This window comes from Shewanella chilikensis, assembly GCF_002836945.1.
GTDB lineage: Bacteria > Pseudomonadota > Gammaproteobacteria > Enterobacterales > Shewanellaceae > Shewanella > Shewanella chilikensis.
On record NZ_NIJM01000009.1, the window covers coordinates 1 to 107796 of the forward strand.

The 107796-nt window shown below is 53.2% G+C and carries 101 protein-coding genes, 1 tRNA gene and 3 pseudogenes; 28 read left to right on the forward strand and 77 right to left on the reverse strand.

The annotated features are described in order from the left end of the window. The 4 genes from CX651_RS20330 to CX651_RS04740 all read right to left on the reverse strand — a co-directional run. A partial coding sequence (locus CX651_RS20330) for a transposase (RefSeq protein WP_198552042.1) occupies positions 1-363 on the reverse strand: 363 nt, incomplete at its 3' end. Next, positions 266-520: a helix-turn-helix domain-containing protein gene (locus tag CX651_RS20335; RefSeq protein ID WP_101054062.1), complete on the reverse strand. Its 255-nt coding sequence runs from the start codon at positions 518-520 to the stop codon at positions 266-268. The genes CX651_RS20330 and CX651_RS20335, both read right to left, overlap by 98 nt. Positions 521-541: 21 nt before the next feature. Next, entirely contained in the window at positions 542-721 is a 180-nt protein-coding gene (locus CX651_RS20340) for a helix-turn-helix domain-containing protein (RefSeq protein WP_101054067.1), read from the reverse strand. A 338-nt stretch (positions 722-1059) separates the two neighbouring features. After that, positions 1060-3210: a TonB-dependent receptor gene (locus CX651_RS04740; protein WP_101054070.1), complete on the reverse strand. Its 2151-nt coding sequence runs from the start codon at positions 3208-3210 to the stop codon at positions 1060-1062. Positions 3211-3509: 299 nt separating this feature from the next. On the opposite strand from CX651_RS04740, the gene CX651_RS04745 reads away from it, so the two are divergent. Together CX651_RS04745 and CX651_RS04750 are read left to right on the forward strand one after the other, a co-directional pair. Continuing rightward, positions 3510-5852 carry a Tex family protein gene (locus tag CX651_RS04745; RefSeq protein WP_101054073.1) on the forward strand — a complete coding sequence of 781 codons (2343 nt, stop codon included), beginning with the start codon at positions 3510-3512 and terminating at the stop codon, positions 5850-5852. A 337-nt stretch (positions 5853-6189) separates the two neighbouring features. Then, on the forward strand, positions 6190-8187 hold the full coding sequence (locus CX651_RS04750) for an LTA synthase family protein (protein WP_101054281.1): 1998 nt from the start codon (positions 6190-6192) through the stop codon (positions 8185-8187). Here the strand turns inward: CX651_RS04750 and CX651_RS04755 are convergent. Continuing rightward, positions 8139-8642 carry a hypothetical protein gene (locus tag CX651_RS04755; RefSeq protein ID WP_101054077.1) on the reverse strand — a complete coding sequence of 168 codons (504 nt, stop codon included), beginning with the start codon at positions 8640-8642 and terminating at the stop codon, positions 8139-8141. The two genes, CX651_RS04750 and CX651_RS04755, sit on opposite strands and share 49 nt — an antisense overlap. Before the next feature lie 37 nt (positions 8643-8679). Beyond that, positions 8680-9459, reverse strand: coding sequence for a pimeloyl-ACP methyl ester esterase BioH (bioH, locus tag CX651_RS04760; RefSeq protein WP_101054082.1), 780 nt, complete (start codon positions 9457-9459; stop codon positions 8680-8682). Positions 9460-9685: 226 nt separating this feature from the next. On the opposite strand from bioH, the gene CX651_RS04765 reads away from it, so the two are divergent. Beyond that, positions 9686-10222 carry a ComF family protein gene (locus CX651_RS04765; RefSeq protein ID WP_224867252.1) on the forward strand — a complete coding sequence of 179 codons (537 nt, stop codon included), beginning with the start codon at positions 9686-9688 and terminating at the stop codon, positions 10220-10222. A 195-nt stretch (positions 10223-10417) separates the two neighbouring features. Next, positions 10418-10996, forward strand: coding sequence for a Fe-S biogenesis protein NfuA (gene nfuA, locus CX651_RS04770; RefSeq protein WP_028780834.1), 579 nt, complete (start codon positions 10418-10420; stop codon positions 10994-10996). 57 nt (positions 10997-11053) lie between these two features. Here the strand turns inward: nfuA and CX651_RS04775 are convergent, their stop codons facing one another. Next, positions 11054-12394: an MATE family efflux transporter gene (locus tag CX651_RS04775; RefSeq protein WP_101054088.1), complete on the reverse strand. Its 1341-nt coding sequence runs from the start codon at positions 12392-12394 to the stop codon at positions 11054-11056. Between the two features lie 19 nt (positions 12395-12413). Here CX651_RS04775 and CX651_RS04780 point away from each other — a divergent pair, with 19 nt between their 5' ends. After that, positions 12414-13469 carry a polysaccharide deacetylase family protein gene (locus CX651_RS04780; protein ID WP_101054091.1) on the forward strand — a complete coding sequence of 352 codons (1056 nt, stop codon included), beginning with the start codon at positions 12414-12416 and terminating at the stop codon, positions 13467-13469. Here the strand turns inward: CX651_RS04780 and CX651_RS04785 are convergent. The 12 genes from CX651_RS04785 to CX651_RS04840 all read right to left on the reverse strand — a co-directional run bounded on the left by CX651_RS04785 (position 13459) and on the right by CX651_RS04840 (position 25309). Further along, entirely contained in the window at positions 13459-14478 is a 1020-nt protein-coding gene (locus CX651_RS04785) for a protein-glutamate methylesterase/protein-glutamine glutaminase (protein WP_101054095.1), read from the reverse strand. The genes CX651_RS04780 and CX651_RS04785 overlap by 11 nt on opposite strands. Positions 14479-14480: 2 nt before the next feature. Continuing rightward, positions 14481-15323: a CheR family methyltransferase gene (locus CX651_RS04790; RefSeq protein ID WP_101054098.1), complete on the reverse strand. Its 843-nt coding sequence runs from the start codon at positions 15321-15323 to the stop codon at positions 14481-14483. Between the two features lie 40 nt (positions 15324-15363). After that, positions 15364-17949: a methyl-accepting chemotaxis protein gene (locus CX651_RS04795; RefSeq protein WP_101054101.1), complete on the reverse strand. Its 2586-nt coding sequence runs from the start codon at positions 17947-17949 to the stop codon at positions 15364-15366. 18 nt (positions 17950-17967) lie between these two features. Continuing rightward, on the reverse strand, positions 17968-18519 hold the full coding sequence (locus tag CX651_RS04800) for a chemotaxis protein CheW (protein ID WP_101054104.1): 552 nt from the start codon (positions 18517-18519) through the stop codon (positions 17968-17970). A 12-nt stretch (positions 18520-18531) separates the two neighbouring features. Then, positions 18532-20622, reverse strand: coding sequence for a chemotaxis protein CheA (locus tag CX651_RS04805; protein WP_101054107.1), 2091 nt, complete (start codon positions 20620-20622; stop codon positions 18532-18534). 21 nt (positions 20623-20643) lie between these two features. Further along, positions 20644-21006, reverse strand: a complete 363-nt coding sequence (locus tag CX651_RS04810; protein WP_101054110.1) for a response regulator — start codon at positions 21004-21006, stop codon at positions 20644-20646. Next, positions 20984-21301 (reverse strand): STAS domain-containing protein, encoded by a 318-nt coding sequence (locus CX651_RS04815; protein ID WP_101054112.1) that lies wholly within the window; start codon positions 21299-21301, stop codon positions 20984-20986. The genes CX651_RS04810 and CX651_RS04815 overlap by 23 nt, the downstream gene beginning before the upstream one ends. Positions 21302-21406: 105 nt before the next feature. After that, entirely contained in the window at positions 21407-22054 is a 648-nt protein-coding gene (locus tag CX651_RS04820) for an SCO family protein (RefSeq protein WP_101054115.1), read from the reverse strand. 3 nt (positions 22055-22057) lie between these two features. Beyond that, entirely contained in the window at positions 22058-22963 is a 906-nt protein-coding gene (gene cyoE, locus CX651_RS04825) for a heme o synthase (RefSeq protein ID WP_028780842.1), read from the reverse strand. Between the two features lie 13 nt (positions 22964-22976). Beyond that, entirely contained in the window at positions 22977-23960 is a 984-nt protein-coding gene (locus tag CX651_RS04830; RefSeq protein WP_101054118.1) for a COX15/CtaA family protein, read from the reverse strand. Then, a complete protein-coding gene (locus CX651_RS04835) occupies positions 23960-24502 on the reverse strand; it encodes a hypothetical protein (protein WP_101054121.1) in 543 nt (180 codons plus the stop codon). Before CX651_RS04835 ends, CX651_RS04830 begins: the two co-directional genes overlap by 1 nt. 60 nt (positions 24503-24562) lie before the next feature. Continuing rightward, the gene (locus CX651_RS04840) at positions 24563-25309 is read right to left on the reverse strand and encodes an SURF1 family protein (RefSeq protein WP_101054285.1); all 747 of its coding nucleotides are present in this window, start codon (positions 25307-25309) and stop codon (positions 24563-24565) included. Here CX651_RS04840 and CX651_RS04845 point away from each other — a divergent pair. Beyond that, the gene (locus CX651_RS04845; protein ID WP_025010819.1) at positions 25281-25499 is read left to right on the forward strand and encodes a DUF2909 family protein; all 219 of its coding nucleotides are present in this window, start codon (positions 25281-25283) and stop codon (positions 25497-25499) included. The two genes, CX651_RS04840 and CX651_RS04845, sit on opposite strands and share 29 nt — an antisense overlap. Here the strand turns inward: CX651_RS04845 and CX651_RS04850 are convergent. The 6 genes and pseudogenes from CX651_RS04850 to lexA all read right to left on the reverse strand — a co-directional run bounded on the left by CX651_RS04850 (position 25496) and on the right by lexA (position 31263). Next, entirely contained in the window at positions 25496-26371 is an 876-nt protein-coding gene (locus CX651_RS04850) for a cytochrome c oxidase subunit 3 (protein ID WP_025888193.1), read from the reverse strand. The two genes, CX651_RS04845 and CX651_RS04850, sit on opposite strands and share 4 nt — an antisense overlap. Continuing rightward, on the reverse strand, positions 26368-26931 hold the full coding sequence (locus CX651_RS04855; RefSeq protein ID WP_028780846.1) for a cytochrome c oxidase assembly protein: 564 nt from the start codon (positions 26929-26931) through the stop codon (positions 26368-26370). The genes CX651_RS04850 and CX651_RS04855 overlap by 4 nt, the downstream gene beginning before the upstream one ends. Before the next feature lies 1 nt (position 26932). Further along, positions 26933-28543, reverse strand: a complete 1611-nt coding sequence (ctaD, locus tag CX651_RS04860; protein WP_101054124.1) for a cytochrome c oxidase subunit I — start codon at positions 28541-28543, stop codon at positions 26933-26935. A gap of 18 nt (positions 28544-28561) precedes the next feature. Then, positions 28562-29683 (reverse strand): annotated as a pseudogene (coxB, locus tag CX651_RS04865) (cytochrome c oxidase subunit II); the annotation flags it as partial. A gap of 471 nt (positions 29684-30154) precedes the next feature. Beyond that, positions 30155-30646 carry a cell division inhibitor SulA gene (locus tag CX651_RS04870; RefSeq protein ID WP_101054127.1) on the reverse strand — a complete coding sequence of 164 codons (492 nt, stop codon included), beginning with the start codon at positions 30644-30646 and terminating at the stop codon, positions 30155-30157. Then, complete coding sequence (gene lexA / locus CX651_RS04875; protein ID WP_101054130.1) at positions 30643-31263, reverse strand: transcriptional repressor LexA; 621 nt, start codon at positions 31261-31263, stop codon at positions 30643-30645. Before lexA ends, CX651_RS04870 begins: the two co-directional genes overlap by 4 nt. Before the next feature lie 264 nt (positions 31264-31527). On the opposite strand from lexA, the gene plsB reads away from it, so the two are divergent. From plsB to CX651_RS04895, 4 genes are all read left to right on the forward strand, one after another. Beyond that, complete coding sequence (gene plsB, locus CX651_RS04880) at positions 31528-33954, forward strand: glycerol-3-phosphate 1-O-acyltransferase PlsB (protein ID WP_101054290.1); 2427 nt, start codon at positions 31528-31530, stop codon at positions 33952-33954. Continuing rightward, on the forward strand, positions 33954-35201 hold the full coding sequence (gene mtr / locus CX651_RS04885; protein WP_101054132.1) for a tryptophan permease: 1248 nt from the start codon (positions 33954-33956) through the stop codon (positions 35199-35201). Before plsB ends, mtr begins: the two co-directional genes overlap by 1 nt. 98 nt (positions 35202-35299) lie before the next feature. Then, positions 35300-35373 (forward strand) — tRNA-Gly (locus CX651_RS04890). A 583-nt stretch (positions 35374-35956) separates the two neighbouring features. Continuing rightward, complete coding sequence (locus CX651_RS04895) at positions 35957-36754, forward strand: VOC family protein (RefSeq protein ID WP_101054135.1); 798 nt, start codon at positions 35957-35959, stop codon at positions 36752-36754. A 6-nt stretch (positions 36755-36760) separates the two neighbouring features. Here CX651_RS04895 and CX651_RS04900 read toward each other — a convergent pair whose 3' ends face one another. Next, positions 36761-37735: a ribonuclease T2 family protein gene (locus CX651_RS04900; RefSeq protein ID WP_157822665.1), complete on the reverse strand. Its 975-nt coding sequence runs from the start codon at positions 37733-37735 to the stop codon at positions 36761-36763. Positions 37736-38021: 286 nt separating this feature from the next. Here CX651_RS04900 and CX651_RS04905 point away from each other — a divergent pair, with 286 nt between their 5' ends. Continuing rightward, a complete protein-coding gene (locus CX651_RS04905) occupies positions 38022-38261 on the forward strand; it encodes a hypothetical protein (protein WP_101054141.1) in 240 nt (79 codons plus the stop codon). Positions 38262-38300: 39 nt separating this feature from the next. Here the strand turns inward: CX651_RS04905 and CX651_RS04910 are convergent, their stop codons facing one another. The 4 genes from CX651_RS04910 to CX651_RS04925 form a co-directional block, all read right to left on the reverse strand. Further along, positions 38301-38531 carry a TM2 domain-containing protein gene (locus tag CX651_RS04910; RefSeq protein ID WP_039035336.1) on the reverse strand — a complete coding sequence of 77 codons (231 nt, stop codon included), beginning with the start codon at positions 38529-38531 and terminating at the stop codon, positions 38301-38303. A 9-nt stretch (positions 38532-38540) separates the two neighbouring features. Continuing rightward, the gene (locus CX651_RS04915) at positions 38541-38846 is read right to left on the reverse strand and encodes an NINE protein (RefSeq protein ID WP_157822666.1); all 306 of its coding nucleotides are present in this window, start codon (positions 38844-38846) and stop codon (positions 38541-38543) included. Positions 38847-38975: 129 nt separating this feature from the next. After that, the gene (gene greB / locus CX651_RS04920) at positions 38976-39470 is read right to left on the reverse strand and encodes a transcription elongation factor GreB (RefSeq protein ID WP_039035338.1); all 495 of its coding nucleotides are present in this window, start codon (positions 39468-39470) and stop codon (positions 38976-38978) included. Between the two features lie 126 nt (positions 39471-39596). Further along, entirely contained in the window at positions 39597-40382 is a 786-nt protein-coding gene (locus CX651_RS04925) for a TOBE domain-containing protein (RefSeq protein ID WP_101054147.1), read from the reverse strand. Between the two features lie 160 nt (positions 40383-40542). On the opposite strand from CX651_RS04925, the gene modA reads away from it, so the two are divergent. From modA to CX651_RS04955, 6 genes are all read left to right on the forward strand, one after another. Then, positions 40543-41310, forward strand: a complete 768-nt coding sequence (gene modA / locus CX651_RS04930) for a molybdate ABC transporter substrate-binding protein (protein ID WP_101054150.1) — start codon at positions 40543-40545, stop codon at positions 41308-41310. Positions 41311-41326: 16 nt separating this feature from the next. Further along, complete coding sequence (gene modB, locus CX651_RS04935) at positions 41327-42019, forward strand: molybdate ABC transporter permease subunit (RefSeq protein WP_101054293.1); 693 nt, start codon at positions 41327-41329, stop codon at positions 42017-42019. Next, a complete protein-coding gene (modC, locus tag CX651_RS04940) occupies positions 42013-43101 on the forward strand; it encodes a molybdenum ABC transporter ATP-binding protein ModC (RefSeq protein WP_101054153.1) in 1089 nt (362 codons plus the stop codon). The genes modB and modC overlap by 7 nt, the downstream gene beginning before the upstream one ends. 135 nt (positions 43102-43236) lie before the next feature. After that, positions 43237-43962 (forward strand): osmolarity response regulator transcription factor OmpR, encoded by a 726-nt coding sequence (ompR, locus tag CX651_RS04945; protein WP_025010803.1) that lies wholly within the window; start codon positions 43237-43239, stop codon positions 43960-43962. Continuing rightward, entirely contained in the window at positions 43959-45275 is a 1317-nt protein-coding gene (envZ, locus tag CX651_RS04950; RefSeq protein WP_028780858.1) for a two-component system sensor histidine kinase EnvZ, read from the forward strand. The genes ompR and envZ overlap by 4 nt, the downstream gene beginning before the upstream one ends. A gap of 90 nt (positions 45276-45365) precedes the next feature. Next, positions 45366-47291: a methyl-accepting chemotaxis protein gene (locus CX651_RS04955; RefSeq protein WP_101054157.1), complete on the forward strand. Its 1926-nt coding sequence runs from the start codon at positions 45366-45368 to the stop codon at positions 47289-47291. Positions 47292-47298: 7 nt separating this feature from the next. Here the strand turns inward: CX651_RS04955 and CX651_RS04960 are convergent, their stop codons facing one another. After that, positions 47299-47772, reverse strand: a complete 474-nt coding sequence (locus CX651_RS04960; protein WP_101054160.1) for a peroxiredoxin — start codon at positions 47770-47772, stop codon at positions 47299-47301. Between the two features lie 81 nt (positions 47773-47853). Next, a complete protein-coding gene (locus tag CX651_RS04965) occupies positions 47854-48381 on the reverse strand; it encodes a DUF2937 family protein (protein WP_224867236.1) in 528 nt (175 codons plus the stop codon). A gap of 297 nt (positions 48382-48678) precedes the next feature. Between CX651_RS04965 and CX651_RS19950 the strand changes: the two genes are divergently transcribed. Further along, complete coding sequence (locus CX651_RS19950) at positions 48679-48846, forward strand: hypothetical protein (RefSeq protein ID WP_165565880.1); 168 nt, start codon at positions 48679-48681, stop codon at positions 48844-48846. Positions 48847-48941: 95 nt separating this feature from the next. Here CX651_RS19950 and CX651_RS04970 read toward each other — a convergent pair whose 3' ends face one another. From CX651_RS04970 to CX651_RS04995, 7 genes and pseudogenes are all read right to left on the reverse strand, one after another. Further along, complete coding sequence (locus CX651_RS04970; protein WP_101054163.1) at positions 48942-52085, reverse strand: efflux RND transporter permease subunit; 3144 nt, start codon at positions 52083-52085, stop codon at positions 48942-48944. An 8-nt stretch (positions 52086-52093) separates the two neighbouring features. After that, positions 52094-53212 (reverse strand): annotated as a pseudogene (locus tag CX651_RS04975) (efflux RND transporter periplasmic adaptor subunit); the annotation flags it as partial. A 164-nt stretch (positions 53213-53376) separates the two neighbouring features. After that, positions 53377-53575, reverse strand: a pseudogene (locus CX651_RS20415) (heavy metal-binding domain-containing protein); the annotation flags it as partial. 197 nt (positions 53576-53772) lie between these two features. After that, positions 53773-54093, reverse strand: a complete 321-nt coding sequence (locus CX651_RS04980; protein ID WP_101054170.1) for a heavy metal-binding domain-containing protein — start codon at positions 54091-54093, stop codon at positions 53773-53775. 115 nt (positions 54094-54208) lie between these two features. Beyond that, positions 54209-54676 (reverse strand): hypothetical protein, encoded by a 468-nt coding sequence (locus CX651_RS04985; RefSeq protein WP_229839743.1) that lies wholly within the window; start codon positions 54674-54676, stop codon positions 54209-54211. A 122-nt stretch (positions 54677-54798) separates the two neighbouring features. Further along, positions 54799-55254 (reverse strand): DUF2057 family protein, encoded by a 456-nt coding sequence (locus tag CX651_RS04990; protein WP_101054172.1) that lies wholly within the window; start codon positions 55252-55254, stop codon positions 54799-54801. 68 nt (positions 55255-55322) lie between these two features. Continuing rightward, positions 55323-55688 (reverse strand): hypothetical protein, encoded by a 366-nt coding sequence (locus tag CX651_RS04995; protein WP_101054175.1) that lies wholly within the window; start codon positions 55686-55688, stop codon positions 55323-55325. A gap of 388 nt (positions 55689-56076) precedes the next feature. Here CX651_RS04995 and CX651_RS05000 point away from each other — a divergent pair, with 388 nt between their 5' ends. Beyond that, complete coding sequence (locus CX651_RS05000) at positions 56077-56640, forward strand: NapC/NirT family cytochrome c (protein ID WP_039035180.1); 564 nt, start codon at positions 56077-56079, stop codon at positions 56638-56640. Between the two features lie 158 nt (positions 56641-56798). Here the strand turns inward: CX651_RS05000 and CX651_RS05005 are convergent, their stop codons facing one another. The 15 genes from CX651_RS05005 to gspC all read right to left on the reverse strand — a co-directional run bounded on the left by CX651_RS05005 (position 56799) and on the right by gspC (position 70373). Next, positions 56799-57233, reverse strand: a complete 435-nt coding sequence (locus CX651_RS05005; RefSeq protein WP_101054179.1) for a GNAT family N-acetyltransferase — start codon at positions 57231-57233, stop codon at positions 56799-56801. Positions 57234-57237: 4 nt separating this feature from the next. After that, on the reverse strand, positions 57238-58050 hold the full coding sequence (gene cysQ / locus CX651_RS05010) for a 3'(2'),5'-bisphosphate nucleotidase CysQ (RefSeq protein WP_025010653.1): 813 nt from the start codon (positions 58048-58050) through the stop codon (positions 57238-57240). A gap of 61 nt (positions 58051-58111) precedes the next feature. Further along, the gene (gene nudE, locus CX651_RS05015) at positions 58112-58675 is read right to left on the reverse strand and encodes an ADP compounds hydrolase NudE (protein WP_025010652.1); all 564 of its coding nucleotides are present in this window, start codon (positions 58673-58675) and stop codon (positions 58112-58114) included. 215 nt (positions 58676-58890) lie between these two features. Continuing rightward, on the reverse strand, positions 58891-59652 hold the full coding sequence (locus CX651_RS05020; protein ID WP_101054182.1) for a type II secretion system protein N: 762 nt from the start codon (positions 59650-59652) through the stop codon (positions 58891-58893). Positions 59653-59661: 9 nt separating this feature from the next. Next, the gene (locus CX651_RS05025) at positions 59662-60141 is read right to left on the reverse strand and encodes a type II secretion system protein M (protein ID WP_101054185.1); all 480 of its coding nucleotides are present in this window, start codon (positions 60139-60141) and stop codon (positions 59662-59664) included. Beyond that, entirely contained in the window at positions 60142-61332 is a 1191-nt protein-coding gene (gspL, locus tag CX651_RS05030) for a type II secretion system protein GspL (RefSeq protein WP_101054188.1), read from the reverse strand. It lies immediately after the preceding gene. Positions 61333-61380: 48 nt separating this feature from the next. Next, the gene (gspK, locus tag CX651_RS05035; protein WP_101054191.1) at positions 61381-62373 is read right to left on the reverse strand and encodes a type II secretion system minor pseudopilin GspK; all 993 of its coding nucleotides are present in this window, start codon (positions 62371-62373) and stop codon (positions 61381-61383) included. After that, positions 62373-63116, reverse strand: a complete 744-nt coding sequence (gene gspJ, locus CX651_RS05040; protein ID WP_101054193.1) for a type II secretion system minor pseudopilin GspJ — start codon at positions 63114-63116, stop codon at positions 62373-62375. The genes gspK and gspJ overlap by 1 nt, the downstream gene beginning before the upstream one ends. Continuing rightward, positions 63097-63480, reverse strand: a complete 384-nt coding sequence (gene gspI / locus CX651_RS05045) for a type II secretion system minor pseudopilin GspI (protein WP_101054196.1) — start codon at positions 63478-63480, stop codon at positions 63097-63099. The genes gspJ and gspI overlap by 20 nt, the downstream gene beginning before the upstream one ends. Then, on the reverse strand, positions 63467-64042 hold the full coding sequence (gene gspH, locus CX651_RS05050; protein WP_101054199.1) for a type II secretion system minor pseudopilin GspH: 576 nt from the start codon (positions 64040-64042) through the stop codon (positions 63467-63469). Before gspH ends, gspI begins: the two co-directional genes overlap by 14 nt. A 1-nt stretch (position 64043) precedes the next feature. Further along, entirely contained in the window at positions 64044-64478 is a 435-nt protein-coding gene (gene gspG / locus CX651_RS05055; protein ID WP_101054202.1) for a type II secretion system major pseudopilin GspG, read from the reverse strand. A gap of 49 nt (positions 64479-64527) precedes the next feature. Beyond that, complete coding sequence (gspF, locus tag CX651_RS05060) at positions 64528-65751, reverse strand: type II secretion system inner membrane protein GspF (protein WP_101054205.1); 1224 nt, start codon at positions 65749-65751, stop codon at positions 64528-64530. 3 nt (positions 65752-65754) lie between these two features. Continuing rightward, positions 65755-67320 carry a type II secretion system ATPase GspE gene (gene gspE / locus CX651_RS05065; RefSeq protein ID WP_101054208.1) on the reverse strand — a complete coding sequence of 522 codons (1566 nt, stop codon included), beginning with the start codon at positions 67318-67320 and terminating at the stop codon, positions 65755-65757. Beyond that, on the reverse strand, positions 67313-69436 hold the full coding sequence (gspD, locus tag CX651_RS05070) for a type II secretion system secretin GspD (protein ID WP_101054211.1): 2124 nt from the start codon (positions 69434-69436) through the stop codon (positions 67313-67315). The genes gspE and gspD overlap by 8 nt, the downstream gene beginning before the upstream one ends. Before the next feature lie 25 nt (positions 69437-69461). After that, entirely contained in the window at positions 69462-70373 is a 912-nt protein-coding gene (gspC, locus tag CX651_RS05075; protein ID WP_101054214.1) for a type II secretion system protein GspC, read from the reverse strand. A 258-nt stretch (positions 70374-70631) separates the two neighbouring features. On the opposite strand from gspC, the gene hslR reads away from it, so the two are divergent. The 4 genes from hslR to CX651_RS05095 all read left to right on the forward strand — a co-directional run bounded on the left by hslR (position 70632) and on the right by CX651_RS05095 (position 75546). Further along, a complete protein-coding gene (gene hslR, locus CX651_RS05080) occupies positions 70632-71030 on the forward strand; it encodes a ribosome-associated heat shock protein Hsp15 (protein ID WP_101054217.1) in 399 nt (132 codons plus the stop codon). A 19-nt stretch (positions 71031-71049) separates the two neighbouring features. Beyond that, positions 71050-71913, forward strand: coding sequence for an Hsp33 family molecular chaperone HslO (gene hslO, locus CX651_RS05085; protein ID WP_101054220.1), 864 nt, complete (start codon positions 71050-71052; stop codon positions 71911-71913). Positions 71914-72077: 164 nt separating this feature from the next. Continuing rightward, positions 72078-73619, forward strand: a complete 1542-nt coding sequence (locus CX651_RS05090; RefSeq protein ID WP_101054222.1) for a phosphoenolpyruvate carboxykinase — start codon at positions 72078-72080, stop codon at positions 73617-73619. 187 nt (positions 73620-73806) lie between these two features. Next, positions 73807-75546: a hypothetical protein gene (locus tag CX651_RS05095; protein WP_101054225.1), complete on the forward strand. Its 1740-nt coding sequence runs from the start codon at positions 73807-73809 to the stop codon at positions 75544-75546. 119 nt (positions 75547-75665) lie between these two features. Here CX651_RS05095 and urdA read toward each other — a convergent pair whose 3' ends face one another. The 6 genes from urdA to CX651_RS05125 all read right to left on the reverse strand — a co-directional run bounded on the left by urdA (position 75666) and on the right by CX651_RS05125 (position 83220). Further along, complete coding sequence (gene urdA / locus CX651_RS05100) at positions 75666-77420, reverse strand: urocanate reductase (protein WP_101054228.1); 1755 nt, start codon at positions 77418-77420, stop codon at positions 75666-75668. Positions 77421-77462: 42 nt separating this feature from the next. Further along, a complete protein-coding gene (locus tag CX651_RS05105; protein ID WP_039035159.1) occupies positions 77463-78227 on the reverse strand; it encodes an outer membrane protein OmpK in 765 nt (254 codons plus the stop codon). Positions 78228-78505: 278 nt separating this feature from the next. Beyond that, complete coding sequence (locus CX651_RS05110) at positions 78506-79717, reverse strand: sensor histidine kinase (protein ID WP_101054231.1); 1212 nt, start codon at positions 79715-79717, stop codon at positions 78506-78508. A 2-nt stretch (positions 79718-79719) separates the two neighbouring features. Beyond that, complete coding sequence (locus tag CX651_RS05115) at positions 79720-80382, reverse strand: response regulator transcription factor (RefSeq protein ID WP_025010621.1); 663 nt, start codon at positions 80380-80382, stop codon at positions 79720-79722. A gap of 1 nt (position 80383) precedes the next feature. Beyond that, positions 80384-81124, reverse strand: a complete 741-nt coding sequence (locus tag CX651_RS05120; protein WP_101054234.1) for a helix-turn-helix transcriptional regulator — start codon at positions 81122-81124, stop codon at positions 80384-80386. Positions 81125-81567: 443 nt separating this feature from the next. Further along, the gene (locus tag CX651_RS05125; protein ID WP_101054238.1) at positions 81568-83220 is read right to left on the reverse strand and encodes an HAL/PAL/TAL family ammonia-lyase; all 1653 of its coding nucleotides are present in this window, start codon (positions 83218-83220) and stop codon (positions 81568-81570) included. A 443-nt stretch (positions 83221-83663) separates the two neighbouring features. On the opposite strand from CX651_RS05125, the gene CX651_RS05130 reads away from it, so the two are divergent. Together CX651_RS05130 and CX651_RS05135 are read left to right on the forward strand one after the other, a co-directional pair. Continuing rightward, complete coding sequence (locus CX651_RS05130) at positions 83664-85484, forward strand: M14 family metallopeptidase (protein ID WP_101054241.1); 1821 nt, start codon at positions 83664-83666, stop codon at positions 85482-85484. Positions 85485-85516: 32 nt separating this feature from the next. After that, a complete protein-coding gene (locus tag CX651_RS05135) occupies positions 85517-85933 on the forward strand; it encodes a GFA family protein (protein WP_101054244.1) in 417 nt (138 codons plus the stop codon). 75 nt (positions 85934-86008) lie between these two features. On the opposite strand, the gene CX651_RS05140 is transcribed toward CX651_RS05135, so the two are convergent. The 14 genes from CX651_RS05140 to CX651_RS05205 form a co-directional block, all read right to left on the reverse strand. Beyond that, a complete protein-coding gene (locus CX651_RS05140; protein ID WP_101054246.1) occupies positions 86009-87346 on the reverse strand; it encodes a coproporphyrinogen III oxidase family protein in 1338 nt (445 codons plus the stop codon). Positions 87347-87603: 257 nt separating this feature from the next. Beyond that, on the reverse strand, positions 87604-89190 hold the full coding sequence (locus tag CX651_RS05145; RefSeq protein ID WP_101054249.1) for a methyl-accepting chemotaxis protein: 1587 nt from the start codon (positions 89188-89190) through the stop codon (positions 87604-87606). Positions 89191-89619: 429 nt separating this feature from the next. Then, on the reverse strand, positions 89620-90600 hold the full coding sequence (locus tag CX651_RS05150) for a formate dehydrogenase subunit gamma (RefSeq protein WP_101054252.1): 981 nt from the start codon (positions 90598-90600) through the stop codon (positions 89620-89622). 53 nt (positions 90601-90653) lie between these two features. Next, positions 90654-91223, reverse strand: coding sequence for a formate dehydrogenase FDH3 subunit beta (fdh3B, locus tag CX651_RS05155; RefSeq protein ID WP_025010615.1), 570 nt, complete (start codon positions 91221-91223; stop codon positions 90654-90656). 29 nt (positions 91224-91252) lie between these two features. Beyond that, the gene (locus tag CX651_RS05160; protein WP_101054255.1) at positions 91253-94105 is read right to left on the reverse strand and encodes a molybdopterin-dependent oxidoreductase; all 2853 of its coding nucleotides are present in this window, start codon (positions 94103-94105) and stop codon (positions 91253-91255) included. An 18-nt stretch (positions 94106-94123) separates the two neighbouring features. Next, a complete protein-coding gene (locus tag CX651_RS05165; RefSeq protein WP_101054258.1) occupies positions 94124-94321 on the reverse strand; it encodes a twin-arginine translocation signal domain-containing protein in 198 nt (65 codons plus the stop codon). A gap of 372 nt (positions 94322-94693) precedes the next feature. Further along, complete coding sequence (locus CX651_RS05170) at positions 94694-95692, reverse strand: formate dehydrogenase subunit gamma (RefSeq protein WP_039035147.1); 999 nt, start codon at positions 95690-95692, stop codon at positions 94694-94696. A 45-nt stretch (positions 95693-95737) separates the two neighbouring features. After that, positions 95738-96334: a formate dehydrogenase FDH3 subunit beta gene (gene fdh3B, locus CX651_RS05175; RefSeq protein WP_039035146.1), complete on the reverse strand. Its 597-nt coding sequence runs from the start codon at positions 96332-96334 to the stop codon at positions 95738-95740. Positions 96335-96361: 27 nt separating this feature from the next. Beyond that, positions 96362-99211, reverse strand: a complete 2850-nt coding sequence (locus CX651_RS05180) for a molybdopterin-dependent oxidoreductase (protein WP_101054261.1) — start codon at positions 99209-99211, stop codon at positions 96362-96364. An 18-nt stretch (positions 99212-99229) separates the two neighbouring features. Then, entirely contained in the window at positions 99230-99427 is a 198-nt protein-coding gene (locus CX651_RS05185; RefSeq protein ID WP_025010612.1) for a twin-arginine translocation signal domain-containing protein, read from the reverse strand. A gap of 75 nt (positions 99428-99502) precedes the next feature. Further along, positions 99503-100159 carry a TorD/DmsD family molecular chaperone gene (locus tag CX651_RS05190; protein ID WP_039035144.1) on the reverse strand — a complete coding sequence of 219 codons (657 nt, stop codon included), beginning with the start codon at positions 100157-100159 and terminating at the stop codon, positions 99503-99505. Positions 100160-100169: 10 nt separating this feature from the next. Continuing rightward, on the reverse strand, positions 100170-101834 hold the full coding sequence (locus CX651_RS05195; protein WP_101054299.1) for a 4Fe-4S binding protein: 1665 nt from the start codon (positions 101832-101834) through the stop codon (positions 100170-100172). A gap of 150 nt (positions 101835-101984) precedes the next feature. Then, positions 101985-102611, reverse strand: a complete 627-nt coding sequence (locus CX651_RS05200) for a DUF3306 domain-containing protein (protein ID WP_101054264.1) — start codon at positions 102609-102611, stop codon at positions 101985-101987. Further along, positions 102611-103069 (reverse strand): DUF3305 domain-containing protein, encoded by a 459-nt coding sequence (locus tag CX651_RS05205; protein ID WP_101054266.1) that lies wholly within the window; start codon positions 103067-103069, stop codon positions 102611-102613. Before CX651_RS05205 ends, CX651_RS05200 begins: the two co-directional genes overlap by 1 nt. A gap of 278 nt (positions 103070-103347) precedes the next feature. On the opposite strand from CX651_RS05205, the gene CX651_RS05210 reads away from it, so the two are divergent. Together CX651_RS05210 and CX651_RS05215 are read left to right on the forward strand one after the other, a co-directional pair. After that, entirely contained in the window at positions 103348-104178 is an 831-nt protein-coding gene (locus tag CX651_RS05210; RefSeq protein WP_101054269.1) for a formate dehydrogenase accessory sulfurtransferase FdhD, read from the forward strand. A 24-nt stretch (positions 104179-104202) separates the two neighbouring features. Beyond that, entirely contained in the window at positions 104203-105108 is a 906-nt protein-coding gene (locus CX651_RS05215) for a helix-turn-helix transcriptional regulator (protein ID WP_039035141.1), read from the forward strand. Between the two features lie 42 nt (positions 105109-105150). Here CX651_RS05215 and rlmF read toward each other — a convergent pair whose 3' ends face one another. Both rlmF and CX651_RS05225 read right to left on the reverse strand, forming a co-directional pair. Next, on the reverse strand, positions 105151-106218 hold the full coding sequence (gene rlmF / locus CX651_RS05220) for a 23S rRNA (adenine(1618)-N(6))-methyltransferase RlmF (protein WP_101054272.1): 1068 nt from the start codon (positions 106216-106218) through the stop codon (positions 105151-105153). Next, complete coding sequence (locus tag CX651_RS05225) at positions 106211-106618, reverse strand: flagellar basal body-associated protein FliL (RefSeq protein ID WP_100143257.1); 408 nt, start codon at positions 106616-106618, stop codon at positions 106211-106213. The genes rlmF and CX651_RS05225 overlap by 8 nt, the downstream gene beginning before the upstream one ends. A 105-nt stretch (positions 106619-106723) precedes the next feature. On the opposite strand from CX651_RS05225, the gene CX651_RS05230 reads away from it, so the two are divergent. Then, positions 106724-107302, forward strand: coding sequence for a chorismate--pyruvate lyase family protein (locus CX651_RS05230; RefSeq protein WP_101054275.1), 579 nt, complete (start codon positions 106724-106726; stop codon positions 107300-107302). A gap of 70 nt (positions 107303-107372) precedes the next feature. Here CX651_RS05230 and CX651_RS05235 read toward each other — a convergent pair whose 3' ends face one another. Next, positions 107373-107747 (reverse strand): PKD domain-containing protein, encoded by a 375-nt coding sequence (locus CX651_RS05235; protein ID WP_101054278.1) that lies wholly within the window; start codon positions 107745-107747, stop codon positions 107373-107375. Between the last annotated feature and the right edge of the window lie 49 nt (positions 107748-107796).

Genomic DNA, 107796 nt, shown 5'->3' on the forward strand with positions numbered 1-107796 from the left:
CCCTGCACCATCCATTACCACCACAGCATGTCGTCCTGGTTTAGTTCGGTTGGCGCTCAGTTCCAGGTGCTGGCGCATGATGTCCTTATTAACAAACGGCGTGATGATGGCTTCAGTTTCTCCTGTTGCGGGACTGACTGCGCCGAAGAGGTGCGCGTATTCAAACTGCTGCTGTTTTAGCGCTCTGGGTCTACTGCCTTTCGGTGCCCAGAGTCGTGTTGTTGTATTTTGCTGACCAAATCTGGCTTCGTCCTGAAACCAAATATCAATCTGGTGTGGTCGTATATGGATAGGTGTGTGAAGGAGCGTTTCCAGAGTAAACTTTTTTAAAAGCGTTCTGCACGCCTTGAGTCTGTTTGGGATGCCTGGAGCGGCTGGTTATCCAGCTGAACCCCATGCCCTTGAGTAGCTTGTAGATATGATTGAGGTGGTACTCGACACCAAACTCACTCGATATGTATTGCTGGATATCTGCCCCGGTTAGCCTGCCTCCCTCATTCGATTGTGCTTTGAACTCAATATATCTGGCGAGCCTCCGCTTTTAGTCATTGGACAATGATGGTCTTTTGCCGGGTCGCTGCTTATCTTCAAGCCCTACGAGCCCTTGTTCAAGATAGTTTGAGACCCATGAGTTGACGCTGGATCTTGCCACCTTTAACTGGTTCGCTATTTGAGTACGATTACGGGATTGCAAAAATATGGACACGGCGAGTAACCGCATACGCTTTGGGGATTTTTTCTTTTTTAGAGAGGCAAAGCAAGCTTTCGGCAGTTTCAGATTTCATGGGCCAACCATAAGTGTTGAGTTGCCTACCATTAGCTCAGACTTCAATGCGGATTGGTATAAAAAGCCAGCTTAGGTGGCTGGCTTATGGGTTAGCGGGGGAACTCTACAAGGATTTTATCTAGGATTGGTTGGCGTCCGGGAGTTTGTTCAGAGTTATCCTTTCTCTTGCTGCTATACCAGTTATCCAGAGTAGAACCAGATTATAAGTAAAAGCCAGTTCCTGAACTGGCTTTTTATGAGAACTACCGGCAGTTTCCCTGATGAAAGTGTCCTCAAAACGGCAAGCTGAAGCCTATGCTGACAGTACGACCCATGCCTTTGAAGTAACGGTTGTCGTTAGCCATAGTCTGTGAGTAGTAACTGTAGTAGTCCTTATTCAGCAGATTCTGTAGCCCCAATGTCAAAGTGCCTTGGTACAAAGGCATAGAGAAGGAGGCATCAACCGTGACATAGCCGTCAAACTCGGCGTACTCTTCACCATTGGCCTTTTTAAAGCTACGGTCCATATAGTAGTTGGCCTGAATCCGCCCACTCATCTCGGCATTGAACCTGTGTTCCCAGAACAGGTTAAGACGATTGGGTGCTATGTTGGCGCCGTCGAGATCTGTGTCTGTGCTGCCATCTTTATTGGAATCATACTCCCCTTGCTGCAGCGCCAGGTTCAGCCCCAGATCGTCGTCATTACCCAGGTAAGCCGTGACATTGGCTTCCAGTCCTTGGATCACGCTCTTTTCCCGTTTCACATTGTAGAAGCCGTCTTCATTCAGGGCCAAGCGGGCACCCAGTTTGGCCTCGGAGCGATACAGTGCCAGCTTGGCTGCCAACAACTCGCCTTGATAGTCCAAGCCCAGTTCATAGTTATCTGTGACCACGGGCTCCAGCGTCAAAGAGCCTTCCACGCTGGGGTTTTGGTCCGGGAAGCTGTTGCCGTCACGCAGAATTCGCCCTATGTCTGCCATACCAAAACCTTGGCTGTAACTGGTATAGAGGCGCAGCGCTGAGGTGAAGTTATAGCTGGCACCTATATTGAACAGGGTTTCATTGAAATCCGGTTCGCCACCGGCAACCTGTTTGTGGCCAGAGGCCCACAGGGTTTGGAAATCATCGACCTTGAGTTTGGCATATTCATAACGAATGCCGCCGGAAAGGGTCAGGGCATCTGCAGGTGAGAAGCTCAATTGGGCATAGGGGGCGATATTGTCGTAACGGGTCTCGGGTACCCAGGCGCGTCCGGTCTGCACCAGATCCTGCTCTGTGGTATCGCTGAAAAGGTCTACACCATAGGCCAGATCCACGCCGCTGTCGGCCAGATTATTGGCGATCATTGACGCCTTGAGGCCCCACTTGTTGGACTTGTTGCGTGACTGGTCATAGAAGTACTGCTCGCCATTGGCGCCGGTATCACAGGTTGTCAGATTCGCTGCACCTTCGAAGGCCGGATCATAGAAGCTGCCGAAACAGCCACCGCCATAGACACCCTTGAAGTTCTGGTTGAACAGTTGCAGTTCCAACTGCTGCCCGGCGATGTTGCGATGCTTATAGGTGAGGCTGCTGGTGGTGACCTTGTTGTTGGCTGCCTGCCAGGGTTGTTGCTGTTTTACCGCCGATGTAGGAGTATCTGTGGCGACATTGCCTTTGACCGGCATCCAATCACCATTGTTGTCCATATCGTAGTGGTTGACCATCAGCTCCAGTCGCGACTCGCTGAACTCATAGCCCAACTTGAGAAAGAAGTCCTTGCTCTGGCTGTCCATCGACTCGCCCTGGGTGGTGTCGACACCTATGACATCATCGTTGGCATCATAGTAAACACCATTGCTGTGGTATCCCACTGAACCCAGCATATCCAGGTTGCCGCTTTGGCCGGAGAAGGCATAGTTGGCACCAAAACTCAGGCTGTCGGATTCGAAGCTGGTGGGGGAGGACAGATCAAAACTTACCCGGCTTTCGTTGTCGCCGCTGGGTTTCTTGGTGATGTAGTTGATTATGCCGCCCTGAGCGCCAAGGCCGTGCATGGCATTGGCGCCATGGATGATTTCAATTCGTTCTATCATCATGGGATCTATGGTTTGACCCGAGCGACCACCACTGCGTAGAGGGTTTGACTGAGGCACGCCATCTATCATGATGAGGGGAGCTCGGCCGCGCAGGGTTTCACCGGTATTGGTCATTTTCTGGCGGCTGGGGGAGAAGCTGGGGGCCAGGTTGCCCAAAATGGTCGATAAGTCCCGGGTGGTGGCCAGCTGTTGCTTGAGCTGTTCCTGGTCTATGACTGTCACAGTATTGGGGATGGCACTGAGTGGTTTTTCCATCCGACTGGAAGTGATGACCATGGTTTCCATTTGGGACTCTTTGGCATAAGCCACCTGGGCTGCCAGTCCGGAAAGTACTGACAGAGCGACAAGGGAGCGAGTGAATTTCATCGTTATTCCTAATGTTTGCCATCTTGGAAGACGGCTTATTGGTTTGCGGTTTCCGGCGCTCCCTGCCGATTAGATAAATACAAATCATTGTTATTTGCATAACGGCCAAGAAGTATAAAATAGGCTGGTTTTCTCTGTCCATAGTTGTGATGAATTTTTGTAAAGAGTGTCAAGGTGCTAAACCTGGGATGTGATTAGCTGGCTAAAGGCTGGAATCTCGCTCTCCGGCTATGAAACTTTCAGGCTGGCTGTGGTATGGTTGGCGCATCTGAATTTTGTTAATCCAACAGATCCTTACTATGCATAATATTGCTCAGATTATTGCCCAGGAGCTGAACGTTCGTGAGCAGCAGGTTGCTGCTACCATCAGCTTGCTGGATGAAGGCGCTACAGTGCCTTTTGTGGCCCGTTACCGTAAAGAGGTGACGGGGGGGCTGGATGATACCCAGCTGCGTAACCTGCACACTCGTCTCGGTTATTTGCGGGAGCTCAATGATAGGCGTCAGGTGATCCTTTCCTCGATTGAAGCCCAAGGAAAACTGACCGCCGAACTGAAGTACGCCATCAATGAAGCCGACAGCAAGACCCGGCTTGAAGATCTGTACCTGCCCTATAAACCCAAGCGCCGTACCAAGGGCCAAATTGCCATTGAAGCCGGTATCGAGCCCTTGGCTGATGCCCTCTATGCCGCCGCCGGCAGCGCCTCCATGGATCCTGAACAGGCCGCCGAGGCCTATCTCAATCCGGAAGCCGGTTTTGCCGATACCAAGGCGGTGTTGGATGGTGCCCGTTATATCCTGATGGAGCGGATCGCCGAAGATGCCGAGTTGCTGGCCAAGGTGCGTAACCATCTGCAACAGTCGGCTGTCATTGAAAGCCGACTGGTCTCCGGCAAGGAGAAGGAAGGCGCCAAGTTTCGCGACTATTTTGAGCACACTGAAAAACTCAGCTCAGTGCCTTCTCACCGGGCGCTGGCTATGCTGCGCGGCCGTAATGAAGGCGTGTTGAGTCTATCGATGAATGCCGATCCTGAGGCAGAAGCCAAAGCCGGTAGCTATTGTGAGGTGCTCATTGCCGAACACTTGCGTCTTAAGCTGAGTGACAATGCTCTGGATAACTGGCTGAAGACGGTTGTCACAGCCACTTGGCGGATCAAAATCGCTCTGCAGATGGAAACCGAGTTTATCACCAGAATGCGTGAAGCGGCGGAAACCGAGGCGATTAAAGTCTTTGCCCGTAACCTGGGCGACTTGCTGATGGCACCTCCTGCCGGAGCCAAGGCCACCATGGGACTGGATCCCGGGTTGCGTACCGGGGTTAAGGTGGCTGTGGTCAACGACACAGGCAAGTTGGTGGGCCATACCACTATCTTCCCTCATGCGCCTCAAAATCAGTGGGATAAGTCGATACGCACTCTGGCTAATCTGGTCAATATGCACAAGGTGGAGCTGATCGCCATAGGTAACGGTACCGCTTCCCGTGAAACCGACAAGCTGGCAGGTGAAGTGATTGCCATGGTCAAAGACAGCAATCCCGGCATCACTAAGGTGATGGTCAGTGAAGCCGGAGCCTCTGTTTATTCTGCCTCTGAGCTGGCGGCCAATGAGTTTCCGGATCTCGATGTTTCACTGCGTGGCGCCGTATCCATCGCCAGAAGGCTGCAGGATCCGCTGGCGGAGTTGGTTAAGATTGAACCCAAGTCCATTGGTGTGGGCCAGTATCAACACGATGTCAGCCAGAGCCAGCTGTCGGCTTCATTGGAAGCTGTGGTTGAAGATTGTGTAAACGGTGTCGGCGTTGATGTAAACATGGCGTCCATGCCGCTGCTGAGTCAGGTGGCCGGTCTTAACCGCACCTTGGCCAAAAATCTGGTGGAATATCGCGACGAACACGGTCGCTTCAACGACCGTAAAGAACTGCTCAAGGTGCCACGCCTGGGGCCCAAGGCCTTCGAACAGGCCGCCGGCTTCCTGCGGATCCGTGAAGGCAGCAATCCGCTGGATGCATCGGCCGTTCACCCTGAGGCTTATTCGCTGGTAGAAAATATTGCCAAGCTCAAGGGTAAACCTGTTGCCGAACTGATAGGCAACAGTGAACTGCTGAGCAATATCAATCCGGCCGAATTCATCACTGATGCATTCGGTTTGCCGACAGTAACGGATATCCTCAAGGAGTTGGATAAGCCAGGTCGGGATCCCCGGGGCGAGTTCAAGACCGCCAAATTCAAAGATGGGGTTGAGGCACTAAAGGATCTTAAACCAGAGATGATCCTCGAAGGCGTGGTGACCAATGTCACTAACTTTGGTGCCTTTGTCGATATCGGCGTGCATCAGGATGGACTGGTGCACATATCTTCTCTGACCGACAAGTTTGTCAGCGATCCTCATACCGTGGTCAAGGCCGGTGATGTGGTCAAGGTAAAGGTCATGGAGGTAGATATTGAGCGTAAGCGTATAGGTCTGTCGATGCGCCTGGACGAAAAGATTGAACCAGGCAAGCCACAACAAAGAGCCGGTAAGCCGCAAGCCAAGGGCAATAAACCAGGTCAGGGCAAACAACGTCCTGCCACCAAGCCACAGCCAGTGAATGCCGCCATGGGCAATGCCTTTGCCGATGCCTTTGCCAAGCTGAAGAAAAGCTGATCGACAAGTTGTTGAATATCTATTAACGGTCCGACAATAGATGAATCCCTCGATAATTATCGGGGGATTTTTTTACCCGCGATTTTTTGTTGCTAATACTCGAGCCAATAGTGCTGTTTCTCGCTAACCATGAATTCTGCCACTTTTACTATCTTTTGCGAACGGCTTCACCCCCTGGCGCGATAGACAATAACAAACAAATGTTAATGAAACTTTATCTTAGTCTTTCTGTCATAATTGCGCGGCAAATCGGCTCTTTCTGGGGGTTGGCGTGCGGTAAATTGTCAATTTTTTAACAAACGCCAAGGCAAAAAAGTGGTGAGGAACCCTGGAAATGATGTTTTCTCGTTTTAAGTTTACCGGACCGTTTCGCGGTGTACTGATTTTCAGTTTATTGGCTTTGTTGTGCCTGATGTTGAGCCGAATTGGGCTGGGGCTTTGGCAATACGAAAGGGTAGTAGCCGTTGGTGGTTGGAGTCATCTGTTGTTGCAGGGGGTCAGGGTAGATGTGGCCATGCTTTGTTGGCTTTGGGGTGTTGTGGCGCTGGGTACCGCCTTGTTTGGCGGCGATCATTGGCTCGGGCGTTGCTGGTCTTGGATACAACGTCTGTGGCTGACTCTCGGGCTTTGGTATTTGTTGTTCTTGGAGTTGTCTACTCCCTCCTTTATTGAAGAGTACGGTGTCAGGCCAAATCGCCTCTATGTTGAGTATCTTATTTATCCCAAAGAAGTACTTTCCATGCTCTGGAGCGGCCGCAAGCTGGAGCTGATTATTTCAGTGGTTTTGTCTGGAGTCATCCTTTGGAGCGGCTGGAAACTCTCAGGTTATCTCTGTCGCAATTGTCGTTTCCCCAAGTGGTATTGGCGCCCTGTGCTCGGTGTGCTGATCATTGTCTTGTCTTTGGCTGGGGCCAGATCCACTCTTGGTCATAGACCGTTGAATCCGGCCATGGTGGCCTTCGCCGATGATCCACTCGTCAACTCGTTGGTGGTCAATTCAGGTTACTCGCTGGCTTTTGCTATCAGCCAAATGAATAACGAGGCCGACACATCGTGGATCTATGGCGATATGGACAGAAAGGAGATCTATCAGATAATCCGCCAGGAGACTGGCCGTGCGCCAGCTGACTTTATATCAGACCAGTATCCCAGTTTGAGTCAGAACCAGGCCAGCTATCGTGGTAAACCCAAGAATATAGTCATCATATTGCAGGAGAGCCTGGGTGCTCGTTTCGTTGGCAGTTTGGGGGGCTTACCGCTGACCCCAAATCTGGACGCTTTGGCCAATGAAGGCTGGTATTTCGAGAGCCTGTATGCCACGGGTACACGTTCAGTTCGAGGCATAGAGGCGGTGACCACTGGTTTCACCCCAACGCCGGCGCGTTCTGTGGTCAAACTCGGCAAGAGTCAAAGTGGTTTCTTCAGTCTTGCTGCATTGCTGCAGGCTCAAGGGTATTCCACCTCTTTTATCTACGGTGGTGAAAGCCATTTTGACAATATGCGCAGCTTCTTCCTCGGTAATGGCTTTAGCACCATAGTCGACCAGAAAGACTATCCTAAACCTGCCTTTGTCGGCTCCTGGGGGGCTTCAGATGAAGATCTAATGCGCAAGGCCGACTCAGAGTTCAAGCGCCTTCATGCCGAGGGAAAACCTTTCTTTAGCCTGGTGTTCAGTTCGAGCAATCATGATCCCTTTGAATTTCCTGATGGCCGTATCGAACTGTATGAACAGCCAAAACAGACCCGTAACAATGCTGCCAAGTATGCCGATTACGCCATAGGTGAGTTTTTTCGACTGGCGAAAGAGGCTGACTATTGGCGTGACACCCTGTTTCTGGTGGTGGCCGATCATGACAGCCGGGTTTCCGGGGCTTCCTTGGTGCCAGTGCCCAGATTCAGGATCCCCGGTTTATTATTGGGTGAAGGGATAACGGCTAAACGGGACCCGCGGGTAGTGAGTCAGATAGATCTGCCGCCAACTCTGTTGTCTTTGGCCGGCATAGATGCCACTTACCCTATGTTAGGGAGGGATTTGACAAAGATGCCCGACAACTGGACTGGCAGGGCCTTGATGCAATACAACAAAAATTTTGCCTATATGGAGGATAACAAGGTCACCATATTACAGCCGGAGAAAGCGCCTATGACCTTTGATTATGATCCTGTAAAGGAGCAACTGCACGCCGCGCCACTCTCTGATTCAATGGCTCGCACGGCGCTTGGGTTGGCACTCTGGGGTAGCATGGCATATCAGGATGGCTTATATAAGCTGCCGCCAAAGATGGATCAAGCCAGTGCAGAGATACCGGCTGCGGGCATAGGCTCGGTGCATTGATGGTAAAAGGTATCGATTCTCTGCCCCAGCTCACGATAAAACTGCGGTGTTTCATTCGGCATGGGATGAGGTCCGCTATTTAATGCAACTGCGGGTTTGGGATACGCCGAGGCTTCAAGCTGGCGGTTACGGATATCGCGGCGATCCAGAGCCGGCTTGCTGAACAGGTTCAGCCGCAGAGGCTTACTGCCTTGGCGTTGCTGTTGCTCTTGTTGCTGCTGTTGTTGACCAGACTGTTGTTGGCGCTCCTGGACTCTATCGGCTAGTTTGGCCTGTTGCTGCGCCGAGTCTGCTGTGCGTTCATGCTGCGGGTTGAATGCCCTTTCTTCATGGCCTTTACTGGGTTGCTGGGGCGGAATGACCGGCGGTCTTTGTTGACTCTCTACCCGAGCGGCATCGGTCGCAGGATTACTGGTCGCGATCGGTACCTGTGGGTAGTGGGAGACAAGCTGCATAGGGCATTCCTTATATTACTGTCCAAATAATAGTCAATCAGGGCAAGGAATTAAAGTCTTTCTCTGTTAGCCAGCTATTTAGCCCCTGAATAAACTCCTGAGGATGGGAAATAAAGGGGGCGTGTGATGCCTTGGCCAGCAGTAAATCTGTGGTTGATGCGTTACCCGGCAAGAGGTTAGCGATTCTTCTGGGCACCAGCCCATCCAGCCTGCCCCAAACCCTGAGCCAGGGAAGGGCGAGTCGTTCCAGTCCGGGGCGTAGATCCACCTTGGCCAGCGTCTCTAAGCCTTGCGCCAGAGCCTGTTCATTGGGTAGCGGACGTGCCAGAACCAGCTCGCGAATGGTGCGAATATCGTCACGGGCGCTATCGCTGCCCATAGCTTGGATCGCTAGAAATCTTTCTATGGTTCGCTGCAGATCCTGTTGCAGTTGCTCGGCAAACTGAGTCAGCACATTTGGTGCTATTCCTGGCCATTGGTTGTCGCTCCTGGCCATAAAGCAGGGAGATGAGGCGACAGTGATAAGTCCGGCAACTCGTTCTGGAAAGCGCTGAGCTACCCGGGTGGCGACCAGGCCTCCGAGCGACCAGCCCAACCATACTGCCTGCTCGGGCAGAGCGGCCACCAGGGCGTCCACCCAGTCGTCTATTTCCCCGTCAATGGTCTGGCTAAAACCAAATCCCGGCAGGTCGACACAGTGGACTCTATACTGAGATAAGCCAGGCAGCAGAGGATGAAAAACGGCACTGTTGACGCCCCAACCGTGGAGTAAGATCAGATCCCGTCCCTGTCCCTGGCTTTCGATATACAGACTCACTGAAACACCTCATGGAAGATTTGTTATGTGGAGCCCTCTATTGGCAGGATGCCGGGCCCTATTGGCCGCCAGTTTACCCAACCGTTGCCTACTGTGTCACCAGCAGATCCCGTCAGCTAGTCAGGGTTTGTGTCCCTGCTGTCTTGCTGCCAGCTGCTACCGACAACCTATCTGCCTCGGCTGTGGTCGGGAGTTGGCTGTCATTGCCCGCTATTGTGGTTCCTGCATGAAACACAGTCCTATCCCTGTAGTGGCACCGGCCAGCTATCACTCCGCATTGGGGCCACTAGTCGGCCGAGTCAAATACCAGCAGGATTTTGCTCCACTGCCGACATTGGTCCGGGCTTTATCTTCCAGAGTAAAGACGTTGGCGACTGCTGGACTTATCTGTTGGCCACAGGCCTTGGTGCCTATTCCTTTGCATCCGGCGAGGCTGCAACAGCGGGGCTTCAATCAGGCCTGGGTGATTGCATCCATGTTGAGTCAAGAGTTGGCGCTGCCGCTGGAGGATTCTTTGCTGCTGCGGGTTGCGGATACCGCACCCCAGGCCGGTCTCAGCGGCAAGGCTCGTAGGCGGAATCTGGCCAAGGCGTTTGCAGTGAGGGGGGAATTACAGTGGCAACGGTTGGTATTGGTGGATGATGTGGTGACGACAGGCACCACTATCCGGGAAGCGGCCAGGGCTTTAGCTCCCTGGTCACCGGATGTTCAGGTGTGGTGTCTGGCCAGAGCCGAAGCGCCCGGATTGAGCCATAGCTCCTGAGCGGTTAAAGGCGGTAAGTATGGTGACAACTAAAGATCAAGATTCGACTTGAAATTGTGGAAGATAAAATCGAGATCCCGACAACAAAAAACTCAGCTCTATCGCTTTCGGGACTACAAAGCGCATGGCAGTCGGAGTATGATAGCTCTAATTCTTACTAATTTACTCAGGTTTACCCTGACGGAGCAGGTTGTCATGATTACCATTTCCGAAGCAGCTCAGGCACACTTTGTTAAACTCCTGGATGGTCAGCCGGAAGGCACTCATATTCGGGTCTTTGTTATCAGCCCTGGGACTCCTCAGGCCGAATGTGGCGTTTCATATTGCCCACCGGATGCAGTTGAAGCCGACGATATCGAATTGGAATTCAATGGCTTTAAGGCCATGGTCGATGAAAAAAGCGCTCCCTTCCTGGAAGAAGCCAGCATTGACTTGGTGGCCGATCAGTTAGGTTCACAACTGACTTTGAAAGCGCCCAATGCCAAGATGCGTAAAGTGTCTGACGATGCTCCACTGACCGAGCGCTTGGAGTATATGATCCAAGCCGAGATTAACCCCCAGCTGGCCAGTCACGGCGGTCATATCATGCTGGTGGAGATCACTGATGACGGCGTGGCGGTACTGCAGTTCGGCGGTGGTTGTAACGGCTGCTCCATGGTCGATGTGACCCTGAAAGACGGCATTGAGACTCAGTTGCTGGAGCGTTTCCCCGGCGAATTGACCGGTGTTCGTGACGTAACAGATCACCAGCATGGCGACCATTCTTACCAGTAATACTGGTACTTGGCGCCAAAGAAAAGGACAGTATTGAACTGTCCTTTTTTATTGCCATCAGGCTGGGATAAAGTGGTGTTGGCGCCAGAGAAAGTGCAGCCCGAGACTCAGGCTACGCGCCAGCATAAAGGCACTCATCGCAACCCAGAGAGCATGGTTACCCAGAGGTTGCAGTATGAACCAGACCGGAAAAAATACTGCCAAGCTGGCGAAAATCATGCTGTTGCGCATCACTTTACCTTTGGTGGCACCAATATAGACACCGTCAAATAGATAGGAAGCAAATGCCAGCAGCGGCAGGACGATAAGCCATGGCAGGTAGAGCAGGGCTGTGTGGCGAACCTCGGGAATATTAGTCAGTATGCCGATGAGTTGCTCACCGAAAATCCAGAAACAGCCACTGAACCCCAAGGCTATGATGGCCGACCAGCTAAACGCCAGGGCGACCGCTTGCCTGAGTGCATCCAAGTGTTTTTGTCCCATAGCTCGGCCTACTTCGGCCTCGGCATAGTAGGCTATACCGTCCAAAGCGTAAGAGATTAGCAGCAACATATTCAATAACACGGCATTGGCCGCGACAGTTTCATCACCGAGCCCGGCGCCCTTGAAGGTCATAAAGGCGAAGGTTGCCTGCAAACACAAGCTGCGGATAAAGATATCCAGGTTCAGGCTCAAGAGGCGACTAAAGTCGCGGGGATGTAACTGCCCGAGTAGCTCAGCAATAGGCGGCAGATTGAACTGTTTTAACTGGCGCAACACCATAGTACAGGCTACGGCACAGGCGGTCATATCGGCGATGACGGATGCCAGGGCTGCGCCTTCTACGCCCCAACCCAAACCTATAACAAACAGCAGATCTAGGGCAATATTGGCACAGTTGGCGATGATCAACTGCCACATGGCGGCCTTGGGTTGCTGACGGCCCAGCAACCAGCCAAGTAGAGCCAGATTCAGCAATGCAAATGGGGCTGACCAGATACGAATGGAAAAGTAGCTGGCGGCGTAGTGGCTGACCTGCTCACTGGCATCGGATAAACTGGCAGCCAGGCTGAGTATCGGCCCTTGCAACAGCAGAGCCATCAAGCCGAGGAAAAGTGCCAGCGTGCCGGCCTGCATCAACAGCTGCAGTTGCCGAGGCTTGTCATCGGCGCCATAGGCTTGGGCAACCATGCCCGTGGTGGCCATACGCAGAAACCCCAGCAACCAGAACAGCAGTGTTATAATGGTCGAACCAACGGCGACGCCCCCGAGATAATAGGCGTCACTCAAGTGCCCTATGACAGCCGTATCCACCAGACCCAGTAGCGGCACCGTAATGTTGGACAGTATCATTGGAAGCGCCAGCGCAAACAGCTGGCGGTTTTTTTGCCTGTCGAACAGGCCAATGCTGGTGGTCATAATTTCTCAGAGGTTAATGATGTTGAAAAAGCTGTGCTTTTTGCTCTGCAGTTGCCTTGGACTAATGAGTTCATCTGCCCTGGCGGCAGTTATTCTACAGTATCACCATGTTTCTGACAGCTCGCCGGCCAGTACCAGTGTGACTCCGGCCCAGTTTCGGGAGCAGATGCAGTATCTGGCGGACCATGATTTCAATGTGGTGCCGCTGACCCAAGTGATAGAGACGATTCGTCAGTCCAAAACATTGGCACCGAGAACGGTTGCCATCACCTTCGACGACGGTTACCTCAACATTGCCGAGGCGGCGCATCCAATACTGAAAGAGTTTGGCTTTCCCTACACACTGTTTGTGGCGATAGAACCGATAGAAAAGGGTTACCGTGAGATGATGAGCTGGGAGCAGCTCAGAACACTGGCGGCAGAAGGCGCCGAGATTGCCAACCACAGTTGGGGGCATGAGCATCTGATCCGCCGCAATGCCACCGAAACCGAGGAGCAGTGGCTGGCGCGAATCGAAGCCAACCTGCTTGAGACCGAGGCCCGAATTGCCAAAGAAACCGGCGACAACCTGAAGATACTAGCCTATCCCTACGGCGAATATAACAGCCAGTTGGAGGCCTTGTTGCAGCGTCTGGGGTTTGTTGGCTTGGGGCAGCAGTCCGGTGCGGCAGGCCTTCACTCTGCTTTGACCTCTTTGCCGCGTTTCCCCGTGGCCGGTGCCTATGCCGATATGAATGCTCTCAAGGTGAAACTGCATAGCCTGAATATGCCGGTGCAGGCCATCTCCCCCAGTAACCCTGAGTTACCCATGGGCCAGTGGCGGCCTGAACTTGAGGTGACTCTGGACATGAGCGATATCAATCAGTCGCAGCTCATGTGTTATGTACAGGGGCAGGGCGCCAAGAAACCTCAATGGTTGTCGGCGAATCGTTTCCGTATTCAGGCTGAACTGGACTTGCCTCCGGGGCGATCCAGATACAACTGTACCGCCCCCAGCAAACGTCACGGCAGCTATTATTGGTTTTCCCAGGCATGGGTTAGGCCAAAGGATGACGGCAGCTGGGTCAAGGAGTAGTCAGTAATTGCAACAACCTGGCCGGGATATTCGCCAGTGGCAACTGCTCGTTGCAGGCATTGAGTGCCACTGCCGAGCCAGGCATACCCCAAACCACGGAGCTGGCCTCATCCTGGGCTATGGTGTGGGCTCCCGCTTGATGCATTTTCAGCAGGCCTGCCGCACCGTCTTTACCCATGCCCGTGAGAATCACCCCTATCACCGACTTAGCGGCAATCTCGGCAATGCTGTTGAACAGCACATCCACCGAGGGCTTATGGCGGTTGACGGTTTCCGTGTCCAGCAGCCTGGTGTAGATATGGGCCCCACGGCGCTCGAGTACCAAGTGGGCATGGCCCGGTGCCAGATAGGCAACGCCCTGAGTCAATCTTTCCCCGCCCTGTGCCTCTATCACTTCCATGCTGGCGTATTGGTTGAGACGACGGGCAAATGAAGCGCTGAAGGCTGCGGGAATATGCTGGGCTATGACTATGGGGGGGGTATTGGCCGGCAGCGGCGCCACTACTCGTTGAATGGCTTCAGTACCGCCGGTGGAAGCACCTATGGCTATGATACGGTGCTTGAGTTTGGTGTCACAGCAGAGCGGCACCGAGCTGCCATATTGCGGGGTGACATGGCTGGCGGCGGCCAAATGCACTTTATCGATCAGCTCTTGCTGATAGTCCAGAAGCCTATTGGTCAAGTCCTGTTTAGGTTTGGCGATAAAGTCGACCGCTCCGAGGGACAAGGCCTCTAAGGTCACTTCGGCGCCGCGCTCGGTTAAGGACGACACCATCACCACTGGCATGGGTCTTAGGCGCATCAAGTTACGTAGAAAGGCCAGGCCATCCATCTTGGGCATTTCCACATCCAGGGTCAATACATCCGGCTGCAGTACTTTAATCATCTCTCTGGCTTTATAGGGGTCTTCGGCACAGCCGACGACAATGATGTCTTCGGCCTGGCTGAGCATATGACTCAGCAACTGGCGCACTAGCGCTGAGTCGTCGATAACCAGTACTCTTACCATGATTAATATGACTCCTTCCTTCCTGATGCGTCGAACTGTCGCGGCAGAATTGAGTTCTGATGCCGCAGGCGATAGGTGGTTTGAGCGACGGTTTCAAACTCACGGGAGATATTGGTCAGGCTTTCCGAGTGACCGATAAACAACACGCCATCATCGGCCAGGAGTTTTCTGAAGCCGGCCACTATCTTCTGCTTGGTGTTCTGGTCGAAATAGATCAGCACATTACGGCAGAAGATGGCATCGAATGGGCCCTGCATCGGCCAGGGCTCCAGTAAGTTGAGCTGCTTGAAGAAGAGTAATTTTTTGATCTGGCAGCTAATGCTGAACTCTTCCGCTGCGCCTTGCAGATAGTGATGCAACCGCTTGGGGATGGCCTCCAGTCCAGCCTGGGGATAAACTCCTGCTTCGGCTCTGGCCAACACATTGGTATCGAGATCGGTTGCCAATATTTTCAGATCCCAGCCAGAGGCTGCGGGAAAGTGCTCTGCCAAGGTCATGGCTATGCTGTAGGGTTCTTCGCCGCTGGAGCAGGCTGCCGACCAAACTCTCAGCCTGCGCTGCTTGCGCTGCTGCCAATAGGGCGCCAGTTCGGTTTCCAGAAAGTTGAAGTGGTGCCGCTCACGGAAAAAGGAGGTCAGATTGGTGGTCAACGCGTTGATAAATGGCGCCAGTTCCAGAGGGTCGTTTTGCAGCTTGAGGCAGTATTCCTCGAAGTTGGCCAGCCGCAACAATCGCAGTCGGCGGCTGAGCCTGGAATACACCATATGGCGCTTGCGCTCGGGTAACACTATCCCTGTGTGTTGATAGGCCAGCTCGCGGATAATGCCAAAGTCCGCGGCTGTCATCGGGAATGCCTTCTCTTCATCGAAGCTCAATCAGTATCTCCTAGAACTCGCTCCACTCTTCTGAACTGACACGGATCTTGGGGGACTTATCCCCGGCGATCAGGGTCAGGGGCTTGCCGGCGCCCTTTTCCAGATTGGCGGTATTGAAGAAGCCCAATTGACGCTTCATGCTTCTGGCCTGTTCGGCCATGGCATCTCCTGCTGCCGAGACCTGTTCCACCAAGGCGGCGTTTTGCTGAGTCATTTCATCCATCTGCGATACCGCCTTATTGACCTCCTGGATCCCAACCGACTGCTGCTCTGCGGCTATGCTGATCTGGTTGATCATGCCGGCAACTTTAGAAACGGCCTGCACTATCTCCTGCAGGGTTTCACCGGATTGATTGACCAACTGGGTTCCATCTGTGACCTTGTTGACGCTGTCGCGGATCAGCTCCTTAATCTCTTTGGCGGCACCGGCGCTGCGCTGTGCCAGGTTACGTACCTCTCCGGCCACTACGGCAAAACCACGGCCTTGTTCTCCGGCTCTGGCAGCCTCGACCGCAGCATTCAGCGCCAGCAGGTTGGTCTGAAAGGCGATTTCATCTATCACGCTGATGATGTCGGCAATGCGTTTGCTCGAGGTGTTGATCTCCTCCATGGCGCTGACGGCCTGTTTGACTACCTTGCCGCCTTCGCCTGCCTTCTCGCTGGCCTGCTGGGCTAAGTTATTGGCCAGAGTGGCATTTTCGGCGCTTTGCTTCACAGTAGCTGTCATCTCCTCCATGCTGGAGGCGGTTTGCTCCAGGGAGGCGGCCTGCTCTTCGGTACGCTGGCTAAGGTCGGCGTTGCCTTGAGCTATCTCTTCGGCTCCCGAAGTGACAGTATTGGCTGAGTCATTGATGCCCCCAATCACTTCGGTCAACTTACTGATGGTGGCATTGGCATCTTGCTGCAGCTTGGCAAACTGACCCTGATATTCGCCATCTAGTTTTCGATCCAGTTGCCCCTTGGCCAGGCCATCGAAGATATCGGCGATTTTGGAGATGACATTATCGGCTATGCCGACCAAGCGGTTGAGGCCGCTGGAGAGATTAAGGAAGAAGCCTTCCTTGTTGTGAATATCCAGGCGGCGGCTCAGATCGCCGTCGTTGGCCGCCGTGATAATGGCGTCAATCTCCTGCTCTATGGCCACTTCATCGGTACGGTCGGCCCATTCAACCACAGTGCCAATTCGCCCCTGTTCCGGGTCCAGTATCGGGTTGGCAATGATTCTGAAGGTACGGCCGCCAACTTGCAGCTGGCTGTCGTAGGTCTCGGTCAATCCGGCGAGAATATTGCGCTGGTGGCTGGGGACCTTGTGGAATCCATCGATATTTTGTCCAAGCAGTTTGCCGGCATTGAACGTGGGCAGGTCGCGGAGAATATCTTTCTCGGCTGCCTGAAACATCTGCTGCACAGCCTGGTTGAGGTAGATGATATTGCCGTCGTTATCCGCCACCATGGTATTTGAACTGACATTATCCAATGCCTGACGAATGCGGGCATTTTCGGCCGCCAGCTGTTTTTCCTGCTGCTCTTTGGCCAGGCTGGCGGTGATATCCTGCCACTCCACCACGGTTCCGGTACGCTTGCCCTGTTCAAATACCGGGGTGGCAATCAGATTAAATGTTAGCCCGGCCACCTTGATGCGGGTGTTATAGCTGTCGGTGAGCTGGTCCAGCAATTGTCGCTGATGCTCAGGATGGCGATGGAAGATATCGATATTGCTGCCAATCAGCTCGCTCATGTTGAAGGCCTGCAACTCCTGTTGCAGCTTTTGCTCATTGCCGGCCAGCATTTCATTCAGTGAGTCGTTCAGGTAGATGATCTTGTAGTCGGTATCGGCGACCATCACATTGGCCTGGCAGACATTGAGTGCCTGCTTGATGCGAGTATTTTCTGTAGCGCTTTGCTGCTCCAATTGTTGTTTGCTAAGGGCTTCGGTGAGATCCTGCCATTCGACCACAGTGGCAATACGCTGCTTGTTTTCGTCGAATACCGGCGAAGCTATCAGGCTGAAGGTACGACGACCTACCTTGATCTGAGTCGAGTAAACTTGCTCCAAGCCGGCGATCAATTTCTTTTGATGCTCAGGGTTGCGGTGGAAAACATCCATATTGGCGCCCTGCAGCTTGTCGGCCTGGAATTGGGGCAATACCTCTTGAATGTCGGCCTCGGCGTCCTGCATGGTTTGTTGCAGCGAGTGGTTGAAGTAGAGAATATCACCGGCTGGATTGGCCACCATCACATTGGCCTGGCAGATATCCAGAGCCTTGAGAATGGCTTGCTGCTGTTGCTGGCCCTGACGCCAACGACTGAGCTCGTCCAGCAGTGGCTGCCAGCCCGGAAGATTAAGCTCGGCAAACTGCTGCGTGCCGTCTTTCAGCAACCGCTGCAGTTGGTTGATGGCGCTATCCAGGGTGCCTTTGTGCTTGAGTGAGTGCAATAGCCCAAGCAGTATGCAAACCAGGGTGACGCCCTGCAGAATAATAATGATATTGGGATCTTGGCCTAGCAGCATGAGCGCCATCACGGCGATGCCCGTGATTAAGCCAAGCAGATTCCAGGGATTGCTGTTGATTATGTTGGCATTGGCGGCATCCATTCTTCTTTCCTCGATGTCTTAAAGGTTGGCAGCCTGAGGCTGTTCCAAGTCCAGTTGCTGCAGCAAACTGGAAAGTTGTGATGCATCCGGCAGCACTTCATTACCGAGTAACATATTGATATTCAATAGTATGACCATCTTATCGGCCACACAGGTGAGCCCATGGATGAAACGCATGTCTGTGTCCTGGCCAAAATCGGGCGCACTGCGGATCTCGCTTTGGGTGATACTGAAAACATCGGAAACGGCATCCACCACTATGCCCATCACCTTGTACTGTTTATCCAGGTGCACCTTCAGCACTATTACTACTGTGGTTGGGCCATATGCCAGGGTCTTGATACCGAACCTTTGGCGCAGATCTATGATGGGAACTATGGTGCCGCGCAGATTGATCACCCCTTTGACATGGGGCGGTGCATTGGGAATCACCGTGGTTGCTTCCCAGCCACGGATCTCCTGCACCGAGAGAATATCGACGCCATATTCCTCATCGGCCATCATAAAGGTGAGGTATTGCTGTGATTGATCTTTTGCAGCTGCTGATGTTGCAGGGTTGGATTCTGTCATTGCGCTTCCCTTCTAGGCTGCATGTTCCTGAGTTTGATTGAGGCCAGACATGGTCACGAGTCCGGGAATATCCACTATCAGCGCTACCCGGCCGTCACCGAGAATGGTGGCACCGGACACCCCGGGCACTTTGGCGTAGTTGTCTTCCAGACTCTTGATCACCACTTGTTGCTGCGCCAGCAACTCATCGACCAGCAGGCCGACTTTTTGGTTGTTGTTGTCCACCACCATCACCAGCCCCTCTTTGACCTCTTTGGCCTGAGCCAGGTGATTGAACTCCTGATAAACGCGGATGACCGGCAGGTACTCGTCTCGCAGGCGGATCACTTCGTGCTCTTCAGACAGCTTGTTGACCTTGCTGCTTTCCACTTGCAACGACTCATAGATGGAGACCAGCGGCACCACATAAGTATGCTCGCCGACCCTCACCAACTGGCCGTCGAGAATAGCCAGGGTCAAAGGCAAGCGAATGGTAAAACGGCTACCCTTGCCGGGCGTCGAGGCCAGCTCCACACTGCCGCTGAGTGCTTGAATGTTGCGTCTGACCACATCCATACCCACGCCCCGGCCAGAGAGGTCGGAGACGCTGTCGGCGGTAGAAAAGCCGGGTTTAAAGATGAGCTGCTGAATCGCCTCTGTGCTGAGTTCCTCTTCAGCACCGACCAAGCCTTTATCTCTGGCCTTGGCGAGAATTCTGCCGGTATCCAATCCGGCGCCGTCGTCGGTTATTTCTATGACGATATTGCCGCCTTGATGGAAGGCGTTGAGGGTGATCCTGCCGGTTTCCGGTTTACCCTTGGCACTGCGCACGGCAGGGGATTCAATGCCGTGATCCAAGGAGTTACGTACCAGATGCACCATGGGGTCGACAATTTTCTCCATCACTGTCTTGTCGAGCTCTGTCTCCTCACCTTTGAGGATCAGCTCGACCTTCTTGCCCAGCTGCTGACCTATATCGCGTACCAAGCGGGGGAAACGGTTGAAGGCGAAGCTGATAGGCAGCATGCGGATCTGCATCACGCTTTCCTGCAGATCCCGGGTGTGATTGGCCAATTGCTCCAGCCCCTGCTGCAGTGACAGCAGGGCGTTATCGTCAATGTGTTCCTGTTGGCCTATCTGCCCCAGCATAGCCTGGGTGATCACCAGCTCACCCACCATATTGATCAGCATGTCTATCTTGTCGGTGCTGACCCGGATAGAACTGGTTTCCGCCGTTTTGGCAACAGCCTTGCCGGACTCCACTTTGGCTGTGGTGGCTGCGACCTGTGGCTCTTGGGAGACTGGGGCAGAAGTCGAGATAGGGGCTTGTTCCTGCGGAGAAACACCTTCGACAAGCTGTGCCTTGGCGGGTAACTGCTGATAATGGATTTCACAGTCGTCCTCGACCCACTCAAACACCTCTTTTATCCGCTCAAGTGGCGCCTCTGTGTCGAGTTGCAGCTGCCAATACAGACGGCAGGATTCGGGATCCAGGTCTTCAAACTCAGGCAGTTCCTGCGCAGGCAGGCTGACCTTTAGCTCACCCAGCTCGGCAAGCTCGTTGAACATCAAAATGGGGTCGTTGCCGCATCTGAGAATGTCTGCGCCGGCATGGAAATCTATCTGCCAGCTGAGCCCAATTTCTTTGGTTTCAGAATCTTTGGTTTCTGATACTTTGGCTGCTGACTTTTCATTGCTTTGGCTGGCGTTATCCGGTGCTTCTTCGACCCCGGCAACTTCGGACAGTTCCTGATTGAAGCGGTTTTCCAGCTCTTGTTGCTGGGGTGATTCAAAGCTTTGACCTGCCATCAAGGCCTGCAGCATGTTGCGCAGCAGATCCACCGACAAGAGCAACATATCCTGATGATTGGCGGTCATTTCCCGGCGGCCATCACGGATTTCATCCAACAGGGTTTCCAGTAAGTGGGTGAATCCGGCGACCTGGTTGAAACCAAAAGTGGCGCTGCCTCCCTTAATCGAATGGGCGGCACGAAAAATGGTATTTATGGTTTCCGGATCCGGTTGCGGCACGGTCAGTTTCAGCAGCTCAGATTCCATGACCTCCAGGCCTTCGAGGCTTTCTTCAAAGAACACTTGGGTGAATTGGCTCAGATCTATGTCCATATATCCGCTCCTTGCCGGAGGCTAACCCAATACTTTGCGAACCGTGGCCAACAGCTGATCCGGGTTGAAGGGTTTGACTATCCAACCTGTGGCTCCGGCGGCTCGTCCCTGTTGCTTCTTGTCTGAGGTCGACTCTGTGGTCAGCATCAACATGGGCACAAACTTGTAGTTGGGTAGCTCGCGCAAGTTACGTATCAGCTCGATACCATCCATAATTGGCATGTTGACGTCCGATATCACCAGGTCAAACTCTCTGCCTTGGGCTACTTTCAACGCTTCCTCGCCATTGTTGGCTTCGGTCACGTCGAAACCTGCTGTCTTGAGGGTAAAGCTCACCATTTGCCGCATGGAGGCTGAATCATCAACTGCGAGGATAGTCTTCATTGAGCGTTTCCTTTTCAAAATCTGAATCGAGTGTCGGGATCCTGATACCCAGGCGCATCAGTTGAGCGATAAAGGCGGGTTGAGCCTGTTGCCATGACAGTTTCAACCCTCGCTTGTCGCAACTCAGCGCAAACAGGTACAGCAACTGGGCGCCGGCAGTATCCACCTTGTGCAACTCACCGGCATCCAGGATCAATTCATCGACCCGATGCAGGAGTTCCAATAATTGTTGGTAGAGTGGCTGAATATTACGAATGTTTATTTCTGTTCCCAGTGCCAGTGTGTCGATGGACATAGTGCTTCCCTGTTTTCCCAACACACAAAAGATAGTCGGCAAATTTCACTTCTGCCTATTTTCAAAAGAAAAATGGTATATGAATCTACTAGGCTCTTTAGGGAGTTAGTGAGGCCCTTGATACTGAGTAACCAGAGTGCGAAAGTCGGCCAGCAGTTCATCGTTGCGGATTTGCGGCAGTTGTCCGGGTGTCTGTGAACTGGGCTTGATGGTGGCGTAGCGGCGGCCGTCTGGCGAGATCAGAATCAAAGAGGCGCTGTGATCCACTTGGTAGTCAGGGCCATCGCCGACCAGCGAATACACCAGGCCCAGATCGCGGCTGAAGGGCAGTAATGCCGGGTGCTCGGCCCGCAAACCTATGAATTCGGGATTAAAGAAGGCCAGGTAGTCTTTGAGTTTACTTTGGCTGTCACGCTCAGGGTCGACACTAAGCAGTATCACCTGTATCGGTGCCACTTGTGCCAGTTTCGGGTAGACGGCACTGAGTTTGCCAAGGGTGGTGGGACATACGTCCGGGCAGGAGGTGTAACCGGCGAAAATCAGACTCCATTTCTGTTTTAGCTTGTCATTATCGAATTGATGACCGTTTTGGTCCTGCAACTCAAAGGGCTGCAGTGGCCTTGGAGTTTCATATTGAAAGCTGGTTTTCAGTGCCTGCGGCGGCTGAGACGAAGGTCGGTGAAACAGCTGCACACTGGCCAAACAGCCAAGACCTATGAGTAAAATACCCGCCACCAAGATGCGTTTCTTCATGATTCAACTCCAGAGGTAATGATCCACAAGCAGGGCAATAAACAGCAGCATCAGCTGATAGATGGAGAAACGGAACACGGCCATCGCCAGCCCGGGGCGGTCGGCAAACTTGAGTTGCCAGGCCTTGTAGATAAACAGGCAACTGAGAATGGTGGAAGCCAGCAGATAGACGGGGCCACTCAAGCCAACCAAAACCGGCAATAAGCAGGCGATGGCCAGCAGAAGGGTGTAGAGCAGAATACAGGTCTTGGTAAATTCTACCCCGTGAGTCACAGGCAACATGGGGATATCCACCTTGGCGTACTCTTTTTGACGGTGAATGGCCAAGGCCCAGAAATGAGGTGGAGTCCAGGTGAAAATAATGATCACCAACAGCCAGGCGTGGCCGTGAAAGTCATTGGTTACCGCCGTCCAACCCAGCAGAGGCGGCATGGCACCGGCAAGGCCACCTATCACGATATTTTGGGGGGTTGCCCGCTTTAAATAGGCGGTATAGATAAGGGCGTAGCCAATCAGGCTGGCACAGGTTAACCATGCGGTGAGTGGATTCACCAGCCAATAGAGTAGGGTAAAGCCCGCCAATCCAAGCAAGACGGCAAAGCTCAAGGCTCGGCTCACGCTCACTCGTCCCTTGGGTAAGGGGCGGTTATAAGTGCGGGCCATCAGGCCATCAATGCGTCGATCGATAAGGTGATTCAAGGCGGCCGCCGAGCCCGCCATCATGGCGATTCCCATTAGCCCGGCAAGCAAGGGCTGTAGGGGGACGGCACCGGGCAACGCCAGGCACATGCCCACCAGGACGGTGAGCAGCATCAGCGCCACCACCTTGGGCTTGGTCATTTCCAGGTAATCGCGCCAGGAGATCTCTGTGCGGGTCGCATCCTGGGCTATGGAGAGTAGTTTGGCCATAAACAGTCCCTCTTCAGGCTTTACGCCAAAGCGCATAGTTGATGAATACCAAAGTCAGCAGCAGCAGGGCTGCGCCGCCGTTATGGGCAACCGCCACCGGCAGCGGCAGATGCAGCAAGACGTTGGCCAGGCCCAATGACAGCTGTAATCCCAGCACTAAGGTGAGTACCAGAGCCGAGCGCTTCAACATGCTCGAGTCGGCTCTGCGCCAGAGCATGAATGCCAGGGTGAGTACTAGTATCGCGGTCAGCAGGGCACCTATTCGGTGGGCAATATGTATGGTCATCCGGGTGTGATAATCCAATACGCCGAACTCAAAGCTGGGATGCTGCCCCTGAAAAGGAGAGAAGGCATCTGCCAGACGTAGGTTGCTGCTCCAGTCACCTTCGCAGATAGGCAACTCTGTGCAGGCCAGGGCGGCGTAGTTGGAGGAGGTCCAGCCGCCAAGCATAATTTGCAGTACCACAACAGCCAGCGCCACCATGGCCAAAGGCGCCAAGGTGCGGGCTTTGGGATCGCCATCCGGGATTTGCAGCGGTCGGAGCCTGAGATACAGCAGCAACAGCAGCGAAAACAGGGTGAATCCCCCGAGCAGGTGAGACATGACCACGACGGGCATCAGTTTCATGGTCACAGTCCACATTCCCAGCAGCGCTTGAAATACGATCAGGGCGGCGATCAGTCCCGGCAGCTTCTTCGGGGTTGCGCTGCCACGCCAACTCTGGATCAAAATAAGTAATACCAGAATCCCCAGCGAGCCGGCCACATATCTGTGGATCATCTCCAGCCAGGCTTTCTTGGGTTCTATTTCTTGTCCCGGAAAGTGGCGTTCGACATGAGCCAATTCATGGGCCTGAGAAGGCACCTTGAGATGGCCATAGCAACCGGGCCAGTCGGGGCAGCCAAGGCCGGCATCCGACAGCCGGGTGTAGGCGCCCAACAGGATGACCGTCAGAGTGCAGATGAGGGTCATCTTCAGTAGCAAGTTCAGTTTCATCAGCCCACCCTCGAGAGTTTCAACAGCTTACGCAGGTCGCTGACCAAGGCCTTGCCCTGCAGGAGTTGGCTCTGGTGATCCACTACCCCGGGATAGGCCAACACCCAAGCGCCCAGAGGGTCGACTATCACCAACATCTGCTGCTGTAATGGATTCTCGGCGGTCAGAGGTTTATCCAGAGTGACTCGATGAAAGTCGTTGTTTAGCGGAGCTTCCGTGTCGCTTTCCCGGTTGATGAAAATCAGGGTGTCGACCCTGTCCATCTCGGCACCCAGCGCCGTATGGCTCTGCTGCAATATGAAGAGTCGTTCCTGGCATAGTTCATCGCAGTTGGCCGGTATCAGGTATAGGACTTGCCAGCGGCCGGGAAGCGGGTTGTCGAGCCCAAGTTGCTGATAACCCAGATTAGCCGGCAGCAACTGGCCCTTATTGGTGGCCCCGCCTTGATATAGCTCGAAGCTCAGTACCAGTTTTGCCAGTATCACCGGCAGGGCAAAGGCCAGCAGTAGTATTAAGAGTGGTCTTTGGGTTCGGGAGTTCATCCTGGCTCCTCTTGCTGTAATTGGGCGTTCTGAATTCAGCTCGCCCTATGGTTAGTGTGGTTAGTGTCGATTCAGTTTCCAGCGCCACCAGACAAGCAGTAACAACAGGGCGGCAGCCATGGAAAACCACTGCAGGGCATAACCCAGGTGCTTTTCAGCCGACATGGGCAATGGCTGCCAGGGTCTTGGCAAGTCCACACCTTCCAGTTGCTCCGGCTGCAGCACGGCCGGGATCAGTTTGTGCCCAAGCAAGTGCTCGAGCTGCGGCCAGTTGAGATTTTGTATTCGCTTGGGCCAACCGGCTTCGGCCAAGAGCTCCTGGCTCAGTGGGTTACTGCCCTTTTGCCACAATCGGCCTTCGAGGGTGAGGCGTGGCGGTAATGGCAATATCTCTGGCAGTTCACTGCGTTTTTCTGCGGCTGGGATAAACCCCAGCTCCAGCAATAGCCAGGGTTGCTCCGGCTCAACTTGCAGAGGTTGCAGCAACAGGTAGCCCACGCGTCCCTGATACACCTGGTTGTCCAGCAGCAATTGCTTGCCGCTCAATACATTGGCACTCAGCTGCAGTTTCTGCCCTGTGAGCCGGCTGCCAGGGTCTTGCCTCAGCAGAGCTGAAAAACTGTTTGGCCCCGCATCCGCTTTGGCGGCAATCTCCTGAGCCAATAGTTGCTTTTCTTCAGCGCGCTGCAGTTGCCAGAATCCCAGCTTGACCATGAGTAGAAACAGCCCCAAAGTAAATAACAGTGCAAGGTAACGCCCCCAAGGGATGGGAGAGTGAATGTCAGTCAGTTTTTTCTTTAAAGTCATATTGGTACTGCTACTGCTGTTCATCATTTTCAACCTTGGTCGCGCCCTGTGGATCATGGTGCGCGGCGATTCATCTGTTCCCATGAGCCGTTTTCTTGGCCGCCGGGTGTTGTTTTCGGCGCTGGTGGTTCTTTTGTTGCTGCTGGCATTGGCGCTGGGGATTATTTCCCCCAATCCCCGGCCTTACTAAAGCACATACACAAAAACAAACAGGCATAGCCAAACCACATCGACAAAGTGCCAATACCAGCTGCCGGCCTGAAAGGCAAAGTGACGCTCAGCGCTGAAGTGCCCCTTTAAAACCCTGAAAAACAGCACCAACAGGAATAGCGTGCCCAGAGTCACATGCATACCGTGGAAACCTGTCAGCAGGAAGAAGGTGTTGCCATAGACACCGGACTGCAGCGTCAGCCCCAGCTCAGTGTAGGCATGGACATATTCCTCTCCCTGCAAGATTAGAAAGGCCAGTCCCAGCAAGATGGTGAGTCCAAGCCAGAGGGTTAAGGCGGTGCGTTTGCCTTTCTCTAACCCTAGGTGGGCAAAGTGCAGGGTAATAGAGGAGGTGAGCAGAATAATGGTGTTGAAAAGGGGTAAACCATTCCAACCCATGGCTTGGGTTTCAGTACCGTCCGGGGTTTTCAGTAAGGGCCAGCCTGCGCTGAATCCGGGCCAGAGCACTTCGTTGGTCATGGCATTGTTGGATGCGCCACCCAACCAAGGCACGGCCACCATACGGGCATAGAAGAGGGCGCCGAAAAAGGCCGCAAAGAACATCACCTCAGAGAAGATGAACCAACTCATTCCCTGACGAAATGACCTGTCCATCTGTGGCGAATAGAGACCACTCATGGATTCATGGATCACGTTTCTGAACCAGCCAATCAGCATGAACAGAATGACGGCAATTCCCGCCAGCAGTACGTAACTGCCGTGGCCCCCGTCAGACTTGAGCTGGGATACATAAGTACCGGCACCATAGGCGATAAGGAAAAGCCCCAATGCGCCGACAATCGGCCAGGCGCTTTGAGCCGGAACATAATAGTGTTCATGTTTACTGGTCATTTCGCTGCTCCTTGCTCCAGGGCATCGGATATCTGTCTATCCGTGATGTCATAGAGGGTGTAAGAGAGGGTCAGAGTGCTGATGGAGTCCGGCAGGTCCGGATCCACGTAAAACACCAGCGGCAGCTCGGCACTGGCATCGGCAGCCAGCGGCTGCTGATTGAAACAGAAGCACTCGGTTTTATTGAAGTAGGCGGCGCCTTGTCCCGGTGAAACGGAAGGGATCGCCTGACCTATCTTGTATTGGTGTGACAGGTTGCGGGCCAGAAAGCGGGTATGGGTCAACTGGCCGGGATGCACCTTGATACGGGTCACTTCCGGCTTGAACTCCCACGGCATTCCCTTGGCCACCTGAGAGATAAACTCCACAGTGACCAAGCGGCTGTTATCCACTTGGGCACTATAAGTGGCGGCGCTGGTGTTGGTCTTGCCATTGATGCCCAACTGCTGACAAAGCACGTCATAGAGCGGCACCAGGGCAAAGCCGAAGCCGAACATGGCTACGGCGCCAAGCAGCAGCAGGCGTACCAGTTTACGGTTGTCAGGGCGGGAGTCTGCCATATCACTTAATCTCCGGCGGAGTGCTGAAGGTGTGATAAGGCGCCGGACTTGGGAGTGTCCACTCAAGCCCCTGGGCACCTTCCCAAGGTTTGGCCGGAGCCTGGGCGCCGCCGCGAATACACTTGATCACCAGCACCAGAAATATCAGCTGTGACAGGCCAAAGGCAAAACCGCCTATGGAGACAATCTGATTGACATCGGCAAACTGCACCGAGTAGTCGGGGATGCGTCTGGGCATACCGGCCAACCCGAGGAAATGCATCGGGAAGAACAACACATTGACCGAAATGACCGAACACCAAAAATGCCACTTGGCCAAGGTCTCGCTGTACATATGCCCGGTCCACTTGGGTAGCCAGTAATAGGCGGCGGCCATGATGGAGAAGATGGCGCCGGTGACCAGCACATAATGGAAATGGGCAACCACAAAGTAAGTGTCATGGTATTGGAAGTCGGCTGGGGTGATTGCCAACATCAGGCCGGAGAAGCCGCCTATGGTGAAGAGAATAATAAAGGCACAGGCGAACATCATAGGGGCTTCAAAGCTGATGGATCCTCGCCACATGGTGGCAACCCAGTTGAATACCTTGACCCCGGTTGGCACGGCAATCAGCATGGTGCAGTACATAAAAAAGAGTTCGGCAAAGACAGGCATACCTGTGGTGAACATGTGGTGTGCCCACACCAGGAAGGAGAGGATCGCGATGCTGGCAGTGGCGTAGACCATTGAGGCGTAGCCAAACAAAGGCTTGCGGCTGAATGCCGGAATGATGGCCGAGATGATGCCGAATGACGGCAAGATCATTATGTACACCTCGGGGTGGCCGAAGAACCAGAAAATATGCTGGAACATCACAGGATCTCCGCCGCCGGCGGCATCGAAGAAGCTGGTGCCGAAGAATTTGTCTGTCAGTACCATGGTCACAGCCCCGGCCAATACCGGCATGACGGCTATCAGAAGGAAAGCGGTGATAAGCCAGGTCCAGACGAACAGGGGCAGCTTCATCCAGTTCATGCCAGGTGCGCGCAGATTCACTATGGTGACTATCACGTTGATCGCCCCCATGATTGAGCTTATCCCCATGATATGTATTGAGAAAACAAACAAGGCAGTGCTGTCGGCGCTATAAGTGGTCGACAATGGGGCATAGAAGGTCCAGCCAAAATTGGGGCCGCCGCCTTCCATAAACAATGAGCTAAGCAGGATTAAGAAGGCGAAAGGCAAAATCCAGAAGCTCCAGTTGTTCATCCGCGGCAGCGCCATATCCGGCGCACCTATCATCATGGGGATCAACCAGTTGGCCAGACCGGTAAAGGCCGGCATCACGGCGCCAAAAACCATGATAAGGCCATGAACTGTGGTCATTTGGTTAAAGAAGTTGGGCTCGACCAGTTGCAATCCGGGCTGGAATAACTCAGCACGGATCACCATGGCCATGGCGCCCCCTATCAGGAACATGATGAAGCTGAACCAGAGATAGAGTGTGCCTATATCTTTATGGTTGGTGGTCAGCAACCAGCGCATGATCCCCTTGGGGGCGTGATGATGCTGGTGTTCCTGCTCAGTGATTTCCTGAACGCCGGCTTTCGCATCTTGACTGAATGAGTTCATCTTCTCCCCCTACTGCCCGTGGTTATTGACGTCGGCGGCTTGCACTGTGTCGCCTGTGTTATTGCCCCAGGCATTACGCTCATAGGTCACCACAGCGGCCAGTTCCTTGGCGGTAATCTGTTTGCCGAAGGCCTGCATGGCGGTGCCTGTCTTGCCATGGATCACTATGTCCAGATGGGCAGCTATTGGGCCTATGGCAATAGCACTGCCCTTGAGCCCAGGGAATACCCCTTGAAGTCCGGCGCCGTTGGGCTGATGACAGGCGGCGCAGCGCGCCATATAGATCTGTTCGCCAAGCGCCATGGCCTCATCATGGCTCATGGTCTCACTGAGGGCTGCCTGAGCTTCTTCGGCGGCCGTAGCCGCGGCTTGTTTCTGCTCTGCTATCCAGGCGTCGAACTCCTCTTCTGCCAGTACCTGCACCACAATCGGCATAAAGCCGTGGTCTTTACCGCAAAGCTCGGCACATTGGCCGCGGTAGATCCCCGGCTTGTCTATCCGGGTCCAGGCCTCGTTGATAAAGCCGGGGTTGGCATCTTTTTTGACAGCAAAGGCGGGCACCCACCAGGAGTGGATCACATCATCTGAGGTCATCAAGAATCGGACTTTGCGATTGATGGGCAATACCAACGGCTTGTCGACTTCAAGCAGGTAGTGCTCGCCCTTGGCTTCCTGGCCTTCTATCTGGGATCTCGGCGTTGCCAATATGCTGAAGAAGTCGATGTCTTCGCCGAAATAGCTGTAGTGCCATTTCCATTGCGAGCCGGTGATCTTGACCGTCAGGTCGGCATCACTGGGATCCTCCATGGCAATCAGTGTCTTGGTTGCGGGGATCGCCATTAGGATTAGGATTAAGAAGGGGATAAGCGTCCAGGCAATTTCTACCTTGGTACTTTCATGGAATTGGGACGCGACTGCCCCTTTAGATTTTCTATGGTTGATCATGGCGTAGATCATCACGCCGAATACGACCAAACCTATGGCGCAGCAAATATATAGAATGATCATGTGCAGGTGATACACCTTGCCACTGATCTCAGTTACCCCTTGAGTCATATTCAAGGGCATATCTGCCTGAGCACCTGGAGACAACAAGCTGACGCACAACAAGGTCAGCAAAACACACAGCCATTGCTTCACAAGACATCTCCTCTGTCAATTGCATTCGCAACTACAAAGAAGAGTCACACAGTAAGTCTTTGCTCTATGCAAACTCTTCAGTTCCCAAAAAAGCAACGATGACTTCAAAGTGCGGCGGCGGTTTCACTTAGCTCTAGGTATACAGGTGGTAACCACTGTTGCACTTACCGCTGAATATACTCAGCATTTCCGGCGACGGCACCACTCGCTATGAATCGAAATGGGACGGTCAACCTACGACGAATTGCATGGAGATAACACAATCGTTGTTCCTACATTACTTGTAGATTAAATATTGATCAAGATCACGATGTTTTCTAACTATATGAAAAAAAAGCGCCTGTTAATCCAGAGGTGAATTCTGCGTGAGAGGCTGACCAGCGCGGGTTTGCGTCGATTTACTAAGGAAAGGTATTGCACCAAAAAGGCGCAGAATAAAGGCCATTCTAGAATGGCCTTTTAAACACACCATCAATGGATGGAGCGGGTAAGTTCGTTGAGGCGGTTATCTATCTCTTTCGCCTGCCGTCCTGTTTCCAGCACTACGCCCATGGCTCTGGCGTTACGGGCGACCAGCTGCAATCGGCGGTTATCACGGGCATCCAGGCTGTCTATCCAACTGATCACTGCACTGGAGGTGCCGTTGGTCAGGGCTCTTTCTGTTGCCCACAAGGCTTCAACTTCATCCTTGGTGCGCACCAAGAGCACTCTATCCATTCTGACACCGGCCCTTGCTAAGGTTTCCTTGTAACCTATGCTGGCCGGGGCGTTAATCAAGACAATCCAGCGCCCCTGTTGGCTCAGTTGCGCCAATTGAGGGCAGAGGCGCGATAACTCCTGACGTCCCTGGCTATGGCTGGCCAAGCTGGAGATACCTGTATGTTGCCAAGGCTGATTGCCGGCAATACTGGTGTCTGTCCACAGGCCTGGGTGTCTTGGGGCGTTGCCTGTCATTATACTCATAGCCAGTCTCCATTGCGTATTATCCCTACCGCCAGTCCTTCAATGGTCAACGGCTGAAAAGTCAGGTCGACTTTGATTGGGGAGTAAGCCTCGTTCTCGGCATGTAGATAAACCACATTACCTTTCTTTTCAAAACGTTTTACCGTTACATCATCTTCAACCCTGGCCACCACGACTTGACCGTTACGGGCTTCCTGTACCTTGTGAACCGCCAGGAGATCACCTTCGAGAATGCCTATATTCTTCATGCTGTCGCCGCGCACTCGCAGCAGGAAGTCGGCACTGGGATGGAACATACTAGGGTCGACCTGGTAATACTGTTCCACATGCTCCTGTGCCAGTATAGGTTCACCGGCGGCGACCTGACCTATTAGCGGGAGGCCGGTTTCTGACTCGGCTTGTTCATCATGAGGTAGACGAATGCCGCGAGAGGTGCCTGGTATGATCTCAATACAGCCTTTCTTGGCCAGCGCCTTGAGGTGTTCCTCGGCGGCATTGGCACTCTTAAAGCCTAACCGGGTAGCAATTTCGGCCCGGGTTGGTGGCATGCCGGTGTCGGCTATATTGCGTTTAATCAGTTCCAGAATCTGTGCCTGGCGCGGTGTCAGTGGTCTCATGATGATTCCTGTTTTTTCATACAGTACCTGTCAGTATATACAGTATTTTGATCAGTGCAAGTATTAACCAAAATTGAAACGTTTAGGGGAAGGGTAAATGTTTCAACCTGTGGCAGATTTGGACGGCCTGGCTTACGCATCAATGGGGAGTTCAAGGCATTTGCCAGAGGAGTCGTCGGGGCCGGTTCGCACCTTCCCTAGCTAAGGTTCAGGAAGTTCTGGTATTCTATTGGGCTATTGATTGTGGCTCAGACACTGAAAAACATGTCCAAACAAGATTCATTCTGGTTTAAATCCCTTCGCTGGCTCCAAAGCAAGCTGGTGCATACCACTGTGGTGCCTCAGGATCCTTTCGCAGATTTGAACCTGGATCTCGCCAAGCCGATGGCCTACGTGATGAAGACGGAGTCTGTCAGTGATATCGCGGCGTTGGCGGAAGTTACCCGTAAGTTTGGTTTGCCTTGCCCTTATGAGACGCTCAAGGTTGATGATATTACCGTCCCCAGAGTCGTCTGCCTGGAAGGTGCCAAGCCCCTGTTCGGTAAGCGTAAGAGCAATAAACCTTTTCTCAGCTGTTTCACTTCGCTGTTGAACCTGCATCAGGTCAATCCTGAATTGGATATTCAATTGGTGCCCGTGAGCCTCTATTGGGGCCGCACTCCGGGCAAGGAAGATGACAGCATGCGCGCCGCCGTATTTGAGCGGGAAAATCCCACTTGGCTGCGCAAGTTTCTGATGATCCTGTTCCTGGGACGTGACAACTTTGTGCAGTTTTCCAATGCGGTATCGCTGCGGCTGATGGCCGATGAACATGGAACCGACAAGGCTATTGCCCATAAGTTGTCTCGGGTGGCCAGGGTGCATTTTCGTCGGCAACGCAAGGTGATGACAGGGCCATTACTGCCTAATCGTCAGGCGTTGTTCAATGAATTGTTACGTTCGGAAACGCTTAAGAAGGCAATTAAGGAGGAGGCTGCAGCCAAGAAGATCCCTGAGGCCAGGGCCAGGGAGATGGCGGAGGAATATCTCGATGAGATTGCAGCCCACTATTCAGACAGCCTGGTGCGTATTGCCCAGCGGATCCTCACTTGGTTATGGAACAAGCTCTACAAGGGGATCAACATTAAGGGTGCCGAGCAGATACGCCAGTTGCACCATGATGGTCATGAGATAGTTTATGTACCTTGCCACCGCAGTCATATGGATTACCTGCTGCTCTCCTATATTCTCTATTTTCAGGGTATGGTTCCGCCCCACATAGCCGCCGGTATCAACCTGAACTTCTGGCCTGCCGGACCTATATTCCGTCGTGGTGGTGCTTTCTTTATCCGCCGAAGTTTCAACGGGAATAAACTCTATACCGCAGTGTTCCGTGAGTATCTGGATCAGTTGTTTGCCAAAGGCTATTCGGTCGAGTACTTCACCGAAGGTGGTCGCTCCCGTACCGGGCGGCTGCTGTCGCCAAAGACAGGGATGCTGGCGATGACAGTCAACTCTGTGTTGCGGGGTATTGAGCGGCCGGTGACTTTGGTGCCTGTGTACCTGGGTTATGACCATGTTATGGAAGTGGCAACTTATCACAAAGAACTCAGCGGCAAGAAGAAGCAAAAAGAATCTGTCTGGCAGGTGGTTGGCGCCTTGCGTAAGCTGGGTAATTTTGGTCAGGGTTATGTTAACTTTGGTGAACCTGTGACCCTGCAGAACTTCCTCAGTGAAGCGGCACCCAACTGGCGCGAAGAAGTGGCGGCCGATCCCGAGCAGAAACCCAGCTGGTTGACTCCGGCTGTCAATACTCTGGCCAATCGAGTGATGACCCATATCAACGATGCCGCAGCAGCCAGCGCCGTGACGCTTACCAGCCTGGTACTCTTGTCATCAGAGCAGAATGCGCTGGAGCGAAGCCAGTTGGAACGTCAGTTGGACCTGTATCTGGATCTGCTCAAGGAAGTTCCTTACACCCAGTACATCTCGGTGGCCGAAGGTGACGGTAAGCAATTGCTGCAACAAGGTCTGGAGCTGAATAAGTTTACGGTTCAGGAAGATGCACTGGGTGATATTATCTCAATCGACGAGTCGATTGCGGTAACCATGACTTACTATCGCAACAACATTATTCACTTGTTTATGGTGCCTGCTTTGCTGGCCAGCTGCCTGGTGCGTCAAGAGCAGTGCAGCCGAGCTCAGATGCAGGCGGTGCTTGAGGATTTCTACCCTCTGCTGCAGGCCGAACTGTTTATGGGTAAGGCCGATGTCAGTGCCTATGCCGATCAACTGCTGGATCGTTTCATTGTCAAAGGTTTGGTGGCCGAAGAAGCCGATGGTTTCCGAGTGTTGGAAGCCGGGATCAATCCGCTGGCGCTGCTGGCCGAAACCATGAGCGAAACTCTTCAGCGTTATGCCATCATCTTTAACTTGCTGGCCGCTCACCCGGGTATTGAGCGTGGCGACTTGGAGCGGGAAAGCCACAAGTTGGCCAGTCGTCTGGGCGCGCTGCATGGGATTACTGCCCCCGAGTTTTACGACAAAAAACTCTATGGCATTGTGAGCATCAAGCTCAAAGAGCTTGGGTATCTCACCAAGGAAGATACCCGCCATGATATAGAGCGAACCCGAGATTATGCTAACCAGCTACTGCGTCCTCAGGTCAAGCAAACCATAGTTGACAGCGTCGCCGCCGAACAGGAGGCCTGATGGCCAATCATATGAATGCGGCGCCTGCCAAGGCGTCTTTGCTGGGCGGCGCCATGATCATCGCCGGGACCACAGTCGGTGCAGGTATGTTTTCGCTGCCGGTAGAAGGCGCCGGCATGTGGTTTGGCTACTCTGTGCTTATGTTGTTGGGGGTGTGGTTTTGCATGTTCATGTCCGGGCTGCTGCTGCTGGAAACCAACCTGCATTTTGAGCCGGGCGCCAGCTTTGACACCCTCACCAAGGAAACTTTGGGGCAGTTCTGGCGGGTGCTTAACGGCGCCTCGATAACCTTCGTGCTCTATATCCTCACTTACGCCTATATCAGTGGCGGCGGTTCTATAGTTAATCACAGCCTGGAAGGTATGGATATCAGCCTGCCGCAGAGCTTTGCCGCCTTGGTGTTTGCCCTGGTGTTGGCACTGGTGGTGCTTATCAGCACCAAGGCAGTGGATCGCATCACCACTATAATGCTGGGCGGGATGATCATCAGCTTCTTTCTGGCGATAGGCAATCTGCTGATCGGCATAGACACCAGCAAGTTGTTACTACCTGATGGTGAGAACTCTTATGGCTCATATCTGTGGGCGGCCATTCCTTTTGGCCTGGCGAGTTTTGGCTATCATGGCAATGTGCCGTCGCTGGTGAAATACTACGGCAAGCAACCGGGCACCATTATCAAGGCGATTTTTGTTGGTACCTTTATTGCCTTGGCTATCTACCTGTGTTGGTTGGTGGCTACCATGGGGAATATTTCCCGCGGCGAATTCGGCGCTATTATTGCTCAGGGTGGCAATATGGGGGTATTGGTCGGCGCCTTGTCCAAGGTGATGGATAACTCGCTGCTCAACACCATGCTCACTCTGTTTGCCAATCTGGCGGTGGCGTCTTCATTCCTGGGAGTAACCCTGGGCTTGTTTGATTATCTGGCAGATCTGTTTGGTTTTGACGACAGTCGCAGCGGCAGGGCCAAGACCGCCTTGGTGACTTTCCTGCCTCCGACTTTGTTGGGTATGTTGTTTCCCGATGGCTTCCTGGTTGCTATCGGCTTTGCTGCCTTGGCGGCTACGGTATGGGCCGTTATAGTGCCGGCCTTGATGGCTTGGCGCTCAAGACAACAATTCGCCGATAGCCAGGGCTTTCGTGTGCCGGGGGGGACACCTTTGATAGCCATAGTGGTGCTGTTTGGATTACTCACGGCAGCCTGCCATCTGTTGGCCATGGCTGGTATCCTGCCTAAGTATTCATGAAGCGAGAAGCTGCTCTCTTTTTCAAAGAAATGAAAGAGCGGCTTCTTGACAAGACTATAAAAGTCAGTAATTTATATCGTCCACGCCGAGTGTTTTGTGCGGGTGTAGTTCAATGGTAGAACGGCAGCTTCCCAAGCTGCATACGTGGGTTCGATTCCCATCACCCGCTCCAAGTTTCGTCATAGTTAATATTTGCTCCCAGTAGCTTATGAATCAATATTCGTTTTTGCTCTGAGCGTTATCTGTAGCCTATGACCATTTAGGTTGCACAGGTGTAGGTCTCGTTTTTCTATCTGTACAAGCCAATAAACTGAAAGGCCGTACCTTTCTCAAAGGGGGCTGGTCATTTTGAACCTTCTGAGTCTAAATAGCGCCGCTTTAGGAATGGTGACAAACTCTCTTGGGATTTGTCTGACAGTTATCCTACCCGGGATAAGCCAGTATTACCTCTTCATAAAGGGATTGTGTCCATTGCCCTGCATCCTTTTTATGTTTGAGATTTTGCATCTCATTGTTCCGTCGTAGTTTGTTGGTTGGCAGATTGTGTTGCATAGGGAAGAGTGACAGGGAAAGTTTATGCTAACCAACAGACTACGGCTTTTTTCCTCTATACATCGTCAAATCCATATATTCTCAATTCGGCATTGCCATCGTATATTTTCTATACAGCCTGGTATAATTTCTATTAGTGTTTAACGTAAATGGAACCGGCTTCATCAGCCTCCACTGCGCAACACAGAAATGGGAACCGGATAATGAAGATTACAGCATACAGACATGGCGAGCCCTGTTGGGTAGAGCTGGGGACGCAGGACTGGAACAGTGCCAAGCACTTTTATTGTCGACTCTTTGGTTGGCAAGCTGAAGATATTCCCATGCCGGAAGGCGCCTATACTATGTTGAAGCAGGCGCATGAAGATATAGGCGCCATTTACCAATTGCCTACTGAATTACAGCAGCAGGGGGTTCCCAGTCACTGGGCGGTTTACTTTGCGGTGGAGGATATTAATCACTGTATTGAGGCCATCAGCTCCGCTGGAGGCCAGCTTCTGATGGGCCCCCACGAGGTTGGCTGCGCCGGTAAGATGGCGCTATTTACCGATCCCGAAGGGGCCCATTTTTCGGTTTGGCAGGGCGTCGAACATCCCGGTGCCGGGCGTAAGTGGGAAGCCAACACTCTTTGCTGGGTTGAGCTCGCCTGTCGACAACCCGAAGAGGCTAAGATCTTTTATCCCAAGGTGTTCAACTGGCAGATGCGTCGCAGTGAGAATGCTGTTGATTTTGAATATACAGAATGGTTTCTCAATAGCGACAGCTGTGATGAAGGCATTGGTGGAATGCTGCAAATGACAGAGCAGTGGGGTGACGTGCCGCCCCACTGGATGATCTATTTCAGTGTTGATGACTGTGATCTGATGGCTTGTCGGGCGGCTGAATTGGGCGGCAAGGTTTGTGTGCCACCCACAGATATTCCCAATGTGGGGCGCTTTGCGGTGCTCAACGACCCCCAGGGGGCAGTGTTCAGTATTATTCGCCTGACTATGGCGCTCTAATTTCTCTCAGTTGGCCGCATCGATGCGGATCTGGCTACCACAGTTGCCGGGAGCAATTCTGGGTGCCTGTAGCAACAGAGTCTTCAGGTCGCTGTCATTTATCTTTTCGGGAAGGCTGAGTTGAATTTCGGTTAACATTCCCCGGTGACATTTAAGACTCAGCTTGTGCTCGCTCGAAGGGCCAAAGCTCTGTTGAAACGCTTGTCTTAAAGAATCGGTCGCTATCTTGGCGCCGATGTTTTGTTGCAGTAGGTTGAGCAGAGGCGTTGCCTGGTTCACCTCTGTGGTCAGTCTGAGTGCCAATGAAAAGTAGGCTTCGGCATTTTCATCCCGGCAACTGCCGTGTTTCCACCATTCGTGCCGCTCCAGGCAACTGCCGTAGGCGTGACTGGGCATCATCTGAGCCAGGCGCCGGGATACAGCTTTGCTTAACTCAATGGTGGGATAGTTGCAGAAGTCATCGGGTTCGTGTTTGACCTTGCCGCAATAGCCATAGCTGATGCCGCAAGAGCGCTTATTGGGCCATAAGCCGTGCAAGCTGAAATGACTGGCATCAAAGCGGTCGGCGCTTTGGCTGCGACATTCGGGTTTGCTGGAACCTTTTGACTCACAAAAGGCGTTTTGCCACGACAGAGCCAGTAGATGACTATCGTATTTATCGGCCAGGTTACAGGCGTTATCGGTTTGAGATTCCGTGGGCAACACACCTGTTTGCAGTTGGCCACAGTCGGCGGCAATCCAACGCAGAGGTGATTGTGTGGCTGAGGTCTTGACCCTGAACCAGGTGGGCGTGTTGTGACCAAGGCGTTCAACTATCTCCAGCCTCTGCCCTGGGCTGCTGTAAAGCTGCCCGGGATTAGTGCCCTTGTTCTTCGATTGAAACAGCGGACAGGTCTTGTCTATCAGCAACTCACCGGAAAAGGGGGCTGCCATGATCCCGATAGGTAACAGCCACAGCAATAATATCAGTAAGCGGGTCATAAGGTTCCTCTTTGACGAAATTGTCATCATGCAGATTTTAGTTTTGCCATGTGACACTTTGTATCTATATCGGTTTGAAGTGCAACTTATGTTAAATAGATGATCTTTGGTTTTGGTTTCAAGGCTCAGAGCTGATGCGCCATAGCCGGAATATTAGACGCTTTGGCCGCAGTTCAATGGCGCCAATTTGTATCTTTGCCTTTGTTGGTGAAATGCAGCGCAATTGTTGCTTGTCGATTAATTGTGTAGCTTGGCAATGACAGCAGAATTTTACAGGAAAAAGTAAATGAAAGGATGTGTTTCCGCGGCGGTTATGGTGTTGTGTTTGGGAGCCTGTAGTAGTACTGATGAAACGCAGCAGGCTCAAGCAGAAGTCGATCGCAGTGATGGTTATCGCTGTGAAAAAGTCACAGTGACAGGTTCGAGGATGCCGATAAGAAGGTGTACCACTCAGGCACAAAGGGAGCAGGAGCGTCTGGAAGCGGAAGAGATGTTACGTAAGGGAAGAGTACTTTCTAAGGAGTGAGTAAGGATGCCAGTGGCTCCAGCCACTGGCATCCAGGGATCAGGCTGCTTTGATCTGGCGGCCTTCGGCATCACGGAAACTACCGATGGCAATACGAACAAAGTCGATCAGAGTCCAAATACCCAGGCCACCCAGGGTCAGTAACATCAGCAGACCCGTACCGATTTTACCTGTGTAAAAACGGTGCACGCCGAAGCTGCCCAGGAAGAAGCACAGCAGTAGAGTAGGTACGAAACCCTTGTCGCTCAGTTGCTCATTTTCGATTGTCATTGTTTGTCCTTAAGTTAACTTTTGTCCCGGGTAAGTGATCAGCCTACCCAGCCCATCTTTATAGCTTCCCACGAGTAACATGAAAGTGATTATCACTGTGTGGATAATATCGACCGCCAGTACAGCTATTCCGGTGAATACCAAGGTAGGATCATCTGTCGAAATCAGCGTAATACCTACTATTGCCAGACCGAGATCAAACAGGCCATGCAGAATACGTCCACAGTAAAAATGGTGTATGCCCAAGATGCCGAAAATGCCTGAAAGGCACACGGCTACGCCATAACTCTTATCGGATTTTTTGAGAGTCTGCACTTCCTTGTTCCTATGTTGAAAGCTGAGTCGTCCGGCCCGGCAGGCATCTCCCTGCACTTCTTCGAGCCAAACGGGGGAAGTCTACCTTTTTCCTGGGATTTTTTTCAATAACAAATTGTTAAATTGAGATTATTCTGACACATCTGTTTCAAACGCCTGGTATTGGATCACATTGATGTACCACTCTTTGATCCCGGATGGGGTTTGCACTTGGACCTCATCATCAACCTGTTTACCTATGAGTGCTCGCGCCATGGGGGAATCTATGGTGATATAGCCTTTCTTGGTGTCTATTTCATCCTTGCCGACAATCCGGTAGCGCACCACAGTGCCCTGGTCGTTTTCCAGCTCGACCCAAGCGCCGAAAAACACCTTTCCTTCCTGCTGCGGTGAGTAGTCGACTATTTTAAGCTCTTCCAGACGTTTAACCAGATAGCGGATCCGGCGATCTATCTGTCGCAGCAAGCGTTTGTTGTAGGTGTAATCTGCGTTTTCGGAGCGGTCACCCTGGGCCGCGGCCTCCTGTACCTTGAGGGTGATCTCGGGACGGTATTCCTTCCACAGATATTTGAGTTCTTTGTCCAGGGCTTCCCAGCCCTTACGGGTAATCAAATGGGCTTTCATCGATTTATTCGGTCAACTGCTGATGGCGCCAGGCGCCGATGCCAATAATGCAGAAGGTTTACAGAACTCAGGCGTGCTTGCAAGTGCGCCTTCTTGCCAATGGGATAAACAGGATGCCTTTGTTTGTCATTTTACACAGGCGATGAGTGTCTGCCCCGGCTCGAAGCAGGCCTGCAGATGATCGCCCAGAGCCAATGGCAAGCCCTCAAGGCTGTCGTTGCATACCGAAGCGTAGAGGCGGTCGTTGCCGCCGATATCCAGGGTAATTTCGCTGCGCTGGGTATCGCGTTTTATTTGCAATAACTGGCCTTTGAGGCGGTTGCCACTGCTGAGGGGCTGCTGCAGCGAGTGGATGCTGACGGCGGGAGCCTTGAACAGCAGCAATACCTTCTTGCCGATATGCAGTCCCAGTTTGTCAGTGCTGGCATGGGTGATGGCGGCGTCTATCTCCTGCCCGCCGGCCAATTTGACCCTGACATTGTCATTGAGAGAATCATCCTTGAGCGCAATGACTTCACCGGCCAGTTGATTGCGGGCGCTGGTCTTGAGCGAGAAGTGCGCCATCAGATCCAACAGATTATCCATGGGGACGGCCGCATCCAACAGCGCCTTGAGCACCATGTCCTGCATCTGATCCATCAGTTCGTAGAGTTTCAGCAGACGCTCGCCAAACTCGGTCAACTTGGCGCCGCCACCGCCTTTACCACCCTTTTCACTGCTGATCACAGGCTGAGGGGCCTGCAGATTCATGTCGTTGACTGCATCCCAGGCCGCCTTGTAACTGATGCCCGCCTGTTTGGCGCCCTGGCTGATGGAGCCGGTAATGCGTATCTGCTTCAATAGCGCAATGCGTTTGGGATTGGCAAACAGTTTATCGGCATTGTTGAGAGTCAACAGGGCTTTGAGATCCATGGTGTATTCCTTATCAGTGTCAGGGTTATTCTCCCTCATTGCGCTGATAAAGACCACAGGGATCACTCACTGACGCTCACAGGCTTGCTTATCGTTATATAACTATGTATATAACGTTGGCAGTATCCAAATAGTGTAATCATTTCACCAAGGAGTCGTTATGAAGTCCCTGTTTCGTCCAGCCCTGAGCCTGGCTCTGGGGTTATTGTTGGCCTTTAACGTCAGTGCCAAGGAAAAAGTCACCGTCTTTGCCGCCGCCTCACTCACCAATGCCATGAATGAACTGGGCGCCGAATATGACCGCAAGCATAACACTGAAACCGTGTTCTCTTTTGCGTCCTCTTCGACGCTGGCACGCCAGATTGCCCAAGGTGCGCCCGCCGAGCTGTTTCTGTCGGCCAACCAGAAATGGATGGACTATCTCGATGAAAACAAGGCCATTGACAGTGATAGTCGGGTCACTCTGCTGCGTAACACTCTGGTGCTGATCGCGCCGAAAAGCAGTGCGCTGAACCAGGTTGAAATCTCGGCTTCCTGGGATCTCAAACAGGCTTTGGGTAACAGTCGGATGGCGGTTGGCGATCCAGATCATGTGCCAGCCGGTCGCTATGCCAAGCAGGCGCTGGAAAACTTGGGTTTGTGGCAACAGGCCGAACCTCTGCTGGCCAGAGCCAATAGTGTTCGCGGCGCCTTGGCGTTGGTTGAACGCGGCGAGTCATCTCTGGGGATTGTCTATTCCACAGATGCCAAGGTTGCCAAAGGGGTAAAACAGCTGGCGGTATTCCCCCAAGAGACTCATAAGCCAATCAGCTATCCCATGGCGCTGGTGGGTAAAGAGCACAACAAAGGCGCTGAAGGTTTCTATCAATTCCTGCAGTCCGACGCTGCCAAGGCGGTATTTGCCAAATACGGCTTCGGCGTAAACTGAGATCCTGACTTTGAGCTTGTTGACCGACTATGAAGTGGCTGCCTTGCTGCTCAGTCTCAAGGTGTCCACTGTGGCTGTGCTCTGCAGTCTGCCGCTTGGTATTTTGTGCGCCTGGGTGCTGGCGCGGCTGGAGTTCCCCGGCAAGTCTGTGTTCGATAGCCTGATCCACCTGCCACTGGTGCTGCCACCTGTGGTCATAGGGTATTTGTTGCTGGTCTCCATGGGCCGCAGCGGTTTTCTCGGTGGCTGGCTCTATGACACTTTTGGCTTCAGTTTCAGTTTCAGTTGGCGCGGCGCCGCGCTGGCGGCCGCGGTGGTGTCATTCCCGTTAATGGTTCGTGCCATTCGTCAGGCGCTCGAAGGGGTGGATGTGCGCCTGGAACAGGCGGCGCGCACCTTGGGCGCCGGCCGACTCAAGGTCTTCTTCACCATCAGCTTGCCGTTGACCGCGCCCGGCATAGTCTCGGGCATGGTGCTGGCCTTTGCCCGCAGTCTCGGGGAGTTCGGTTCCACCATTACTTTTGTTTCCAATATACCAGGTGAAACCCGCACCATTCCCTTGGCCATGTACTCCTTTATCGAGACCCCTGGCGCCGAGGCCGAGGCCGCCAGGTTGTGCGTGATTGCGATATTAATTTCACTGGCCTCGCTGATAGCTTCCCAATGGCTCAGCAAGCGGGCGCAACAGAGGACGCTGGGACAATGCTGAAAATCGCTATCAGGCAACAGCTGGGGCAAACCCTACTGGATGTGGACACAGAATTACCTCTCTCCGGGGTCAGCGCCGTCTTTGGCCGTTCGGGCGCCGGTAAGACCTCACTGATTAATATTCTCGGCGGTTTGGCAACGCCGGATGCCGGTGAGATCCGTTTGGGAGAGCGCTGGTTGTTTCATAAAGAAAAGAAGATCAACCTGCCACCTGAGCGGCGTAACGCCGGCTTTGTGTTTCAGGATGCCAGGCTGTTTCCCCACTATCGGGTGCGCGGCAATCTCAACTATGGCCGCAAGGATAAAGACAGTCGCGAGTTTGATACCGTGGTGCAACTCTTGGGGCTGGAGAAGCTGCTCGATCGGTTTCCCTTTACCCTCTCCGGCGGGGAAAAGCAGCGGGTCGCCATAGGCCGGGCCTTGCTGACCCGCCCAGAGATCCTCTTGATGGATGAACCGCTGGCATCGCTCGACTTGCCGCGCAAGCGCGAGCTGTTGCCCTACCTACAGAGGCTCACCGCCGAACTTAAGCTGCCGATTATCTATGTCAGCCACAGTCTGGATGAGATCCTGCAACTGGCGGATCAGATGCTGGTGCTGGACAAGGGCCGCTGCGTCCTCAGCGGCCCGCTGGAACAGGTGTGGGACAGTGACGAGCTGAGACCCTGGCTCAGTGCTCAGGAGCAAAGCTCGCTGCTGCATGCCACTGTGGCCGAGAGTCATCCCGAGTATGCCATGACCCGTTTGCAGCTCGCCGACGGCAACAGCTTGTGGGTCAATGAACTGTTACCCAAACAGGATAAGCCGATACGGGTGCGGGTTCACAGCAACCAGGTCTCTGTGTGCCTGCAGGTGCCGAGCGGCAGCAGTATTCGCAATATCCTGCCGGTAACCCTGGAAGAGGTGAGCCGGGTCGACAGCCGCGACTATGTGCAGCTAAGACTGAGGCTGGCGGGTATGCCGCTGTGGGCCAATATTACCCGCTGGGCCCTTGAGGAGCTGGCGTTGCAGCCCGGGATGTCACTCTTCGCCCAGATTAAAGGGGTCAGCCTCACGGCCGCCGATTTGGCCCGTTCTCACTGAGGTGCAACAGAAGATCAACTACTGTTACAAAGTCTCGGGTGATTTTTGGTATCAAAATGGCTAAATTTAAGATATTTAGCCACTTTTTCAGATACTATTGTGCCAGTTTCAGGCTTGGCACTCGAGGAATAGCCCATGGGACAAGAAACCTCCAAGATTCTGGTTGTCGATGATGATATGAGGCTGCGGGCCTTGTTGGAGCGCTATCTGATGGAACAAGGCTATCAGGTGCGCAGCGCCGCCAATGCCGAGCAAATGGATCGCTTGCTGGAGCGGGAGAACTTTCACCTGCTGGTGCTCGACCTTATGTTGCCGGGAGAAGATGGCCTGTCCATCTGTCGCCGCCTGCGACAACAGGGCAACCCACTGCCAATAGTGATGCTGACCGCCAAGGGCGATGAAGTCGACCGCATCATAGGCCTGGAACTCGGCGCTGATGACTATCTGCCAAAACCCTTCAACCCCAGAGAATTGCTGGCACGGATCAAGGCGGTAATGCGCCGTCAGGTGCAGGAGATCCCCGGCGCGCCTTCGCAGCAGGAAGAGATGGTCAGCTTCGGCGAGTTCAGCCTCAACCTGGCCACCCGTGAGATGTACCACAACGAAGAGTCCATCGCGCTCACCAGTGGTGAATTTGCCGTGCTCAAGGTATTGGTGACCCACCCTAGGGAGCCCTTGTCCCGCGACAAGCTGATGAATCTGGCCCGTGGCCGCGACTATTCGGCGTTGGAGCGCTCTATCGATGTCCAGGTTTCCCGGCTTAGGCGGCTGATTGAAAAGGATCCCGCCAACCCGCGCTATATCCAAACGGTTTGGGGCCTGGGGTACGTGTTTGTGCCAGATGGTGCCGCCCGTAAATGAAGCTGCGCTGGTGGCAACGCCTGTTGCCCAGGAGTGCCTTCAGCCAAACGGTCATGCTGATAGGCTGCCTGTTGCTGATCAATCAGCTGGTCTCCTATTTGACTGTGACGGTTTATTTCATTAAGCCCAGCTACCAGCAGATCAACCAGCTTATCGCCCGCCAGATCAATCTGTTGTTTGTCGATGGGGTCGAGGTGGGCCGTGAACACCTCACCATAGTGGACGCCCTCAATGCCAAGGTGCGCGACGATGGCATGCATGTCTATAACCAGAAACAGGCCAGGGAAGCCGGTATCGAGCGGGCGACCTACTATGGTTTCCTCTCAACCCAGATGTCGGAATATCTCGGTGGCCCGGCCGAAGTGCGTATTGCCCAGAGCAATCTGCTGCAGATCTGGATCCGCCCGCCTCAGGCTCCCTCCATCTGGATCAAGGTTCCCCTCAATGGCTGGAACGAAAATGCCCTGTCGCCCCTTAACCTCTATCTGCTGGTGATAGGCGCCTTGAGTGTCGCCGGTGGCTGGTGGTTTGCCCGGCAACAGAACCGGCCGCTGCGGCGGCTGCAAAAGGCGGCTATCTCAGTTTCCAGAGGCAATTTCCCTGACCCGCTGCCGCTGACCGGCTCCAGTGAGCTCGTCGAAGTGACCAATGCCTTTAACCGTATGTCCCAGAGTATGAAACAGCTGGAGCAGGACAGGGCGCTGCTGATGGCGGGGATTTCCCACGACCTTAGAACACCCCTGACCCGAATTCGTCTGGCTTCCGAGATGATGGTGGACGACGATGCCTACCTGCAGGAGGGCATAGTCAAAGACATTGAAGACATGGATGCCATCATCAATCAGTTTATCGCCTATATCCGCCAGGATCAGGAGAGCATTCGTGAGCCGGAACAGATCAACCGTTTAATTCGCGAAGTGGCCCAGGCCGAGAGCAACAGAGTCGGTGAAATAGAGCTGGTACTGGCCGAGTGCCCCGAAGTGCCGATGCAGAGCCTGGCTATCAAGCGGGTGATCGGCAATCTGGTGGAAAACGCCTTCCGCTATGGCCGCGGCTGGATCCGTATCGCTTCCCAGGTGGAAAAACACCGCATAGGTTTCAGTGTGGAAGACAATGGCCCGGGTATTGCCGAGAGCCAGATCCCCAAGCTGTTCCAGCCCTTTACCCAAGGTGACAGTGCCCGCGGCAGCGTCGGCTCAGGGTTGGGACTGGCGATCATCAAACGCATCATAGACAGGCATCAGGGCAAGGTCATTCTCAGCAATCGCCCCCAGGGTGGGCTGCACGCTCAGGTGTGGTTGCCGCGAGATTAACACGCCATACGCTTTATGGCCGATTGTCATTCAACTGTCATGCTCCAGTCATAAACTGCGCTCAGTTCAATCAATTGGGCGCAGTTTGCCATGAAAATTTCCACCCTTTCTCTCGGCGCTTCGGCGTTGTTGCTCTTGTTGGCGGCCTTGCTCGCCTCACTGGTGCTCTGGAGTAGTGAACAGAGACAAGAGGCAGAACTGCAGAGCCAGACGCTGCAAGGCTTGCAGCAAGAATTTTTGGTGGATATCCGTGCCAATCTGGATAAGTATCTCGCCAGTGGCGATGCAGGGCGATTGGAACAAGCCAGAGCCCAGCTCAATGATATTCATGACCGTTTGCCGGTAGATTCACAGTTGGCACAGGAGCTGGCGCAATTGGTGACGGCTCTGGATGGTAAATATCGCGCCGCCGGCAAGTTGGCCGGAAATCCCAGGCAGCTGTTGGCCCATGCAGAAACCGAAATGTTGGACAACAACAAGCGCCTGGCGGATTACGGCGATCAAGGGCTGGCAACGGCGCCACAAGTGGCGCATGAATATCTGCAGCTTAGTCGGGAGCTTCCGCCGCTGGTTTACCAGTTGTCACAGCTGACCCAGGATTACTTGCTCGGACGGGAGCAAAGACTCAAGCCTTACCTCGACAGTACCATAACCCAGTTGGCCGACTGGCATGACAGACTCAGCGCCTTGCCACTGCTTGGTCTCTATCGCACAGTAGAGGCCGATGAATTTGCCCTGGGTGACGATGAACCCGAACGTGAAGAGATTGGCGAGAGCTACCGCGCTGAACTTCTGAGTCTCAGCAGTCGCTACGCCAAGGAAGTGACCAATACCGAGCAGCAACTGTTGGATAACCGTCAAATGCAGGATGCGCTGCGCGCCGATATGCACAAGTTGCAGCAGAACTTGCTGACCATGGCCGCTGAGCAGCAACAACGTACCGACAAGCTCAAACACGAGCTACAGCTTTGGCTCTATCTGGCTTTGGCTGTGCTGGCCTTATTTGCCGTGGCTTATTTGATTTTGCAGCAGCTCAGGGTGGTGAAGCCGTTGCAACTGCTCAACACCGCCTTCAGTCAACTGAGTGAGTCCAATACCCGCGAGCGCCTCAATATCAGTCGTCGCTGTGAAACCGGCCAGATAGCCGCCCACTTCAATGCTCTGCTGAATCGTTTCGAGTCCGAGGATGAACAGCAGCGGCAGCAATTGGCGCGTATTTCTCAAAGTCTGTCGGCCCTGGTGCAAAAAATCAGTGAAATGGCCGGCAGTACCCGTGAGACCCAACAAGTGGTGGATCAGGCTCGGCAGCAAACGCTGGAGCTCAGTGAATTGGCCGGACTGGTGAGTGACAGCTCAGCTTCGCTGGCCACCCGTGCCGGCAATACCGCCGAGCAGATGCACCAGAGTGAACTCGAAGCGCAGCAGATGCTGGAGGCCACAGATTCAACCCGCACCGCCGTTGCCGAGTGTCATCAAGCGCTTGCCAGTCTGGATGATTCAGTGGCGGCTGTGGCGGGAATCATCGACGTGATAGGCAATATCGCCGGGCAGACTAATCTGTTGGCGCTCAATGCCGCCATAGAAGCCGCCCGTGCCGGTGAGCAGGGGCGAGGTTTTGCCGTGGTGGCCGATGAGGTGCGCAGCCTCTCCAGTCGCACCCAGAGCTCGCTCGATGAGATAGGTGCCATTCTCAATCGGCTCACCAATGCCAACAAGAGTCTGGGGCTGAGTATGGATGGCATAGCCGAGGCGAGCGACAGGCAGAGACAGAGAGCCGAGAGCCTGAAACAGCTGGCGCAGGAGGTGAGACAGCAGGCTTTTGCCATGGCGAGCGGGACTCAGCAGGGTACTGAGTATGCCCAGTCACAGCTGGCGCATCTGCAATCTTTCTCCAGCGCCATGGAACAGCTGCGCAGTCAGGCGATCACCGCCTCGGAGCAAGGGCAGGCAATCGCCTCTCAGGTGGCTGCAGGTGTCGCCGAGATAGAACAGAATCTCGGCATTAAAGCCGCCTGAGTCGCTATTAGAGGCTCGCCAGTATGGTTTCGGCCTTGCTGACTTCGAAAGTCTTGGGCGCTTCCACATTCAACAAAGAAACCACGCCATCGTCTATCACCATGGCATAGCGCCGCGAGCGTAAGCCTCCGAAGGCACCAGTGTCCATTTCCAGCCCCAGCGCCTTGGTGAAGGCACCATCGCCATCGGCCAACATCATGATCTCACCGGCGTTTTGGGTTTCACCCCAGGCTTTCATCACAAAGGCATCGTTGACCGACACACAGGCAATGATATCGACGCCCTTGGCCTTGAGTTCATCGGCCAGCACCACATAACCCGGCAGGTGAGCTTCGGAGCAGGTGGGGGTAAAGGCACCGGGAACAGCAAATAGCACGGCCTTCTTGCCGGCAAACAGTTCCTTAACCTTGTGGTTGATCATGCCCTCTTTACCGAGTTGGCTCAGAGTGGCATCCGGCAGAGCTTGACCTTGTGCAATCATGATATTTGTCCTTTCAGTGGGAATTACAAACCATCATAGCCGTTAATGGAGTGGACAAACACAGACATTCTACAGGGGCAATCAGGCGGCAGACGGCCGGCGCCGAAACAGCGCCCGCAACGCCAGCCAGCATAAGCTGAGCAGCAGCTCGGCCGAGGCTGCGAGCAGCAAGCCACTGAGTAGGCCAATGGCTATGGCATCGCCTTTGAGCAGAATATTGTGGCTGTAGTTGTCCCACACTTCGCGGCGGATATCCGCCTGTGGCGCAAACGCCAGTTGCAGGTAGGGGCTGTAGAGACTCTCGCGGAAATCGGCCAAGGCCTGCTGCAACTCGGAGCGGCGTTCTACCATGGCGTTGAGCTTATCACCGCCGGAGGTAAATACCGGATCTTTGTTGGTCACATAGTGGGCGATAAGCTTATCCAGATCGCCACCGAAGAAACGGTCGGCATCGCGCTGAAACCCGGCCAATTGGGTTTGGATCTCGCTCAGGTGGGCCTGGAGGCTCTTGCCATATTGATCGACAAAGCCGGGGAGCTGAATCCCCGCCAGCACCCCCACAAAGAACAGCAGCAGTCTGAGATAGTCGCGTATGGTTCTAAGCATCATGCCTCCCTGAGTTCCGGCCAAACCAGATTGCCGCAGCCGCCCTGTATCTTAACTGACCGCTTCTGGCTTTGTTGCCGCTCTATCTGTGTCGCCCATAGCACTCGGGGCTGAAACCAAATGTCGCTGAAACTATACATTGACAAAAACAACCATAGTTTGACAAAAATATTTTTCGAATAAGTTGAAGTTAAGTCTCTCGTCGAAATTTACGTAAGCCATCACCAAATAAGAAAGTGTTCAAGTTTGCCAGCCTAAAGGGGAGGATTTTCCTAATTGATCTTGAGCGAGGGATGTACCATGGGAAGAACGCTGGAAGAGCTTCTCCAACAGGAGAAGCCCGAAGTTGTTAATGCTGCCAAAGTTAAAGCTAAAAAAATTCTCAAGGAAATTGAAATATCAAAACAGAGTATTTCATCTGGCGAGCTAGGTACATCATCTGAAAACCAGCCCACAGCGACTGATTAGTGTACAAACTTTATTGTTCCTCAACATAACCGATATCAATCCAATAAAAACGGCTGCATTGGCAGCCGTTTTTGCTTTTGCAATCATCTACTGGCTTATTCAGCCTTAGGTTTGCTTAAATGACGACGGTAGATCAGCAGATAGAGCGCCGGAAGAACAAAGAGCGACAGCACAGGGGCGGTAACCATGCCACCGACCATGGGCGCGGCAATCTTCTGCATCACATCGTTGCCTGAACCTGCGCCCCACATAATAGGGAGCAGACCGAAGAAGATGGTCGCCACTGTCATCGCCTTGGGGCGGATCCGCATTACCGCACCTTCAATCAGGGCGTCCTTGAGGTCCTCCACTCTGTGGTATTCGCCTCTGTCCTGCTTGTGCTTGATGGCATTGTTGAGATACACCAGCATGACCACACCAAACTCGGCGGCGACCCCGGCGAGGGCTATCATGCCCACCGCGACAGCGACCGACATGTTGTAGTCCAGCAGATACAGCAACCAGGTACTGCCCACCAAGGCGAACGGCAGTGACAGCATAATGATGCTGGCCTGCATGGATGAGCCAAAGGTCATCATCAGCAGAATGAAGATCACCGCCAGTGCCATGGGGATCACTTGCTGCAGTTTGGCATCGACCCGCTGCATATATTCATACTGGCCGGCAAAGCTGTAGCTGTACCTGGCCGGCAGATCCAGTTCCTGCTCCAATACCGGCTTGACCGCTTCGATATACTCACCGATGGACGTGCCGCCGATATCGACAAATACCCAGGAGATCAAACGACCATTCTCACTCTTGAGCATAGGCGCGCCATCAGTGATTTCGATGTCGGCCAGATTGCGCAGCGGCAGATAGTGGCCACTCTTGGTGATCACCGGCAGCTCTCTGAGCTTTTCGATATTGTCACGCAACTCTCTTGGATAGCGCAGGTTGATGGGATAGCGCTCGGCACCTTGAACCGACTCACCGATATTCATGCCGCCTATTGCGTAACGTACTACGTCCTGAATATCGCTCAGGGTCATGCCATATCTGGAGGTCACCTCGAGTTTCGGCGTGATGTCTATGTAGCGGCCGCCACCCACCCGCTCGGCATAGGCCGACTTGGTATGAGGCTGCGCCGATAGAATCGCTTCTATCTGGGCCCCTATCTCCTGCAGTTGATTGACATCGGCGCCGGTGATCTTAATCCCCACAGGTGTCTTGATACCGGTAGACAGCATGTCGATACGGGTCTTGATCGGCTGCACCCAGGCGTTGGTAAGACCGGGCACTTTTACCGTACTTTGCAGCTGGGCAATAATGCCGTCGAGATCCATGCCTTCGCGCCACTGCTCTTTGGGTTTGAGCATTATGGTGGTTTCCAGCATGGTCAATGGCGCAGGATCCGTGGCGGTTTCGGCGCGGCCAACCTTGCCAAACACCCGCGCCACTTCCGGAACGGTTTTGATCAGCCGGTCGGTTTGCTGCAGTACTTCGGCGGCCTTGCTGGCACTGATGCCCGGCAAGGCTGTTGGCATGTACAGGAGATCGCCTTCCTCTAGCTCGGGCATAAATTCACTACCCATATGACTCACCGGATACCAGGCACTGGCCAGCGCCACCAGAGCCGCCAGCAGGGTCAGCTTGGGGAAGCGCAGCACAGCATTGAGCATAGGTTTGTAGATGGCTATCAACACCCGGCTCAGTGGGTTGCTGCTTTCCGAGGGTATCTTGCCGCGGATAAAGAAGCCCATCAGGATAGGCACCAGGGTGATCGACAACACCGCCGCGGCCGCCATGGCAAAGGTTTTGGTATAGGCCAGCGGGCTGAACAGCCTGCCTTCCTGGGCTTCGAGGGCAAATACCGGCACAAAACTCAGGGTTATGATCAGCAAGGAGAAGAAGAGTGCCGGGCCCACCTCAATGGAGGCCTCGGCGACAATTTTCCAGTGCTCTTTGGCGTCGGGTTGGCGCTGGTGGTCTTGCTTGAAATGCTCGAGGTGTTTATGCATATTCTCGATCATCACAATGGCACCATCTACCACGGCCCCGATGGCGATGGCGATACCGCCAAGACTCATGATATTGGCGTTGACCCCCATCTTGTTCATCACAATAAAGGCGATCAGTATCGACAGTGGCAAGGTAATGACGGCCACCAGGGTCGAGCGAGCATGCAGCAGAAACAGCAAGCAAACAATGCTCACCACCACCATCTCTTCCAGCACCTTGTGTAGCAGGTTGTCGACCGAATTTTCAATCAGTTGCGATCTGTCGTAGGTGGGGACTATCTCCACGCCTTCGGGGAGCCCCGCCTTGAGTTCTTCCAGCTTGGTTTTCACCGCCTCGATAGTCGCCAGGGCGTTTTCCCCATAGCGCATGACTATGATGCCACCGACGACTTCGCCCTCACCATCGAGCTCGGCTATGCCACGGCGGGATGCCGGGCCCTTGCGTACGGTGGCAACGTCTTTCAGCAGCAGTGGTGTGCCTGAGGGGCTGGTGATCCCCAGCGGGATTTCACGAAAGTCCGCCAGTGTTTGACGATAGCCCTTGGCGCGTACCATATACTCGGCTTCGGCCATCTCCACCACAGAGCCACCGGCCTCGTTGTTGGCCTTGGTAATAGCCTGCTTGACCGAGGCGATGTCCAGCTTGTAAATCGCCAGCTTGTCCGGCTCCAGCACTATCTGATAGGTCTGTTCCATGCCACCGACTGTGGCGACTTCCGATACCCCGGCAACACTCTGCAGTTCCAGCTTCAAATACCAGTCCTGCAAACTCTTGAGTTGCGAAAGGTCCAGATTACCGCTGCGGTCTACCAGGGCATATTCATAGATCCAACCGACCCCGGAGGCATCGGGCCCCAGTGAGGGTTGCACCCCTTCGGGTAAACGACTGCTTATCTGGCTCAGGTATTCCAATACCCGGGAGCGGGCCCAATAGATGTCGGTGCCATCTTCAAAGATCACATAGACATAGGAGTCACCGAACATGGAATAGCCGCGCACCGTCTTGGCCCCGGGCACGGCCAGCATGGCGGTGGACAGGGGATAGGTCACCTGTTCCTCTACCAGCTTGGGTGCCTGTCCCGGATAGGCGGTTTTGATGATGACCTGCACATCGGACAGATCCGGCAGGGCGTCGAGCGGCGTGGTACGCAGCGCCTGAATCCCCCAAACCGTCACCATCAGGGTGACAATCAGCACCATCACCCTTTGTTTGATGGAGGCTTCAATGATTTTTTTCAGCATGTTGCCTCCTAGTGCTGGTGGCCTGAGCTCAGGCGCATCAGGCTACCCTTGAGACTGGCCTCTGAATCCAGCAGGAATTGCCCGGAAATCACCACGTTTTCGCCTTCATGCAGGCCTTCGAGGATCTCTGCTTTACCCTGACTCAACATGCCGACAGTGACCTTTCTGGCGCTGAAACTGGCATCATCCTGTTTGACTATGACCCGGTTCTCTTTGCCTGTTTGGATCAAGGCTTCCTGAGGGATCACCAAAGTATCGCGTTTCGGGCCACCATAGAGGGAAACCTTGGCCAAGGTCTTGGGCCTTAGCTCCATCGCTTGATCATTGTTGAGTACCACTCTGACTCTCAGGCTTCGGGTGATGGGATCCAGCTCGGGATAGATATAATCAATCTTGCCTTCTATGCCCTTGAGTCCCATGGCGGGGATATTGACCTCGGCGGTCTGTCCCACTTCCAGCCAGCTTTGCTCGTTTTCAAACACATCGGCGATGACCCAGACCTTGGAGAGGTCGACCAGTGACATGACCTCGGTCTGAGGTTGTATATACATGCCGTCACGTACCTCAAGTTGTTTGACTATGCCGCTTTCGCGGGCGTAGAAAGGAACCCGGTATTGGGTCTTGCCTGTCTTGGCAAGCTGTTTGATTTGCTCTTGGTTCATGCCCAGCAGTTCGAGGCGTAGCCCGGCCTTACGCAATAGCTCTTGGTAGTTGGCACTGTTGCCTGAGCGTTTCAGGGTCTCCTGGGCCAACAGATAGTCGTCCTGGGCATTGACCAGGTCTGGTGAGTAGATCTCGTACAGCAACTGGCCTTTCTCAACCCTGTCACCGACAGACTCTACTTTAAGCTTTTCAATCCAGCCGTTGACCCTGGCATGGATATGACTGATCTGGCTCTCGTCATAGTCTATTTGGCCTACAGTCTTGACGAACTTCCACAGCGTGTCTCTTTCCACCTTGGCTACTTTGAGAGCCAAGGCTTGCTGCATCTGCCCTGAGACATCAATCTCAACGGTTTCCGAGTGGCCGCCCATCTCGACTTTTTCCAGGTTCATGCCGCAGATGGGGCAGGTGCCGGGCACGTCGCTGATGATATGCGAATGCATGGGGCAGACATATTTGATGTTGCTGCCCTGATCCAGAGGTGCAGGTTTGATCTCCAATGCGGGCTTGCTCTGCTGCATGGCGTGCTGGCTATGGTCATTAGCCTTGCTTTCCGTGGCTTTGGCTTCTGTAGCCTGGGTTTCTGTAGCTTCGGCATGACCGGCATGGGAACCTGGCTCCTCTTCTTCCTCTTCGACCAGGAACATATTGCATTTGGGGCAGCGTCCCGGCTCGTGACTGGTCACTTCCGGATGCATGGGGCAGATATAGGTTTTTTGCTGAGCCTGTGTTGGTTCAGCCAAAGCTTCGGTGGCCTCATTTTTGACCAAAAACATGTTGCACTTGGGGCAACGTCCCGGCTCATGGCTGGTGACTTCCGGATGCATGGGGCAGTAATACTCCTGGCTTGCCGTCCCATGTTGATGATCTTTGTGTTGTTCCTGCCCTTGGGGCTGATTGCCCTGGGCCATTGCCTGCATACTCCATTGCGGGCCGACAGCCAACACCAGACTAAGCGCACAGGCCAGTCGTTGGCGTTTACGGTTTGAATCGCTCATATGCCTCATCTCCAGCTACAGCTTGATTAGTGGTGGTGGTGTTTCTGGCCTGCTACAGGCTCAAGATTCATACCACACTTGGGGCAGGAGTCACCTTTCTTTCCTGTCACTTCAGGGTGCATGGGACAGTGATAGCCGGCTTGTTGCGGTTTTTCCAGAAACATGCCGCATTTGGGACAGGAATCGCCTTTGTTACCTGTCACTTCAGGGTGCATGGGGCAGCTATATTCGGCAGTTACTGCGGCTTGTTGCTGGCCGTGGTGATGTTCACGGTCGTTTGCGAAGCTGGCACGGGCCAGGGTGACAGACAATAGGGCAATAATCAGGACGCTGATAAAGGTTTTCATTGATTCACTCCGTTTGGGATACGCTTTGGCCAGGTGCAACTGTGCACTCTTGGCGCTTATCCCATTAAAAATTCGTATTTATTGGCAGATTTTGGGCACAAGTGTGCCTTGGATATCAAACTATGGGTGGCTTGATTGTCTGGCCGATAGAAACAGAGTGGAAATGAGGCATAGGCGTGGCCACGGCGGCTTCGGGCAGAGACATCACCGGCCAGGAACCGACGGCGATGAGGGTACCCGCTACAGATATCACCAGGCAATGGTTACAGTCGCTCTTGCAGAATCCTTTGCCTTCACAACAATGACTCACAGTGTCGGGAAGCACTGTATCAATTTGCGAGTCATCGCAGCAGTGACTGGCGTTTGTCTGTTGAGTGTGACAATCCATGGTGGCAGCCATTGAGTGTGCCGTGGAATCCATTTTTCCGGAATGCGCTTCAGCTGTTGGCACCATCCAGTGTCCATTGGTTAGCATACCCTGCCCGAGCAATGCGAACAGGGTAAACAGAACCAGGATGTGGCGGCGAACCGATAGCATCTTGAGCTTGAACTCCAGAGAGAATGGACCCCAATAGTCTACCATGCTTTCAAAAGCTTGCCTTGATATGACTCACATCTGAAGAAGTGTGATGACATTGCTACACTTTTTCCGGCAATCATTGTTAGCAGCATGGTAGAGCCTCTGTCTCATTCCACTCTGAAAACTCAGCGGCGCAGCTGTGCCAACCAGTCGGCCATTAGATCTCCATGGGTCATTATCTCGGCCGGAACTGCCTGGCCCGCTTCATCCACAACTTTCAACTCTGGACTGCGAATAAAGGCGTTAGCTTCCGCTTCGGTATCCAGAGTCGGTAACTGCAGTTGCAGACTTTGTTGTTCGGCGACAGTCAGTGTCAGATAAAGGGGGCCGGATTTAACCCAAGAGCCCGAGTCATCGGCATTGACGGCAAAAATGTCCCGGTATTTGAGTTCGACAATATGTTTTCCGGCGGATAACTGGTGGCGGTCAAAGTTGGATACAGCTTGGCCATCAATAGCCTTGATCACCAGATTATCCGGCAGGTTTAACTCGGCTGCGAAACTGCCTGAAGCCATAAACAGGCTGGCAAACATTAACAGGGCGGCGCTAAAACGAGATGCAGAAATTTTGTATGCAGACATAGTGGGAACTCCCAAAAATATTCAGATGTAAAAACATTAACTAAAGCTTTGCGGCCGTAAGGCCAGAGTTACATCTGTGTTGAATTGGGAGGGGGTGTTTGCTGCGAGAGTATAGCGGTTTGCAAGCTCCAGCTCGGCAGGGCTATCTGCTGGCTTCCTGTCACCAACAAAGGATGGCCGGCGGTAAGCAGGCTTATTCCAGGTGTGCAGTGGCTGGCACAGTTGCCCATGGTGCCGCAATCCATACCCAGATCGCAATCTGGGCAATGTTGCTGACCTTGGCAGCAATCCATATCCATGGCCATGCTGGTGGATGCGGATGAGTCCATGGCTGCCATTGGCTGATGTTCAGACACAGAAACAGACGCGGCTGCAGGCATCATGGCCTGTCCCAGCATCATTATCAGTGTCAGTATCAGCAGCAAGCTTCTCATCGTTATCCTTGGGTTCTGGTGAAGCACACAGTCTGTGCTTACCTCAATAGACAGACATCTTGATTAAATAGTTTCGTCTTGTCCAAAATAAAATTGTTCATTACATCTTTAGCGTCGCTTGGATCACATTTATTGTTTCGAGAATTAGTTGTATGTTAATTATTCGATTGACTATGCTTGATTAAGCGGGTGCCATGCTTTAAGTTTAGGAAAAGTGCATATATGGCATTAACTTAAAATTCAGTCGTCAATAGGCCTTGAGAGTTAGAGCTAAGTCTCATTTTGCACTTTTCGGGTCAGATTAATGAAAGAAAACTGGTTTATAATCAAATTTCAGAACAACGAATAGCTCAATATAGATATAAGAATTTTATTTTGGAGAAGAGTGATGAACTGGCGTGCAATTTTTAAACCCAGCGCAAAGTATTCCATCCTGTCGCTACTGGTCGTCGGCATAGTGATAGGTGTTGTTGGCTACTTCGCTACCCAGCAGACGCTGCATGCAACCAGTACAGATGCGTTCTGTATGACCTGCCACAGCAACCACTCACTGAAAGATGAAGTACTGGCTTCTGCCCACGGTGGTGGTAGTGCCGGCGTTACTGTTCAGTGTCAAGACTGTCACTTGCCTCACGGCCCGGTTGACTATCTGGTGAAGAAGATCATTGTTTCCAAGGATCTCTACGGCTTCTTGACTATCGATGGCTTCAACACTCAGGAGTGGTTGGACGCTAACCGTAAAGAACAGGCTGATAAAGCACTGAACTACTTCCGTGCCAATGACTCTGCCAACTGTCAGCATTGTCACACCCGCATCTATGAGAACCAGCCTGAAACCATGAAGAAGATGGCTGTTAGAATGCACAGCATGAACTTTAAGAAAGATCCTGAAAGCAGAAAGACCTGCGTGGATTGCCACAAGGGTGTAGCGCATCCTTATCCAAAGGGCTAATCATTTTGAGCTGGAAAAACCGCTGCTTGCAGCGGTTTTTTTATATCTGAAGTGAAGCTGGACTAGCGATCGACAGGCTTGATGGAGGGGCGCGATTAAACAAAACACTCGGTGTTTTTATCTGCAGTAAAGAGAGGCATTGGTCTGGAACAAGGGGGTTATCTTTGCCAGCGCAGCAGCAACCTGTGCTCACCGACGCCGAAATAGTCGGCTTCCAGCCCCAGGTTTTCAAACCCCATGCGGCTGTAGAGATGGCGGGCGGGATTATCCGGCGCTACCGTCAGTAACAGTTCATCGACACCATGGCGGCAGTCTTCCAGGCACGTACTGAGCAAGCTTTTGCCTATCCCTCGGCCCTGCTGCATAGGAGACACGGCCAGTGACAGCAACCAGTGTCGCCCCGGCTGTTCACCGCTCACCCGCAGCAGATAACCGGCCAGTTTCCCGTCGACAAAGGCCCCCAGAAAACCTGTGGGCCAGGCATCCAGTGCTTGACGGAAGAAGAAGTCCGGGTAGCAGTGCTCACCGAAGGTTGCCAACTCCAAGGCCAATACGGCATCCAGATCGGCTCTGGATATTGGTCTTATCTGCATCCGATTAATCTCCGGCCAGTATCTTGTCCCACTCAAGGTTAGGGGAGCCGACCACGATAAAGTTGGGGTTTTCCAGCGATTCGCGCTCGTTGTAGGTTAAGGGCTGCAGCTCGGTATCCATCAACTGGCCACCGGCTTCTTCTATGATAATCTGCGCCGCCCCTGTGTCCCATTCACCCGTGGGGCCCACCCGCACATAGCAATCTGCCCTGCCCTCTGCGACCAGGCAGCTTTTGAGTGCCGCACCGCCGAGCACCACGAGTTCACAATGCTTGGGTTGGTTGAACAGCTTGAGCACAGACTGAGGATCCTGACGCCGACTGACCGCCAGGCGCAACGAATTGTCCTGCTCTTTCGGCAACTGCTTACTGTGAATTCTCAGCTCTGCCTGGAGGGTACGTTTGTAAGCGCCAAGACCTGCTATGGCGTAGTAACATACTTCAGTCATGGGCACATAAACCACACCCATGATGGGGCGGTTATGCTCAACCAGGGCAATGATGACCGAGAAGTCGCCGCTGCCGGCGATGAACTCTCCGGTACCATCCAAGGGATCTACCAGCCAGTAGCGGCGCCACTGGCTACGCTCAGAGAGGGGAATATCGGCGGCTTCCTCGGACAAAACCGGGATCTCCGGGGTCAGCGCCTTTAAGCTGCTGCAGATAATCTCATGGGCCGCGATGTCGGCCGAAGTGACAGGGGTGTTGTCTTCCTTGGTTTCCTTGCTGAAACTGCCTTGTTGGTAGATCTGGCGAATTTTCTGTCCCGCTTCCGTTGCAATGACAATAACGTGATCTATCAACTCTTCTGGCTTCATAACTACTCCAAACGCCTTCCATCGGATAAGCAAAAGTCAGTGGCCGGGTGTGGCCAATTTTTTAGGGTGACTCAGTCAGTTTCAGCTGTTTCATCGCCAAAAACAAGGCGCTGACGCTGCGTCCTTCTGAAAAATCATTCATATCCAGCAGTTCTTGCCAACGCTCCAGGGGCCAGGGAACCAGTTCTATCGGTTCAGGTTCATCGCCTTCCAGGCGACTCTCGTAGAGATCTTCGGCCAGGAAAATCTGCATCTTACTGGCGAAATACCCAGGAGCCAGGCTTAACTCTTTCAGTTTAGTCAGTTTGCGGGCGCCATAGCCTATCTCTTCCTGCAATTCACGGTTGGCGGCTTCGGCGGCTGTCTCTCCCGGGTCGATCAGTCCCTTGGGGAATCCCAGCTCATAGTTATGGGTACCCGCGGCATACTCGCTGCCCAGCAGTAACCATTCACCATTGAGAACCGGCACCACCATCACGGCGCCGCGGCTGGCGCCTTTCATCCGTTCGTAGTGGCGTTCCTCTTGATTGGAGAAACGCAGATGTACCTGTTCTATTTGAAACAGACGACTGCGGGCAACAACTTCGGTGTGCAATATTTCCGGCTTCTTCTGCCGCTCTGTCATAGAGGCCTCTGACGCTGACAAACTGAAAATGTGACTCAGGCTACAATGTTATACCAATTCACACGAAATAACAGAGCCGCGGAGTTTGTCTGGGCGGTGGGAATTTTCAGATTAGTTGACTTGGATGCAAGCGTTGGCGGGTTACCGCAGGGGTTTTAAACGGGAAAGCTCAACTGAACAAACGGCAGCCGAGAGAACCCCGGCTGCCAGCCTCTTTAAAGGCCCGGGAGCTTGCCGTTGTAATTGATAGGGAAATATCCCTGGGCATCTCGCTTGCCCAGAAATGGCAAAGCTTTTTTCAGATCTTCAGACTGAGCCTGAGTCTCACGAATGCGGGCCTTGACCTCAAGTTGTTCATTGGCTTTGAGCAGCAAGGTGCCGGCCACGCCTATGGCGTTTTTCTCTTCATCGGTCGCCAGTTGCACCTGACCGGCAACACACTGCAGGCCGAGTTCTATGTCTCCCAAAGGATACTGGCCAAACTGATTCCTGATGCCGACCCGGTTGAGAAAGACTTTGCCACTGAGCGCCTCACACCAAGGCTGCCCCTGCACCAAAGTGTCCAGCAACACTGAGATATCACCGCTTACCTGAGTGCGAAATGGCAGACGACTGCCGGCCATTAAAAACTCGACCGGAGCTTCAAAACGCAGCTTCTCGGCGCTGATACCGCCGGCAGCCAAGGTGACTTGGCCCTTGGCATTGACGGCACTGGCCCGGCTGCCCAGTTGGAAGTCCAGTTTGGCTCTGCCGGTCAGCAGCGCCCAGGGGCTGAGCTCCCAACTCAGTTGCTCCAACTGACGTTGCTGCAACTTAATCACATCGATACTGCCACTCCAGATGGTGCCGCTGACACCGCCAAGCTGCAAATTAGCCGGCAGGGGGGCCAGCGAAACCGCCAAGCGTGCAGGGAAGAGTGCCAGCATAAACGCCAGGTAGATCAGCACACAGAGTATTATTTTACTAATCAGTTTCAAGACAACACCTTACGACTGAGACAACTGGATTCGTCTAACTTTCACCATGCCAGGGCTATCACCTTCGGCCAGATCCAGGCTATCCAGCGACAAGCCTTGTTTCTGTACCAGATCACCAAGATAGGAGATCAGGCTATCGAAGGGCACTTCATCCATCCAGATCTGAATCTGTTTTCCCTGCGGTGCCATGCGGGTGATCTCCAGGTCATAGCTGGCGGCGCTCTGGGTCACCACAGTACTGAGACTCCCCTTGAGAGCCGGTCTGTCGCCGCTTTGTTTGATACCGGCAATTTTATTGGCTGTCTGTTTCACAAAGCTGAGCATCTGGGTCTGAGCATTGAGGTTACTCTGTGCCTTCTGCTCGGCATTGCTTATCGGTGTCCAGATCCCCCAATAAAGGATCCCGACAGCGACTATCACTGCCATGGCCGCGACCAATTGCTGCTCCCGCTGCGCCAGTGATTCCCACCAGTTACGCAAATTTTCCATTTATTTGCTCCTCAGGGTCAGAGTACTGGTGACCGCATTTTCAGTACTGTTCATTGCCCCACCCTCGAGATGGAATTGACGCCCGGCCAGCTCTTTGAACTGTTCTATCTGGGCGTAGCTCTTGGCCGTCACCTGCATACGGATTTCATTGCGCCCGGCATCAAATCTCAGGCTATTGGGCTTGAGATCCGGCACTTGTTTGAAAGCGCCTTCCAGTCCATCCAGCATGGCAAAAAATTCACCACCCGAACCACTGCCCTGCAGGGTTCTGAGTTGAGATTCCAGCTGCGAGCGCAGATTGACTATCCGCGAACTACCGGGAACCACCTGACGATAAATGCTTTCGCTCTGGGCCTTCAGCTCATCGGCTTCGGCCTGCATCTGATGTATGTTAAGCCCCTTGTTAATCAGGCCAAGCAGCAGAGCTATGGCGGCGACAACAGCCACCCGTTTCCAAAGCAGCAGATGCTTACTGTATTCACGCTTGGGGACATAGGGGCCGGACAGCAGATTGATAGGTGACTTGAGTAGCCCCTTGGCCAACACCAGCATGGGCATCTCCAGCGGCATCTGCCGACACTCCAGCTCTGGCCATTGAAATTCGGTATAGCAGGCCAGGCTCGGTGCCGTTTGCTGCTCTTCGAGCAACCCAGGCAGTAAGGGTTGCAGCCACTCCTTGGGCATGCTCATACCCATGCCTTCGCCGGTACGCAGCAACAGCTGATCTTCATAGGCCATCAGGGCCCAATCACAGTCTTCCCGCTCCAGAGCCAGACAATCCGGTACCATTTTACGTACCTTGAGCCCGGCCTCGTTCAGCCAGGAGATCCAGTTTTGCATCTGTTCATGGGCAACCACAGCCACACTTAGGCTCTCGCCACTGCGGGGGCCAACGACGAAGTGCAGCTCATCAACATTCTGGGCCAGGGTATCTTCAAGCAGAAAAGGCAACGCCTTGAGAGCCTGGCGTTGGCCCTTCTCCGGTAGTTCGACCGAAGTAAGCTGAATGGCACTGGCCGGCACTAACACATCGACCGGGCGATTCCCGGCTCGTTGCGTCAGGGTTGCCAGCGACCGCGCATCAACCAGCTCTCCCGAGGCAATAATCTCCTGTTCCTGCTCAGACCATACGACCCAGGCGCAGGGCGAGCCCAGGTTCTTGCCTAAACGGATAAATAAGCGTTCACTCACTATTATTCTCCACAATCCCTGGCCTTGGAGGCTTAGGGGCTTGTCCTGTTATTCTTGTCCGCCATATTGCCGGGTCAACACTTCGAGCCGATTCCCACCCACTATATGCAGCATACTTTCCAATCGGAACAGGGCATCATCCACCCTGGCCTTGGCCTCCAGCTTAAAAAACTTACTGTTGACCACAAAACTGGACTTGAGCTGATCATTCTTACTGGCAATCGAGGTTAAAGAACCCAGCGCCCAGAAATCTTCTATTTTGTCGAAGCCCCCCGCTGGGCGCTGGTTAATAATGCTTTCTGCCTCGCCTACCGAGATCTGGTTTTCCAGCATGCCGGCCAGCAGTGCAGCCTGCTCAACCTTGATGGTATTGACGTTCAACAACTGTCGGTCATTTCCCGGTATGGCGCAAACATAGGGCTTTAAAATGCGATAAGTCTCTTGGTTAAAGCCAAACACGGCCCTGAGTTCACTGCTGTGACTCATTAGCGTGTTGGCCGCCCGGTAAGGGACAACTCGCGCTTCATACTCAGCATCTTCGGCGCCAAAGGGTGAGGCTATCGAATCCTCATCCAGATAATCTTTCAGCGTATGGGTCAGACGTTCGGCACCGAATTCATCCATCCCCAAGGACTCCAGTAATCCTTTGAACTGTCTGGCGGCCAGCGACATCTTTTGCGGTTGGCCATCAGCCGCCTCTTTGCTGCTGACACTCAAGGCGTTGAGGTTAAAACAGCTGCGAAGATCGGAAATGGTGCCGCCGATTTCGCCATTTTCTGCCGGGAGAATGACATCTGCCAGTGCCCAGTATTGTTGCAAATGTACCCGACCTTCCGAGTCATCCAGATCTTGTTTTAATACCTTGCGCGCCAACTCTTCGGCCGAAATGGCATACCAGTAAGCTTGGTCATACTGCGCCAGATTCAAGGTTCTGCGCACTGATAACTGGTTGCGCCCGGTAATACTGGTCGCCAGCACGGCCACAATCGCCACTATCAGCAGCACCACTATCAGAGCAACCCCTCTTTGTTTGCCTTTCATCAGAGTTCCTCTTTACCTTGGCCTGAGTCATTACCCTCTTGGCCGTCCGACTCCTGCTGATTGCCATCGGTATTAGTGCTGCTGTTGTTATCCCCTTTGTTAGTGTCGCCACTATTATCATTCTGTTTGTCGGCTGCCGGGGCTCCAATCGGCAACAGGAATTTGCGGCTGATAACGCCTCTGTCCTCTGTCTCTATCTCTATGGCGATCGCCTTGGGTAACTTGCTGGCCTCAACCTTGCGTTGCCACTTGTCCTCGACAAAAAACGCGTATTTGACCGATAACACCTTATCCATCAATACGGTTTTAATCGGCTCGGCGCCGAATTCCGGCTCGGGGTAAGGATAGTACCAACGCTCGAGCCGACCTTCCTGCACCACATAGGCCACAGACTGCAGGCTGCCTCGTGGCAGCAAGCCTCCCGGGTTGAGCCAACCGAGACGGAAAAACACCAGCGCCTCGGATTCAGAGTCCAGAATATCGGTCCCGGTTTGAAATACTGTGCTGCCACGGCCGCCTTCCAGTAGCCTGGGAGTACGGGCCACCATCTGCCCCAGATCCCGCTCCAACACCCCAAAGCCCTGCTGCAGGTATTTGAGTTGCTGTGAAAAATCGCGGGTCACCTCGTCGTTCTTCAGCACAGTTTGTAATACGGCATTAGCTGCCAGGCCCAACATGGCGAAGATCGCTATGGCGATCAGCATCTCCAGCAGGGTAAAGCCGCTATTCCTGCTTGAGTACATAAGAGTTCACCTGAGCGATGATCCGCTCGAATTTGTCATCATCGCTGACGCTGATCCGGATCATTCGAAAATTATCATCTGTGGTCTTGACCACCTCTTTGCGCCAATACCAGGTTTGGCCGGCCAGTTCGCTGCGACCATCTTTACGTCCAAGAGCAGGAAAGCCCTTTTCCAACCTGGCATCCACCATCTGGTTATCTGCCACCCACTGTGCCAGGGTGCGCTGTTCCAGAATCGGCATATTGGCAATCTGATCGCCTATGCTCTTGGTAATGGCCACCGCAGCAATGGCAAATACCGCCAGGGCGACTATCACCTCCAGCAGCGTCATCCCCCTTTGCCGGGCAAGTTTATTCGAAATCATCGAACCTCCCCAGCTTGAGGCGCCCCAGGCTATCACCACTGACCAGTACCTCGACGGTTTCACCCAGGCTGTCGCTGGCGATAAAGCTCAGCTCGAAAGCGGTCATTTCGCCACTTGGCAGCAGCATGATCTGCGGCTCGGGAAACTTCTTTTTGTCCGCGTCCGATTCCTCGATAAAGGGCTCGTCGAACCAGGAATCCTGCTCTTCATCTTCCTGCACCAAAGGTAAGCCTTCGAGCTCGACCGACAGCGTAATGCCTTCCGGCAACTGCTTTTCGGCCAGCAGTCTGTCCTGCTCCAGCGGTTGCCATTTGTTTTCTTTAAACAGCACGAAGTGGTACTTATCCTTGTCCACCACCACTCCGATAAACTGGCCACTGAGTACAGTTTCATCCAGCACTGTCTCTGTGGCCGCCATAAATCTCTGCGCCTCACGGGTTAACTGTTGCTTGGGGCCGCTGTCCCCCATTGTCATGGTCACAGCCGTAGCTGCCAGCCCCATCAGCAGCACAACCAGCATCACTTCCAGCAGGGTAAAACCCAGTGAGCGCCTGATTTGCATCTTATTGGAAGTCTTGCAGATTCCAGTTGCCTATATCGTCTTCTGTGCCGGGTTGGCCGTCAGGGCCTGAGCTGAAGACGTCTATCTTGCCGTGTTCGCCTGGGCTCATCAGCAGATACGGATTCCCCCAGGGGTCCATAGGCAGACGCTTAACATAACCGCCGTCGCGGTAGTTACGAGGCTCAGGTGAAATGGTCGGTTTCTGGACCAGAGCTTCCAGCCCCTGTTCGGTTGTGGGGTACACGCTGTTGTCCAACTTGTACATGTCCAGCTGGTTTTCCAGTGCGACTATGTCAGATACCGCCTTTTGTTGGTCGGCCTTGTCCTTGTTACCCATCAGGTTGGGCACCACCATGGAGGCCAGGATCCCCAGGATCACTATCACCACCATCACTTCCAGCAGGGTAAAACCTTTCTGTCTGTTGTTGCTTTGCATTAACTTACTTCCTCCTAAAAAATCTCAAATGGCTGCGGTGAAATGAGACTCAGCCACTAATCATATTGTTGAGCGCCAATATCGGTTGCAAAATCGCCAGAACAATAAACAACACTATCCCGGCCATACTCACCACCAACAGGGGTTCAAACACCCCCAAGGCGATATTGACGTTGGACTCAAACTCCCTGTCCTGGTTATCTGCGGCGCGCTCGAGCATCTGCTCCAGCTCACCACTCTTCTCACCCGAGGCTATCATATACAACATCATGGGCGGGAACAGCTTGGTATTTGTCAGTGCTGCCCCCAGACTGGTTCCCTCACGCACTCTGGCCGTGGCCTCTTCCACCGCCTGACGCACCCGTACATTCAGCAAGACCTCACTGGCGATTCGCATGCCATCGAGCAGGGGCACTGAACTGGCACTGAGGATGCTCAAGGTTCGGGCAAAGCGTGACGTATTCAACCCCTTGCTGACCTTGCCCACCACAGGCAAACGCAGCAACAGCTTGTGATACTTGAGTTTGAAGGCGGGCTTGGTGAGCATCTTCTGAAACAGCAGTGCCAGCAATACTATGGCGCCCAGGACGAACAAGCCGTAATGCTGAACAAAGTCAGAGGCGGCAATCAAAAACTGGGTGGTACCGGGTAACTCCTGGCCCATATGTTCAAATTGACCAACCACTTTGGGCACTACTGCCGCCAGCAGCACGGCGATAACGCCGATAGCCACTGTGGTCAGCACTATGGGGTAGATCATCGCCTGGGTCAGCTTGGTCTTGAGTTGTTGGCGCCGCTCTGTGTAGTCTGCCAGACGATTGAGTACGATTTCCAGATGACCGGATTTTTCGCCCGAGGCCACCATGGCGCGGTAGAGATCATCAAACACGTGGGGAAACTCGGCCATGGAGTCGGCCAGCGAGTAGCCTTCCACCACCCGTGAGCGTACAGCCATCACCATGGAGGCGAGACGGTCTTTCTCACATTGTTGGCCCACGGCCTTGAGGGCCTCTTCCACCGGCAAACCGGCAGCAACCAGGGTCGCTATCTGGCGGGTGATCAGCGCCAGTTCGGCCACGGAGATCTTCTTGCGCCGCGCGAACCAACTGCCACTGCTGGCCTTGGCTTCTTTTTCGGTGACCGGGGCGATATCCAGCGGCATCAGCTTCTGTTCACGCAGCTGACTGCGGGCCAGTCTGGCGGTATCGGCTTCGATAACCCCTTTGACCTGCTTTCCGGCTTGATTGAGCGCCTTATACTCGAATGCCGCCATGAATTACTCCTCGCGGGTCACGCGCAGCACTTCTTCCAGGGTAGTGATCCCCGCCAGCACCTTGACCATGCCATCATGGCGAATGCTGGGGCTGTGCTGACGAATGTATTTTTCAATCGCCAGTTCGCCACGGCCGCCGTGAATGAGTTCGCGGACATTGTCGTCCACCAGCAGCAGTTCATGGATCCCGGTACGGCCACGATAGCCGTTATGGCCACAGCTTTTGCAGCCCTTGGCGCGATAGATCAACGCTTCTTCATCACCTATTCCCAAGAGCTCACGTTCGCGGGCATCCGGGGCATGGGCTTCCTTACATTCGTTACATAGAGTCCGCACCAGGCGCTGGGCCAGCACTCCAAGCAGACTGGAGGACACCAGGAAAGGTTCTACGCCCATGTCTTGCAAACGGGTAATGGCACCGGAAGCCGTGTTGGTGTGCAAGGTAGAGATCACCAGGTGGCCGGTGAGTGAGGCCTGCACCGCAATCTGAGCAGTTTCAAGGTCACGGATTTCCCCTATCATCACCACATCAGGATCCTGACGCAGAATGGCCCGCAATCCACGGGCGAAGGTCATGTCCACCTTGGTGTTGACCTGGGTCTGGCCTATGCCTTCCAGCTCGTATTCAATCGGATCTTCAACTGTGAGTATGTTGATGTCGTTGTGATTGATTTCGGTCAGACCGGCATAGAGGGTAGTACTCTTACCCGATCCCGTGGGGCCGGTCACCAAAATAATGCCGTGAGGTTTACGGATCAGCTCATCGAACTGGTGGCGAATGCTGTCTTTCATTCCCAGCTGTGCCAAGTCCAGATTGCCGGCGTTCTTATCCAGTAAACGTAGTACGACCCGCTCGCCGTGGCTCGATGGCATGGTCGATACCCGCACATCCACAGCGCGGCCACCGATACGCAGTGAGATCCGGCCATCCTGCGGCACCCGCTTTTCAGCGATATCCAAACGGGCCATGACCTTGATCCGCGATACCAGGAGTGATGAAAGCTTACGGTTCGGCTTGAGCACTTCCTTGAGCACGCCATCAACCCGGAAACGCACCACCAGCTGCTTTTCATAGGTTTCAATATGAATATCCGAAGCTTCCTCTTTGATGGCTTCAGACAATAGCGCGTTGATCAGTTTGATGATGGGCGCATCATCTTCCCCTTCCAGCAGATCTTCGGTCTGCGGCATCTCTTCTGCCAGGGTAAAGAGATCCATCTCATTGCCTATGTCTTCCATTAACTGCTGCGCCTCGGAAGAGTTACTCTGATAGGCCTGAGTCAGGTAGCGCTCAAACTCATTGGCTTCCAGTTTGTGCAGTGGCAGTTCCTGACCGGCGTAGCGGCGCACCTCAAACAGCACAGACAAGGGCGTTGCCTGGGTGTAATAGAGGGTTAATTGTTCCTCTTGGTTCTTGCTGAGCACCAGGCTGTATCTGTGAGCAAAGGCAAATGGCAGTCGCTCACGACTGTTTGAATGAAACAGTTCGTCACTCTCGGACTCGGCGACCAACGCCAGTTCACTGGAAACCTGAGCCAGATCGTCTGTTGGCGGCTGGACTTCACTCATCTTCTTCGCCCTGCTTGTTTTCATCCAGCGTTTTCAAGGTGGAGTCCGTCTTACGCATCTTGGTATCCAGTCCCTTACCCTGCTTGTAACGATCGAGGATTTCATTGACTTCGGGTGGCAGATATTCTTCCTGGCTCCACTCTTCCAACATGGGCACATCAGTCCTAGGCATCAGGTTAATACCACGTTCCTGCTGCTCCAGCTGCAGGGCACGGAAGTAGTTGTATTTACGGCCGGCAATGCCTTCCATGGTGACACCGTCACGGATAATGGTCGGTTTGATAAACACCATCAGGTTCTTTTTCTTCTTGCCGCTGCTGGATGACTTGAACAGATGCCCTAAAATCGGGATATCGCCAAGGAAAGGTACTTTCTGGACGCTTTCCTGTACCTCTTCATTAATTAGCCCCCCCAGCACCACGATTTGGCCAGAGTCGGCCATTACGGTAGTCGTCAGGCGGCGGGTGGCAAAGGTCACGTCCACATTGGTCTTGCCGTTGATGCCGGATACTTCCTGTTCAATGGTGAGTTTAACCGCGTTGCCTTCATTGATCTGTGGCACCACCTTGAGCTTGACCCCGACTTCCTTACGTTCAACGGTTTGGAATGGGTTACTGTTGCCATTGCTGGAGTTTTGCGCACCGGTGAGGATAGGCACTTCGTCACCGACGATGAATGAGGCTTCCTGGTTGTCCAGGGTGGTAATAGAAGGGGTCGCCAATACGTTGGAGTTGGTATCGCTGGACACAGCTTGTACCAGAGCGCCAAAGTCACCCATGGTCACACCCCAGGCCATGCCGTTTACCTTACCGAGCGCTTGGGCCAACAGGGTGATATCGCCCTTGGTGTCAGGGTTATCGGTACAGGTCAGGTTGTCACCCGAGCCGGTACAGGTCTGGGAGGCTTTGGTGTCCTGCGCATTCCAGATACCCGCACCAATTTCACCTATGGTGGGGCCCAGGTTGTTGAACTGAGTACCACCACCGGCCTCGGTGGCCCATTGGATACCAAAGCCCACATCATCCCCTTCGGCCACCTCGACTATGATGGCCTCCACCAGTACCTGGGCGCGGCGGATATCCAACTGGTTGATCACACTCTCCAGGGTGCGCATCTGATCCGGCTCGGCGCTGATCACCAGAGCATTGGTGTCTTCATGGGCCATGATATTGATTTCATTGCGGCGTTTACCGCCGGCGCTGCCTGGCGCCGGTGCTGCACCATCTTTAGCTTCCAGCTTTTGGGCAAAGCCGGTCAGCACTTCTACCAGGTCTTCGGCCTTGGCATAACGTAAATAGCGCACCTTGGTATTGCCTGTGCTGGCCTGCTCGGCATCGAGGCGATGAATAAGCTCCACTACCCGTTGACGGCTGCGTTCATCGCCACTGACCACCACGGCGTTGATCCGTTCATCGGCCACCACCTTGGGTGCTTGGCCCGGTAGCTGTGCCTGGTTGGCACTGGCACGATAGAGGGTATCTATGATCCGCACCATCTCACCGGCAGAGGCGTATTCCAAGGGTACTACCTGAACTTCGGTGTCACCCTGCTTGTCTACCCGGCGCACAATCTCCACCAGCTTATTGACCACATTGGCGCGGCCGGTGATCATCAACACATTGGAAGGATCATAGTTGACTACGTTGCCGCCACCGGCGTTGTCATTGAGCTGACGCAGCAAAGGCGCCAGCTGTTTGGCTTCTGTGTTGTACAGCGCCACTATGCGGGTCACCATCTCATCGCCAAGTCCCGGGGTATTGTCATCGGCAACCCGAATGGAAGAGGTTTTGGCGTCTTTGTCTTTAATTACCTTGATAACATTGTTTTCCAGCTCGACCACGGCATAACCGTAGACCTGCAGCACGTTGAGGAAAAATTGGTAATACTGCTCATCATTGAGCATGTCATAGCTGCGGACGTTTATTTTGCCGCGAATAGTGGGATCGACAATGATGGTCTTGTTGAGGTTTTTACCAACTATGTTGATAAACTCCTGAATATCGGTGCCTTTAAAGTTTGCCGCATATTGCTCAGACCAAGCGCTTGGCTGGGTCAGCAAGGCCGCGGTAGCTACCAGACCAGCGATAAGCTTGGTTCGAATCCGTTTATTGTTCATTATTGTGCTTTCCTCTAAACCTGCTTTATTGCGGCAAACTAAACATGATTTCAACCAACTGACCCTCGCGCTCTACCATCACAGAGACTTCGGTCAGCTCCGGCAACTGGCCCATCACCTCCAGCGCCTGACTCATATCAGTTAAATCATAACCATTGATGGATTTTGCCAGGTCATTGGGCTGGAACCCGGCATCCTTGAATAACCCGGCATCTTTGCCCGGATTGAGTCTGTACCCTTGCACTTCACCATCTTTTTGAACCGGTGAAATTGCCAGGTAATCGGTAATTTTGCTGGGATCGGCCAGCAACTCATCGCGGGAAGCCACCAACTCGCGGCCAATGTCGGCATCACGACGGTCAACCTTGGTCACGTCACCACCGCTGCGGGCTTGCTGCAACTGAGCATTGGCTTGTGACTGAGTAGTATATTGCAGGCCGTCGAGCATCAGAGTCTCGTAACGACCGGCATTGGTAATAATGATACGGTCGGCATACACCTCTTTCAGCGATGCCGAGGTGCCCTTGATCTTATCGCCCAGGCTGTAGGTTTCCTGACTGCCTTGAGATTCGATAATCGCCAGGCCTTTCTGCTCGGCGCTGGACGCCACCACCCCGGTTAACAGAATCGACAGTGACGTTTTGGGGGCATCTGTGATCATTTCAGTTGCAACTTCTTTAGGCTTGGTGCTGCTGGCGTCTTTCTTACCGAACAGCGCCAAACCATTGATGCCGCTGATGTCGACATTCTGTGATTGGGGACCTGACACCGGGGTTGGTGTCCAGTTGGCAGTCGGTTTTCCTGTCGGGATTAGTTTCCAACTAATCTGTGCCGTCAAATACAGAACCAATAGCAACAATAGCCAAAACACGGCAGTGCTGGCGGGTTTTTGCGGTATGCTGCCCGTCTTGGCGATAATCTTATCCAATAAATCCATATTTTCCGGACCCTCTAATCAGGTCTCTGTTCTGATTATAATAGTGAATGAAACCTTCGCCATGCTAACCCACACTCTTGTTTGCAACAAGACCATAACAGGGGGTTGGTTGGCGAAAATTGTACGATTATGCTACCTTTGCGCGCCTGGAAAGGGTGTGAAGCGCTCCACTGTTTAACCCTGTATTGGCGGCTTGGACAAGGGGTTTATCCCCGAGTTGTGAGCTCATCCCCTTTTTCAATTATGACAGGAGTATCCATGGCCAATAGCAATGACAGCGCCGAGGCGGTCCGGCTCGATAAATGGCTCTGGGCGGCGCGCTTTTACAAGACCCGCGCCCTGGCCAAAGAGATGATCAACGGCGGTAAAGTACATTACAACGGTCAAAGAGCCAAATCCAGCAAGCTGGCAGAAGTCGGTGCGCGCATTAGGTTACGCCAGGGATATGACGAAAAAGAGATCGTCATAAAAAAAGTTTCCGGTGTCCGTCAGGGAGCGGCTATCGCCCAGAGCCTGTACGAAGAAACGCCGCAGAGTATACAAAAACGGGAAAGCAATGCTGAAGCCAGAAGGCTCAACATACTGCATAATCCGGCGCCCGATACCAAGCCGGATAAGAAACAGCGGCGGCAAATCATTCGCTTCCGCGAGACCTGAATTAACTGTGAGAAACCCAATGAACCAAGATACTCTCCATCGCTATCTGTTTGATAACGCTGATGTAAGGGGTGAACTGGCCCAGCTTGGTGACAGCTATCGCCAGATAATTAGCACCCACGATTACCCGGAGCGCCTTAAGGTCCTGCTGGGTGAATTGCTGGCGGCGACTTCGCTGCTGACGGCAACACTGAAATTTGAAGGTGATATCAGTGTACAGCTTCAGGGGCAGGGTGGTCCGGTGTCACTGGCGGTGATCAACGGTAATAACCGCCAGGAATTAAGGGGTGTTGCTCGCTGGCAGGGTGAGATTGCCACAGATGCAACACTGGATCAGCTCTTTGGCCAAGGTTATATGGTCATCACCCTGACCCCGACTGAAGGAGAGCGTTACCAGGGCGTCGTGGCGCTGGATAAGCCCAGCATCGCCGAATGTCTGGAGAGCTACTTTGCCCAATCCGAGCAATTGCCTACAGGTATCTGGTTATTTGCCAATGGTGAACATGCCGCTGGTATGTTGCTGCAAGTATTGCCGAGTGAGCTGAGTGAAAATACCGAGTTTGAACACCTGACTCAGCTGACCGCGACTATTAAGGCCGAAGAACTGTTCAGCCTGCCGGCTACTGAAGTCCTGCACCGTCTTTACCACCAGGAGCAGGTACGGTTGTTCGATCCAGTAAGCGTCAGCTTCAAGTGTACCTGCTCCCGTGAGCGCAGCGCTGCAGCCATCCGCACCCTGGCGAAGGAAGAGATAGACGCTATCATTCAGGAGAAGGGGCTGGTGGAGATGGGCTGTGAATATTGCAACAGTCACTACCGCTTCGATGCCATCGATATTGAAGCCATTTTTGCCAACAGTCAGACACCGAATACTCCCCAATAATGGGGCGATATTCAGTTGTTTTTAAGAGAGCGAGTGATCGCTCTCTTTTTTTTGTCATTTTTCAGAACATGCTCACACTTTAGCCGCGGCTTAAGTTACAATCGCGCCAACCCGACAGCAGACCGGGACTATACCAGACCTCATAATAGATGGAGACCTTACTTATGGCGGCAGAAGCAAACCGCATTCAACTCAACCTCAACAGTGCCCAACTGGTCGAGCAGGCTATTCTGCGCGGCGAGGGCACTCTGACAGCCAACGGCGCCCTGGTGGCCCAGACCGGCGAGCGCACAGGCCGTTCACCCGCGGATCGTTTTATTGTCAAGGAGCCGGGTACCGAGGCAGATATCGAGTGGGGCGCGGTCAACCAGGCGTTTGAACCTCAGAAGTTTGCCGCACTGTGGGAGCAAGTCGAAGCCTATCTGGCCGACAAGCAAGTATTTGTCTCTGAACTGGAAGTCGGCGCCGATGCTGATCACTATTTGCCTATCAGAGTTACAACTGAATACGCCTGGCACCAATTGTTTGCCCGTAATCTGTTTATCGTACCTGAGCACTATAACCAGAGCCACAAACCCGAGTGGCAGATCATCAACGCGCCAGGCTTTGTTTGCTCACCCGAGCGCGATGGCACTAACTCGGACGGTACAGTGATCATCAACTTCGCCGAACGTAAGGTATTGCTGGCCGGTATGCGCTATGCCGGTGAAATGAAAAAATCCATGTTTTCGGTACAAAACTTCCTGCTGCCGGCTAAAGATGTACTGCCGATGCACTGCTCGGCCAACGTCGGCAAAGACGGTGACACAACTCTCTTCTTTGGTCTTTCAGGTACAGGCAAGACCACACTGTCTGCCGATCCCAAGCGTTTCCTTATCGGTGATGACGAGCACGGCTGGGCCGAAGGTGGCGTCTTCAATATTGAAGGTGGCTGCTATGCCAAGTGTATCGACCTCAGCCAGAAAAATGAGCCGGTGATCTGGGATGCGATTCGCTTCGGCACTGTGCTGGAAAACGTGGTACTGGACGCGCAGCGCGTGCCCGACTATAAGGATGCCAGCCTGACCGAGAACACCCGCGCCGCTTACCCGCTGGAGCACATAGCCCAGCGCAAGGAAGACAACCGTGGCAACGAGCCACACGCCGTTGTGTTCCTCACCTGTGACGTTTCCGGCGTCCTGCCCCCGGTAGCCAAACTCAGTAAGGAACAGGCGGCTTATCACTTCCTCTCAGGTTATACCGCCAAGGTGGGTTCCACCGAAGTGGGTTCAACCGCCGCGATTCAGTCAACCTTCTCCACCTGTTTCGGTGCTCCCTTCTTCCCTCGTCCTGCCGGGGTTTACGCCGAGCTGCTGATGAAGCGTATTCAAGCCTTCGGCAGCCAGGTTTACCTGGTGAATACAGGTTGGACTGGTGGCCCTTACGGCGTGGGCAAACGTTTCGATATTCCCGTCACCCGCGCCATAGTGGATGCCATCGTCAGTGGTGAACTCAAAGAAGTGCCGACCGAACATATCGAGCAATTGAACCTGGATGTTCCGGTTGCTATTCCCGGCGTCGACAGCGCGCTGCTCAATCCGGTCAACACTTGGGCTGACAAGGAAGAATACGCCAAGTATGCCAAACAGCTGGCCGAATCCTTCCAGAGCAACTTCGCCAAGTATCAGGTGTCTGATGCCATCAAGGCCGCAGGCCCCAAAGCCTGATAACAACAGATGTCACTTAAGCGGCTCCTCAATGGAGCCGTTTTTATTGGCCAATTCCTGCTCTTGTCATAAAAGGGATTTAGTCTATTCAATGGACTCGCAAAGACTTAGTGCTTTCGGGGGGTTGTGATCACCCCAAAGGCTAAGGAAAATGCATCTTCAAATTTAATTAATCACGGACGATCAAATGGTTAAACCAAAGTATCTCGCAGTACTCCTTAGCGCCACGCTGCTCTCCGCCTGCGGTAATTCCGACTCAGATGACAACCAACCACCTGTGACCAAGGATATCAGTGTTCTGGGGCAGGTCAGTTATTTGGGGGCTGTACCTGGTGCCGATGTCTGCGCCGATCTCAATCGTAACTTGTCTTGTGATGCCGATGAGCCCACAACAACAACCGACAGCGACGGCAAGTATCAGCTTGATTGGCGCAGCGATGATCCTACGGCCAACTATTATCTGCTGGCCAGCTGGATAGCGCAGGTTAGTGACAATTCCTCAGTCAAACGGCAGCACAATAAGCAGAGTGTCGCTGCCCGGACCGCAGATGATGGCAGTCTGGTGCTTTTTGCCCAGAACCAGCATACAGGCGCCATCAACCTGGTGACCCATTTGGAATTCAGTCGTTTCCAGCAGATGCTGCAGGTGGGCATTAGTGATGCCCGGCGCGATTCCCTGCTTCAGGAACTCAGGCAGTTATATTCTCTGTTGTTTGCCTCTGAAGGCGAGAACCCCTACCAGCTCCCAGCCGAGGTCACAGCTACGCCGACCTTTGCCGAGGCATTTGGGCTACTGCAACATATTCACGCTTTGACTGCAGCTCAGATAGAAAAGCTTCTCGGTGAAGGCAATCAAGAGGCAATTCTGGCGGCCGAACAGACTCTGGCTATGACCCTGAATGAGTTGCGACACTTGATTGCCGCCAGTGGTCAGACAGCGGCGACATTCCTGGCCACAGATCCTCAAGAGGTGCGTAACAAGGTAAACAACGCCATGGTGGCCCTGGGTTATCTGGAACCTCTTGATGATAAAACCATGAACGACAATGACTGGGTGATAGTGCTTAATGGCTTGATGGAAGATGATGAGCAAGTTCATCTGTTGGATCTGGGGCTGACTGGCGCGCCGGAGTTTTTCTCCCTGCAATATGGTGACCTTTCAAAATTTTTGATCGGTAGTGTCAACCAAGGCAAGGTCTTGGCTCAGGATATCACTCCGGGAGATGAGGTCGCCAACGAGTGCTGGAATACCCAAATGGAGCGCTGGATAAATGCCGAACGCAAGGATCAAGGCTATCGCCCAAGTGCGCCGGTTATCGAAGGCAATCAACTGCATACTTTTTATGATGGTACTCAGGTGCCAATCACTATGCAGGTGGACAAGTACCAGACCAGCGATGAAGACTGGCAAAGCTTGCTGGCAGCTACCCCGGCTGCCCTGCAGTTGGCCAAGCTCGAATGGCCTGGACAGGTTTACCGCATCTGGACAGCGCAGCAAGCCGATGTGATGTGTCGCAATGAGGAGTTTGTTGCTTGGGAGATGCCGGTTGCCAACGCCGAAGCTCTCGACTCCAGGGCGCTGATAGCCCTCTTCTGGCCTATAGCAACAGAGGATGAGATTACCCTGGATGGTGAGCAGCGTTTTACGCTGAACTTTGGCTATGGTCCTGAAAGCTATGAGTGGCAGCTGCTCCAAAGCCCAAGCGGCGCACCTTTGTTGCAGCTCACTGAGCTACTGGACAATCCAGAGCTGGCCGACAAGGTTTTGCCCAGTGCATATTTGATCCAAGGTGGCCAACTCATTGAAGTGGATATCTACCGCGCCTTTGATTTCGATGCCGGCAGGCAGCAGTTACGACTCACCTACGAGCAAAGCTTCAGCGAGCCCTTGTATCAACATTTGAAGCAATTGGCGCAGGCCAATTGAATACGGTGTGATGGAAGTGAATGTTTGTTGCTATCGCCTTCAATGAAGGAATCGCGATAAAAAAACGGCCCTTACGGGCCGTTTTGAGTTCTGGGGAGATAGATGAGTTGTTTGGCGGCTTAGTTGGCGGCAGCCTGCTGACCGGCGATACGGCCAAAGACAATGATGTCTGTATAGGCGTTGCCACCCAGGCGGTTGGTACCGTGAGTCAAACCTGTTACTTCACCGGCGGCAAACAGACCTGGGATTACCTTGCCTTGTTCATTCAGCACGTGGGTCTTGGTATCTGTTACCAGACCACCCATGGTGTGGTGTACTGATGGCGTGGCTTTCAGGATCCAGTATGGGCCCTTGCTCAAGTCCACCAACCCGGCTCTGTGGTTGAAGGCTTCATCCTTACCGGTTTTCGCATAGTGGTTCACATCCTTGATGGTCTTCTTGAGGTTTTCCAGCGGAATGTTGAATACCTTGGCGGCTTCCTCGATGCTGTCCACTTCATACATCAGACCACGGCTGGTGAAGTCTTTGTATTCACCCTGGTGCATACCAATGGTACCGGCCACATCGTCGATGTCTTTGTTCCACAAAACATAGGTGTAACGACCGGGTTGTTCCAGAATCGCATGGGAGATCACGTCGCGACGTTCCAGCTCTTCCACAAAGCGCTCACCGTTTTGGTTGACCAGAATCGCGCCAAAGAAACGGGAGTCGGCGATCAGGGCAATGGCGCCAGTCTCTGGGTTACAGATAGGGTAGGTTTGGATATAGCCCAGGTTGCGGGTATCGGCATGGATCTTTTCACCCATGACAATACCGTCACCTGTACCACCTGAAATACCTGTTGTACCGTAACGCTCATCCAGCTCTGGGTTGTATTGCTTGCGCATGGCTACGTTGGCAGAGAAACCACCGGTAGCGACGACAACACCGCGCTTGGCATGATAAGTGATCTTCTTGCCGTTTTTGGTCGCCTCAACACCGACCACACGGCCGTTGTTGTCCATCAGCAGACGGTCGGCGGTAGTGTTGGTGTGAATAGGCAGACCGACTTCTTCGGCTTTCTTGGCAAATTTGCCGATCACTTCGGCGCCTGTGTGGCCTTTGGGGATCAGGGCACGCTTGACGCTGTGACCACCAAACTGGAACAACTGGTTGGGATAGAACTCAACCTTAACATAGTCACGCAGCCACTCGGCGGCATCGACAGCATTGTCCACCATCACCTTGACCATCTCGGGGTCACCCTTGAAGTCGCCCCCTTTGAGTGTGTCCTGGATAAATAGCTCTTTGGAGTCGGTAATCTCCATGTTTTTCTGTACCCAGCTACCGGCTACGTTCATTTCGGCGCCGGAGATCAGCGAGTTACCACCTATGATGGGCATTTTTTCAATGATAACGGCAGAAGCACCGGCTTCCATGGCCTCCAGACCAGCACTGAAACCGGCACCGCCTGAACCTATCACGACCACGTCATAGGTGTATTCGGCTGGTGTCAAAGCTTCATTATGCTTGGCAGTGGCACTTGCAGCTACCAGGGTCACCCCGGCAGCTTCAATACTGGCGGCTACGGCTTTCTTGAGAGCATCCGAGGTCACGGTTGCACCGGTAACCCCGTCAACATCTACAGAGTTGTTATCTATGATGGCTTGCTTCACATCCTTGAACGCGGCTGCGGCCAACACAGGGTTTTCTTTTTGCTTCAGCACGTCGATAGCCACAATACGGCCATCCTGAATGCTGGTTTCAACCTGGATCTCACCATGCTTGCCCTGGGCAGTCCCCTGACTCTTGATGATCTCATGGGTCACCTGACAGCCGGTAATCACCACGGCAGTGGATACGGCCACGCCCAAAACGGATTTGTTCAACTGCATATTCAGTTCCTGTCGATTAAAAAAGGGAGCCTGGCTCCATTGTTAAAACTGGTATCCGAAAGCCAACCCATACTCGATACCGTCGTTGTACTGTGCGCCCCAGCTATCGTACTGAGTCAGGTGCAATTTGCCGTAGAAGGCATCGGTAAAGTGGGTCTGCCATCCCAGAATGATCTGGTGCCCATAGCTGTCGTAACTAAACAGCTTTTGGTGCTCTTCGTCCCTGTCTATCTGCGCTTCGTAGTTGACGGATAAGTTATGCTTCAATCCGGCAAAACTCAGCGGGTATTTGGCGTTGAGCACCAGGGCGTAACCTGAAATGTCATTGAAGTTCTCATCTGTTGGTGAGAAATGACCAAAGGTATAGTTGAAGCCAACCCCATAGTTCAGTGCCAAATTGCCAAACTTACTGTTGTGCGTAACCCCCAGATAAAGGTTGTCTTCGACCAGAGTCTCACTGGCAGAGATAAAGTTCTGGGCCCAAAAGTTAAAGCCGCTTTCACCCAGTTTGTGCTCTATGATTGCCAATGCCTTTAGAGTGGTTTTACCATCTTCATTCTTCTGGTTTTCTGCGACTTCCCCCGGATTCTCCAGCTTGATATTAGCGAAATAACTACCCCAATCGGCCAAACCCAAATGATTCAGCTTGAGAAAGGGCTGATTAAAGACGCCAGGGTTATCATCTTCGGTATCACTGGTATAAAATTTATAACCAAGATCCAGGCTGGTTTTGGTCACATCGGCCTGCACATTGGCAGAAAATGCCATAGCCAGTGCCACTCCACTCAACAACCATTTTGAGTTCATAATATTTCCTCAGACAAATACAATGCCAAGCAATTGAAAAATTTAAACACATGAATTAGACGAGAAAATAATAATTAATTGTTACCAATAACTGCTGTGATCTTGGTCGATTACAATCCTTAAAAAAATAAACTATGTGGTTTAAGGAAGTAGGTGATAAGAGAACATAAATTAAGTGAAAATTCCGTCAAATAAATTAAAAAGAGACAGCCAAAGCCATCTCTTTTTAAAATAATAATAGCCAATCTATAAATGTAGGGCTTAGTTCACACTTTCCTTTAGTCTGTAATTTCTATCTCGGCAATAAACATTTGTGGAGATCTATATTCCTTGAATTGCCAGCCCAGCTGTTTAGCCAGCCGTTTGACCAACATAAGTCCCAGACCAAAGCCCCTAAGACCATCTTGTAAGGTCGAGTTACTGACCCTGATACGTTTACCTCTCTGCTCCACCTTTACCTCACCTGTGCCATGTTCGAGTGCGTTACGCAGCAGATTATTGAGCATGATGGACAGAGGCTCTTTTAACGCCTGAAGTTGGGTATCGTCGCAGTCCAACTGAATCACGCCCTGCTTGCCCTGAGCATGTTCCTGCTCGGTGGCCAACTGTTGCAGCAATTCAGCCGGCATCAAAGATTGTTTCTCCAGCTGAGTGCTGCTCTTGTTGGTGAGCCAAAGCAGAGTTTCTATGATGGATTTCATCTGCGCAGTCGCCTGGCTGGCGGCCAATACAGGCCCGGTCAGCTTGCCCCACTGCAGGGTGAGCAGCTCAAAGGATGACTGGCAGATAGCCACAGGAGTACGCAGTTCGTGGCTGGCAAAGCGCAGGAAGTTGAGCTCCCTCTGTTGCGCTTTTTGTAATTGCTGCAACGAAGTATTGAGAGCATCCACTATCGATTGCAGCTCGGCATAGCCTTGTTTGGGAAAACTGAAGCCATTCATGCTTTGCCAGTCGTGTTGCTTGATCGCCTGACTGATTTTGTGCACCGGGGTGATCACTTGCTTTTGCATATGAAACGCCAAGCTGGCCACCACCCCGAAGGTCATCACTATCAGCAATAAAATGGCGGTCATGTTCTTGGGCGCAAAAACAAGATCATGGGTGGCATCATAATGCAGCCATAGATACAGCGGCTGGCCTGAAGCCGTGTAGTGGACACTCAAGGCATCGATATAGGGGCCATCAAGATGCTGGTAGCGGATGCCGGTTTCTGCAGTGGGAGGCTGAAAGTCATTGATAGCTTTTATCTTATCCGGTACCCGCTGCCAGTCGGCAAACACACTGATGTTGTCGGTATCCAGCTCGGTACTGCCTTGGGTAAATACCGCCTCGGCTGCCTGGCCTGCGTTATGCAAGGTGATTTCATGCATGGAAAACATGCCGGTGCACATCATGCAAAGGGGAATGATGCTATTGATGGCCAGAGTGACCGCCAGAAAAATAAGCCCATAAATTTGATAGCTGCGCTTGAGGCTGAACTTGGGCATCATCTTCAGTCACTCCTCAGGCAGAGTCCTACCCCGCGAATAGTGTGGATTAACTGGCTGTCGAACGGTTTATCCACCACCCGCCGCAGCAGATGCAAATGGCTGCGCAAGCTGTCGCTGTCAGGAGGGCAATCGGGCCAGAGCATACGCTCTATCTCTTCCCGCTCCACGGTTTCCGGGCTGCGGCGAGCCAGCAAGGCCAGTATCTGCCAGCCGGTGCGGCTCAGGGACAACAACTGCCCTTGGCGATAGGCCTCGTGTTTGCCAAAGTCCATCTCCAGCTCACCCAGTTGTAATCTTGGAGGTGCCGGACGGCGCTGAGCCACGACTCTTAGGCGGGCCACCAGCTCCTCCATGGCGAAGGGTTTGATCAGATAATCATCGGCGCCGGCATCAAAGCCGCTCAACCTGTCATCCAGACCACTGCGGGCGGTGAGCATGATCACCGGAGTAGTCATACACTGGGCCTTCCAGCCCTGACATGCTCGCACACCGTCCCCGTCGGGCAAGTTGAGATCCAGCACCACCACATCGAAATGCTGCTGTCTCAGCAGTTCATTGGCTTGAGCCAGGGTTTCGGCATAGTCACATTCAATGCCCTTTATCGCCAGGTACTGAATGATATTGTTTGCCAACAGACGATTATCTTCGACCAGCAGTATTAACATGTCAGATCAACTCAAATTGATGGGCCAGATGGATCAGATTTGCCCTGTTGCTGGCACCCAGTTTTTTACGCATTGACTCCATATGGTATTCAACCCCACGGACACTAATGTGCAGTCGATCAGAGATCTCATGATTTTGCAGTCCGGTTGCCGCCATTCGCAGCACTTTTCTGGCATTGGCCTTGAAGATCCTGCTTTGCAGAAACGGGTTGAATCTCTGTCTGTCATGTTCAAACAGCAGGCTTTGGGCCAAGATCAAGGTTTGCTGTAAGCGTTCCGTGGCCGGTTTGGGATGGCCCGACGCCAGTAGTGTGAAACGACCAAACCAAGTCGGGTTGGCATAGCTGGGCACGGGGAAGCTCAGAACAGTGTCATAACCATGTTTGGCGAACAGGATTTTTACCGGGTCATCCTCTTGCCAGCGGTAACACCAGGCTTTATCGGCGCTTAAAGACTCGGCGAAATTATTGTCGCTGCGGGCATAGTGTTCCAGATAGTACTGTTGCAGGGTTGCTATCCGACAGGAGGACGCCAATGACGCGATTGGCCGGCGTAGCCACACGGGGGCGAATAGGCCTTGATTTCCCGGGTGTTCCAAATACTCCCTGGCGTTGCTTGGTAGCCCTTGAAACCAAAATCCCTGGAATCCCTGCGCGGCAATCAAAGGACCGACGGTTTGCAGCACTTGCTTTAAACTGCTCTCTGCTTCTGTGAGTGCAGTCTTGTTCAATACTGTACTCATGCGATTACTCCTCAAGAACAAGAATCAAAGCTAAAATAACCTAGGCTATGAAGTGAACAAAGATAGTTGAAACAGATATATAGGCTAGGCTACAAAAATGTAACTCTATGTAAATTCGTCGGTTATTTTGACGTTATTTTGACGTTATTTTGACATCGATTGTTCTATGGTGCCAAAACAAGCAGCAAGTTGGATATAGCGTACGCTTGACTCTAAGGCGACTGCTATGGCCTCAAGAACGCTAAACATCTTCTCGTATTGGTTAAACTGCCTAGCAGCAGTCCGCATCAGGTCCCCATGAGTATTCCACCACCAAGGTGGCTCATTATGTCTGAATCCAAGACATCTGAAATTCAGTGCTCAAAAACCCATTGAGCAAAGGCTATTTCCGGTTCTCTCAATATACGAGCCCCGGAGGTCAATCCTACCGGGGCTTGGTTTTCTTAGAACTTCATCAGGAATTGCGTCGAGGCCTCGACATCTGGGGTAAACAACCTGTCCTTGTCGTAGTAAGCCACCTGTTTGCGCAGCGCCTTTAACAGTTGCTCATTCTGGGGTGACAACTGCCTGTGGTTAACTTTCTTCTGCAGGTCCATCGCCTGGGCCACCTGCATCAGCTCAAAGCCATAGATGCGTGCCACACCATCCACCACCTTGCTGAGATTCTTGCCGGCCTGGAAGTAGTTGCTGAAGTTATCCTCAATGCCGCCTTGGTTGGCTATACCATAGAAGGACACGGGGTTGGCCGCATGGGCTATTTCGACAAACAGGGCGGTGAAACCATTTTGTAAAGTATAGAAAGCTTGCCCATTGGCATCATCAGGGTCGACTAGGGCTCTTGGTAAACCTGTGAAGTAAGGGTCAATCAACTTGATCTGGCGGTTGCTGGAGTATTTGCCCAACTGCGCCATGGCATTGATAAAGGCCTCGGTCTGGGACGCCAATTGGATAGTATCGAAGTTGGCAGAGGAGTTAACTGCTCCTGATACCGGCCCTTGGGTAAAATACTGTGCCACTTGTGGGGCATCGGCGTAACGTCCGGGTTTGGCATTGATGTAAACCGTAGGATTATCATCAGAGCTGTTGATCTGAATATTCACCAAGGTTTCCAACTGTTGCAGCTGCGACATGGCATGGGCCACAGGCCAGTGAGCACCGCGATAGGATAGCGCATCCTGCAACGGCCGCTTTTCGTCGCGCTGGAATAGATATCCACCCTCCAGATTGGCCAAAATCTCTTGACCTACTTTCTCGACATTAGGCATAGGTCTGGCCGCCAGGGTATGAGGCAACAGAGGGCTGATATTGCCGTTGATCCCTTCAAGGGCTGCAGCAATGAGTCTCGGAGAGAATTGGATGATCTGGCGGGCATCACCAATAGCATTGACTACCTGTGCCGTTGCCAGAGCATTATTGGACAGAATCGAGAGTGAATCCTTACCGAAAGGTACCAACGGCTTGATGCCGGCTTGTTTCATCGCTTTGGCGGCAGACATCCGCTGACCTTTGTAGAACACATCCCACTCGCCCATCATGGCGGCACCTATGTGTGAGGCCAGCAGAATATCACTCAGTCCCACAGAGCCATCTTCCGGCACAACGGGAATAATGTCTTCGTTGATAAACTCCTGGTAGATGCGGGCCACGTCCGGCTGTACACCAACATGTCCCGTGGCTATCTGATTCAAACGAATCGTCATCGCCATTTTCACGGTTTCCGGCGCTATCGGTTGGCCGCTGGCCGCCGAGTGGGTAAACAGCATGTTACGGTTAAAATCTTCCGATAGTTTGCGGGCTTCGGCACTCAAAGAACCGTCTTTGCCGAATACCGGGGTATCCTTGTTCTTGCCTACCCCAACGGTGAGTCCGTAGACCGGCGTGCCTTGACGGGCAGAATCTATCAGGAGTTCATGACTGGCATGAATTGTCTTTTGCGCTTCTTTGCTCAGAGCCACCTGTACTTGTTTATCTTTCAGCTGCAGTAGCTGCTCTATTTTGAGTGACTGACCATCCAGGGTAATCACCTCTGCCGCAGAAGCGCACCCCAGGGGTAAAGCCACTGCCGAAACTATCAATATATTGGATAAGCCTCTCATCAATACTGTTCTCCAAGAATTAAATGACTTTATCAGAACTTATTAATGTGAACGCCAAAAACGCTATTGATAATTTAAATGGCTGCCACATTAAATCACTACTTTACTTATATAAGTTATTTATCCAGCCGCTAATAAATACTGGTATAAATATAAGATTCTTTTTTAATTTTCTCAGTTAAGAAATTACAGCACAGGAAATAACTAAAGAAGCGAGATTGGATATTTATTCAGACTGGACTGCAAATATGTAAATTACTGCCATTGCATGCCATTTTTTGACATTACTTTGACGAAACAAAATTTAGGGAGGTGCAGTTTGCTTTCATTGTTATAACCACAACAGAAAGGGAGAGTCACTCCGGGTGACTTGCAGGGCTGAGTAAATTGGTGAAAGATAGAGCGCTTCAACAATAACAATTATCCTGTACCCGGAGCCTTTCATGCGCATGCTGTCCCTGCTCTGGCTCGCTGTCGCGACGTTACCCGGCGCCGCACTTGCCGAACCAGCCACCCAAGCCAACACCTACATCAATGATGCCATTTTGCCGCCGCTCAAACCCTGGAGTGGTGCCAGCGAGGCCTTAATGCGCCCAGCCGACGACAGCTGGGCCACGCCGTTTGAGCAATCCGGCGGTATTGAAAGCCCAAGTTATCAGCAAACCTTTGCCTGGCTGGATAGGCTGATGACCCAGAGCAACAAGCTTAACAAGGTGAGCCTGGGCAAGAGCCCCCAAGGCCGGGATATCTGGATGATAGTGGCCAGCGCCGAAGGTGCCGCCACCCCGGCACAGCTGAGACGCAACCACAAGCCCAATGTTCTGGTGCAAGCCGGGATCCACTCGGGTGAAATTGATGGCAAAGATGCCGGCATGATGTTATTGCGGGATATCATAGTCGGCGACAAGGCCGAGCTGTTGGAACAGGTCAACCTGCTGTTTGTGCCGATTTTCAGTGTCGATGCGCACGAGCGCTCCAGCCAAAGCAACCGGGTTAACCAACGCGGCCCGCTGAACATGGGCTGGCGAACCACCAGCCAAAACATCAACCTCAATCGTGACTACGCCAAGGCCGATAGCATAGAGATGCAACACATGCTGACCGCCATCAACGACTGGCAGCCGCAGCTGTATATCGATGTGCATGTCACCGACGGTATCGACTACCAATATGATGTGACCTTTGGTTACAACCTGTCTCAGGGGCTGAGTCCCGCCGGCTACAACTGGCTACAACAGGAATATCGCCCGGCGATAGAACAGGCTCTGACCCAGGCAGGTCATATCCCGGGGCCCTTGGTCTTCGCCTTGGACAATACCGATTTGAGCAAGGGCATGTCACTGTGGAATGCTTCGGCCCGCTACTCCAACGGCTATGGCGATGCCAGACACCTGCCGACAATATTGATTGAAAATCACAGCCTCAAACCGTTCCGGCAACGGGTACTGGGCACTTATGTGATGCTGGAGCAAACCCTCAAGACGGTGGGCGCCAAAGCGACCAAGTTGCGCGCGGCGATAGAGAAAGATAAGTACCGCTATCCACGACTGGTGACCCTGACCTGGAAGTCACAAAAGCAGCCGCAGGGCTGGGATTTCAAAGGCATAGACTATCAACTGGAACAGAGCTCTGTTTCGGGCAAACAAGTGGTGCGCTGGACTGGCGAGCCTAAGCTTTATCCCAACCTGCCGGTAATAGGCAACACAGAGGCAGATATTAGGGTCAGTCGCCCGGCCGCTTACTATATTCCGCCTCAGTGGCAAGAGGCGATTGCCAAGCTATCGCTGCACGGCATTCGTATGAGCCGCCTGGAACAACCTCAAACACTGAAGCTGCAACAGTATCGCCTCAGCGAACCCCAGTTCGCCGCCAGTGACTATGAAGGCCGCCAAAGAGTCAGTGCCAAAGCCAAACTGGAAAAGGTTGAACTCACCTTACCCGTCGGTACCGTCAAAATAAGCACTGAGCAGCCGCTTGGCGATCTGGCGATGATACTGCTGGAGCCGCAATCGCCCGACTCACTGCTGCAGTGGGGTCTGTTCAACACCATATTCACCCGCACCGAATATATTGAGGACTACGCGGTTGAACCTTTGGCACAACAGATGCTGGCCAACTCCAAAGCGCTCCAGGCTGAATTTGACCAGGCGCTCAAAGACCCGGCTTTTGCCGCCGATGCCAAGGCCAGACTGCGTTGGTTCTACGAGCGCAGCCCTTACTATGACAAGGCTTACCAGGCTTATCCCGTCTATCGCGCCAGATAGGCCCTGACAATAAGCTATCCAGGAGTCGAGCGATGAAGCAGCAGAATGAGTTACAGGGAGGCTGCCTGTGTGGCGCCATACGTTATCGGCTCGAGGGTGAACCGTTCGATGCCGACCACTGTTACTGCAGTCAATGCCGTAAGAGCACAGGGGCTGTGGTGGGCAGTTGGATGGACTTCAGGCTGGAGCAACTCACTTGGCAGGGGGAAGCCGTGCGGGAATATGCCTCTTCGGCCAAGATCTGCCGCGGCTTTTGTCCGAATTGTGGCACCAGCCTGAGTTATCGCAGTCTCGACCATCCAGAATTTATCAGCTTGAGTATTGCTTCTTTGGATGACCCAGACAGGGTGGCACCCAGATATCATATCTACTGCGCCGACAAACCCGCCTGGCTGCAGATTACTGACGACTGCCCCCGTTATCCCGGCAATCGCAGTCAAGGCGGCTAGTCGTCGGCAGAAGCGTAATGGCGCAATAAAAAATCCGCTCTGTGGCGGATTTTTTATCATTGATTGAGTCAAAGCTTACATATCACAAGGCTTCAGCGGTTTACGCAGCTGCGCCCGGACATTATCCATACCGGAGTAAAACTCTTTCATCATCAGCAGACCCATCATCTTGCCGTTATCGGTAATGATCAGCTCATCCGGATTTTTAGGGTCATTCTTGATGGCGCCAATCAGCTTCATCGAGCTCATCTCTTTGAACAGCGCCGTGTCCAGATTAACGCCAAAGGTATCGCGGAAATACTTGCGTGATAGACGGCCAGAGAACATTCCCAGCAGGAAACGATACTGCATCACATCTTTCTTGCTGTACTGCTTTTGCTGCTCAACACCCATCTTGCCGCTGGCGATCCGCTCCTGATACTTGCGCAGCGAGAAAGTATTCACATGCAGGGTATCGTTGAGGAAACTGAATGAGCCTGAACCCACACCCAGATATTCGTCGTAGTCGATAACGTACTCGTCAAAGCCCTCATCGTTGGCCTTACCAAAGGCCCAGGCCGACAACTGGTTGTACTGGCCATTGAGGGTATTGAGGATCATCCGGTACTGGTTGGCCATATCGGCCTGCGGCGCTGCCAGTTTCCCTTTGACGCTCTTGCGGGTCTGGTGGGTGATCATCAGGGGATAAGTGGTGATCTGGCGTGGATCCAGTCTGGAAGCCATATCCAAGTCATGCTGGATCACTTCGTCTGTCTGACCGCGGAAACCGAAGATCAGATCGACATTGATAATAGGAAACAGCTCTTTGGCGGCCATGATCTTGTCGAATGTCTGCTGGCCGGTACCGAACTTTTCCAACCTGTCTGTCATCTTGAGGATGTCATCATTAAAGCTCTGCACCCCGATGGACATGCGGTCAACCAAGCCCTTGAGTTGTTTAAAACCAGGGCTGTCCAGGTGCTGAGGGTCCGATTCACAGGAGACTTCCTTGATGGAAGGGAACAGGGTCTTGGCATACTCGATAGTGCGCGCCAGTTCATCTTCCAGCACAGTCGTAGTGCCGCCGCCTATGTACATGGACTCGAAGTCATAGCCCAACTGCTTGACCATATCCATCTCTTTACGTAGCGCCACAAAATAAGCGCGGGCCTTGTCTTCCTTGAACAGGAAACGATGGAAGGTACAGTAAGAGCAAAGCGTGTGACAGAAAGGGATATGGGCATAGAGCATGTATTTCTTGCCCTCTACCGGTGCCGGCATCACATCCGCAGAAATAGTGTCCAGCCTCAGGTTCTTATCAACATAGTACTGCATCACCTGCTCCATAGCCCCCAGCATCCAGTTGGGTACTGTGATATTGGCTTGGTATGGGGTGACCAGTTGGCGATCGAGAGTTTGGATAATTGACGACATAAGGCTTCCTGTTAGTTTTGCTAATCCTTAGATACCACAATCAGTTAGATTATTTCCAAGGTACTGCCAGCTGTTTGTAGACTACCTCCTGTGGAGTAGTCAAAACGTGAACTGGCTAGAAGATAACAATACCTATCAGTATCGGAAGTGATGTTTTGTTAAGCAGATCATGTTTTAGCATTAACGTATGAAAAATCAACCTTTCGAGGGGTGTCTTTACATCAGGCAACAAAAAGGGGTCCTTAGACCCCTTATATTCAGTTGAGCTTAAACTGTCTGACCACGCTGGTGAGCTGATCTTTGGCGGCTGCCAGCGCCGCTGTGCTGCCGAGTGTTGCTTTACCGCTCTGATTCAGCTCCTCAACCATTTCGCGAATAACGCTGAGGTTGCGGGTAATCTCTTCAGAAACTGAACTCTGCTCTTCGGCGGCCGTAGCTATCTGAGTGCTGAGGCCATTGATATCAAACACATGCTCGGTCAGCCCCTGCAGACTTTCGGCCACCAGTGTCGTGGTATCGGCCGTTGCCTGACAGCTTTGGCGGGTACGATTCATGGCATTGACTGCAGAATCGGCGCCTTGACGCAGCTGCTCCAACATATTGTTGATCTCTGAAGTACTGGCCTGGGTGCGTGCTGCCAATGCCCTGACTTCATCGGCCACTACGGCAAAGCCGCGCCCTTGTTCACCAGCACGGGCCGCTTCAATGGCCGCATTCAGTGCCAACAGGTTGGTTTGCTCGGCAATCTCACCTATTACGTCCAGTACGCCGGCTATTCTGCGGGTGCTCTCATCCATCTCGGCTATGGTCTGGGAGGCACAGTCGACCTCGCTGACCAGCGCCATCACATTGTTGGAAGCCTGTTCGACCGCCTGACGAGATTCATCTCCTTGAGCTCTGGCCTTATCGGTCAACTGCGCTGCTGAAGCAGCATCGTTGGCAACCCCTTGGGCGGTAGCGCTCATTTCTTCAACTGCAGTGACGACCTGGTCAGTTTCCAAGGCGTGGGCCTGCAACGCGGCCGAGTTGGACTCAGACTGCACATTGAGCTCACCGACCTGTTGCGCCATATGTTCAGAAGCTTGGGCAATTTCGCGGATCATGGCTTGTAATCTGTCACTGAGCTGATCCAGATCGGCCGCCAGAGTGCAGAGTTCATTCTTGCCCTGGATCCCTATCTTATGGGTCAGATCCCCTACCGCCAGTCTGGCGACAGATTGCTGGATCCGGCTGACAATAGCCACCAGATGGCGGCTCATTAAGAGTGCCATCAGCAGGGAGGTCACTATGGCAAACAGGATAAGTCCGAGCAAAATGGCTTCGGCATCATCTACCTCGGAAACCGTCATTTCACCTAATTCCTGGTTACGCTTGGTTATCTGCGCCACCAGTTGATTGATCTCGGCACTTACTTCAGGGCCCAGATCTCGCCTTATCGGCGTCAGGACCGGCTCTGTGTCGGTTCGCTCGGCCAATGCCAACTCATCGAAGTAGAGGCGGGTGTATCTGTCGATCCCTGGTTTGAGGATGGCAATTCGCGCGCCGGCATCGTTCATAAAGGCAGTGTCAAATTGGCTCAGTCGGGCTATCAGGTCATGCACCTTATCCTGATGCATGCGTACCCCTTGAGTGTTGTGCACCAGGGAAGCCAGTCGCAGTTGATAGAACTCTTCGCGGATCCCGGCGAAAGTTTCAGTCAGATTGTTGTTGTTCACCAGACGTTCACTGACGTCATTGAGTTGAAAAAATGCACGATAAGCAAAGATGCCGATCACTATCAGTAGCACACTGGACAGCAAAGACGGCAGCATGGATAGCATGCTGGTTCGAGTATTATTGATCATGATGGTATCTGATTGAGTGAAGGGAGTTTGTGTAAGTTTGTTACGTTTGTAGAAGTATTTTACATGTGGGTGATTAAATAATCAATTTTCCACAAACAGCGAAATTGCTTTCAAGCAATTATCTTTAAAGCTTTTTGTTTTGTTTTGGGTGTATTTTTTGCGTCTGAAGGGGATATCGGTTAATCACTTTTTTGTATTGTTGTGTAATTATGTTACTTTTCGCTGTTTGCCGCTGGGAAAATAAGCGCTGGATTAAAATAAATTAATCTTAAAAAACAGTTAATTAAAGATTTAAGCCAACAAAGTAACTTTATATTTCTCTTTAGCTGGCATAAGTACAGAATATAAAAAAATCACCTTGATATTTTTCATTATTGATAAAAAAGCCGTGTCTGTTGACACGGCTTTTCAGTAGAGTGAGTGCTGACCTTAGTCTCTGTATTTCAGAGTACCGTTGGCCTTGATCTCGTCATACCACAGGTTGTGGTGTTGAGTTGCCCAGTTTTCATCACAGTAACCGGAAATCATACACTCCATACCACCCTCAGACATAACAGTCGCCATGAAGATATGCACTATGGAGAAGGCACAGATGATGATGGCACTGATTGAGTGCAATATCAGAGCTATCAGGCTCAGGGTACGGCTGGGTTCAAACAGGTTGGGGAACAACAGCAGCATGCCTGAAGCAGAGATGATCAGCCCAAAGAAAGCAAAGGCCCAGAACCACATCTTCTCACCGGCGTTGGCAAAGCCGGCATCAGGGTGTTTGCCCTTGAAAGGCCCGAAGTTGATGTAACCACCCACTACCATGAACCACTTGACGTCATACATCTTGGGCAACTGGTTCTTGGCCCACAACAGCGTCATCAGCGCCCAACCGAACATGAAGGGAATCGCCATCACGTCGTGCACTTGCTTGGCGCCATTCACCAGAGAAGCCCAGAAGCCTTCACCCAGATACGGCTGGAAGAAGAAACGCCCTGCCAGCAGCACCAAGCCGGTGAGGATCAGCAGTAAGCAGGGAATCGCCCCCAGCCAGTGAATGCTCACATCAAACTTGGACCAGCGATGTACCATCTTGCCGGAGAAACCATGGTGCAGTTTGGAAATACCGTTAACCATGATAAACAGGGCAAAGATGATGATCATACCGAACAGGGCCAGCATCAACCCGGGAGCCAGCCAGTCGCTGCGCAGTTCCAGTACCCGCAGATCATAGGTGTTGATCGGCTGGTTGTGGAACTGACTGTCGGATGTCGTATAACCCGTTGCCCCATCCTTGAGCTGAGCCCAGATCTGGGCATCGCTCGCTTGTGGTTCCACTGGTGCATCAGCACCATTGGCGAAGCATATGGCGCTGAACATGAGCGCAATAGCCAAGCCTATGTGTTTGAACCATTTGTTCATATTAACCTCTCTCACCGGCCCAGCTAAGCCGGGCCGGATATTCGTGCCGTCTGTTACTTCCAGGCGCCGTTTTCGGCACCGCGATAAGCCACACGCTCACGGTAGATGCCGGAAACCACTTCCGCATCACCGGCCAGCAGGGCCTTGGTTGCACAGAGTTCGGCGCACATAGGCAACTTGCCTTCCGCAATACGGTTGGCACCGTATTTCTGACGCTCGGCGTCCGAATGGTTTTCTTCTGGACCACCGGCACAGAAGGTACATTTGTCCATCTTGCCGCGGGAGCCGAAGGCACCTGATTTCGGGAACTGAGGTGCGCCGAATGGACATGCATAGAGACAGTAACCACAACCGATACAAGTATCTTTGTTGTGCAGCACTATGCCGTCTTCGGTGCGGTAGAAGCAGTTGGCAGGACATACGGCCATACAAGGCGCGTCGCTGCAATGCATACAAGCCACAGAGATAGAGGCCTCGCCGGGCTGACCATCCTTGATGGTCACCACGCGGCGACGTTGGATACCCCACTCGAGAGCGGAGTCGTTTTCGTTTTTACAAGCGGTGACACAGCCATTACATTCAATGCAGCGCTTGGTATCACACAGAAATTTCATTGTAGCCATAGTGGCAATTCTCCTCGCTTAAGCTGCACTTATGCTTTGACGATCTGACAAAGCGACGCCTTGGTTTCCTGCATCTGAGTCACTGGGTCATAACCATAGGTCAGCGCAGTGTTACAGGATTCGCCCAATACGTAAGGCACTGTGCCTTCCGGATAGTTGGGCTCCAGGCTCTCGCCGTGCATGATCCCGGCAAAGTGGTAAGGCATCCAGGTCACACCAGGTTTAACCCTTGGGGTCACCATGGCTTGAACCAGAATGCGGCCGCCTTCGGCGCCTTCCAGCCATACCTTCTCACCGTCACGGATACCGCGGTCGGCAGCGTCACCAGGGTTGATCTCAACGAACATCTCCTGCTGCAGCTCTGCCAGCCATGGGTTGGCACGTGATTCTTCACCACCACCCTCGTATTCCACCAGACGACCGGAAGTCAGTACCAGTGGGTACTTGCCACTGACATCTTTCTCCTGGATAGACTTGTACAGAGTCGGTAGACGATGTACTTGCATATCATCGTAGGTTGGATACTTGGCTACCAGATCGCGACGGGCTGTGTACAGCGGCTCGCGGTGTACTGGCACCTGATCAGGGAAGGTCCACACGATACAACGGGCCTTGGCGTTACCGAATGGGATACAACCGTGCTTGACGGCAACCCGGACAATACCGCCGGAAAGGTCTGTCTTCCAGTTCTTGCCTTCGGCTTCGGCTTTCTCTTCAGCAGTCAGCTCGTCCCACCAGCCCAATTGCTTGAGCAGCTTGTCGGAGAACTCAGGATAACCGTCCTGGATTTCAGCACCTTTGGAGAAGGAGCCTTCGGCCAGCAGGTTCTTGCCTTGATATTCCACACCGTAACGGGCACGGAAGTTACCGCCACCGTCTTTGACGTGCTTGCTTGTGTTATAGAGGATCTGGGTACCTGGGTGCTTCATCTCAGGTGTACCCCAACATGGCCAAGGCAGACCATAGGTTTCGCCCTTGCATGGGCCACCTTCGGCTTCCAAAGTTTTGTTGGAGAAAGTGCCCCAGTTCATGGTGTGAGCCTTAATACGCTCAGGGCTCTGGCCGGACATACCGATAGTCCACATACCGCGGTTGATTTCGCGGGTGATGTCTTCAATCAGAGGCAGACCATTTTCTTTCTTGATACGCTTGGTGTACTGCTCGGCGAAGCCCAGTTTCTGTGCCAGACGATACATGATTTCAATATCTGTCTTGGACTCAAACAACGGCTCAATAACCTGCTCACGCCATTGGATAGAACGGCCTGAGTTGGAGATGGAACCACGGGTTTCAAACTGAGTCGCGGCAGGCAGCAGGTAGACGCCATCTTTACGACGGTGCATAACACCGGCCATAGTTGGGAATGGGTCAACAACAACGACTGTATCCATCTTGTCCAGTGCATCACGCACGTCGCGCTGACGGGTTTCAGTGTTGACAGACTGACCCCAGAAGAAGGCCAAACGCACGTTGTCTTTCTGTGCCAGCTTCTGCTTGTCTTCCAACACACCGTCGTGCCAACGGGAACAAGGAATACCCGGAGTCGTCATAGGTTCGCGGCCCAGGTAAGTACCCTGGTCGAAGCGGCTCTTCATCCACTCCATATCCAGATCCCATACGTGGGTCCAGTGTTGCCATGCCGCAGTAGTCAGGCCGTAGTAACCTGGCAGGTTATCGAACAGCAGACCCAGGTCGGTAGCGCCCTGTACGTTATCGTGACCACGGAAAATGTTGGTACCACCACCGGAAACACCCATGTTACCCAGAGCCAGCTGCAGGATACAGTAAGCACGGGTGTTGGCATTACCTACGTGGTGCTGGGTACCACCCATACACCAAACTACAGTGCCTGGACGGTTATCGGCCATCATCTTGGCGGCCTGGTACAGGTATTCTTCGCTACAGCCAGTGATGTTGGCCACTTCTTTAGGTGGGAACTTCTTGGCTTCTGCACGGATGGTTTCCATCTCGAACACACGTTCTTTGATGAAGGTCTTGTCTTCCCAGCCGTTTTCGAAGATATGCCACAACATACCGTAGATAAATGGAATGTCGGTACCCGGACGGATAGAGCAATGCAGATCGGCATGAGCCGCGGTGCGGGAGAAGCGTGGATCAACCACGATCAGCTTGGCATTGTTCTTCTCTTTGGCGATCAGAATGTGCTGCATGGAAACAGGGTGTGCTTCTGCAGGGTTGGCACCAATGAAGAAGATGGCGCGGGCATTCTGAATGTCGTTGAAAGAGTTGGTTTGCGCACCATAGCCCCAGGTGTTGGCCACACCGGCTACAGTGGTAGAGTGACAAATACGGGCAGAGTGGTCGACGTTGTTGGTACCCCACATGGCGGCCAGCTTACGATACATGTAGCAGCCTTCGTTGGAGAACTTTGCACTACCCATAAAGTAAACAGAATCCGGACCCGATTCCTGGCGGATCTTCAGCATCTTGTCACCAACTTCGTTGATGGCCTGATCCCAGCTGATACGCTTCCACTTACCGCCTTCAAGCTTCATTGGATACTTGAGACGCTTCTCACCATGGCCGTGCTCGCGCAGTGCAGCACCTTTGGCACAGTGACCACCGGCGTTGAACGGGTGATCGAAGGCAGGCTCCTGACCAGTCCAAACACCGTTTTGTACTTCGGCATACAAACCACAACCTACGGCACAGGCACTACAAATAGTGCGTTTGACTTCGATAGGCGCATCATGAGGTACATCTTTGGCTTCGGCACGACGTATCATGCCGGTACCCAGCATAGAGGCGGCAGCAATACCGCCGGCAGTAATACCGGCATTTTTCATAAACTGACGACGGCTGATCCCCAGTTTGGGTTTGTCGGCCTTAGGGGCGACATTGGATGTGCGAGTTAACTTCATCGCTTGAGATCTCCTGGATTAGCTACGCAGGCTGTTGTAATAGCTGCGGATATGCGCTGTTTCGTGATAGCCCTTTGTCGCGGACTTCGCTTCAACAGGCTCATTGGCCTGAGCGGCGCTCACCCCTGTTGCAGCAATCGCGGCACCCGCGGCACTGCCTATGGTGATAGCCTTCAGCAGGGATCTGCGGTTCAGATCTGGCTTCTGGTCTTTCATCTTCGCTCCTGATAATTTTCCCCCGCACTGCGGGTGACTCGACTCTTTTTTGTGCACTCCAGCCTATTAACAACTCAAGCTGCGCTTATGTACAAAAAAGGTAAAAAATCCGTTATATATGAATGGAGTCCTTCTTTAAGCATGGGCAATATAAGGCTTTGCAAGAGTATGGGTTTTGATCTGGGACAGTTTGAATGTAAGCCCCATGGGAGCGGCTGTTCAAAGCGTTAACTGCTTCAAACTTTCAATAAAAGGAAAATAGCGAAAGTATCAGGAGAGTGTGGATTCTGAAGTAAATAATGTTAAAAAACAGATCATAAAAAAACACCCCGGCAGGCCGGGGTGTTTGCAGTCTTAAATCAGCTCAGGGGCTCAATTCTCTCGATATTTGAGCGTACCGTTGGCCTTGATTTCGTCGTACCAGACATTGTGGTGCTGCATCGCCCAGTTTTCATCACAGTAACCGGACTTCATACACTCCATACCGCCCTCGGACAGTACGGTCGCCATCCAGATATGCACTATGGTGAAGGCGATGATCAGAATTGCACTGATACCATGCACCAACAGCGCCGCCATCGAGGCTTCGCGGGGCAAATCCAGGTTGGGCAACACCATCATGATGCCGGAAATGCTGATAAACAGACCGAAAATGGCCAGGGTCCAGAACCACATCTTCTCACCGGCGTTGGCAAAACCCGAATCCGGGTGCTTACCCTTGAAGGGGCCGAAGTTGATGTAGCCTCCCACCAGCATGAACCACTTGAGGTCATAGCTCTTGAACAGCTGATCCGGCATCCATTTCACCACCAGTACCGCCCAGGAGACGATAAACAGTGGCCCGACCCAGTCGTGGATCGTCTTGGAGCCATAGATCAGTGCTGCCCAAATATCGCCACTGACATAGGGTTGCAGCACATGCTTGCCCAACATGATGTTGAGCCCGGTGAAGATCAGGATAAGACAGCTGATCGCCACTACCCAGTGGATAATCAGGTCTGCCTTACTCCAGCGGAACACCAACTTACCGGAAAAGCCGTGATGCAGCTTGGATGGGCCATTCACCAGGTAAAAGAGCACGAACGCCCCAAACACGCCGACTACGGCTATTGCCATAACGGGTGTCAGGTACTGATTGCGCAGCTCCTTGCCCTGATTGCCGGCCACGTTGATCAGCACGCCGGTTTCAACGCCTTTAGCTGTGGTATAGCCGGATTCACCGGATTTTACCGCGCGCCAAAGATCGGCCTCACTGGTTTGCGCCTGTTGCTGGCTCGACTGTTCATCGGCGGCCATGGCTGTGGAAGCAAACCCCAGCCCGGCAACCAATACCAGCAGAGCGAACAGACTGCGCAGTGATTTGATTAACATAGTCACTCCTCGTCAGGGTGGGCCTTAGCCCACCCTCGCTCTGTCTCAGTTGATCTCACCGGTCTTGGGATTGTAGCCCCAAATTACATCAGGGTTACCCCGGGCGGCCATCCGCTCACGATAGATGTTGGATACCACTTCCGCGTCACCGGCCAGCAGCGCCTTGGTGGAGCAAAGCTCGGCACACATAGGCAGCTTACCTTCGGCGATACGGTTGGCACCGTACTTCTTGCGCTCGGCTTCAGAGAAGTTTTCCTCTGGACCACCGGCACAGAATGTACATTTATCCATCTTGCCGCGACTGCCGAAGGCGGTCTTTTTCGGGAACTGAGGCGCCCCGAAAGGACAGGCATAGAAGCAGTAACCACAACCGATACAGGTATCTTTGTTGTGCAGCACTATGCCATCGTCAGTGCGGTAGAAGCAGTCTGCAGGACACACGGCCATACAAGGCGCGTCGGTACAATGCATACAGGCAACTGAAATGGACGCTTCACCGGGCTGGCCATCATTGATGGTTACCACGCGGCGACGCTGGATACCCCACTCGAGCGCGGAGTCGTTTTCGTTTTTACAGGCTGTGACGCAACCGTTACACTCGATGCAGCGCTTGGTGTCACATAAGAATTTCATGACTGCCATAATGGCTTATCTCCTCATCAAGTACGGTTAGGCTTTGGTGATCTGGCACAGGCTGGATTTGGTTTCCTGCATCTGTGTCACCACATCATAGCCATAAGTCAGAACCGTGTTGGCCGATTCACCCTGAACGTAAGGAACTGTACCTTCCGGATAATTCTTCACCAGGCTCTCGCCTTCGAAGATACCGGCGAAGTGGTACGGCATGAAACATTCACCGTTGATCACCCGTGGCGTTACCATGGCCTTGACCTTGATCTTGGCGCCTTCTGGGCTGTGTACCCAAACATCGTCGCCATCGCGTAGACCGCGGTCGGCAGCATCTCCTGGGCTGATCTCGATAAACATCTCCTGCTGCAACTCGGCCAACCAAGGGTTGGAACGGGTTTCTTCACCACCGCCTTCATATTCCACCAGACGACCAGAGGTCAGTGCCAGCGGGAAGTCTTTGGAGAAGTCCTTGTCCTGAATTGACTTGTACAGGGTCGGCAGACGCGCCACCATACGGTCTTCGTAGGTGGGGTACTTGGCGACCAGGTCACGACGAGGCGTGTATAGAGGTTCACGGTGCAACGGAATGTCGTCCGGGAAGTTCCATACGATACAACGAGCCTTGGCGTTACCATAAGGGATACAGCCGTGAGCTATGGCCACACGCTGAATACCACCGGAAATATCGGTTTTCCAGTTTTTGCCTTCGGCGTGTTTCTTCTCTTCTTCGGTCAGGTCATCCCACCAACCCAGCTGCTTGAGCATCTTGTCGGTGAACTCAGGGTAACCGTCCTGAATCTCACTGCCTTTGGAGAAGGAACCTTCGGCAAGTATGTTGTTGCCATTGTGCTCAACACCGTAACGGGCACGGAAGTTACCACCGCCGTTGCGGACTTCACGGTCGGTACGATAGAGGATTTGAGTACCTGGATGCTTCATCTCAGGTGTGCCCCAACATGGCCATGGCAGACCATAAGTTTCGCCCTTGGCCGGGCCGCCGGGTGCTTCGAGGGTATCGAAGTCGAAGGTACCCCAGTTTTCTTGGTGCATCTTCAGACGCTCAGGGCTCTGACCTGTGTAACCTATGGTCCACATACCGCGGTTGAACTCGCGGGTGACATCTTCAACCAACGGCTCTTCACCGTTGACCTTGATGTGCTTACAGAACTCTTTCTCAACGCCCCACTTTTTGGCCAACTTGTACATGATCACATGGTCAGGCAGCGACTCGAACAGAGGGTCGATGACCTGAGAACGCCACTGCAGTGAACGGTTGGAAGCTGACACAGAACCATAGGTTTCGAACTGAGTCGCTGCTGGCAGCAGGTAGACGCCATCTTTACGCTGGTGCATAACACCGGCCATGGTTGGGAATGGGTCAACGACTACCACAGTGTCCATCTTGTTCAGTGCTTCACGCACCTCACGGCCACGGGTTTCGGTGTTGACTGACTGACCCCAGAAGAAGGCCAGACGGATATTGTCTTTCTGGGCAATCTTGTTCTTGTCTTCCAGCACACCGTCGTGCCAGCGGGAACAAGGGATACCGGCTGAAGTCTGTGGCTTCTGGCCCAGATACTCGCCCTGATCGAAACGGCTGTTGACCCAGGCAGGATCCAGATCCCACACATTGCACCAATGCGCCCAGGCGCCGGAAGTCAGACCATAGTAGCCAGGTAGGTTATCGAACAGCAGACCAAAGTCAGTGGCGCCCTGTACGTTGTCGTGACCACGGAAGATGTTGGTACCACCACCGGAAACACCCATGTTACCCAGGGCCAACTGCAGGATACAGTAAGCACGGGTATTGGCGTTACCCACGTGGTGCTGAGTACCACCCATACACCAAACGATAGTGCCGGGCTTGTGCTCGGCCATCATCTTGGCGACGCGACGCATTTGAGCTTCACCGACACCGGCAACATGCTCAACCTCGGCAGGGTTGTACTTCTTCACCTCTTCGCGGATACGTTCCATGCCGTACACACGCTGATCGATAAAGCTCTGATCTTCCCAGCCGTTTTCGAAGATATGCCACAGCAGACCGTAGATGAAAGGAATGTCGGTACCGGGACGGATATGCACGTACTCGTCAGACTTAGCTGCAGTACGGGTGAAACGTGGATCAACCACTATGACTTTGGCACCGCGCTCTTTACCTACCAGAATGTGTTGCATCGCCACAGGGTGAGCTTCACTGGGGTTGGAGCCGATAAACAGCATGCACTTGGCATTGTGCATATCGTTGAAGGAGTTGGTTTGCGCACCATAGCCCCAGGTGTTGGCCACACCGGCTACAGTGGTAGAGTGACAAATACGCGCCGAGTGGTCGACGTTGTTGGTGCCCCACATGGCTGCGAGTTTGCGGTACAGGTAAGACTGTTCGTTGGAGAACTTGGCACTACCCATGAAGTACACAGAGTCAGGGCCGGATTCTTCGCGGATCTTCAGCATCTTGTCGCCGACTTCATTGATAGCCTGCTCCCAGCTGAGACGTTTCCACTTACCGCCTTCGAGTTTCATTGGATACTTGAGACGTTTCTCACCATGGCCGTGCTCACGCAGTGACGCGCCCTTGGCACAGTGACCACCGCGGTTGAATGGATGGTCCACGGCAGGTTCCTGCCCGGTCCAAACACCGTTTTGCACTTCGGCGTAAATACCACAACCTACTGAACAGTGAGAGCAGATAGTACGCTTCACTTCGGTTGGGGCATCGTGAGGAATATCTTTGGCTTCGGCTTTACGCATCATTCCTGCGCCCAGCATAGATGCTGCGGCAATCCCACCGGTAGCCAAACCGGCAGACTTAAGGAACTGACGACGATTCAGACCCAGAGCGGGCTTTGCAGCCACCGCGGCCTGGTCTGTTTTGCGGGTTAATCGCATCACATACTCTCCTTATCGTTATTTGTTACGCAGTGAGGCGTAATAATTGCGCACATGGTCAGTCTCACGGTAGCCCTCACCCTTTGGCACTTCTGGTGCTTCAGGCTTGGCCGCCAAGGCTTGACCACTGACAGTCGCAACCGCGCCTGCCGCACTGCCGATCGCCAATGCCTTGAGCAGTTGACGACGACCCATGTCGGAAGCTTGCTTCTTCATAGTGTCTCCTCGTGTTGAAGGTAGACGGGGGAAACTCCCCCGCATGCTTTAGCCCGTGTTGCCACGGACAAATTCTCAGGCCAGCTCGCTGGCTTTGGGCTGGATCTGTACCGCCGGGGTTTCCACCACAGGCGTGCTCAGCACCAGCTGTTCAAACTCATTGATTTCGGTTTCAAAGAAGGCCCGGCCGAGTTGTGCCACCACGGCGTAAAACGCGGCGGAGGGACAACGGGACAAGGTATCGAAGAAACGTATGATCCAGCTGCCGATATGGCGGCGGTAGAAGGCCAGTTGCTGGTGGGCCGGAGCTTCCAGCAGCAGTATGCCCATTACCTCGCACAGAGCGGCGACATGATCTTCCGGTTCCTTGACATTTTCTTCGCGCTCGAAGCCCAGTTGCATCAGGTCCTGACGCAGCAGAGCCAAGGGCTTGTCCATCAGCGAACCTGTCATAAACCAGCTACCGTAGGGCAGGATTTCCCCTGAGCCTACGCCGAGGAAGATGTTGAAATACTCATCTTCCAGCTGGTTACTGTCGAATTGTACGGCCGCCAACTTGAGCGCCAACCAGGCCTTGGTCATCTCACTGTCGTCATTGGCGTCGACTTCGAGGTCGCCAAGAAAACTCAGCAATTCCGGGCTGGGGTGGCGCCTTAACAGCGCCGCCAGCAGCTGATAGATATCTGCTCTAAGCTGATCGTTTTCTGATACTTCTCTTACTGTTTCGGTCATAGCGGATCTCTTATCTCAGTTGCTTTTCCGGATCCTGGAGTATGTCTTCAAACATATCCTTCACCCGGCAATCACCACACATCTTTAAGCGCTCTATGTTGGCGCTGAAAGCGCTGTGGCTTCCGACCATATCCAGCATCCGGTGCACCATAGACTGGGTCGCGAACGGCGCTCCACAACGAATACATTCGAACGGAGCTTCTTCTTTCAGGATCCGGCGCTGCTGCCGTGCAGCCTTATCCAGATTGACCTGAGGAGTCAGGCTGATCACCTTCTCCGGGCAGGCAGCCTCACATAGGCCACACTGCACACAATCCTGCTCGACAAAATACAGTGCCGGAGTGTCGCCACCGTCGGTCAGCGCCTGGGTAGGGCAGGTCGCGACACAGGACATACACAAGGTGCACTTGTCGGCATTGATATTCACCAGGCCATAGGGGATATTGCCCATGGTCAGTTGAGTATCAACATTGGCTGCTTGCTCATTGAGATGGTCGATAGCAGCGTACAGCTGGGTGCGCTTGTTACCCTCAGAGAGCACAGCAGGTACTATCACGGGCCAGTCCAGACTTACATCCAGTATAGGCCAGAGATTGGCAAGCTCGGCTTCGTCGATAACCCGAATCCTTTGAGGCTGTCCCATCTCATCCAAAATGGCATTGGCCAATCCCAGTTCGCCCTTGAGCATTTGGGTCAGGGTAGGGGCCGTAGCGCTGGTGTTGAGGATCAACACCTGGCGCGCTCCCCAAGCCAGAGAAGCCATCCAGTGATCCATGCTGGCCACAGTGACTTCTTCCAGTGCCACAGGGAGAACCTCGCCCGGCAACTCGTCATTGATCAAGGCGCCGCCCTGTCCCATGTCGTGGAACAGAACTACAGGCGCGGTTTGGGCTTGCTCGCGGAAGCGGGAAATCAACTTATTCAGGTATGAATGCAGCGCCTGAGGGGTTGGCTGGTCGTAGGCAATGGCCCCGGTTGGACAGGCATTGGTGCAACTGCCGGCGCCGTGGCACAGATAAGGGTCTATCTCAATCTGCTTGGCCACGCTCTTGATAGCATCGGCCGGACAGAAGTTGAGGCAGCGGTTACAACCATTATTGCCGTTGCGATTGTGGGCACAGAGATCGGCGTTGACCTTGACATAGCGCGGCTTGTCAAACTGGCCGATCATCTGGGGCAACTCTTGCAAGGCTTCGGCCAGTTTCTGCGGGTCCTGACCCACATAGAAATAGCCGGGTGGCAGCATTTCCAACTGAATTTGCGGCTCCCGGCTCAGGTCGAGGATCAGGTCAAAATGCGGCTTGCGCAGAGCAACCACACTGAGCTCGGCGGCGCCGTTGTCATGTTCGACACTCACCTGGAATTGACCGAGGAAGCCTTTGATGCCAATCAGCTTGTTGTAGTAGCTCTCAACCTCTTCGGCGGCAGCCATTACGGCTTCGAGGTGGGCCTCTTCCTGGCTGGTGATCGGCTCATTGGCCAAGATCACTCTGCCGGCCATGGCAGACAGTTTGTCTGCCGCCAGCCGGGCCAGATCTTCAGGGCCTATCACCAGGACATTCCCCTCTGTGGTGTAACTTACGGTCGGTGGGATCAGGTTTTGCAGAATCTGAGTCTGCTGGCTGACCTCACGACGCACCTGCCGCAGCGCTTGCTGGGCGGGATTATTGCTCACACTATTGTTCACTTTGCGTTCCTGAACAGTTTATGGCGGTGGCCGTATTCTTTATCTTGCTGCTTTTATTATTGATTTACAGCTTGCTATAGCCTGAATACAGCAATTCACATACCAAATTTATGGGCATTAAAGGCTGTTAAACTGACGTCAAACAACCGGCTTATGAGTTTCTGCCACTGTATCTGAGGCATTTTGGGCTTCTGCCGTCATTTCCCCGTCCAAATTGTCCGCCGGCGACTGTGGCGCAGATTGCTCGGCTAACTGTGGCGTGTCGACCTCGGCATCTTCTAGGGAAGCATCGGCTTCGGCTAAGGCTTCTTCTGCTTCTTCCGGCTCCTCTTTTTCCAGTACGTGACGGAAAACTTTCTTGGCCAATTCTGCAGAGGCTTCAGCGGTTAGCTTGGGCTGGTTGCTGTAATCGAGTGCGTACTCGAGTAAGCCGTCGATTTCATTGAAGTGAGGTTGCTTCCACAGGGTGCGCAGTGCAGCGGTCTTGACAGCCGGGTCGACATTTTTGGCCATAAAGCTGGCGAAACTGCCGCCAACCTCGATACCGTTGGGGTCGGGCAAGTCTTCGGCGGTCAGCAGTTTTTCTTCCTGCGACTCAGGCTCTGACAGAGTTTCGAGCGCAGCCTGAGTTTCCGGCTCTGCCTCTGCCACAATTTCCGCTTGGGGAGGTGTTTCTTGCAGCGGTTCATCGACAGGAGTTTCACCGTCCAGTACCTGTTGTTTGCGCAGTGCCCAACGGCTCAGGAATCCACTCTTTTCGGCCATTAGTGCCTCCGAATGTTGTCTTCGGCCAATTCCTTGCGGCGGTTAACATGTTTGCGCCTGTGGGCGGTGATTTCCACTTCACCGTGACGGGTTATAAAGGCTTCAATCCAGCAGGCAATCGCCTCCGGCATCGGCATGTTCAGCACTGGGGTATCCCCTTCGAGACAGCCGGCTGCGACATTTTGGTCGGCGGAGATGGCGGCCGGGATCCAGTTGCCCTCGACATCTTCGTCACAGACGATGTAAAGCATGGGATTGTCCATATCCAGATTAAGGCGGTAACTGGCACGCTCATCACGAAATAACTCCAGTAGAACCAGCTTGGATCCGGGCGGCGCCTCATGAGTGGCGGGCACGATTTGGTCCAGCTCCCAGCTGATGGATGTCCAACGACCGACCTGTTTCTCCACTTTTTTCAGTGAAACGTACATGGGCCATACGCTTTCGGAATGTTGCATACTGACTCTCCCTCCCGATGGGATTATTTTCGGGCATAAGTAAGACCTCTATGACATTGCAATTTTAGTGCCAGTTGCCATATGAGAAATAAGTTTGAACTTGATCATCTATTTAAGGCTAAAAGTAGGACATTTTGTCCAATATGTAATCTGGTTTGGGACATTCATGACCTGGGTATTGTCGACGCTTGCTGCGGATCACGCATTTTGCAGCCTGAACCCTGTGACGGTATAAATATTGCTATGCTGTGGCCCATGCTCTCTATGAAGGTTTAATAATGACCCGTGCCAAACCCCAATTGATCAAGACCAATACCCAGGTACCTTTGACCATTGCCGTAACTGCGGTCGATGAAAATGGCCAACTGCAGGAGAAGTATGTCGCCTGTGAAAGGCCGCTGACGGTTTACCTCAACTGGCGACCAATAGTCACCCTGATGACCTTGGGCGCAAGAGCCGAGGCTCTGGCACTGGGTTACCTTAAGAATCAAGGTTTTATTAATGATGTTTCGCAACTGGAATCTGTGATTGTTGACTGGGATGTGGCTTCCGCGGCCGTGATCACCCGGGAGCAGACTGAGGATCTGGATGCCAAACTGGCCGACAAGACGGTCACCACAGGCTGCGGCCAGGGCACGGTATTCGGCGGCTTTATGGAAGGGTTGGACGACATAGTCCTGCCGCAGCCGAAACTGAAGCAGAGCATGCTCTACTCCCTGTTGAAAAACATCAGTGAATACAATCAGACTTACAAGAATGCCGGTGCTGTTCACGGCTGTGGTCTGTGTGAAGCGGATAAGATAAAGTCCTTTGTCGAAGATGTTGGCCGCCACAATGCGGTGGATACTCTGGCCGGGGAGATGTGGCTGGAGCAGGACAGAGGCGACAACAAGATTTTCTACACCACGGGACGGCTTACTTCCGAGATGGTTATCAAGGTTGCCAAGATGGGGATCCCTGTGCTTTTGTCCCGCAGCGGTGTTACCCAGATGGGCCTGGAATTGGCGCAGAAGTTGGGGATCACCATGGTCGCCCGTGCCAAGGGACGCCATTTCCTGGTGTACAATGGCGCCGAGAATATTGAGTTTGATGCCAGCAATCCACGCTGATACCCAAGATACCAAGGAGAAGTGATGACGGAGCCCAGTGAACTTGTCTATATGAGCGCCAAGCAGGTGGCCGAGTATCTGGACCTCAATGAAAAAAAGGTCTATGCCATGGCCAATGAGCGTATGCTACCGGCGACCAAAATCACAGGTAAGTGGCTGTTTCCAAAGATACTAATCGACCGTTGGATCATGGACTCCTGCCACAGTGGCATGTTGACAGATCGCTTGCTGATCACCGGCAGTGATGACCCCTTGTTATCGATGCAGGTGGCCAGGCTGATGGCCCAGGTAGGCAGTCGAGAACTTATTAGCTACAGCGCTACAGGTTCCCGCCTGGGGCTGGAGCTCTTGTCCAAGGGCTATGCCGATGTCTGTACCTTACATTGGGGCAGTTTGGAAGAGCGTAATATTCGTCATACGGCGTTGCTGAAGGGGTATCCCAACCACCAGCAATGGATCATGGTTCACGGCTATAACCGCCAGCAGGGGTTGATAGTGCGGCCGGATATGCACCACAGGTGTCAGGAAGAGAGCAAGGTGTTGCAACTCTCCTGGCGCTGGGTCACCCGCCAGGGCGGTGCCGGCAGCCAGCAACATCTGGAACATTGGCTGTTGAAGCAGGGTGCCAAGCTTGAGCAGCTCAACTCAGTACTCACCGCCTTCAGTGAAAGGGAGTTGGCCGGGTATATTGCCCGGGGTGATGCCGATATCGGCTTTGGTTGTCAGGCGGTCGCCATGGAAAGTGGCTTGAGCTTTGTGCCCTTGGTGACAGAGTCCTTCGACTTTGTCATGCCGCAGGGGATCTATTTCCGCCGTCAATTACAGCAGCTGTTCAAGATGCTCGGCGGTAGCCACACCCGGCAGATGGCCGCTCTGCTCGGTGGTTACGATCTCACCGATTGCGGCCGGTTGCTGTGGAGTCCGGAGTAGATCGGATTTTCAATCCAATTTGAGGTCTGCCTTTGGCGGGCCTCAAGCCTTGAACTTCCACCACTGAAGTCTGGCGGCTGCATCGAAGAAACTCCAGGCTAACACCCGGGTTTGCTTATTGCCCTGTTGCATCTCCAATATCTTGACCTCTTTGGCGCCAAGCCGCGTTAACGCCTGTTGACAGGGTTTGAGGTTGTCACTCTTGGACACCAAGGAAGAAAACCACAGCACTTGTCCACCATATTCGCGACTTTCGTGAATCATCCTCAGTAAGAAGCCCAACTCGCCGCCATCGCACCAAAGCTCGGCCTGACAGCCGCCAAAGTTCAGTTTATGCTCCTGACGCTGATGTTGCTCGCCGCGACTTGCCGCCAGATTGCGCTGCTTGCGTTCGCTGCCACTGCGGGCATCGGCGGCCGAGGCATGAAACGGCGGATTACAGAGGCTGAAGTCAAAACACTCCCCCGCCTGCAAAAGACCATGAAATATCTGTTCCGGTTCGGGTTGCAGTCGCAGTTCAATGGCACCAGTCAGCTTGGGATTGTGCTGCAAAACGCCGGCGACATTGTCCAGCGCCACAGGGTTGATATCGGCGCCGACAAACTGCCAGCCGTAGACACTTGAGCCAAGCAAGGGGTAGATGCCATTGGCTCCCGTGCCTATATCCAGGCCGCGAATACGCCGGCCTTGGGGGATTTTACCGCCTTCGGCCAGCAGATCGGCGATATGGTGCAAATAGTCTACTCGTCCGGGAATTGGCGGGCACAGATAGCCCTCAGGCAACTGCCAGTCCTGGATATGGTAATGGTGCTGCAATAGGGCGGCATTGAGGGCCAAGACAGCTTGCGGTTCGGCAAAGGGAATCGAAACCTGGCCATAGTCTCTGGTGATAAGGTGAGGCGCGAGCGCAGGGTAACTGGCGGCCAGAGCAGCAAAGTCATAGCCCTGGCGGTGCAGGTTGCGCGGGTGCAAGCCCTTGTTCTTGGCTTTTCCGCCCGTTTTAACCAAGGTTTTGCCGGCTTTTTGAGTCGTCTTTTGCGGCTTTTTCTTTACCTCGGCCCAGGCCTTGCCTTTCGAAGCGTTGAGCCGACGCTTTGTTACCTCAGTCATACAGGTACTTGGTAAACAGCAGATTCACCACCAGTGCCCGACCGGTTTCCTGCTCCAGCAAACGATTGACTGTGTCGTAACATTCACGGCGGATCTCTTCTCTGCCGGTAAGCGACTTGACCCTGTCCTCGGGTTGATTACCGAGAATCTCCACTATCGCGGCTCGCAGCAGGGGATCATGGTGTTGCAAGGCTACCAAGTCCTGGGGATCTTTCACCATCAGCTCAACACTGATGCGTACAAACCCCAACTTCTTGCGGTTGGAGATATAGTTGGTCACTATTTCAGGTTCAAAGCCATAATAGGCATAGGTATCTTCGGCAGGCTTTTCATCGGCCGCCATCACAGGCTGCAACATGCCGGCCAGCATAAAAAACAACAGTGTCAAAATGCGTTTCATATTGAGTTTCCAGCTCCCGTGACTTGTGCAGACGCCCCTTGCGATCTATCTGCTTGTGGGCAAGCGTGATAGACTCCCGAGTTGTAATATTGTACCGGGTATCCGATGAGTGTGACCAGTTTAAGCTTTCCTTATGGTGAATCAATTCAGTGGTTTTCGCCAGAGCAATTACAACAACTCCCCGCAGCGCCATTGCATGATTGGCTACTGGCGACCGGCAGTCTCACCAAGAGACTCAAAAGTTGCTGCAATCACTTTGAGGTCAAACTGCTCGGCGAAGCCATGCTGCCCACCGCAGCTCAGGAATGGCAGGGTAAGGAGCACAAAGCCATCTGGATCAGAGAAGTGCTGCTCTGCCTGGACGGGACTCCCTGGGTCTTTGGCCGCACCCTGATCCCGGCAAAGCTGCTGGAGCAACAGCAGAGACTGGGTAAGTTGGGTACTCGCCCCTTGGGAGAATTGTTATTTGGTGATATCGGCTTTGAACCCGGCGCTATAGAGGTTGCCTGCTTCGATAACCATTCACGGGTCGCTTCCCTCGCAGATTCACTGTCGCAACCTACCACAGAGGCTATCTGGGGCAGAAGACGTTATTTTCACTTTCAGGAGCAGCAACTGATTGTCGGTGAAATCTTCCTGCCGGCGGCGGTTGCCGCCATCCATCAAGGCCAACTTACGCCTTGAACAAGGGCTTGTAATCCCTCTCTTGAATTCCCCAAAACATACAAGGGACGCCAAAGCGTCCCTTATTCTGTCAACGCCTGCGCCGCCAGGCGATCAGCGCCAGCCCCAATAGGCTCAGGCTGCCGAGACTACCGCCACCGCCGCCGGAACTGCTTTCAGTCGTATTGGGCACAACCGGGTTGGAGACCACCAAGGTGCGACTATTACTGCTCTGATTATTCTGTGAGTCAGTCACTGTCAGGCGCACACTGTAGCTGCCCGCCGCACTGTAGGTATGCGAGGGAGAAGCAACTGTGCTGCTCTGGCCATCACCAAAGTCCCACTGATAACTGAGTTCTCCGCTGCCACCGCGGCTGAGATTATTGAACTGCACGGTTAAACCTGTACCACTGATATCGAACAGCGCCGACAGAGGAATGCTGACAGTCAGTTGCAAGCTGGTCACGGAAGTCGGAGGCCAAGCGTCTTAGGAAGACAATTCGTATCCGCAACTC

Excerpts from the sequence above, each read along its gene's own strand:
- CX651_RS05120 (WP_101054234.1), bottom strand. The coding sequence starts at position 81,124 with ATGAGTACAGTATTGAACAAGACTGCACTCACAGAAGCAGAGAGCAGT.
- gspH (WP_101054199.1), bottom strand. The coding sequence starts at position 64,042 with ATGCAAATCAGGCGCTCACTGGGTTTTACCCTGCTGGAAGTGATGCTG.
- hslR (WP_101054217.1), top strand. The coding sequence starts at position 70,632 with ATGGCCAATAGCAATGACAGCGCCGAGGCGGTCCGGCTCGATAAATGG.
- CX651_RS04755 (WP_101054077.1), bottom strand. The coding sequence starts at position 8,642 with ATGCAGCTTGTCTCCCACTACCCACAGGTACCGATCGCGACCAGTAAT.
- CX651_RS04795 (WP_101054101.1), bottom strand. The coding sequence starts at position 17,949 with ATGGATGCCGCCAATGCCAACATAATCAACAGCAATCCCTGGAATCTG.
- CX651_RS04830 (WP_101054118.1), bottom strand. The coding sequence starts at position 23,960 with ATGAAACTGAACTTGCTACTGAAGATGACCCTCATCTGCACTCTGACG.
- CX651_RS04905 (WP_101054141.1), top strand. The coding sequence starts at position 38,022 with ATGAAAGGATGTGTTTCCGCGGCGGTTATGGTGTTGTGTTTGGGAGCC.
- mtr (WP_101054132.1), top strand. The coding sequence starts at position 33,954 with ATGGCCAATCATATGAATGCGGCGCCTGCCAAGGCGTCTTTGCTGGGC.
- CX651_RS04840 (WP_101054285.1), bottom strand. The coding sequence starts at position 25,309 with ATGACTTTAAAGAAAAAACTGACTGACATTCACTCTCCCATCCCTTGG.
- CX651_RS04815 (WP_101054112.1), bottom strand. The coding sequence starts at position 21,301 with ATGTCCATCGACACACTGGCACTGGGAACAGAAATAAACATTCGTAAT.
- CX651_RS04805 (WP_101054107.1), bottom strand. The coding sequence starts at position 20,622 with ATGGACATAGATCTGAGCCAATTCACCCAAGTGTTCTTTGAAGAAAGC.
- ompR (WP_025010803.1), top strand. The coding sequence starts at position 43,237 with ATGGGACAAGAAACCTCCAAGATTCTGGTTGTCGATGATGATATGAGG.
- CX651_RS04845 (WP_025010819.1), top strand. The coding sequence starts at position 25,281 with ATGTCAGTCAGTTTTTTCTTTAAAGTCATATTGGTACTGCTACTGCTG.
- CX651_RS05115 (WP_025010621.1), bottom strand. The coding sequence starts at position 80,382 with ATGTTAATACTGCTGGTCGAAGATAATCGTCTGTTGGCAAACAATATC.
- CX651_RS05190 (WP_039035144.1), bottom strand. The coding sequence starts at position 100,159 with ATGACCGAAACAGTAAGAGAAGTATCAGAAAACGATCAGCTTAGAGCA.
- CX651_RS05105 (WP_039035159.1), bottom strand. The coding sequence starts at position 78,227 with ATGAACTCAAAATGGTTGTTGAGTGGAGTGGCACTGGCTATGGCATTT.
- CX651_RS05130 (WP_101054241.1), top strand. The coding sequence starts at position 83,664 with ATGCGCATGCTGTCCCTGCTCTGGCTCGCTGTCGCGACGTTACCCGGC.
- CX651_RS05205 (WP_101054266.1), bottom strand. The coding sequence starts at position 103,069 with ATGCAACATTCCGAAAGCGTATGGCCCATGTACGTTTCACTGAAAAAA.
- CX651_RS04870 (WP_101054127.1), bottom strand. The coding sequence starts at position 30,646 with ATGAGTATAATGACAGGCAACGCCCCAAGACACCCAGGCCTGTGGACA.
- CX651_RS20340 (WP_101054067.1), bottom strand. The coding sequence starts at position 721 with ATGCGGTTACTCGCCGTGTCCATATTTTTGCAATCCCGTAATCGTACT.
- CX651_RS05215 (WP_039035141.1), top strand. The coding sequence starts at position 104,203 with ATGACGGAGCCCAGTGAACTTGTCTATATGAGCGCCAAGCAGGTGGCC.
- modC (WP_101054153.1), top strand. The coding sequence starts at position 42,013 with ATGCTGAAAATCGCTATCAGGCAACAGCTGGGGCAAACCCTACTGGAT.
- cyoE (WP_028780842.1), bottom strand. The coding sequence starts at position 22,963 with ATGGCCAAACTACTCTCCATAGCCCAGGATGCGACCCGCACAGAGATC.
- fdh3B (WP_025010615.1), bottom strand. The coding sequence starts at position 91,223 with ATGGCTACAATGAAATTTCTGTGTGATACCAAGCGCTGCATTGAATGT.
- nfuA (WP_028780834.1), top strand. The coding sequence starts at position 10,418 with ATGATTACCATTTCCGAAGCAGCTCAGGCACACTTTGTTAAACTCCTG.
- gspJ (WP_101054193.1), bottom strand. The coding sequence starts at position 63,116 with ATGTACTCAAGCAGGAATAGCGGCTTTACCCTGCTGGAGATGCTGATC.
- CX651_RS04810 (WP_101054110.1), bottom strand. The coding sequence starts at position 21,006 with ATGAAGACTATCCTCGCAGTTGATGATTCAGCCTCCATGCGGCAAATG.
- CX651_RS04850 (WP_025888193.1), bottom strand. The coding sequence starts at position 26,371 with ATGACCAGTAAACATGAACACTATTATGTTCCGGCTCAAAGCGCCTGG.
- CX651_RS04790 (WP_101054098.1), bottom strand. The coding sequence starts at position 15,323 with ATGACAGCCGCGGACTTTGGCATTATCCGCGAGCTGGCCTATCAACAC.
- CX651_RS05200 (WP_101054264.1), bottom strand. The coding sequence starts at position 102,611 with ATGGCCGAAAAGAGTGGATTCCTGAGCCGTTGGGCACTGCGCAAACAA.
- modA (WP_101054150.1), top strand. The coding sequence starts at position 40,543 with ATGAAGTCCCTGTTTCGTCCAGCCCTGAGCCTGGCTCTGGGGTTATTG.
- CX651_RS05225 (WP_100143257.1), bottom strand. The coding sequence starts at position 106,618 with ATGAAACGCATTTTGACACTGTTGTTTTTTATGCTGGCCGGCATGTTG.
- gspK (WP_101054191.1), bottom strand. The coding sequence starts at position 62,373 with ATGAAAGGCAAACAAAGAGGGGTTGCTCTGATAGTGGTGCTGCTGATA.
- urdA (WP_101054228.1), bottom strand. The coding sequence starts at position 77,420 with ATGCAGTTGAACAAATCCGTTTTGGGCGTGGCCGTATCCACTGCCGTG.
- envZ (WP_028780858.1), top strand. The coding sequence starts at position 43,959 with ATGAAGCTGCGCTGGTGGCAACGCCTGTTGCCCAGGAGTGCCTTCAGC.
- CX651_RS05145 (WP_101054249.1), bottom strand. The coding sequence starts at position 89,190 with ATGATCAATAATACTCGAACCAGCATGCTATCCATGCTGCCGTCTTTG.
- CX651_RS04900 (WP_157822665.1), bottom strand. The coding sequence starts at position 37,735 with ATGACCCGCTTACTGATATTATTGCTGTGGCTGTTACCTATCGGGATC.
- CX651_RS05110 (WP_101054231.1), bottom strand. The coding sequence starts at position 79,717 with ATGATGCCCAAGTTCAGCCTCAAGCGCAGCTATCAAATTTATGGGCTT.
- CX651_RS05025 (WP_101054185.1), bottom strand. The coding sequence starts at position 60,141 with ATGGAAAATTTGCGTAACTGGTGGGAATCACTGGCGCAGCGGGAGCAG.
- CX651_RS05210 (WP_101054269.1), top strand. The coding sequence starts at position 103,348 with ATGACCCGTGCCAAACCCCAATTGATCAAGACCAATACCCAGGTACCT.
- CX651_RS05150 (WP_101054252.1), bottom strand. The coding sequence starts at position 90,600 with ATGAACAAATGGTTCAAACACATAGGCTTGGCTATTGCGCTCATGTTC.
- gspC (WP_101054214.1), bottom strand. The coding sequence starts at position 70,373 with ATGGATTTATTGGATAAGATTATCGCCAAGACGGGCAGCATACCGCAA.
- hslO (WP_101054220.1), top strand. The coding sequence starts at position 71,050 with ATGAACCAAGATACTCTCCATCGCTATCTGTTTGATAACGCTGATGTA.
- CX651_RS04835 (WP_101054121.1), bottom strand. The coding sequence starts at position 24,502 with ATGAACTCCCGAACCCAAAGACCACTCTTAATACTACTGCTGGCCTTT.
- gspE (WP_101054208.1), bottom strand. The coding sequence starts at position 67,320 with ATGAGTGAAGTCCAGCCGCCAACAGACGATCTGGCTCAGGTTTCCAGT.
- CX651_RS05135 (WP_101054244.1), top strand. The coding sequence starts at position 85,517 with ATGAAGCAGCAGAATGAGTTACAGGGAGGCTGCCTGTGTGGCGCCATA.
- CX651_RS05125 (WP_101054238.1), bottom strand. The coding sequence starts at position 83,220 with ATGAGAGGCTTATCCAATATATTGATAGTTTCGGCAGTGGCTTTACCC.
- CX651_RS04985 (WP_229839743.1), bottom strand. The coding sequence starts at position 54,676 with ATGGTAGACTATTGGGGTCCATTCTCTCTGGAGTTCAAGCTCAAGATG.
- CX651_RS04740 (WP_101054070.1), bottom strand. The coding sequence starts at position 3,210 with ATGAAATTCACTCGCTCCCTTGTCGCTCTGTCAGTACTTTCCGGACTG.
- CX651_RS04910 (WP_039035336.1), bottom strand. The coding sequence starts at position 38,531 with ATGACAATCGAAAATGAGCAACTGAGCGACAAGGGTTTCGTACCTACT.
- CX651_RS05160 (WP_101054255.1), bottom strand. The coding sequence starts at position 94,105 with ATGAAGTTAACTCGCACATCCAATGTCGCCCCTAAGGCCGACAAACCC.
- ctaD (WP_101054124.1), bottom strand. The coding sequence starts at position 28,543 with ATGAACTCATTCAGTCAAGATGCGAAAGCCGGCGTTCAGGAAATCACT.
- CX651_RS04990 (WP_101054172.1), bottom strand. The coding sequence starts at position 55,254 with ATGTCTGCATACAAAATTTCTGCATCTCGTTTTAGCGCCGCCCTGTTA.
- CX651_RS05140 (WP_101054246.1), bottom strand. The coding sequence starts at position 87,346 with ATGTCGTCAATTATCCAAACTCTCGATCGCCAACTGGTCACCCCATAC.
- CX651_RS04895 (WP_101054135.1), top strand. The coding sequence starts at position 35,957 with ATGAAGATTACAGCATACAGACATGGCGAGCCCTGTTGGGTAGAGCTG.
- CX651_RS05165 (WP_101054258.1), bottom strand. The coding sequence starts at position 94,321 with ATGAAAGACCAGAAGCCAGATCTGAACCGCAGATCCCTGCTGAAGGCT.
- lexA (WP_101054130.1), bottom strand. The coding sequence starts at position 31,263 with ATGAGACCACTGACACCGCGCCAGGCACAGATTCTGGAACTGATTAAA.
- gspD (WP_101054211.1), bottom strand. The coding sequence starts at position 69,436 with ATGAACAATAAACGGATTCGAACCAAGCTTATCGCTGGTCTGGTAGCT.
- nudE (WP_025010652.1), bottom strand. The coding sequence starts at position 58,675 with ATGACAGAGCGGCAGAAGAAGCCGGAAATATTGCACACCGAAGTTGTT.
- CX651_RS04780 (WP_101054091.1), top strand. The coding sequence starts at position 12,414 with ATGTTGAAAAAGCTGTGCTTTTTGCTCTGCAGTTGCCTTGGACTAATG.
- CX651_RS04765 (WP_224867252.1), top strand. The coding sequence starts at position 9,686 with ATGAAACACAGTCCTATCCCTGTAGTGGCACCGGCCAGCTATCACTCC.
- CX651_RS04775 (WP_101054088.1), bottom strand. The coding sequence starts at position 12,394 with ATGACCACCAGCATTGGCCTGTTCGACAGGCAAAAAAACCGCCAGCTG.
- gspF (WP_101054205.1), bottom strand. The coding sequence starts at position 65,751 with ATGGCGGCATTCGAGTATAAGGCGCTCAATCAAGCCGGAAAGCAGGTC.
- CX651_RS04965 (WP_224867236.1), bottom strand. The coding sequence starts at position 48,381 with ATGATGCTTAGAACCATACGCGACTATCTCAGACTGCTGCTGTTCTTT.
- CX651_RS04995 (WP_101054175.1), bottom strand. The coding sequence starts at position 55,688 with ATGAGAAGCTTGCTGCTGATACTGACACTGATAATGATGCTGGGACAG.
- CX651_RS04750 (WP_101054281.1), top strand. The coding sequence starts at position 6,190 with ATGTTTTCTCGTTTTAAGTTTACCGGACCGTTTCGCGGTGTACTGATT.
- CX651_RS04855 (WP_028780846.1), bottom strand. The coding sequence starts at position 26,931 with ATGGCAGACTCCCGCCCTGACAACCGTAAACTGGTACGCCTGCTGCTG.
- CX651_RS04980 (WP_101054170.1), bottom strand. The coding sequence starts at position 54,093 with ATGAAAACCTTTATCAGCGTCCTGATTATTGCCCTATTGTCTGTCACC.
- fdh3B (WP_039035146.1), bottom strand. The coding sequence starts at position 96,334 with ATGGCAGTCATGAAATTCTTATGTGACACCAAGCGCTGCATCGAGTGT.
- CX651_RS04820 (WP_101054115.1), bottom strand. The coding sequence starts at position 22,054 with ATGAAGAAACGCATCTTGGTGGCGGGTATTTTACTCATAGGTCTTGGC.
- CX651_RS05005 (WP_101054179.1), bottom strand. The coding sequence starts at position 57,233 with ATGCAGATAAGACCAATATCCAGAGCCGATCTGGATGCCGTATTGGCC.
- cysQ (WP_025010653.1), bottom strand. The coding sequence starts at position 58,050 with ATGAAGCCAGAAGAGTTGATAGATCACGTTATTGTCATTGCAACGGAA.
- CX651_RS05170 (WP_039035147.1), bottom strand. The coding sequence starts at position 95,692 with ATGTTAATCAAATCACTGCGCAGTCTGTTCGCTCTGCTGGTATTGGTT.
- gspG (WP_101054202.1), bottom strand. The coding sequence starts at position 64,478 with ATGCAAAGCAACAACAGACAGAAAGGTTTTACCCTGCTGGAAGTGATG.
- CX651_RS04925 (WP_101054147.1), bottom strand. The coding sequence starts at position 40,382 with ATGGATCTCAAAGCCCTGTTGACTCTCAACAATGCCGATAAACTGTTT.
- CX651_RS04970 (WP_101054163.1), bottom strand. The coding sequence starts at position 52,085 with ATGCTGAAAAAAATCATTGAAGCCTCCATCAAACAAAGGGTGATGGTG.
- CX651_RS19950 (WP_165565880.1), top strand. The coding sequence starts at position 48,679 with ATGGGAAGAACGCTGGAAGAGCTTCTCCAACAGGAGAAGCCCGAAGTT.
- plsB (WP_101054290.1), top strand. The coding sequence starts at position 31,528 with ATGTCCAAACAAGATTCATTCTGGTTTAAATCCCTTCGCTGGCTCCAA.
- CX651_RS04785 (WP_101054095.1), bottom strand. The coding sequence starts at position 14,478 with ATGGTAAGAGTACTGGTTATCGACGACTCAGCGCTAGTGCGCCAGTTG.
- gspI (WP_101054196.1), bottom strand. The coding sequence starts at position 63,480 with ATGATTTCGAATAAACTTGCCCGGCAAAGGGGGATGACGCTGCTGGAG.
- rlmF (WP_101054272.1), bottom strand. The coding sequence starts at position 106,218 with ATGACTGAGGTAACAAAGCGTCGGCTCAACGCTTCGAAAGGCAAGGCC.
- CX651_RS05180 (WP_101054261.1), bottom strand. The coding sequence starts at position 99,211 with ATGCGATTAACCCGCAAAACAGACCAGGCCGCGGTGGCTGCAAAGCCC.
- CX651_RS04745 (WP_101054073.1), top strand. The coding sequence starts at position 3,510 with ATGCATAATATTGCTCAGATTATTGCCCAGGAGCTGAACGTTCGTGAG.
- CX651_RS05000 (WP_039035180.1), top strand. The coding sequence starts at position 56,077 with ATGAACTGGCGTGCAATTTTTAAACCCAGCGCAAAGTATTCCATCCTG.
- CX651_RS04800 (WP_101054104.1), bottom strand. The coding sequence starts at position 18,519 with ATGACAGAATCCAACCCTGCAACATCAGCAGCTGCAAAAGATCAATCA.
- CX651_RS05090 (WP_101054222.1), top strand. The coding sequence starts at position 72,078 with ATGGCGGCAGAAGCAAACCGCATTCAACTCAACCTCAACAGTGCCCAA.
- CX651_RS04955 (WP_101054157.1), top strand. The coding sequence starts at position 45,366 with ATGAAAATTTCCACCCTTTCTCTCGGCGCTTCGGCGTTGTTGCTCTTG.
- greB (WP_039035338.1), bottom strand. The coding sequence starts at position 39,470 with ATGAAAGCCCATTTGATTACCCGTAAGGGCTGGGAAGCCCTGGACAAA.
- CX651_RS05185 (WP_025010612.1), bottom strand. The coding sequence starts at position 99,427 with ATGAAGAAGCAAGCTTCCGACATGGGTCGTCGTCAACTGCTCAAGGCA.
- CX651_RS05095 (WP_101054225.1), top strand. The coding sequence starts at position 73,807 with ATGGTTAAACCAAAGTATCTCGCAGTACTCCTTAGCGCCACGCTGCTC.
- CX651_RS05230 (WP_101054275.1), top strand. The coding sequence starts at position 106,724 with ATGAGTGTGACCAGTTTAAGCTTTCCTTATGGTGAATCAATTCAGTGG.
- CX651_RS04960 (WP_101054160.1), bottom strand. The coding sequence starts at position 47,772 with ATGATTGCACAAGGTCAAGCTCTGCCGGATGCCACTCTGAGCCAACTC.